The sequence below is a fragment of the Scandinavium lactucae genome, assembly GCF_033843265.1.
Taxonomy (GTDB): domain Bacteria; phylum Pseudomonadota; class Gammaproteobacteria; order Enterobacterales; family Enterobacteriaceae; genus Scandinavium; species Scandinavium lactucae.
This window is the reverse complement of sequence record NZ_JAWXRD010000002.1, coordinates 344,812-460,154: the sequence shown is the minus strand read 5'-3', so window position 1 is coordinate 460,154 and position 115,343 is coordinate 344,812. Positions and strand designations below refer to the sequence as shown.

The 115,343-nt window shown below is 52.6% G+C and carries 108 protein-coding genes, 1 tRNA gene and 1 pseudogene (2 of these 110 only partly in view); 66 read left to right on the top strand and 44 right to left on the bottom strand.

Translation table 11 applies throughout. The annotated features are described in order from the left end of the window. From nqrF to dinB, 3 genes are all read left to right on the top strand, one after another. Positions 1–826, top strand: the 3' portion of a protein-coding gene (gene nqrF / locus SIK69_RS04130; protein ID WP_319785477.1) for an NADH:ubiquinone reductase (Na(+)-transporting) subunit F. It extends 398 nt beyond the left edge of the window; the window shows 826 of its 1,224 coding nt (coding positions 399–1,224); the start codon falls outside the window, past its left edge; it ends in the stop codon at positions 824–826. 2 nt (positions 827–828) lie between these two features. Continuing rightward, entirely contained in the window at positions 829–1,044 is a 216-nt protein-coding gene (gene nqrM / locus SIK69_RS04125; protein WP_319785497.1) for a (Na+)-NQR maturation NqrM, read from the top strand. A 141-nt stretch (positions 1,045–1,185) separates the two neighbouring features. Further along, the gene (gene dinB / locus SIK69_RS04120) at positions 1,186–2,244 is read left to right on the top strand and encodes a DNA polymerase IV (protein ID WP_319785476.1); all 1,059 of its coding nucleotides are present in this window, start codon (positions 1,186–1,188) and stop codon (positions 2,242–2,244) included. Positions 2,245–2,369: 125 nt separating this feature from the next. On the opposite strand, the gene pepD is transcribed toward dinB, so the two are convergent. Then, on the bottom strand, positions 2,370–3,827 hold the full coding sequence (gene pepD / locus SIK69_RS04115; protein WP_319626603.1) for a cytosol nonspecific dipeptidase: 1,458 nt from the start codon (positions 3,825–3,827) through the stop codon (positions 2,370–2,372). Positions 3,828–4,084: 257 nt separating this feature from the next. Here pepD and gpt point away from each other — a divergent pair, with 257 nt between their 5' ends. From gpt to crl, 3 genes are all read left to right on the top strand, one after another. Further along, entirely contained in the window at positions 4,085–4,543 is a 459-nt protein-coding gene (gene gpt / locus SIK69_RS04110; protein ID WP_097161350.1) for a xanthine phosphoribosyltransferase, read from the top strand. A gap of 114 nt (positions 4,544–4,657) precedes the next feature. Next, on the top strand, positions 4,658–5,902 hold the full coding sequence (gene frsA / locus SIK69_RS04105; protein WP_319626604.1) for an esterase FrsA: 1,245 nt from the start codon (positions 4,658–4,660) through the stop codon (positions 5,900–5,902). A 57-nt stretch (positions 5,903–5,959) separates the two neighbouring features. Next, the gene (crl, locus tag SIK69_RS04100; protein ID WP_319626605.1) at positions 5,960–6,358 is read left to right on the top strand and encodes a sigma factor-binding protein Crl; all 399 of its coding nucleotides are present in this window, start codon (positions 5,960–5,962) and stop codon (positions 6,356–6,358) included. Between the two features lie 59 nt (positions 6,359–6,417). On the opposite strand, the gene SIK69_RS04095 is transcribed toward crl, so the two are convergent. Next, a complete protein-coding gene (locus SIK69_RS04095) occupies positions 6,418–7,515 on the bottom strand; it encodes a porin (RefSeq protein WP_319626606.1) in 1,098 nt (365 codons plus the stop codon). 274 nt (positions 7,516–7,789) lie between these two features. On the opposite strand from SIK69_RS04095, the gene proB reads away from it, so the two are divergent. The 5 genes from proB (at position 7,790) to SIK69_RS04070 (ending at position 13,685) form a co-directional block, all read left to right on the top strand. Next, positions 7,790–8,893, top strand: a complete 1,104-nt coding sequence (gene proB / locus SIK69_RS04090; protein WP_319785475.1) for a glutamate 5-kinase — start codon at positions 7,790–7,792, stop codon at positions 8,891–8,893. 10 nt (positions 8,894–8,903) lie between these two features. Continuing rightward, positions 8,904–10,157 carry a glutamate-5-semialdehyde dehydrogenase gene (gene proA, locus SIK69_RS04085; protein WP_319785474.1) on the top strand — a complete coding sequence of 418 codons (1,254 nt, stop codon included), beginning with the start codon at positions 8,904–8,906 and terminating at the stop codon, positions 10,155–10,157. Positions 10,158–10,272: 115 nt separating this feature from the next. Beyond that, a tRNA-Thr gene (locus SIK69_RS04080) sits at positions 10,273–10,348 on the top strand. Positions 10,349–10,511: 163 nt separating this feature from the next. Continuing rightward, complete coding sequence (locus SIK69_RS04075) at positions 10,512–11,687, top strand: tyrosine-type recombinase/integrase (RefSeq protein WP_319785473.1); 1,176 nt, start codon at positions 10,512–10,514, stop codon at positions 11,685–11,687. Between the two features lie 3 nt (positions 11,688–11,690). Beyond that, the gene (locus SIK69_RS04070; protein WP_319785472.1) at positions 11,691–13,685 is read left to right on the top strand and encodes an ATP-binding protein; all 1,995 of its coding nucleotides are present in this window, start codon (positions 11,691–11,693) and stop codon (positions 13,683–13,685) included. A 35-nt stretch (positions 13,686–13,720) separates the two neighbouring features. Here SIK69_RS04070 and SIK69_RS04065 read toward each other — a convergent pair whose 3' ends face one another. The 4 genes from SIK69_RS04065 to SIK69_RS04050 all read right to left on the bottom strand — a co-directional run bounded on the left by SIK69_RS04065 (position 13,721) and on the right by SIK69_RS04050 (position 17,233). Next, positions 13,721–15,133 carry a hypothetical protein gene (locus SIK69_RS04065; RefSeq protein ID WP_319785471.1) on the bottom strand — a complete coding sequence of 471 codons (1,413 nt, stop codon included), beginning with the start codon at positions 15,131–15,133 and terminating at the stop codon, positions 13,721–13,723. Positions 15,134–15,655: 522 nt separating this feature from the next. Then, positions 15,656–15,931 carry an Ogr/Delta-like zinc finger protein gene (locus tag SIK69_RS04060; protein WP_319785470.1) on the bottom strand — a complete coding sequence of 92 codons (276 nt, stop codon included), beginning with the start codon at positions 15,929–15,931 and terminating at the stop codon, positions 15,656–15,658. Continuing rightward, on the bottom strand, positions 15,912–16,484 hold the full coding sequence (locus SIK69_RS04055; RefSeq protein ID WP_319785469.1) for a phage polarity suppression protein: 573 nt from the start codon (positions 16,482–16,484) through the stop codon (positions 15,912–15,914). The genes SIK69_RS04060 and SIK69_RS04055 overlap by 20 nt, the downstream gene beginning before the upstream one ends. Beyond that, positions 16,484–17,233: a phage polarity suppression protein gene (locus SIK69_RS04050; RefSeq protein WP_319785468.1), complete on the bottom strand. Its 750-nt coding sequence runs from the start codon at positions 17,231–17,233 to the stop codon at positions 16,484–16,486. Before SIK69_RS04050 ends, SIK69_RS04055 begins: the two co-directional genes overlap by 1 nt. Before the next feature lie 917 nt (positions 17,234–18,150). On the opposite strand from SIK69_RS04050, the gene SIK69_RS04045 reads away from it, so the two are divergent. The 7 genes from SIK69_RS04045 (at position 18,151) to SIK69_RS04015 (ending at position 24,028) form a co-directional block, all read left to right on the top strand. Further along, positions 18,151–18,411: a helix-turn-helix transcriptional regulator gene (locus SIK69_RS04045; protein WP_035595081.1), complete on the top strand. Its 261-nt coding sequence runs from the start codon at positions 18,151–18,153 to the stop codon at positions 18,409–18,411. After that, positions 18,408–18,965, top strand: a complete 558-nt coding sequence (locus SIK69_RS04040; protein WP_089598114.1) for a host cell division inhibitor Icd-like protein — start codon at positions 18,408–18,410, stop codon at positions 18,963–18,965. The genes SIK69_RS04045 and SIK69_RS04040 overlap by 4 nt, the downstream gene beginning before the upstream one ends. Continuing rightward, complete coding sequence (locus SIK69_RS04035; protein ID WP_001071227.1) at positions 18,962–19,183, top strand: hypothetical protein; 222 nt, start codon at positions 18,962–18,964, stop codon at positions 19,181–19,183. The genes SIK69_RS04040 and SIK69_RS04035 overlap by 4 nt, the downstream gene beginning before the upstream one ends. Then, positions 19,183–19,506 carry a DUF5375 family protein gene (locus tag SIK69_RS04030; RefSeq protein WP_125354713.1) on the top strand — a complete coding sequence of 108 codons (324 nt, stop codon included), beginning with the start codon at positions 19,183–19,185 and terminating at the stop codon, positions 19,504–19,506. The genes SIK69_RS04035 and SIK69_RS04030 overlap by 1 nt, the downstream gene beginning before the upstream one ends. Before the next feature lie 13 nt (positions 19,507–19,519). Continuing rightward, on the top strand, positions 19,520–21,841 hold the full coding sequence (locus tag SIK69_RS04025) for a primase-helicase zinc-binding domain-containing protein (protein ID WP_319785467.1): 2,322 nt from the start codon (positions 19,520–19,522) through the stop codon (positions 21,839–21,841). A gap of 105 nt (positions 21,842–21,946) precedes the next feature. After that, positions 21,947–23,044, top strand: a complete 1,098-nt coding sequence (locus SIK69_RS04020; RefSeq protein ID WP_319785466.1) for an SIR2 family protein — start codon at positions 21,947–21,949, stop codon at positions 23,042–23,044. Positions 23,045–23,830: 786 nt separating this feature from the next. Further along, complete coding sequence (locus tag SIK69_RS04015) at positions 23,831–24,028, top strand: hypothetical protein (protein ID WP_319626612.1); 198 nt, start codon at positions 23,831–23,833, stop codon at positions 24,026–24,028. Here SIK69_RS04015 and SIK69_RS04010 read toward each other — a convergent pair. Continuing rightward, positions 24,012–24,818 carry a cyclic nucleotide-binding domain-containing protein gene (locus tag SIK69_RS04010; protein ID WP_319785465.1) on the bottom strand — a complete coding sequence of 269 codons (807 nt, stop codon included), beginning with the start codon at positions 24,816–24,818 and terminating at the stop codon, positions 24,012–24,014. The two genes, SIK69_RS04015 and SIK69_RS04010, sit on opposite strands and share 17 nt — an antisense overlap. A 1,427-nt stretch (positions 24,819–26,245) precedes the next feature. Further along, on the bottom strand, positions 26,246–26,737 hold the full coding sequence (locus tag SIK69_RS04005) for a hypothetical protein (protein WP_319785464.1): 492 nt from the start codon (positions 26,735–26,737) through the stop codon (positions 26,246–26,248). Positions 26,738–27,142: 405 nt separating this feature from the next. Here SIK69_RS04005 and acs point away from each other — a divergent pair, with 405 nt between their 5' ends. Beyond that, entirely contained in the window at positions 27,143–29,047 is a 1,905-nt protein-coding gene (gene acs, locus SIK69_RS04000) for an acetate--CoA ligase (protein WP_319785463.1), read from the top strand. Between the two features lie 461 nt (positions 29,048–29,508). Further along, positions 29,509–29,982 (top strand): outer membrane lipoprotein, encoded by a 474-nt coding sequence (locus SIK69_RS03995; RefSeq protein WP_319785462.1) that lies wholly within the window; start codon positions 29,509–29,511, stop codon positions 29,980–29,982. Positions 29,983–30,405: 423 nt separating this feature from the next. On the opposite strand, the gene SIK69_RS03990 is transcribed toward SIK69_RS03995, so the two are convergent. From SIK69_RS03990 to SIK69_RS03975, 4 genes are read right to left on the bottom strand one after another with little or no spacing between them, the layout of a single operon-like run. After that, positions 30,406–31,134, bottom strand: coding sequence for an acetoacetate decarboxylase (locus SIK69_RS03990; protein WP_319626617.1), 729 nt, complete (start codon positions 31,132–31,134; stop codon positions 30,406–30,408). 55 nt (positions 31,135–31,189) lie between these two features. Next, on the bottom strand, positions 31,190–32,260 hold the full coding sequence (gene buk, locus SIK69_RS03985) for a butyrate kinase (RefSeq protein ID WP_319785461.1): 1,071 nt from the start codon (positions 32,258–32,260) through the stop codon (positions 31,190–31,192). A gap of 13 nt (positions 32,261–32,273) precedes the next feature. After that, positions 32,274–33,176, bottom strand: a complete 903-nt coding sequence (locus SIK69_RS03980) for a phosphate acyltransferase (RefSeq protein ID WP_319626619.1) — start codon at positions 33,174–33,176, stop codon at positions 32,274–32,276. Positions 33,177–33,222: 46 nt separating this feature from the next. Further along, a complete protein-coding gene (locus SIK69_RS03975; protein WP_319785496.1) occupies positions 33,223–34,410 on the bottom strand; it encodes an acetyl-CoA C-acetyltransferase in 1,188 nt (395 codons plus the stop codon). A gap of 614 nt (positions 34,411–35,024) precedes the next feature. On the opposite strand from SIK69_RS03975, the gene SIK69_RS03970 reads away from it, so the two are divergent. Beyond that, positions 35,025–35,729, top strand: coding sequence for a helix-turn-helix transcriptional regulator (locus SIK69_RS03970; protein WP_319785460.1), 705 nt, complete (start codon positions 35,025–35,027; stop codon positions 35,727–35,729). Positions 35,730–35,757: 28 nt separating this feature from the next. Here SIK69_RS03970 and SIK69_RS03965 read toward each other — a convergent pair whose 3' ends face one another. From SIK69_RS03965 to paoA, 7 genes and pseudogenes are all read right to left on the bottom strand, one after another. After that, on the bottom strand, positions 35,758–36,363 hold the full coding sequence (locus tag SIK69_RS03965) for an acyl-homoserine-lactone synthase (RefSeq protein ID WP_319626621.1): 606 nt from the start codon (positions 36,361–36,363) through the stop codon (positions 35,758–35,760). A gap of 761 nt (positions 36,364–37,124) precedes the next feature. After that, the gene (locus SIK69_RS03960) at positions 37,125–38,114 is read right to left on the bottom strand and encodes an aldo/keto reductase (RefSeq protein ID WP_319785459.1); all 990 of its coding nucleotides are present in this window, start codon (positions 38,112–38,114) and stop codon (positions 37,125–37,127) included. Between the two features lie 118 nt (positions 38,115–38,232). After that, positions 38,233–38,787: a nucleotidyltransferase family protein gene (locus tag SIK69_RS03955; protein WP_374941362.1), complete on the bottom strand. Its 555-nt coding sequence runs from the start codon at positions 38,785–38,787 to the stop codon at positions 38,233–38,235. Continuing rightward, positions 38,774–39,725, bottom strand: a pseudogene (locus SIK69_RS03950) (XdhC family protein); the annotation flags it as partial. The gene SIK69_RS03955 and the pseudogene SIK69_RS03950, both read right to left, overlap by 14 nt. 9 nt (positions 39,726–39,734) lie before the next feature. After that, on the bottom strand, positions 39,735–41,933 hold the full coding sequence (gene paoC, locus SIK69_RS03945; RefSeq protein WP_319785456.1) for an aldehyde oxidoreductase molybdenum-binding subunit PaoC: 2,199 nt from the start codon (positions 41,931–41,933) through the stop codon (positions 39,735–39,737). Positions 41,934–41,936: 3 nt separating this feature from the next. Then, positions 41,937–42,887 carry an FAD binding domain-containing protein gene (locus SIK69_RS03940; RefSeq protein WP_319785455.1) on the bottom strand — a complete coding sequence of 317 codons (951 nt, stop codon included), beginning with the start codon at positions 42,885–42,887 and terminating at the stop codon, positions 41,937–41,939. Next, positions 42,884–43,435 carry an aldehyde dehydrogenase iron-sulfur subunit PaoA gene (gene paoA, locus SIK69_RS03935; protein ID WP_319626627.1) on the bottom strand — a complete coding sequence of 184 codons (552 nt, stop codon included), beginning with the start codon at positions 43,433–43,435 and terminating at the stop codon, positions 42,884–42,886. Before paoA ends, SIK69_RS03940 begins: the two co-directional genes overlap by 4 nt. Positions 43,436–43,994: 559 nt before the next feature. Between paoA and SIK69_RS03930 the strand changes: the two genes are divergently transcribed. Together SIK69_RS03930 and SIK69_RS03925 are read left to right on the top strand one after the other, a co-directional pair. Further along, positions 43,995–45,548, top strand: coding sequence for a peptide MFS transporter (locus SIK69_RS03930; protein WP_319626628.1), 1,554 nt, complete (start codon positions 43,995–43,997; stop codon positions 45,546–45,548). A gap of 162 nt (positions 45,549–45,710) precedes the next feature. Beyond that, positions 45,711–47,408, top strand: coding sequence for a GGDEF domain-containing protein (locus SIK69_RS03925; RefSeq protein ID WP_319785454.1), 1,698 nt, complete (start codon positions 45,711–45,713; stop codon positions 47,406–47,408). Here SIK69_RS03925 and SIK69_RS03920 read toward each other — a convergent pair whose 3' ends face one another. The 6 genes from SIK69_RS03920 to SIK69_RS03895 all read right to left on the bottom strand — a co-directional run bounded on the left by SIK69_RS03920 (position 47,409) and on the right by SIK69_RS03895 (position 52,163). Then, positions 47,409–48,089, bottom strand: coding sequence for an amino acid ABC transporter permease (locus SIK69_RS03920; RefSeq protein WP_319785453.1), 681 nt, complete (start codon positions 48,087–48,089; stop codon positions 47,409–47,411). It lies immediately after the preceding gene. Next, positions 48,079–48,855: an amino acid ABC transporter permease gene (locus SIK69_RS03915; protein WP_319785452.1), complete on the bottom strand. Its 777-nt coding sequence runs from the start codon at positions 48,853–48,855 to the stop codon at positions 48,079–48,081. The genes SIK69_RS03920 and SIK69_RS03915 overlap by 11 nt, the downstream gene beginning before the upstream one ends. Continuing rightward, positions 48,842–49,672, bottom strand: a complete 831-nt coding sequence (locus SIK69_RS03910) for an amino acid ABC transporter ATP-binding protein (protein WP_319785451.1) — start codon at positions 49,670–49,672, stop codon at positions 48,842–48,844. Before SIK69_RS03910 ends, SIK69_RS03915 begins: the two co-directional genes overlap by 14 nt. Position 49,673: 1 nt before the next feature. Beyond that, positions 49,674–50,498, bottom strand: coding sequence for an ABC transporter substrate-binding protein (locus SIK69_RS03905; RefSeq protein WP_319785450.1), 825 nt, complete (start codon positions 50,496–50,498; stop codon positions 49,674–49,676). A gap of 145 nt (positions 50,499–50,643) precedes the next feature. Then, on the bottom strand, positions 50,644–51,786 hold the full coding sequence (locus SIK69_RS03900) for an HlyD family secretion protein (RefSeq protein ID WP_319626634.1): 1,143 nt from the start codon (positions 51,784–51,786) through the stop codon (positions 50,644–50,646). Further along, positions 51,786–52,163, bottom strand: a complete 378-nt coding sequence (locus SIK69_RS03895; protein ID WP_319626635.1) for a DUF3302 domain-containing protein — start codon at positions 52,161–52,163, stop codon at positions 51,786–51,788. The genes SIK69_RS03900 and SIK69_RS03895 overlap by 1 nt, the downstream gene beginning before the upstream one ends. Positions 52,164–52,729: 566 nt before the next feature. On the opposite strand from SIK69_RS03895, the gene tauA reads away from it, so the two are divergent. Genes tauA through tauD form a run of 4 tightly spaced genes read left to right on the top strand, consistent with a single transcriptional unit; the run spans position 52,730 to position 56,143 of the window. Then, a complete protein-coding gene (gene tauA, locus SIK69_RS03890; protein WP_319626636.1) occupies positions 52,730–53,692 on the top strand; it encodes a taurine ABC transporter substrate-binding protein in 963 nt (320 codons plus the stop codon). 11 nt (positions 53,693–53,703) lie between these two features. Then, positions 53,704–54,471, top strand: a complete 768-nt coding sequence (gene tauB, locus SIK69_RS03885; RefSeq protein WP_319785449.1) for a taurine ABC transporter ATP-binding subunit — start codon at positions 53,704–53,706, stop codon at positions 54,469–54,471. Next, the gene (gene tauC / locus SIK69_RS03880) at positions 54,468–55,295 is read left to right on the top strand and encodes a taurine ABC transporter permease TauC (protein WP_319785448.1); all 828 of its coding nucleotides are present in this window, start codon (positions 54,468–54,470) and stop codon (positions 55,293–55,295) included. The genes tauB and tauC overlap by 4 nt, the downstream gene beginning before the upstream one ends. Further along, the gene (gene tauD / locus SIK69_RS03875) at positions 55,292–56,143 is read left to right on the top strand and encodes a taurine dioxygenase (RefSeq protein WP_319785447.1); all 852 of its coding nucleotides are present in this window, start codon (positions 55,292–55,294) and stop codon (positions 56,141–56,143) included. Before tauC ends, tauD begins: the two co-directional genes overlap by 4 nt. A gap of 45 nt (positions 56,144–56,188) precedes the next feature. Here the strand turns inward: tauD and hemB are convergent, their stop codons facing one another. Beyond that, positions 56,189–57,163 (bottom strand): porphobilinogen synthase, encoded by a 975-nt coding sequence (gene hemB / locus SIK69_RS03870; protein WP_319626640.1) that lies wholly within the window; start codon positions 57,161–57,163, stop codon positions 56,189–56,191. Between the two features lie 384 nt (positions 57,164–57,547). On the opposite strand from hemB, the gene SIK69_RS03865 reads away from it, so the two are divergent. Then, positions 57,548–60,406: an autotransporter YaiT-related protein gene (locus tag SIK69_RS03865; RefSeq protein ID WP_319626641.1), complete on the top strand. Its 2,859-nt coding sequence runs from the start codon at positions 57,548–57,550 to the stop codon at positions 60,404–60,406. 74 nt (positions 60,407–60,480) lie between these two features. Further along, on the top strand, positions 60,481–61,098 hold the full coding sequence (locus tag SIK69_RS03860) for a helix-turn-helix domain-containing protein (RefSeq protein ID WP_319626642.1): 618 nt from the start codon (positions 60,481–60,483) through the stop codon (positions 61,096–61,098). 3 nt (positions 61,099–61,101) lie between these two features. Here SIK69_RS03860 and ampH read toward each other — a convergent pair whose 3' ends face one another. Further along, a complete protein-coding gene (ampH, locus tag SIK69_RS03855) occupies positions 61,102–62,259 on the bottom strand; it encodes a D-alanyl-D-alanine-carboxypeptidase/endopeptidase AmpH (protein WP_319785446.1) in 1,158 nt (385 codons plus the stop codon). A 204-nt stretch (positions 62,260–62,463) separates the two neighbouring features. Between ampH and SIK69_RS03850 the strand changes: the two genes are divergently transcribed. The 3 genes from SIK69_RS03850 to SIK69_RS03840 all read left to right on the top strand — a co-directional run bounded on the left by SIK69_RS03850 (position 62,464) and on the right by SIK69_RS03840 (position 65,466). Further along, complete coding sequence (locus SIK69_RS03850; protein WP_319785445.1) at positions 62,464–62,997, top strand: isochorismatase family protein; 534 nt, start codon at positions 62,464–62,466, stop codon at positions 62,995–62,997. Positions 62,998–63,121: 124 nt separating this feature from the next. Continuing rightward, positions 63,122–64,342, top strand: a complete 1,221-nt coding sequence (sbmA, locus tag SIK69_RS03845; protein ID WP_319785444.1) for a peptide antibiotic transporter SbmA — start codon at positions 63,122–63,124, stop codon at positions 64,340–64,342. A gap of 14 nt (positions 64,343–64,356) precedes the next feature. Then, complete coding sequence (locus SIK69_RS03840) at positions 64,357–65,466, top strand: DUF1615 domain-containing protein (protein WP_319785443.1); 1,110 nt, start codon at positions 64,357–64,359, stop codon at positions 65,464–65,466. Here SIK69_RS03840 and SIK69_RS03835 read toward each other — a convergent pair. Further along, the gene (locus SIK69_RS03835; RefSeq protein WP_319626647.1) at positions 65,457–65,759 is read right to left on the bottom strand and encodes a DUF2755 family protein; all 303 of its coding nucleotides are present in this window, start codon (positions 65,757–65,759) and stop codon (positions 65,457–65,459) included. The two genes, SIK69_RS03840 and SIK69_RS03835, sit on opposite strands and share 10 nt — an antisense overlap. 278 nt (positions 65,760–66,037) lie before the next feature. Here SIK69_RS03835 and SIK69_RS03830 point away from each other — a divergent pair, with 278 nt between their 5' ends. Beyond that, entirely contained in the window at positions 66,038–66,256 is a 219-nt protein-coding gene (locus SIK69_RS03830; protein WP_319626648.1) for a DUF2754 domain-containing protein, read from the top strand. A 36-nt stretch (positions 66,257–66,292) separates the two neighbouring features. Here the strand turns inward: SIK69_RS03830 and ddlA are convergent, their stop codons facing one another. After that, entirely contained in the window at positions 66,293–67,393 is a 1,101-nt protein-coding gene (gene ddlA, locus SIK69_RS03825) for a D-alanine--D-alanine ligase (RefSeq protein WP_319785442.1), read from the bottom strand. Positions 67,394–67,489: 96 nt separating this feature from the next. Between ddlA and SIK69_RS03820 the strand changes: the two genes are divergently transcribed. From SIK69_RS03820 to psiF, 4 genes are all read left to right on the top strand, one after another. Beyond that, on the top strand, positions 67,490–68,173 hold the full coding sequence (locus tag SIK69_RS03820) for an extensin-like domain-containing protein (protein WP_319785441.1): 684 nt from the start codon (positions 67,490–67,492) through the stop codon (positions 68,171–68,173). A 167-nt stretch (positions 68,174–68,340) separates the two neighbouring features. Beyond that, positions 68,341–69,543, top strand: coding sequence for a multidrug efflux MFS transporter (locus SIK69_RS03815; protein ID WP_319626651.1), 1,203 nt, complete (start codon positions 68,341–68,343; stop codon positions 69,541–69,543). 195 nt (positions 69,544–69,738) lie between these two features. Then, positions 69,739–69,999, top strand: coding sequence for an anti-adapter protein IraP (gene iraP / locus SIK69_RS03810; RefSeq protein ID WP_319626652.1), 261 nt, complete (start codon positions 69,739–69,741; stop codon positions 69,997–69,999). Positions 70,000–70,165: 166 nt separating this feature from the next. After that, complete coding sequence (psiF, locus tag SIK69_RS03805; RefSeq protein ID WP_319626653.1) at positions 70,166–70,486, top strand: phosphate starvation-inducible protein PsiF; 321 nt, start codon at positions 70,166–70,168, stop codon at positions 70,484–70,486. Positions 70,487–70,545: 59 nt separating this feature from the next. Here psiF and proC read toward each other — a convergent pair whose 3' ends face one another. After that, positions 70,546–71,355, bottom strand: a complete 810-nt coding sequence (gene proC / locus SIK69_RS03800; RefSeq protein WP_319785440.1) for a pyrroline-5-carboxylate reductase — start codon at positions 71,353–71,355, stop codon at positions 70,546–70,548. Positions 71,356–71,468: 113 nt separating this feature from the next. Here proC and SIK69_RS03795 point away from each other — a divergent pair, with 113 nt between their 5' ends. After that, entirely contained in the window at positions 71,469–71,927 is a 459-nt protein-coding gene (locus SIK69_RS03795) for a YaiI/YqxD family protein (protein ID WP_319626655.1), read from the top strand. Here SIK69_RS03795 and SIK69_RS03790 read toward each other — a convergent pair. After that, positions 71,924–72,631: a DUF2076 domain-containing protein gene (locus tag SIK69_RS03790; RefSeq protein ID WP_319785439.1), complete on the bottom strand. Its 708-nt coding sequence runs from the start codon at positions 72,629–72,631 to the stop codon at positions 71,924–71,926. The two genes, SIK69_RS03795 and SIK69_RS03790, sit on opposite strands and share 4 nt — an antisense overlap. A 339-nt stretch (positions 72,632–72,970) precedes the next feature. Between SIK69_RS03790 and aroL the strand changes: the two genes are divergently transcribed. From aroL to ppnP, 4 genes are all read left to right on the top strand, one after another. Further along, positions 72,971–73,525 carry a shikimate kinase AroL gene (aroL, locus tag SIK69_RS03785; RefSeq protein ID WP_319626970.1) on the top strand — a complete coding sequence of 185 codons (555 nt, stop codon included), beginning with the start codon at positions 72,971–72,973 and terminating at the stop codon, positions 73,523–73,525. A 42-nt stretch (positions 73,526–73,567) separates the two neighbouring features. Further along, positions 73,568–73,759 (top strand): protein YaiA, encoded by a 192-nt coding sequence (gene yaiA, locus SIK69_RS03780; RefSeq protein ID WP_319785438.1) that lies wholly within the window; start codon positions 73,568–73,570, stop codon positions 73,757–73,759. 251 nt (positions 73,760–74,010) lie between these two features. Further along, complete coding sequence (locus tag SIK69_RS03775; protein ID WP_319785437.1) at positions 74,011–74,688, top strand: AroM family protein; 678 nt, start codon at positions 74,011–74,013, stop codon at positions 74,686–74,688. Positions 74,689–74,771: 83 nt separating this feature from the next. Continuing rightward, on the top strand, positions 74,772–75,056 hold the full coding sequence (gene ppnP / locus SIK69_RS03770; protein ID WP_319626659.1) for a pyrimidine/purine nucleoside phosphorylase: 285 nt from the start codon (positions 74,772–74,774) through the stop codon (positions 75,054–75,056). A 36-nt stretch (positions 75,057–75,092) separates the two neighbouring features. Here the strand turns inward: ppnP and rdgC are convergent, their stop codons facing one another. Continuing rightward, positions 75,093–76,004, bottom strand: coding sequence for a recombination-associated protein RdgC (gene rdgC / locus SIK69_RS03765; protein ID WP_319626660.1), 912 nt, complete (start codon positions 76,002–76,004; stop codon positions 75,093–75,095). Between the two features lie 93 nt (positions 76,005–76,097). Between rdgC and mak the strand changes: the two genes are divergently transcribed. Next, complete coding sequence (mak, locus tag SIK69_RS03760; protein WP_319785436.1) at positions 76,098–77,003, top strand: fructokinase; 906 nt, start codon at positions 76,098–76,100, stop codon at positions 77,001–77,003. A 7-nt stretch (positions 77,004–77,010) separates the two neighbouring features. Here the strand turns inward: mak and araJ are convergent, their stop codons facing one another. Genes araJ through sbcD form a run of 3 tightly spaced genes read right to left on the bottom strand, consistent with a single transcriptional unit; the run spans position 77,011 to position 82,525 of the window. Further along, positions 77,011–78,180, bottom strand: a complete 1,170-nt coding sequence (gene araJ, locus SIK69_RS03755; RefSeq protein WP_319785435.1) for an MFS transporter AraJ — start codon at positions 78,178–78,180, stop codon at positions 77,011–77,013. Beyond that, a complete protein-coding gene (gene sbcC / locus SIK69_RS03750) occupies positions 78,177–81,326 on the bottom strand; it encodes an exonuclease subunit SbcC (protein ID WP_319785433.1) in 3,150 nt (1,049 codons plus the stop codon). Before sbcC ends, araJ begins: the two co-directional genes overlap by 4 nt. Further along, on the bottom strand, positions 81,323–82,525 hold the full coding sequence (sbcD, locus tag SIK69_RS03745) for an exonuclease subunit SbcD (protein WP_319626664.1): 1,203 nt from the start codon (positions 82,523–82,525) through the stop codon (positions 81,323–81,325). The genes sbcC and sbcD overlap by 4 nt, the downstream gene beginning before the upstream one ends. Before the next feature lie 166 nt (positions 82,526–82,691). On the opposite strand from sbcD, the gene phoB reads away from it, so the two are divergent. The 6 genes from phoB (at position 82,692) to SIK69_RS03715 (ending at position 90,281) form a co-directional block, all read left to right on the top strand. Next, the gene (gene phoB / locus SIK69_RS03740; RefSeq protein ID WP_319626665.1) at positions 82,692–83,381 is read left to right on the top strand and encodes a phosphate response regulator transcription factor PhoB; all 690 of its coding nucleotides are present in this window, start codon (positions 82,692–82,694) and stop codon (positions 83,379–83,381) included. Between the two features lie 21 nt (positions 83,382–83,402). Continuing rightward, positions 83,403–84,698 carry a phosphate regulon sensor histidine kinase PhoR gene (gene phoR, locus SIK69_RS03735; protein WP_319626666.1) on the top strand — a complete coding sequence of 432 codons (1,296 nt, stop codon included), beginning with the start codon at positions 83,403–83,405 and terminating at the stop codon, positions 84,696–84,698. A gap of 424 nt (positions 84,699–85,122) precedes the next feature. Beyond that, a complete protein-coding gene (brnQ, locus tag SIK69_RS03730) occupies positions 85,123–86,442 on the top strand; it encodes a branched-chain amino acid transporter carrier protein BrnQ (RefSeq protein WP_319626667.1) in 1,320 nt (439 codons plus the stop codon). Positions 86,443–86,518: 76 nt separating this feature from the next. Then, a complete protein-coding gene (gene proY / locus SIK69_RS03725; RefSeq protein ID WP_319626668.1) occupies positions 86,519–87,889 on the top strand; it encodes a proline-specific permease ProY in 1,371 nt (456 codons plus the stop codon). 284 nt (positions 87,890–88,173) lie between these two features. Continuing rightward, a complete protein-coding gene (locus SIK69_RS03720) occupies positions 88,174–89,481 on the top strand; it encodes an MFS transporter (protein WP_319785432.1) in 1,308 nt (435 codons plus the stop codon). Positions 89,482–89,492: 11 nt separating this feature from the next. Then, entirely contained in the window at positions 89,493–90,281 is a 789-nt protein-coding gene (locus SIK69_RS03715) for a substrate-binding domain-containing protein (RefSeq protein WP_319785431.1), read from the top strand. Here SIK69_RS03715 and SIK69_RS03710 read toward each other — a convergent pair. Continuing rightward, the gene (locus SIK69_RS03710) at positions 90,259–91,152 is read right to left on the bottom strand and encodes a LysR family transcriptional regulator (RefSeq protein ID WP_319785430.1); all 894 of its coding nucleotides are present in this window, start codon (positions 91,150–91,152) and stop codon (positions 90,259–90,261) included. The two genes, SIK69_RS03715 and SIK69_RS03710, sit on opposite strands and share 23 nt — an antisense overlap. Before the next feature lie 177 nt (positions 91,153–91,329). Here SIK69_RS03710 and malZ point away from each other — a divergent pair, with 177 nt between their 5' ends. From malZ to SIK69_RS03690, 4 genes are all read left to right on the top strand, one after another. Further along, positions 91,330–93,147 (top strand): maltodextrin glucosidase, encoded by a 1,818-nt coding sequence (gene malZ, locus SIK69_RS03705; RefSeq protein ID WP_319785429.1) that lies wholly within the window; start codon positions 91,330–91,332, stop codon positions 93,145–93,147. A gap of 200 nt (positions 93,148–93,347) precedes the next feature. Next, the gene (locus SIK69_RS03700; protein ID WP_319626673.1) at positions 93,348–93,989 is read left to right on the top strand and encodes a hydrolase; all 642 of its coding nucleotides are present in this window, start codon (positions 93,348–93,350) and stop codon (positions 93,987–93,989) included. A gap of 53 nt (positions 93,990–94,042) precedes the next feature. Beyond that, positions 94,043–94,588 (top strand): antibiotic biosynthesis monooxygenase, encoded by a 546-nt coding sequence (locus tag SIK69_RS03695; RefSeq protein ID WP_319626674.1) that lies wholly within the window; start codon positions 94,043–94,045, stop codon positions 94,586–94,588. 20 nt (positions 94,589–94,608) lie between these two features. Further along, positions 94,609–96,477 (top strand): amidohydrolase, encoded by a 1,869-nt coding sequence (locus SIK69_RS03690; RefSeq protein ID WP_319785428.1) that lies wholly within the window; start codon positions 94,609–94,611, stop codon positions 96,475–96,477. 62 nt (positions 96,478–96,539) lie between these two features. On the opposite strand, the gene SIK69_RS03685 is transcribed toward SIK69_RS03690, so the two are convergent. Beyond that, on the bottom strand, positions 96,540–97,142 hold the full coding sequence (locus SIK69_RS03685) for a peroxiredoxin C (RefSeq protein ID WP_319626676.1): 603 nt from the start codon (positions 97,140–97,142) through the stop codon (positions 96,540–96,542). A gap of 168 nt (positions 97,143–97,310) precedes the next feature. After that, positions 97,311–97,892 carry an ACP phosphodiesterase gene (gene acpH / locus SIK69_RS03680; RefSeq protein ID WP_319785427.1) on the bottom strand — a complete coding sequence of 194 codons (582 nt, stop codon included), beginning with the start codon at positions 97,890–97,892 and terminating at the stop codon, positions 97,311–97,313. A 94-nt stretch (positions 97,893–97,986) separates the two neighbouring features. Here acpH and queA point away from each other — a divergent pair, with 94 nt between their 5' ends. The 6 genes from queA to SIK69_RS03650 all read left to right on the top strand — a co-directional run bounded on the left by queA (position 97,987) and on the right by SIK69_RS03650 (position 104,957). Then, a complete protein-coding gene (gene queA, locus SIK69_RS03675; RefSeq protein ID WP_319626971.1) occupies positions 97,987–99,057 on the top strand; it encodes a tRNA preQ1(34) S-adenosylmethionine ribosyltransferase-isomerase QueA in 1,071 nt (356 codons plus the stop codon). A gap of 54 nt (positions 99,058–99,111) precedes the next feature. Further along, the gene (tgt, locus tag SIK69_RS03670) at positions 99,112–100,239 is read left to right on the top strand and encodes a tRNA guanosine(34) transglycosylase Tgt (protein ID WP_319626678.1); all 1,128 of its coding nucleotides are present in this window, start codon (positions 99,112–99,114) and stop codon (positions 100,237–100,239) included. Positions 100,240–100,261: 22 nt separating this feature from the next. Further along, complete coding sequence (gene yajC, locus SIK69_RS03665) at positions 100,262–100,594, top strand: preprotein translocase subunit YajC (protein WP_097161468.1); 333 nt, start codon at positions 100,262–100,264, stop codon at positions 100,592–100,594. A 27-nt stretch (positions 100,595–100,621) separates the two neighbouring features. Continuing rightward, the gene (gene secD, locus SIK69_RS03660; protein WP_319626679.1) at positions 100,622–102,469 is read left to right on the top strand and encodes a protein translocase subunit SecD; all 1,848 of its coding nucleotides are present in this window, start codon (positions 100,622–100,624) and stop codon (positions 102,467–102,469) included. Between the two features lie 10 nt (positions 102,470–102,479). Further along, positions 102,480–103,451 carry a protein translocase subunit SecF gene (gene secF, locus SIK69_RS03655; protein ID WP_319626680.1) on the top strand — a complete coding sequence of 324 codons (972 nt, stop codon included), beginning with the start codon at positions 102,480–102,482 and terminating at the stop codon, positions 103,449–103,451. Positions 103,452–103,562: 111 nt separating this feature from the next. Then, complete coding sequence (locus tag SIK69_RS03650) at positions 103,563–104,957, top strand: M24 family metallopeptidase (protein WP_319785426.1); 1,395 nt, start codon at positions 103,563–103,565, stop codon at positions 104,955–104,957. Between the two features lie 102 nt (positions 104,958–105,059). On the opposite strand, the gene SIK69_RS03645 is transcribed toward SIK69_RS03650, so the two are convergent. Beyond that, the gene (locus SIK69_RS03645) at positions 105,060–105,956 is read right to left on the bottom strand and encodes a nucleoside-specific channel-forming protein Tsx (RefSeq protein ID WP_319626682.1); all 897 of its coding nucleotides are present in this window, start codon (positions 105,954–105,956) and stop codon (positions 105,060–105,062) included. Between the two features lie 306 nt (positions 105,957–106,262). Next, on the bottom strand, positions 106,263–106,805 hold the full coding sequence (locus SIK69_RS03640; RefSeq protein ID WP_319626683.1) for a SadB/YajI family lipoprotein: 543 nt from the start codon (positions 106,803–106,805) through the stop codon (positions 106,263–106,265). Between the two features lie 143 nt (positions 106,806–106,948). Between SIK69_RS03640 and nrdR the strand changes: the two genes are divergently transcribed. From nrdR to pgpA, 6 genes are all read left to right on the top strand, one after another. Next, positions 106,949–107,398, top strand: coding sequence for a transcriptional regulator NrdR (gene nrdR, locus SIK69_RS03635; protein WP_110511511.1), 450 nt, complete (start codon positions 106,949–106,951; stop codon positions 107,396–107,398). Between the two features lie 2 nt (positions 107,399–107,400). Beyond that, positions 107,401–108,504 (top strand): bifunctional diaminohydroxyphosphoribosylaminopyrimidine deaminase/5-amino-6-(5-phosphoribosylamino)uracil reductase RibD, encoded by a 1,104-nt coding sequence (gene ribD / locus SIK69_RS03630; protein ID WP_319785425.1) that lies wholly within the window; start codon positions 107,401–107,403, stop codon positions 108,502–108,504. Positions 108,505–108,590: 86 nt separating this feature from the next. Continuing rightward, positions 108,591–109,061, top strand: coding sequence for a 6,7-dimethyl-8-ribityllumazine synthase (gene ribH / locus SIK69_RS03625; RefSeq protein WP_110511509.1), 471 nt, complete (start codon positions 108,591–108,593; stop codon positions 109,059–109,061). A gap of 20 nt (positions 109,062–109,081) precedes the next feature. Then, positions 109,082–109,501 carry a transcription antitermination factor NusB gene (gene nusB / locus SIK69_RS03620; protein ID WP_110511508.1) on the top strand — a complete coding sequence of 140 codons (420 nt, stop codon included), beginning with the start codon at positions 109,082–109,084 and terminating at the stop codon, positions 109,499–109,501. Between the two features lie 69 nt (positions 109,502–109,570). After that, a complete protein-coding gene (gene thiL / locus SIK69_RS03615; RefSeq protein WP_319626685.1) occupies positions 109,571–110,545 on the top strand; it encodes a thiamine-phosphate kinase in 975 nt (324 codons plus the stop codon). Beyond that, positions 110,466–111,038, top strand: a complete 573-nt coding sequence (gene pgpA / locus SIK69_RS03610; RefSeq protein WP_374941296.1) for a phosphatidylglycerophosphatase A — start codon at positions 110,466–110,468, stop codon at positions 111,036–111,038. Before thiL ends, pgpA begins: the two co-directional genes overlap by 80 nt. 37 nt (positions 111,039–111,075) lie before the next feature. Here the strand turns inward: pgpA and SIK69_RS03605 are convergent, their stop codons facing one another. The 4 genes from SIK69_RS03605 to xseB are packed head-to-tail and all read right to left on the bottom strand — an operon-like array spanning position 111,076 to position 115,137. Continuing rightward, positions 111,076–112,050: an aldo/keto reductase gene (locus tag SIK69_RS03605; RefSeq protein ID WP_319785424.1), complete on the bottom strand. Its 975-nt coding sequence runs from the start codon at positions 112,048–112,050 to the stop codon at positions 111,076–111,078. A gap of 59 nt (positions 112,051–112,109) precedes the next feature. Then, the gene (gene dxs, locus SIK69_RS03600; protein WP_319785422.1) at positions 112,110–113,972 is read right to left on the bottom strand and encodes a 1-deoxy-D-xylulose-5-phosphate synthase; all 1,863 of its coding nucleotides are present in this window, start codon (positions 113,970–113,972) and stop codon (positions 112,110–112,112) included. A gap of 19 nt (positions 113,973–113,991) precedes the next feature. Further along, the gene (ispA, locus tag SIK69_RS03595; RefSeq protein ID WP_319785421.1) at positions 113,992–114,891 is read right to left on the bottom strand and encodes a (2E,6E)-farnesyl diphosphate synthase; all 900 of its coding nucleotides are present in this window, start codon (positions 114,889–114,891) and stop codon (positions 113,992–113,994) included. Positions 114,892–114,894: 3 nt separating this feature from the next. Beyond that, positions 114,895–115,137: an exodeoxyribonuclease VII small subunit gene (gene xseB, locus SIK69_RS03590; protein ID WP_319626690.1), complete on the bottom strand. Its 243-nt coding sequence runs from the start codon at positions 115,135–115,137 to the stop codon at positions 114,895–114,897. Positions 115,138–115,336: 199 nt separating this feature from the next. Here xseB and thiI point away from each other — a divergent pair, with 199 nt between their 5' ends. After that, on the top strand, positions 115,337–115,343 hold the start of the coding sequence (gene thiI, locus SIK69_RS03585; protein WP_319626972.1) for a tRNA uracil 4-sulfurtransferase ThiI. 1,445 nt of this gene lie beyond the right edge of the window; 7 of the gene's 1,452 nt are visible here — the first part of the coding sequence; its start codon is at positions 115,337–115,339; its stop codon lies off the right edge, out of view.

Genomic DNA, 115,343 nt, shown 5'->3' with positions numbered 1-115,343 from the left:
ATGCGAAGTTATCTCCAATGATAACAAAGCCACCTTTATCAAAGAGCTTAAACTGGCAATCCCGGAAGGTGAATGCGTACCGTTCCGCGCGGGCGGCTATATTCAGATTGAGTGCCCGTCGCACAAAGTGGCCTACGCCGATTTTGACGTGCCGGACGAATACCGCGGAGACTGGGATAAATTCAATCTGTTCCGCTATGTTTCCGAAGTCAAAGAGCCAACGCTGCGCGCCTATTCGATGGCGAACTACCCGGATGAGAAAGGCATTATTATGCTTAACGTCCGTATCGCCACGCCGCCGCCGTCAGCGCCGGATGTGCCGCCGGGTATTATGTCCTCTTATATCTGGTCGCTGAAAGCGGGCGATAAGGTGACGATTTCCGGGCCGTTTGGTGAGTTCTTTGCCAAAGATACCGACGCCGAGATGGTATTTATCGGCGGTGGCGCAGGGATGGCCCCGATGCGTTCGCATATTTTCGATCAGCTCAAGCGGCTGGGCAGCAAGCGTAAAATCAGCTTCTGGTATGGGGCGCGTTCGCTGCGTGAAATGTTCTACGACGAGGAGTTTGAACAGCTGGCGCGGGAAAACCCGAACTTCACCTTCCATGTCGCGCTGTCCGACCCGCAGCCGGAAGATAACTGGACCGGGCATACCGGGTTCATTCACAACGTCCTGTATGAGAACTACCTCAAACATCACGCTGCACCGGAAGACTGTGAGTTCTATATGTGTGGGCCACCGGTGATGAACGCGGCGGTTATCCGTATGCTGAAAGATCTTGGCGTTGAGGATGAAAACATCATGCTCGATGATTTTGGAGGCTGATGATGTTAACGGTATTTCTGGCGACCTTTGTGGTGTTTGTGCTGGTCATCTTCGGTATGTCACTCGGCTATCTGGTGAAGCGTAAAAGCATCCAGGGCAGCTGCGGGGGCATCTCGTCGCTGGGGATGGAAAAAGTGTGTGACTGTCCGGAACCGTGCGATGCGCGGAAAAAACGGATGGCCCGCGAAGCGCAGCGCCAGCAAACCCGTATCCTCTAGTCCGTAATGTAGGCCCGGCGAATGCAGTGCTGCCGGGAAAAATGCCGGGTGGCGCTCTGCTTACCCGGCCTACAAAACCTCACGCTTCTCATTTCTGATAAATGTACTGTATACTTACACAGTAATCTGTGAGGGCTGAGTATGCGCAAAATTATCCACGTTGATATGGACTGCTTTTTTGCCGCCGTTGAAATGCGGGATAATCCAGCCCTGCGCGATATTCCGATTGCCATCGGTGGCAGCCGTGAACGGCGCGGCGTTATCAGCACCGCCAATTATCCGGCACGTAAATTTGGCGTGCGCAGCGCGATGCCCACCGGCATGGCCCTCAAACTTTGTCCGCACCTGACGCTGCTGCCGGGCCGCTTTGATGCCTATAAAGAGGCATCCATTCATATCCGCGAGATCTTCTCCCGCTACACCTCGCTGATTGAACCGCTGTCGCTCGACGAAGCCTATCTCGATGTGACCGACAGCCTGTACTGTCAGGGGTCTGCCACGCTGATGGCACAGGAAATTCGCCAGACCATCGAACGTGAACTGAATCTCACCGCCTCGGCGGGCATCGCCCCGGTGAAGTTTCTCGCCAAAATCGCCTCCGATCTCAATAAGCCCAACGGCCAGTACGTGATAACACCTGACGAAGTACCTGCGTTCCTGAAAACGCTGACGCTGTCGAAAATCCCGGGAGTGGGTAAAGTCTCCGCTGCCAAGCTCGAAGGCATGGGGTTGCGCACCTGTGAAGATGTGCAGAACAGTGATTTGGCAATGCTGCTCAAACGCTTTGGCAAATTTGGTCGGGTGCTGTGGGAGCGCAGTAACGGCATCGACGAGCGCGATGTCAACAACGAGCGACTGCGCAAATCGGTTGGCGTTGAGCGCACGTTGGCGGAGGATATTCATGAATGGGCAGACTGCGAAGCGATCATCACCCGACAGCTCTATCCTGAACTGGAGCGTCGGCTGGCGAAGGTTAAACCGGATCTGTTAATTGCCCGTCAGGGGGTAAAACTCAAGTTCAACGATTTTCAGCAGACCACGCAGGAGCACGTCTGGCCGAAGCTCAATCAGGAAGATTTGATTGCCACGGCCTATAAAGCCTGGCATGAACGGCGCGGTGGACGCGGAGTGCGGCTGGTGGGATTACATGTAACGCTGCTCGATCCGCAGCTTGAAAGACAGTTGGTGTTGGGATTGTAGCGTGGTTGAATGCCCAACGGCGCTTAGCTGGCATAGGCCTACAGATCTTGTCGGCCCGATAAGCGCCAGCGCCACAGATCTTGTAGGCCCGATAAGCGCTAGCGCCATCGGGCAATATCAGAGACTTACTTCGCTGGAATAGATTTCAGCAGTTCGGTCAGCAGGGTCCAGTACTGGCCCACGCTTTCGATATGAACCTGCTCATCCGGGGAGTGTGGTCCGGTGATGGTTGGTCCGATGGAAACCATGTCCATGTCCGGGTACGGTTTTTTGAACAGACCGCATTCCAGACCGGCGTGGATAATCTGAATGTTCGGGGTTTTGTTGAACAGACGCAGATAGGTTTCACGCACCAGATGCATGACCGGGGAGTTCGCATCTGGCTGCCAGCCTGGGTAACCGCCTTTCGGTGCCGTCTGCGCGCCCGCCATTTTACCCAGCGACTCCAGCATGCTGACCACGTAGTCTTTACCGCTGTCGATCAGGGAACGAATCAGGCAGATGATTTCCACGTTGTCATCATGCATGGTGACCACGCCGACGTTCAGGGAGGTTTCAACCACGCCTTTCGCCACGTCGGAATTGCGGATCACGCCGTTCGGGGTGGCATTCAACAACTGAATGAAGGTATCGCGTGATTTTTCGCTCAGGGCGTTTTTATCTGCACTAACCGCTTCCAGAACCACGGTCAGATTCTTCTCTTTCGCCGCCAGTTCGTTTTTCAGGATCGAGAGATACTCATCAGCCAGCGCTTTCAGGGTTTCCACTTTTGCTGCCGGAACGGCAACGGTAGTGAAAGCTTCACGTGGGATGGCGTTACGCAGGGTGCCGCCATTGAAATCCACCAGACGCAGGTCCAATTCTGCCGCGTGACCGGCCAGGAAGCGCGCCAGCAGTTTGTTGGCGTTGCCCAGACCTAAATGAATGTCACCGCCGGAGTGGCCGCCTTTCAGGCCTTTCAGCGTCAGCTTAAAGCTCTGGAAGTCTGCCGGAATCGCTTCACGGGTCAGCGGCAGGGTGGTGATGAAATCGATCCCGCCCGCGCAGCCCATGTAGATCTCACCTTCTTCTTCAGAATCGGTGTTGATCAGAATGTCAGCCTGCAGCCAATTTGCCTGCAAACCAAATGCCCCGTCCATGCCCGCTTCTTCGGTCATGGTCAACAGCACTTCCAGAGGCCCGTGTTCCACGGTGTCATCAGCCAGCACCGCCAGCGCAGAAGCCATACCGATGCCGTTATCCGCACCCAGCGTGGTGCCGCGGGCTTTCACCCACTCGCCGTCGATGTACGGCTGAATCGGATCTTTGGTGAAGTCGTGCACGGTGTCGTTGTTTTTCTGCGGCACCATATCGAGGTGCGCCTGCATGACCACCGCTTTACGGTTTTCCATGCCCTTGGTGGCATCTTTACGAATCAGGATGTTACCGACCTGGTCGCGCTCTGCGTGCAGACCTTTTTCCTTCGCCCAGCCCATGATGTGTTCGGCAAGCTGTTCTTCGTGATAGGACGGGTGCGGAATGGAACAGATTTTGGCAAAAATATCCCATAGCGGCTGCGGGGATAATTGAGACAGTTCAGACACGGTAAGTCTCCTTACGGCTCCTGCAAAAGTGACTTGCAGGTAATGGGTTAGCAATGACAACCAGGCCGCTGGCCTGACTTGCGAGATGCCGTTGAGAATACCACTTTCTGCTGTCTCTGCTAGTACAGGCTGTGCAAAAACTCCCTGCAAGGCCGTTAAGCACTGGTTTTTAGTGCGCCAGATCTCTATAATCTCGCGCAACCTGGAATCACCCCGAACATTTTTTAAGCCGTATTAACAGGCTGGGATACAATCACATGAGCGAAAAATACGTCGTCACCTGGGACATGTTGCAGATCCATGCACGCAAATTGGCCGCGCGCCTGATGCCCTCTGAGCAGTGGAAAGGCATTATTGCCGTTAGCCGTGGAGGTCTGGTACCGGGCGCTCTGCTGGCGCGTGAACTGGGTATTCGTCATGTGGACACCGTCTGCATTTCCAGCTACGACCACGACAACCAGCGCGAGCTGAAAGTGCTCAAGCGTGCGGAAGGCGATGGCGAAGGCTTTATCGTGATTGACGATCTGGTCGACACTGGCGGCACCGCGGTGGCTATCCGTGAAATGTATCCAAAAGCGCATTTCGTCACTATCTTCGCTAAACCGGCCGGTCAGCCGCTGGTTGATGACTACGTGATTGATATCCCGCAGGATACCTGGATTGAGCAGCCGTGGGATATGGGCGTGGTGTTCGTTCCGCCTATCAGCAGTCGTTAATCCACGCAGCTGACAAAAAATCACAAATCACAACGCCCGGTTTACCGGGCGTTGTTCTTTTTAGCGCCGGGCGAGTTACAATAGACGCTATGTCGTATTAATGGAGTCTATGCGATGCCAGAAGCCAATCTCAGCGAAGTTCTCTTTAAACCGCGTTTCAAGCACCCGGAAACCTCGACGCTGGTGCGTCGCTTTAATCATGGCACCGAGACGGCGGTGCAATCTGCACTGGACGGCAAAAATGTGCCGCACTGGTATCGGATGATGAACCGCCTGATGTGGGTCTGGCGCGGCGTTTCGCCCCAGGAAATCCTCGACGTGCAGGCGCGTATCGTCATGAGCAGCAATGAGCGTACCAACGAAGATCTGTACGATACCGTGGTGGGCTATCGCGGCGGTAACTGGATCTACGAATGGTCTAAGCAGGCGATGCTCTGGCAGCAAAAAGCCGGGCAGGAACAAGACGACGCGCTCAGTGGCCGTCACTGGCTGCATGCCTCTAATCTCTACAGCATTGCTGCGTACCCGCATCTGAAAGGCGATGACCTGGCCGAGCAGGCCCAGGCGCTGGCCAATCGGGCATATGAAGAAGCCGCCCAGCGTTTACCGGGCTCAATGCGTGAACTGGAATTCACCATTCCCGGCGGCGCATCGGTGAGCGGTTTCCTGCACATGCCCCCGGGAGAAGGGCCATTCCCGACGGTGCTAATGTGCGGCGGGCTGGATGCCCTGCAAAGCGACAACTACAGCCTGTTCGAGCGATACCTCGCCCCGCTCGGGATAGCCATGCTGACCCTGGATATGCCGTCGATTGGCTTCTCGTCGAAATGGAAACTGACTCAGGATTCTAGCTTCCTGCATCAGCAGGTACTGAAATCGCTGCCGAACATTCCGTGGGTCGATCACACACGCGTCGCGGCGTTTGGCTTCCGCTTCGGGGCGAACGTGGCGGTACGCCTGGCGTATCTGGAATCGTCGCGTCTGAAAGCGGTGGCGTGTCTGGGGCCGGTGGTTCACGGTTTGCTGAGTGACCCGCAGCGGCAGAGTCATGTGCCGGAGATGTATCTCGACGTGTTGGCTTCGCGTTTGGGCATGCACGATGCCTCTGACGATGCGCTGCGCGTAGAGCTCAACCGCTATTCGCTGAAAACACAGGGGCTACTAGGCCGTCGTTGCCCAACGCCAATGCTGTCCGGCTACTGGCAGAACGATCCGTTCAGCCCGGAAGAAGAGTCGCGCTTAATCACCTCGTCATCTGCGGATGGCAAGCTGATGCAGATCCCCTTCAAGCCGGTTTACCGCAATTTCGATAAAGCGCTGAAAGAAATTGCCGGATGGATCAATCAGAGATTTGGTTAATAGATTGCTAAATTCTATTGATTTGGTAAAACAGTTACATCACTAAAGGAGACTGTAATGACGTTACCGAGTGGACACCCGAAGAGTAAACTGATCAAGAAATTCACTGCCCTTGGCCCGTATATCCGCGAAGAGCAGTGTGAGGATAATCGCTTCTTTTTCGATTGCCTGGCCGTCTGCGTCAATGTCAAACCCGCACCGGAGCAGCGTGAATTCTGGGGCTGGTGGCTGGAAATGGAAGCGCACGAGAAGCATTTTACCTACCGCTACCAGTTTGGCTTGTTCAATAAAGAAGGCCACTGGCAGCCGACGGCTATCAAAGATGCTGAAGTCACCGCTCGTCTGGAGCAGACGTTGCGTGATTTTCACGTTCGTGCCCGCGATCTGTTGAAGACGTTCGATCTGGCACTCGAACCTGTGGATGATGTGAAACAGCCGGTCAGATTGTCGGCATAAAAAGCGAAACTCATAAAAAAGGCCCTTCATCACTGAAGGGCCTTTTACTTTGGAGAGAATTAGAACTGATAAACCAGGCCCAGCGCCACAACGTCGTCGTTATTCAGCGCCAGTTTATTATCGTCGCTCAGCTGGTTAATTTTATAATCAACAAAGGCTGACATATTTTTATTGAAGTAGTAGGTGGCTGCCACGTCGATATATTTCACCAGATCCGCATCGCCCACGCCTTCAATATCCTTACCTTTAGACTGGACATAACCGATGGACGGACGCAAACCAAAATCAAATTGATACTGCGCGACCAGTTCTAACGCCTGGTTTTTATTTGCGAAGCCGCTGACTTTAGTATCCACACCACCGATTGAGGCGGTGCCAGAAATTGGCGTCATATTACGGGTTTCAGCATAAATTGCGGCCAGGTAAACGCTGTTCGCGTCATATTTAAAACCGGTGGTCCAGGCTTCTGCGTCAGACCCTTTCCCGAAGTCGCTATCCTGCTGGGTCAGCGTACGGTTGGAATTAGAATAGGCCGCGCCGAGGGTGAAGCCCGAGTCGCCGAAGTCATAGCTCAGAGAGGTACCGAAGCCGTCACCGTTAGCCTTGGTTGCCGCACGTCCGTCGTTCTCGTTTTTGCCCTGATACTGGAGTGCCAGTTTCAGACCATCAACCAGGCCGAAGAAGTTATTGTTGCGGTAGGTCGCCATGCCGTTACCGCGGCCAGTCATGAAGTTGTCAGTTTTCACGAAGGAGTCATCCCCGAATTCCGGGATCATATCGGTGTAAGCCGCGACGTTGTACAGCACGCCGTAGTTGCGACCGTAGTCGAATGAGCCAATGTCACCCGCTTTCAGGCCAGCAAACGCCAGACGGGTTTTGGTGGTCGCCGGGTCACCTTCCACTTTGTTGGCGGCAACCTGGTATTCCCACTGACCAAAACCGGTCAGCTGATCGTTAATTTGGGTCTGGCCTTTAAAGCCCAGACGAATATAAGACTGGTCACCGTCCACAGCATCGTTATCGCTCATATAATGCTCAGCTTTAACGCGGCCATACAGGTCTAATTTATTACCATCTTTATTGTAGATTTCTGCGGCCTGTGTAGCGGTGGAAGACATTACGCCCAGTACCATTAATGCCAGTGTGCTTTTTTTCATTTTCAACCCTGTTCAAAATACGCGCTAAAATTTGGGAACTCGCCCGATTTAAAAAACAGGAAGGGTTGTAACTCTGCGAAATGAAAGTTTTATGACAAAGTAAGAATAATTTTAAATAACTGTGTTTGGGTGTTTCTGTCATAAAAAAGTCATTTTCTGCCGCTACGCTTCCTGATCCCGCGCAACAAAGTGCGACGCAACGCCTTCGGGGAGTTGGCAAGCGGCCTGAGTCCTGTTACAACGTCTTTTTCGTAATTATGAATGGCAGAGAATCATGAGTGACAGCCAGACGCTGGTTATCAAACTGGGTACCAGTGTTTTAACCGGGGGGTCGCGCCGCCTTAATCGCGCCCATATCGTTGAGTTAGTGCGCCAGTGCGCGCAGCTGCATGCCGCAGGGCATCGAATTGTCATCGTCACGTCTGGCGCGATTGCCGCCGGGCGCGAACATCTTGGCTACCCGGAACTCCCTGCCACCATCGCCTCAAAACAGCTGCTGGCTGCGGTCGGGCAGAGTCGTCTGATCCAGCTATGGGAACAGATGTTTTCCATCTATGGCATTCATGTCGGCCAGATGCTGCTAACCCGCGCAGACATGGAAGACAGAGAGCGTTTCCTTAACGCGCGTGACACGCTCCGTGCGCTGCTCGATAACCATATCGTGCCGGTCATTAATGAAAACGACGCCGTCGCCACCGCTGAAATTAAAGTCGGCGATAACGATAACCTGTCGGCGCTGGCGGCCATTCTGGCGGGGGCGGACAAACTGCTGCTGCTCACCGATCAGCAGGGGCTGTTTACCGCTGATCCGCGTAACAATCCACAGGCCGAACTGATCCAGGATGTACACGGTATCGACGACGCGCTGCGGGCGATTGCCGGGGACAGCGTGTCCGGCCTCGGCACCGGCGGCATGGGCACCAAACTGCAGGCAGCGGATGTCGCCTGCCGTGCGGGAATCGACACCATCATCGCTGCGGGCAGCCGTCCTGGCGTAATTGGTGATGCGATGGAAGGCATCGCCGTTGGCACCCGTTTCCACGCGCAGACCTCACCGCTGGAAACCCGAAAACGCTGGATTTTCGGCGCACCACCGGCCGGTGAAATTACCGTTGATGAAGGGGCCGTCTCCGCGATTCTGGAAAGAGGAAGCTCATTACTTCCAAAAGGCATTAAAAGCGTGACAGGCAACTTCTCCCGTGGTGAAGTGATCCGTATTCGAACTCTCGACGGTCGCGATATTGCCCACGGCGTCAGCCGCTATAACAGCGATGCGCTGCGCCGGATTGCCGGACATCATTCGCAGCAAATCGACGCCATTCTCGGCTACGAGTATGGCCCGGTTGCCGTTCATCGCGACGACATGATCACCCGTTAAGGAGCCTGTAATGCTGGAACAAATGGGCATCGCTGCTAAAGCGGCCTCGTACAAACTGGCGCAGCTTTCAGGGCGTGAAAAGAATCAGGTTCTGGAAAAGATTGCTGATTATCTGGAAGCACAGACCGACACCATCCTGCGAGCTAACGCCCGGGATCTCGACGACGCGCGAGCCAATGGCCTGAGCGAGGCGCTGCTTGACCGTCTGGCGCTGACGCCAGCGCGTTTAAAAAGCATCGCCGATGATGTGCGTCAGGTGTGTAAACTGGCCGATCCGGTCGGGCAGGTGATTGACGGCGGGCAGCTCGACAGCGGCCTGCGCATCGAGCGACGGCGCGTCCCGCTCGGTGTGGTTGGGGTTATCTATGAAGCTCGCCCGAATGTCACCGTTGACGTCGCCTCCCTGTGCCTGAAAACCGGCAACGCCGCGATCCTGCGCGGTGGGAAAGAGACCTGGCGCACTAATGCGGCCACGGTGAAGGTTATCCAGCAGGCGCTGGAAGAGTGCGGTATACCGGCAGGTGCGGTGCAGGCGATTGAAAGCCCGGATCGCGCATTGGTCAGTGAAATGCTGCGCATGGACAAATATATCGACATGCTGATCCCACGCGGCGGCGCGGGCCTGCACAAGCTGTGCCGCGAGCAATCGACCATACCGGTGATCACCGGTGGGATTGGCGTGTGCCATATTTACGTTGATGATTCTGCAGAGTTTGAACCGGCGCTGAAGATTATCGTCAATGCCAAAACCCAGCGCCCAAGCACCTGTAATACCGTGGAAACGCTATTGGTGCATAAGGCGATTGCCGACACCTTCCTGCCTGCATTGAGCAAGCAGATGGCCGAAAGCGGCGTGACGCTGCATGCGGATGCCAACGCGCTGACGCCGTTGCAGAATGGCCCGGCAAGCGTGGTGCCGGTGGAGAGTCAGCAGTATGACGACGAATATCTGTCGCTGGATTTAAACGTCAAACTGGTTGACGATCTGGACGCTGCCATTGCGCATATTCGACAGCACGGCACGCAGCATTCTGATGCGATCCTGACCCGCACGTTGCGTAACGCCGACCGCTTTATCAACGAAGTCGACTCTTCGGCGGTGTACGTCAATGCGTCGACCCGCTTCACCGACGGCGGCCAGTTTGGCCTCGGTGCAGAAGTGGCGGTGAGCACGCAGAAACTGCATGCGCGCGGCCCGATGGGCCTCGAAGCTCTGACCACCTACAAGTGGATCGGCTTCGGCGACGATACAATTCGTGCTTAACTAAAAAACGGGTGATGCAAAAATAGGCGTTTGATTCATAAGGCCATTGACGCATCACCCGCAGAGTTTTAACCTTTTACCCCGAAGCACATCCCCTGTGTTTTGTTGTATCAGTGCCGATATAGCTCAGTTGGTAGAGCAGCGCATTCGTAATGCGAAGGTCGTAGGTTCGACTCCTATTATCGGCACCATCTCAACTTCCCCAAACGTCCGTATCAATCCATAACCACCATGATTTATAACGATTTTACTGCTCATTAGTCCATAATTGTCCGTAACCATCCAGTAGAATCCGATACAGAATGTGTATAGTATTGTGTATATGTTCCTGTTCGGTCCTGGATTCCTATACACATGCCTTTAAACGATATGCAGATTCGCCGCGCTAAGCCTGAAGATAAACCCTATACGCTTGGGGATGGGCAAGGCTTGTCATTGCTTATTGAACCTAATGGAAGCAAGAGCTGGCGGTTCCGCTATCGCTATGCTGGTAAACCCAAGATGATCTCGCTTGGGGTTTACCCAACGATAACCCTTGCCGATGCTCGTTCCCGTCGTGATGAAGCTCGAAAACTTGTGGCAGAAGGAAAGAACCCTAGTGAGGTTCGAAAAGAGCAAAAGTTGGCTCTGCAAACAGAGTCAGAGAATGCCTTCGAAAAGATAGCCAGAGAGTGGCATCAACTTAAATCTGCTAAATGGTCGGCAGGATATGCATCAGACATCATGGAAGCGTTTAAGAACGACATTTTTCCTTATGTTGGAACAAGGCCAGTGGGAGAGATTAAACCGCTAGAGCTGCTCAACGTGCTGCGTAAAATTGAGAAACGCGGTGCGTTGGAGAAAATGCGTAAAGTGCGGCAGCGTTGCTCCGAAGTTTTTCGTTACGCAATTGCAACGGGTAGGGCCGAGTACAATCCTGCGGCTGATCTCTCCAGTGCCCTCGAAGTACATCAATCCAATCATTTCCCGTTCCTAAAAGCTGATGAGATACCTGATTTTCTACGTGCCTTAGAAGGTTACTCGGGGAGTAAGCTTGTTCAGATAGCCACGAAATTACTGATGATTACTGGCGTGAGAACCATCGAATTACGTGCGGCATTATGGCAAGAATTTGATCTGGATAACGCTATTTGGGAAATTCCTGCTGAAAGGATGAAAATGCGCAGGCCGCATCTTGTTCCTTTGTCGGCTCAAGCGTTAGATTTACTCCATGAACTTAAGACTATGACAGGGAACTATCGTTATGTTTTTCCAGGGCGGAATGATCCGAACAAACCTATGAGCGAAGCGAGCATAAACCAGGTCATCAAGCGTATCGGTTATGCTGGACAGGTGACTGGACATGGATTTAGGCATTCAATGTCAACCATCTTGCATGAGCAAGGCTATGATACAGTTTGGATAGAAATGCAATTGGCTCATGTAGATAAAAATAGTATACGTGGAACATATAATCATGCTCAATACATTGATAAAAGAAGCATAATGTTACAATGGTATGCTGAATTTATCCTTGGGATAAGGAATTAGATTGTGGCTAAAGAAAGAGTAGTTGTTAATGATAAGGGAATTCGTAATAGGCTGAAAGCAATAAAGCCATTTAACTCGATCGCAGAATACATATGGAATAGCTTTGATGCTGGTGCAGCGAATGTAAATTTATCATATGAAACCGATTCTATGGATACAGTCATTTCTTTATCGATCGGTGATGACGGTTTAGGCATTAACTATAGTAAGCTGAACAGTAAGTTTAAGCCATTCCTTTCATCTGAAAAAAGGTCAGATGACGAAAGTTCAATAATGAGTCTTGTTCATGGTAAAAATGGATTGGGACGATTGACTTTTTATAAATTTTCACATGTTGCAATATGGAGCACAACATATAATGAAGGAAATGAATTATACAATTATGATATAACGGTTTCAGATGATTCGTTGGATAGTTTCAGCAACACGGAACCTACAGCAGTAGATGTAAAAAAATGTGGAACAACGGTACTTTTTAGTCATATTTACGAACTGTCAGAACATTACATTCAAGGGGTTTTAATTCCTTATTTGGAAAAAGAGTTCTCTTGGTTTTTGTATCTGTTTAAAAAACAAAAATATTGCATTAATATTAATGATACGCTATTGAATATATCGAATCTCATCAAAGATAGCGAGGTTTTTAATCTGAATGTTGAAGGTGTTAACTTTGAAGTCGAGTATGTCCGTTGGTGTGCAAGGCTCAATCATCAGGCATCAAGGATGTATTTCACCTCTTCAGAAGGATGTTTTAAATATTCTGTAACAACGCGTCTTAATAATAAATCAGACTCATTTCATCACAGTGTGTATATACAGAGTGCATTCTTTGATAATTTTATTGCTAACAATAGCAATCAAGATGATATGTTTTGCAACAGTACTGGTTCTGACATATATAAAAAACTTGTTAGTGAGATAAATTCATTTCTTAGGCTCAAAAGAAAACCCTTGCTATTGGAGTTTGCTCAAGAGTTGGTCGTAGTTTATGAAGAAAAAGGGATTTTTCCATCATATAATCAAAGAAATAAGTGGGATGCAATGAAGGCTGAAGATCTGAGGGAAGCGGTCCAGCAGTTATATCAAATTGAACCTAAGTTTTTTAGAGGGCTTAATAAGCCTCAGCAAAAAATATTAGTTAGAATGCTTGCTTTGATCATCGATGGTGGTGATGTTGATAGCTTCTTTGATATAGTCGATGGTGTTATAAGTCTTTCTTCCGATGAAAAAGATAAATTTGCAGAGCAATTAAAAGTAACACAATTGTCATCTATTTTGAGAACTATTGAGTTAATAACAGATAGATATAAATCCGTTCAAGAATTTAAAAAATTAGTATTTGACCCAGAAATGTATGCAGGAGAAGTTCCACATCTGCAGAAAATGATGGAAAAGAACTATTGGCTACTGGGTGAACAGTATCAAGTTGTTACTGCGGAGGAACCAGATTTTAATGAAGCTCTGAAACGTCACTCGTATATATTACGGGGCGAGACAAGTGATGAGAGAGTTGCACATGAGTCTGCAAACCGAGAAATGGACCTGTTCATGGTAAGGCAGCGATATGAAAACAACCATATTGAGCATATTGTTGTTGAATTAAAACACCCTGTCAACGTTCGATTAGGTAAAAAGCAAATAGACCAAATATACGATTATTATCAAGTTATAAAAAGTATAGATCGGTTTAACGCTTCTAATATGAAATGGAAGTTTTATCTAATTGGGAATAAGTTCGATAGCACCAATTATATTGAAGATCTTATTAAAAATTTCCAGGGTAAAGGGGAATACGGACTTGCCCATAAAGGGGAATATGAGATCTATGTTAGAACATGGTCCGAAATATTTTCTGATTTTGAATTAAAGCATAATTATTTAGATGAGAAATTAAACATTGAAAAAGAAAATCTGCAAGTAGATATGTATAAAAACGCGGATGATATCGTCAGTGAAGTTAGAGCCTCTGATGGAGAACCTCAATTTTCAATTCCATGATTCTAGGCAAAAGGCCATCATAGATGGCCTTTTTTTTATTCATCTATACGGAATTCTTCTTTTTTCTTATCTTTTCGAGTAAGTATGTTATAGGTGATAGACGAATATGGATGGAATTCTGGTATGATACTTTTGATTACACCATCCTCCATAAAATGGTGTGCGATAGAAGGGAACAATCGATAGTCTACAGGATGTTTAGCATTGGGGTTATGGTACATATTTAACCCCTCAGCCCAACTTTCAGTTGTTTTTCCTGTCTCTACAGCAAAAGCAAAGAATTCAGGATTCATTGCCTCAGGATCATGATCATGGCAAAAACCTCTTCTAAAAAGCATTAAATTAGGATCGCCAAACCCTGCTAATTTTCCCATTCTATTAAATTTGGAGATAGTGCCGCTATTGGAACTAAGTATCGCTGATATATTTTCAGCATCATCCAGATAGAAAAAACCCGATGGGATTTCTTTTGCGTCGAGTTTATGTGTTAAAATTTTCGTAGGAGCCATATGGTAACTCCCATCTTCAGTTTGTCTATGTTCATATCGCATCCCATACAGATATTGCCAAAGTGCGCTGTGAGACCAAACCATTGAATTTGCTTCATGGAAATCAGCAATGGCAAATACGAGTGGATTCCCCTTTACATGCTCTAAATTCCAATATCGATTTTTTTTTGTCAATTTTGAATATAATGAGCTCCCAAATTTTATTGGCATGTAATTTTCAAGCTTTTCCATCAACTCATGGGGGGTTTTAGGTTCGAAGTTACGTTCTAGTTCTGTATCTGTATTATTAGCTGAGGGATTGACTGTTACTGCTTCAATGCATATGGTTTTACCATATTTTTGCACCATAAAGTCTGGAGCATGATATTTCCTATCCATCCAAAAGTGCTCTTCTCTAAGATAGGCAAATAAGTATAACTCCCATAATCTTGCATCAAAAGCCGTGGTTTGAAATTGTTCGACAAAATTACCATCAACATCATCAAAATGATTCATCATTTCTTTAATTATGCCTGTTGCTGGTGACCAATTAAGATATTTACCGAATAATGAGAAGTGTTTATGAAGTTTTTCCTCCTTGACAATAGGTGTGAATAAGTCCATTGGTTCATAAGTCTCATCACCTTGGGGAAAAATCTTAACTCGATTTTTAATATTTTTCCGCATCAGTTTTTTTAATTTTGCGCGAGCAGTGTTTAGTTTTTCCTCACTAGCAAATACGTCAATACATCTAAATCTATTGCTTAAATCCCTTGCTAAAACAACACCACCATAATCTTTATCCTCTAAATCCAATAAAACAACTCCAAGCAAGTATTCCTGAGGGCCACAATACCATTCTAATTCTTCTGAAAGTAACTCAGTGTTGGGCATTCTAGTCCAGTCAACGAAAGAGTTAAATCTCTCTCTGCTTATTTTTTTAATATCACTAAAAGACATTAAATCCATCCTTATATAATTATTCAATATTAAAATTTAATTTATCAGATAAGTTTGTATAAGCAAACAAATGTCTTCTAAATTAGATGCAGATCAAGAAAAGAAACCGTGTGAGAATAATTTTTAATAAATTATCTCTTATCGGTTGAGCAAAAGGATACGGCATAGCGTGTTTTTTAGTTGGAAATCATAATCAAACAGCAATGCTGGGTATCATTTATCTCAAATACTCCTTCTACTCACCCAAAGATTAACTGGTTCGCTCACCTTCCTTGATTTTAGAGTTTTCCCCTTCAGCGCGAGCAGCCCCGCCCGCCTGCCCGCTTCACTTAACGCATGGGTTTTCATGCACTGCCAATTTGTCCTCAAGGCCCGTGAATTATGGGGGCTGGGACTAAAATTGATGCATGAAACTCATGCGTTTTCATGCAGCATAGACATGCACTCTCAGCTTCAACGGAAAACCAGAAATTTAGCGTAAAAAAACCGGCATAGAAGCCGGTTTGAGGATTGCCTGAGTCGTCAGACAGGAATTTGCTGGCGGTTAGATAGCCTGGAGGCTGCGCCATATTTTCCGAGTATGTGAGCTGATTTCTCTGATTGCTCGCTTGATGTTTCATCCTTGGTCTCAACCTTGTTAGGCCGGGCAATAATCGTGTCCACGCTCTCCAGTGCGGTAAATGTGCATGAGCACTCCAGGTTTTTGCACTGATAGTAGGTCCGCTTTATGGATGGGGCCTCATAAAAGCTGGAACGCGCATGTGAGATTGCGCCGCACTCAGGACACTGTAAAGCCATATGCTTCCTCCGCAAGTTTCAGGCGCTTAAGCCTGTCCTGAAAAGTTTTATGCTTCGCCGGAGTGAATCTCCTGGATGCATCCATGCGCATTGATGCATCAGGCGACAAACCTGATTCATCAAGGATTTCCCGGCATGACTCAAGCAGTTCTGGAGCATTGAGTTCCGAATAATGCGCCAGCGCTGAACGCAACACACGCGCAGCAACATCAAGGCCAAAGGGGCCGTTTAGATAAGGTGCCAGTGCTGAGGTCAGCGCCTTGCCCGAATTTGCCATAAAGTTACTTAAGGCATTATCAACACTGGCATCCACAACATTTCTTTGCGCGTAGAGGCTATCGCTTGCCGCACAACTGATTTGCCATTCAAGCACTTCGAGCTTTTCTCTGAGAGTTTCAACCTGCCAGGCGTAATTGGCGGGTTTATCTGCAGACAGCAACAATGCCTGCAGCCGTAGTTGGGCTGTGCTTTGTTCATTACGAAGGGATAACCAATTCTGAGAAGCATCCCTATAGTGCTGCAGCGCTTCCTGAGGGGGAATAGTAGTGTTCATCAGCTTTGCTCCTTCTTCGCTTTTTCACGCTGTTTCTGAATACGAATTTGCGCCGCCGGGCTTGGGGCGTTCTTAATGTCCTGATAGGCAAAACTGTCAGCACGTACACCAATCGTTTTGAGGAAAGGATCATTCTGGAATGATTCATCCTGTTTTATTGCTGGGTCGGTAATTTTTGAGAAAACGAAATTCCGTAATAACGTTTCAGGGTCATTCACCTCATGGACAACGCCCACATAAGCGCTGGCGCGCCGTCCCATTGTCACTTTGAGCAGGCTCAGGAGTTGAATAAGAGTCTTGCCATGCTGTCCCATGAAATCATCCCATAGCCGGGTAACATGGAGCTCGATTAGGTCGTCGTGCGCCTGAATGTACCCACGGGCCAGTTTCGCCGTATTCCAGGGCAGTAATTCATTATCTCCGGCATGGGCTGCAAGCAGGTCATCAAACTCGTCGAGCGTTTCCCGGCCCAGGGCAATCTCAGCCCGGAGCTTTTTCATCTTTGGCGTTACCTGTCCCTGGTTTTCATGAAACATCTGCCGCCATTCCTCATTTTGTGCCTTTGCCTCCGTTTCCGTTTCTACACGGCGTTTACGGATTGTTGTGAGCATCGCTGCAGCATCAGCTTGCTTGCGACGGGCTTCCATCCAGGCTGATTTAGCGACATTCACTTTTTCAAGCGCCTGTTGCGTCGAAGCAGGGATAGAAATATCAGCGATCGGGTTATTGCTCTGTTCTGGGATAGTCATGTCAGCACCTGGTGGTTTGTCGTGGTGTCAATTGTGCTGTCATGCATACAAAGCTGCCATTGAATGCCATTGTGCGAGCGACAAGACAAAGACCTCTTTTGGCTAGCCAGGAAAGGCCTCGTTTAACTGAGGCTGTTTCAGACTTACTTTAACTGTTCACTACTATTCACTTAGTTAAAAAAATAGATAATACAGTAAGTTAAAGGGTGAAGGGTAGGCGGGACAGTATTCATCGACTGTTCATAGCTGTTCACGTGGGAATAAAATCATTTATGGTATTTTTTCATAATGGATGGCTATTTTATTCCTCATGGATATTTGATTTTTGCTCCTCACCACTATTCACCCTTATTCAGCAGTATTCGACAGGCGCTGGAATACACTGCATATTTTTTCCGGGAAATAACATTTTCGCCTCTGACCATGGTGTTGCATTTCATACTGATTTTTATAAAACTAGAGCTGCCCGGTTCTTTATGGATTCATTTGGATATATTTTAGTATTTAAGGTGAGATTATTTAATATCAAGGTTTTTATGCAGACCCAATGTTTATACGTTGGATGCGATTCATAAATATGTCCGGGAATTGGGGCCTACAATGCAAGGCCTCGTGTAGACGTTGTACTGCCTTGCTGTATGGGCGATGGGGCCAGCACCATTAGGTGCAATGACCCATGGGGTAGTAAACCCGGGATGAATGGTAGTTCCTATTAATGCTCCTGTATTTATAGTTCGCAGGCATGATGTTTATTATGTCGTTTTATATGGTTTGATAGGGTTTTCACTTCCATGAAATCAATATGTGACGCTAAATAAATAATGCGTGCGCAAGCGAGTTATATACACATAATAAGGAACTACCTGAATTCGGATGAATTTATCCGGACTGCTTTGGAAATTAAAGAGGGTAGATAAATGCATAATATTTCTGTGTCTGCGCCAGCTCCTGCTGCGCCATTGTTTCCTGTATCGAACCAGCATGAGCGTTTTTTACGTCTGCCCGAGGTGATGCACTTGTGTGGGTTGTCTCGTTCGACCATTTACGACCTGATCAGCCGCGATGCGTTTCCGAAGCAGATCCCGCTTGGCGGTAAAAATGTCGCCTGGGCGCAGTCTGAGGTCAGCGCATGGATGGCGGACCGTATCAGCGCACGCGGGCGGGGATGTGATGCATGATGATACCTGAATACATTAAATACCTTTTTTCTGGCTTGCTTACTGCCGTCATTTCCAGGTATAGTTTTTCCGCTGTCGCAAAATCGGCAGCCGGAATTGGCGTTCCGCGAAACTCAATGGCGACACCAGACGCGCCAGGCGTCTTTTTTTTCGTCGTAGCTCAGGCACATCCATTTTCCGGACTGTGGTGTTTATGCGTACACCGTGGTTCTTTCGAGATAATGGCAGTCCGGGCGGGGCAGCCTTCGGGCTGGCCGGTATCCATTGAGGCCGGTTACGCCAACCCCGTTCGGGCTGCCACCAGTGAAATTGGCGTTTCCGGTGGTAGCAATAACCGCTACTCAATGGAGGCTGCCATCATGGCTACAATCCTCACCCCGTCATACCCGCAATATGTCTTTGTGTTTGCCGCAATCCGCCGGGCTGACACTCAACCCCGCATCTGTATGCTTCGCACTGTGGCCTGCGATGAGCGTTCCGCGCGCCTTTCGCTGGTCCGTGATTATGTGCTCTCCCTTTCTGCACGCCTGCCTGCCAGGGAGGTGACGCTATGAACCAGTTTGAGATCTCCTACGACGACGTTGTGAGGCTGAAACATTTACGCAATGTGGGTGAGTATGTAACTGGCATGGCAGCCCTGCAGGACTGTTATGAAAAGCCAGCAGGAGCGCAATGCGAACAACTGGTTTCCCTCATCTATCTGATGACAGAGCAACTGGATGGAGTGGTGCAACGCTGCCATGACGACCTGATGAATGCGGAGGTGGCCTGATGCAATCCTGTGAATCTCATCTGGCACTTCGTGCCGCTCTGTATCGCCGTGCCGTAGCCTGTGCCTGGCTGACTATCAGCAGTCAGCAGGAACGTTATTCCGGCCTGACGCTCACTGAACTTGAAGATGCCATCGCCCGCGAGCTGGAAGGGTTCTATCTGCGCCAGCACGGGCAGCAAAGAGGACTGGAAATTGCCTGCGCGTTGCTTTCGGATCTGATGGAGTCGGGGCCGCTTAAAGCCTGTCCGGTTCTCTCACTGCTCGGAATGACGGTAATGGATGAACTTTGCTCCCGTCACCTCAATAAACCAGCGCTGCACTAAGGAGGGCCGCACAATGTCAGGAATGAAAGTTAGCCAGGCTGAGAAAGCAGCTCGCGGTCACTGGTCAAGAATTTTACCCGCACTGGGCGTAAACGTACTGAAAAATCGACACCAGCCCTGTCCGGTCTGTGCCGGGAAAGACCGCTTTCGGTTTGATGACCAGGAAGGGCGGGGAACGTGGTTCTGTAACCAGTGCGGGGCAGGTGATGGCCTGGCGCTTGTAAGTAAAGTACTGGATGTAGGCATTAGTGAAGCGGCAGACAGAATAAACGGCATTACCGGAAATCTGCCACCCGTATCTCAGGAAATGCTTGAATCTGATTCTCTTGAAAAAGAGGCCGGGAGACAAGCTGCAGCCGTGCTGGCAGCCCGTTTGTTTGAGAAATCCCGTCAGACCACTGGCAATGCCTATCTGACGGGTAAAGGATTTTCTGCTCTGCCTGGCCGGGAATTAACCGCCGTGCATAAAGTCGGTGGTGTGACATTCCGTATGGGAGATCTTATCGTTCCACTGTATGCAGATGGGGAGCTGGTAAATCTGCAGTTAATCAACGCTGATGGGGAAAAATGCTTCCTTAAAGGCGGTCAGGTTAAGAATGCCTCTTACCTGGTTGAAGGTGCTGCCAAAACAGCCAAACGGCTCTGGATAGCGGAAGGATATGCCACCGCACTCACTATCAACCATCTGACTGGCGATGCTGTCATGGTGGCCTTTTCGTCCGTCAATTTCCTTTCCCTGACGAGCATTGCCTGCAGTCAGTACCCAACGCACCAGATAATTATTGCTGCTGACCGCGATCTCAACGGTGCGGGGCAAACAAGGGGCGTAGCTGCTGCCAGGGCCTGCAATTGCACAATGGCGCTCCCACCTGTGTTTGGTGACTGGAACGATGCATTCACGCAGAACGGCGAAGAAGCCACCCGGCAGGCAATTTATGAAGTAATAAAACCAGCTATTGCCAGCCCCTTCGACACAATGAGCGAAGCTGAATTTACCGCGCTGAGCGTCAGCGAAAAAGCGCAGAGGGTAGTGGACCACTATAAAAATGCACTGGCGGTAGACCCGAACGGGCAGCTCCTTTCACGCTATGAGGCGGGGGCCTGGAAAGTTATCTCTTACGCCGATTTTGCCCGTGATGTGGCTGCGCTGTTTCAGCGCCTCGGCGCACCTTTTTCATCCGGAAAAATTGCCTCTCTCGTGGAAACCCTCAAACTGATTGTTCCGCAACAACAGAATCCGGCGCGGCAGCTGATCGGGTTTCGCAACGGTGTGCTCGATACCCGTACAGGATTGTTTAGCCTGCACGATAAGAAGCACTGGTTACGTACGCTGTGCGAGGTGGATTACACGCAGCCCGTTGACGGTGAGGCACTGGAAACTCATGCCCCGGCGTTCTGGCGCTGGCTGGATCGTGCCGCAGGTTACAAACCTGAAAAGCGAGACATTATTCTGGCAGCATTATTTATGGTGCTGGCTAACCGCTACGACTGGCAGTTGTTTCTGGAGGTCACTGGCCCCGGTGGAAGCGGTAAGAGTATCCTGGCTGAAATCGCAACCATGCTGGCAGGTGAGGATAACTCTACCTCGGCAACCATTGAAATGCTTGAGTCACCACGAGAACGAGCCGCATTAATAGGCTTTTCACTGATTCGCCTTCCCGATCAGGAGAAGTGGAGCGGTGACGGGGCCGGACTAAAAGCCATCACTGGCGGCGATGCAGTATCCGTTGATCCCAAATACCAGAACGCCTATTCAACCCACATTCCGGCGGTCATTCTGGCTGTGAACAATAATCCGATGCGTTTTACTGATCGTAGTGGTGGAGTTTCACGCCGAAGGGTGATCCTGCATTTCCCCGACCAGATAGCCCCGGAGGAACGCGATACCCAGCTCAAAGAGAAAATTGCCAGCGAGCTGGCTGTGATTGTTCGCCAGCTTATGCAGCGTTTCAGCGACCCTATGAGCGCCAGAGCATTACTTCAGGCGCAGCAAAATTCCGATGAAGCGCTCACCATCAAACGTGATGCCGATTCTGCGTTTGATTTTTGCGGCTACCTTGAAGTTTTACCAGACACCACGGGTATGTTTATGGGGAACGCTAACATTGTTCCACGTCAGCCTCGTATGTACCTCTACCATGCCTATCTGGTCTACATGGAAGCCAACGGCTATAAAAATACGCTCAGTCTGACCATGTTTGGCAAGGGGCTGCCGTTAATGCTCAAGGAATATGGGTTGCAGTACGAGAAGCGGCGGACCAATCAAGGAATGCAGACCAATCTGACACTTAGAGAGGAAAGCAATGCAGATTGGTTGCCAAAGTGCAGTGTCTAAATCACAAAATAGGTTTTTAAACCGGCGGCAGCCGGTTTTTTCTTGACATCTGAATAACCTAATCTTCAAATATCTGACCGCAGAATATAATTTAAGAGGTTATGGATGAAAACTGTATTTGTGCTTGGCGCTGGGTTTTCAAAAGAAGCTGGCGCTCCTATGCAGGCAGAAATAATGGGTGAGATATTTAAAATACACCAAGAGAATCCAAACAATTTTGATTCTTCAGATTTTCTGCTTTTTGAAAGATTACTTACTGAACAATTATATTATAAACGTGAGCAATTTAAAGATGTTCAGATTGAAGATATGTTCACTCCTTTAGACCGGTGCTTAGCGGATAATATCCAGTTTAGAGGTCTGTCTATTGAGCAAATGACAAAGACAAGGGATGCTATTTTTAATATCATTGGCGTAGCCATTAGAAGGATATTAAAAAGAAAAGGGAATAGTAAAGAGTATATTGACCACTTTGCTGAGTATTTAGTGAGGAAGTGTAGTGAGAGACTGGGTGGTAATTATAGACAGCATGATCCTGTAAGCGTTATTAGTACCAACTGGGATATTCTATTGGATAATTCATTGTATGATTATATCCAGAGGAACTATCAAGGACGTGCAGTTGTAGATTATTGCTGTTATATAAGCTCATTAGAGGAAAGGGACGAAACGGTAAAGCCGGGTCTAGAAATGTTAGGAGCAGGTGGTTTTAATGTGAAACTGCTGAAGATACATGGTTCGCTTAACTGGCTACAATGTTCGCGATGCATGCGTCTTTATGTCGGATTTAATGAAAAAATAGGGGTTATTAGAGGGGCAACATGCAGGCACTGTGATAAAAATTATGACGCAACAAATAAAGAAAACAGATTGATATCAAATCTTATCATGCCTACCTTTCTAAAGGATCTATCAAATCCTCAATACAAAATAATTTGGCAAAATGCTGGTATTGAATTATCTGAAGCTGACAGAATAATCTTCATAGGATATTCGTTGCCGAGTGCTGATTTTGAAATGAGACAGCTTTTATCTCGAATGATTAAACGAAGTGTTAAAATTGAAGTCGTAACATATGAAAGAGATAAAGAAAAAGAAGAGGATATAAAAAAATATTGGCAGGCGTTTTTTGGAGAGCGCGAGGTCAAAGTTCATTTATGTGGTGCCAGTCAGTTTATTGAGCGATCCTTATATCTTCAATAAATCCTATAGGTTATGGATGGGGCTAACTTCACAGTCCTGTTCTTTTGGAATAGGTTAAAATTTAGGAATAGATAGCCTAAACCTATCACTAGTTTGTTAAGAGTGGACCACCAACCCGGCGAATGCCGGGTTTTTTATTGTCTAAGGCCAAATGTAGAGTTTGCTGTTCACTCTTCACTTAACGGTTAACCTCTATTGAATTGATATTTAATGTAAAAAAATGACTGTGAACACTGTGTACGCTTTTCTTAAGAAAAAGTATTTTGTTGGGTGTAGAGGTGAGTGATTTTTGAACGCCCCCGCCAATGTGTATAGCTATGTGTATAGAATTATTTGTCGATATTAATAATTCGATTAAAAACAATCATTTGTTGTGTGTTGTTTGTTCCTATTATCGCACCATCTCAAACTCTTCCCAGGTCTACCGAAATCAACGCAAAGCTTGTGTCTTATCTCCAGCTATCAACTTGAACCCACCAAGGCCAAATTACATTTGAAGGCATTCTATCTAAGAACAAAAGAGATGCCCCAAGCTTTGAGATGGGATTGCATGAGTGGGCCGATAAATGTGTTGTTCGATCTTGCCATTCAGTAAATGTTCGATTTATTCATCAAATCCGTTCGACACTTTTAATAAGTAAGTAATCCACGGGAAGGGAGGGGATAAGTAAATATTATGATATTAAAAGCATAATGACGTGTCCTGTTACTTGAAATAACAGACACGGTGGCGACTCTTCGTGAAAATAAGCCTACATTCAAATAACGGGTAAAACGGAGGATTAAATGAATACGACTCAACGGATGGGATTAACGGAAGAACAGTCAGCCAACAGTTTTAGTGAAGATGAACTATCAATGTTGTGCTTCGGTAACACTAAACAAGAAAATGCTTATCGAGAGCTTCTGGCTTACCGAAAACGCGATACACTGAATAAAATCACCCAGAGCCGCCACCTACAAGCCGTTATTTTGACAGCATAACATTTGGCTGGAATGAAACGCCATCAAACATCCTATGTAAAGCCGGATGAGTGCGTTCGATTTCTGGCATGGCGTACTTGTCGTTTTCCTGAAACTCCAACGGCAGTGGGAAGTTAATGGCATTGAGTTTACCTCTGCGAATGTCCAGATAGGCCCGATCCGTTAAGGAGGTAAGCACAGTCTCCACCTGAGCCTTGGGCAAAGAAGCGCGGTTCAACACAAAAGGCAGCAATTTTTGCTCTTCAAGAGTGCCGGTTTGTTTTTGCTCCATATAGTGATAAATCAAGGCTCGAATACGCGAGTATCCACGCAGCATATCGACTACAGAATGTGACAAAATAATTCGCAGGGTAGCTTGTGACAACGCTTTAAACATTAATCCGATGAGCGAGCTAACTTCTGCTTCCTGAATGAAGTTATCTGTTATTTTATGTAATACACAATTTTCCATCGCCCGGTAGCAAAAATGGACATTGGGGATGTATTTATTCAGAATACCAACCGGATCGCCTGGTAATAACGTACCCACGACATGGCTATGCATCGTGTCCATATCCTCCATTATCGCTTCCAGAAAAATTGAACCACTCTTCAAGAGAAAAAGCGCATGTTCCGGAGCGTAAAATGTTTCACCTTGACGTATTGTAACGTCATCGTCTTCACTTAGTGTGGTGGAAGACGATGATTTGCCGACATTTGTGAGTGGGGGATCATAGAACATTGTATTGACAATCCATTTTTGTAATGTTGTTAAACATCTATCTACCCAATAACTTGTGTCAAGCGCCATCAATCGCGTATGGGTAATTTATCCGCGTTTTTATTTTTAATATGGTAGGTATAATACCTTAAATAAACATAAAGAAAACTGACTGATTGGACAGGTTTTTTAAATACTTATTGGGAAGGAAACAATAAGTACTGTCATGCGATTGGGATGAAAAAACAAACATGGTTACAGTTGGAAATGATGTGAAGTGATATTGAGTTGAGTGAAATCTCTGTGATAGCGATGTTTTAATATGACAACCTGCTGAAAATAAAGGAATTAATGAAATCCATTTTTATTTCACTGCCATCAGTATGGGCTTGTCACTAATAGTGTTTTCTTCATTGAATGATTAATGAAAATGTGATCCACTAGACAGATTATACATACAGTGAAGGAGCTTAGGAGGGGAAGCATCGTCTTATACAAATTGTTGCGGACCGCTGTTGTGAATGCCTGATACTGCAAGATTGCAACGAAAAATATGGCGATGGGTTGTTATTATCCATAATGAACACACCATTCGTTTTAAAAAAATCCGCCCGACGTTATTGGGCGGAAAGCCTTACAAGATTTAGGTTATTTACAGATGAAACCTATCCGGTCTCAACGTGTAATTATTTTACTTAGGACAGCCTGTCGACTCATCTTAAAAGTTGTTTTATCTGGTAATAACTACCTACAAAATATGCCTGAAGACAATGTTTGGTATAGTATTTGAATATAAAGAGTTGCAATGCATTTAAGTCGCCGAAGCGTCACGAAGTAGAGTCTATGCTGGCGCTTGGCCATAATCTTGCCCTACGCAAAAACACGAATCCGAGAGGACACACATCTTTGAGCGGTGGTTGTGCTGGTAAAAGCCATGATTCATTGAACGGCAGTCAGTTAAGCAACGGGCTGCTTTTTTGTTCGGGGTTGCCATCTGTCTCATCTGATGAAGCATCACATCCCGCGTAGGCGTCAGCGGACGGGTTGCTTTTCCTTTCCAGGTGAAGGGTAACAGCCGGTATGTCACTTCCTTTGTCATTTCCGGCTATTTTTTCGCACATGTGGGCGGGTTTTCAGCGACAGAAAGCTGAGAGTTCCAGACCCGGCAAAAGAACGTGGTATCAGCTCCTGCTCACGATAATCTCTCAGAGAGGTCAGCGGATGACATCGAGAGCCGTAACGGGATACGACAGCAAGTGCCTGCCATTTCTGTCATTCCTTTGAGCTGGTTGCCCCCTTTCTGTAACAAAATGTCATTCATTTCTTGGCTGACTCATTCGGATACGAGTGGGACAAACCACCGAACTTAACAAGCATATAATCCCTAAATGGAAGAGGTGTTTCATGCCAGGTAAATACTCGCAGAGTTTGCGAAATGGTATTTGTTTCATGATTGCACTATAGGAGCTTATAGAGGCTTTTTTTGGACTTGTGATTGTCTTATATTGTTCTGGAAATTAAATGTTATCTATGCTTTTGAGATATTCATTCACAAGATGAAGCAGCAAGGCATTTACAGTTTGAGGGCCTGTGTTTTCATAACGATTGAGCGCTGCCTGACGCTCTATTGCCACAAGTTGATATTTGAGCAGCGTGAATGTTCTGTTGGTTTTATTGGCTCGTCGCTGACGGTAGTCGTCGAGGGTTTTTATTTCATCCATGTTTCCACTTAGCGTGATGTTGAAGCTTAGAGGGTTGTATTTTGTGTAGGATGCTTGCTTTGCTTCATTATCCAACGTGATATGCGACTCGATTATTAGACGAAGAAGGGCACTGACTGAAACAGGCTTTTTGTCATTGAGTTTATTGAGAGCGACCTGCCTGATGAGTGATCGATCGGCTTGTTCGGAAAGCAAAAATGTCCTTCTTATTAAGGAGTTATCTGGTTTTCCTTGCGTTGTGTTCACGGTTGATTGAGGTATTAAAGGAGGGGGGGTATCAATTTGCATCTTAAAAATCCTCTTTCTGCCTGGATGGCCTGAATGCCTTTTCTATGTACAAATACAGCTTGTCATGAATAGTAGCTTTATCCTGAAGGAATGTGCACCGTTTATACTTTTCATAATGTAAGTAAATTGTAAATCAGGGATGTTCTTCAGAAGCATTTAAAAACTATTTAAATACTTTTTTGTAGGGTGATTTTGTTGGGACCATTATGCTGTGCGAGATTGCTGCTATTCCCATTTTTTTATGTTGCTGCGTAGTCGTGTCAATTAAGTAACATTATCTCATACTGACACATAGCTGATTTGAATTAGCTATACCTTCTGAGTATAAATCATACGGTAATTCTTTTTTAAATATCATATCAGAGAGCATTTATTCTACATCAGCCAGAAAACAGAGGGTAAGGTATGACTACATCTCAGGTTTCTTTTACCAGACAGGATAGTTATTCTGCACAGTATTACTTTTCCATTACACACACGGATGCTTATTGGAAGGAGGAGGCTTCACATCTCACCTGGATGAGGCCTTTTGAAAAAATCAAAGAGACGTCTTTTTCACCCGGTGAAGTCGATATTCGCTGGTTTAATGGGGGCAAGCTGAATGTTTCAGAGAATTGCCTGGATCGACATTTGAAGACACGAAGCGACCAGGCCGCGATTATCTGGGAAAGCGATGATGGTAAAGAAACCCGTACACTCAGTTACAGTGAGTTACTGAATCAGGTCTGTCTCTTTGCCAGCGCACTACTCGAGTTGGGGATCCGTAAAGGCGATACTGTGACGCTGTACATGCCGATGGTGCCAGAAACGGCTATTGCCATCCTGGCTTGTGCTCGAATCGGTGCTGTTCATAATGTTATTTTTGCTGGCTTCTCATCTGATGCACTCGCTGAACGTATGGCTGATGCCGGTTCCAAACTTGTGATTACCGCGAATGAAGGATTGAGAGGGGGAAAAATAATACCCCTCAAAACCTACGTTGACCGAGCCCGTCAATACTGCCGGGAAACGTTGGGCCATGAGGTCCGACAGACCATCGTACTCAAGCGGACCGATAGCAAAACAGCCTGGGAACCCGGTATTGATCATTGGTGGCATGAATTGATGATCCCCACTGCACCGGTTGTTGAGCCTGTAGCCATGGATGCAGAAGACCCTCTGTTTATTCTTTATACTTCTGGTTCGACCGGAAAGGCAAAGGGGCTGGTGCATACTACTGCAGGCTATCTTGTCTATGCTCACAGCACCTTTCGTTTTCTTGCAGGTGATTCCCGCATTTTTTGGTGTACTGCTGATGTGGGATGGATCACCGGTCACACCTATATGCTTTATGCCCCGTTATGTGCTGGCCTAACCACGGTAATGTATGAAGGAATACCTGGTTCACCCTCGGCGGATCGGCTGGCAACAATCATTGATCGGCATAATGTCGATATGCTGTACACGGCCCCGACACTCATTCGTAGCTTGATGTCTGCCGGAAATGCCGCGCTGGGTAATTCACACCGAACCTCCTTGCGCCGATTGGGGACGGTTGGAGAGCCGATAAATCCTGAAGCCTGGCGCTGGTACAGAGACGTTTTTGGAAATGGCCGATGCCCGGTGATTGATACCTGGTGGCAGACCGAAACGGGAGGGATCATGATTGCTCCCGTCAGTGGCGAAAACAAGCCCGGGGCGGCTGCTACCCCATTATTCGGTATCCGGGCAGATATCGTTGATGATGAGGGGCATCCGGTCCCCCCTATGACGCGTGGGAATTTGGTCATCCGTGACTCCTGGCCCGGTCAGGCACGGACCATTTATGGCGACCATGCCCGATTTGAAGAAACGTACTTCTCAACTGTGCCTGGTTGTTATTTCACCGGGGACGGGGCGTGGCAGGATGAAGATGGGCATTTCTGGATCTCGGGCCGGGTAGATGATGTTCTCAATGTGTCTGGGCATCGCTTGGGAACAGCTGAAATTGAATCAGCCATCACATCGCACCCGGCAGTCTGCGAAGTGGCTGTCGTCGGACAGCCCCATCCTGTTAAGGGCGAATCGGTATATGCGTTTGTGACCTTGATGAACGGGCAAAAAGTGTCGGACTCGTTGTCCACTGAACTTCGTGTGCGTGTACGAGAAAAAATTGGCGCGTTGGCGGTGCCGGAGGTGATCCACTGGACACCCTACCTGCCTAAAACACGTTCAGGAAAAATTTTACGACGGGTACTTCGAAAGCTCGCCGCCGGAGAAACCCGGGATTTAGGTGACTTATCTTCGCTGGCAGATCAGGAAGGGCTTTCAGCATTTTTGCAGCAAAAATAATCGAAAGCGAAGATCGATAAGAGACCGAACTGTCTGTCATGCCTGAAGCTTCGACTATAAGTCCTTTGTCGCGAATATTATGACGTGATCTGCCCTTATTTAATGAATGGGTTCTGAAACATCACGCTGTTCATATACCACGTTCCTGAACGAAAATGTATATTAAAAGCCCTACGGGGCTTTGGTTAATTCTAGGCGTTTCCCTCCCATTATTATGTTTCGCGTTGCGGCTAAAAAACATCAACTACTCACAATAATCGTCGAATGGAGCAAGTTAGTAAAATATAAATTATGGACAAAAAGTGGAGATTGATATGCATTTTGTAACATAGTGGTAAATATTAATTTGGATTAAAATAAACTTCCATAACATCCATTTTTCCTTATTAATAGTGTTGATTGAAATTTCGTGAGTTTTTTACTTGCCCCAATAATTAAAAATTATTCACTGTGGAGTAAATATGACTGTACACAAATCCCTTCTGGCTATTCCATTATTGGCTTTAACACTAACCGGCTGCGTTAACAACAACAGGCTGGCAGGGGACGTTTATCAAGCCTCAGATGCCAAAACGATCCAAGCGGTATCCTACGGGACGATTACTAACGTTCGTCCTGTTCAGCTGCAGGCAGGCGATGATACCAACATTGTCGGTGGTATTGGCGGAGCTGTGCTTGGCGGCTTCCTGGGTAACACCGTTGGTGGTGGAAGAGGGCGTTCTCTTGCCACTGCTGCCGGGGCCGTTGCCGGTGGAATGGCGGGACAGAAAATTCAGGGGGAAATGAATAAAGACCAAGGGGTTGAATTGGAAATCCGCAAAGATGATGGCAAGACTGTGATGGTGGTTCAAAAGCAAGGGGAATCTGTGTTTACGGTCGGCGAACGTGTCGCCCTTGCCAGTGACGGTCACCAGGTAACGGTATCCCCCCGCTAACATCCTGGGTTCAGATAATCATCCTGAAGCCTTGCGATGGCAGGCTTCAGTTATAAAATCTGTCAGGGGGTTTTGCGTGGGAATATATCTGTCAGGTGCTTGAGATTACCCAATCTGTTAGAGATAGTGTGACAGCCATACATAATTATGCCGTTGATTATCTGTTTTATCCTATGAATTCGAATGTACAAATAACAGTATTTGGGAAAGATATACAGCTCAGATTTGGGATAATACACAAGTATGCTCAGATGAATGGGATGAGACGGGATGCATGTTTATCGGAAGATTTAACTGACTCTGATGGCTTAAAAATCCCTCTATCCCGAATCATACTGTCCGAACATTCAGCCCGTTTCGGCAGCTAGGATCAGAGTCAGTTAAATTGTTCTTATTGACAGCAGTAGTGGTAAATAATCTACCTTAACCTTTAAGGTAATCAACAAGCACTTCGCCATAAGGTAGCGTGAGATCGGCAATGAAATGGCTGCCGGAAAGAACGTTCTTGACCGGTAATTCGCTGACTCTGGCCATTACATGCGGGTGAAGTTCAAGTGTCGCAGGTCCTGACCATGCACCTTTCACGTGAATATCGGTCATAACGTACTGCACCAGCTGACAAATGGCTGGGCTACCATCAACATGCGGAATGTTCTTCACCAAAAAACAAGGTTCTCCCAGTGATTTCTGTACAGCCTGGCAGTCCAGGCGGGTAGGTTTCCACGGCATAGTACCGGTTGCCACACGCACTTTACCGTAATCCAGCGTACCCAGGAGATAGTCCCCGTCCACTTCCAGGTGTGGGGTCCCCAGCGTTTTGGGGAATCCCCAGATTTCCCGCCCACCGGCGATAGGAGGGTGACGGTCCAGATACATCGCGTGAACGTAGGTCCCGGAAACCCCTTCATAGGTAACAGGAATGACCTGACCTGATTCGCTAAACCGACCAAAACCTGTGGCATCAGGCATATGCATGAATTCGTATTTTACAATCGGGTCTGGCGCAACCATTCCTGGAGGAAGAATACGGCTAAGCGCTTGTGGATCCGTTTCGTAGGTAATAACAAAATATTCGCGATCAACAAAATGATTGGGGGCTTCTGTATAGCCCAGATTCCCCTGCAAAACAGGCATTTTGAAAGGATGTGTCATGTAAAACTCCATAGCTCCGGACGACATCGGTGATCCGGAGCAGTATTAACGTTGGTCAGTAGTTAAGGATAGGACGACGACCAGATAGACCGTCCAGAACGCCTACGACAAGCGCATCCATTTCTTCCTCTCCAGGATAAAGGACAATTTCTGAAGAAATGAAACGAATCCGTTGGCTGATCCAGCCAGTCAGAAGATGACTGCGAGCAATGCTACCGGTCAGGATAACGGCATCCACATCTCCATTTAGCACCACTGCGCAAGCACCGATTTCTTTTGCTACCTGATAAGCCATACTTTCCATGACCAGGGTTGCTTTTGTATCGCCACCCTCCACACGGTGCTCAACTTCAAGCATATCTTTCGTGCCGAGATAGCTGTAAACGCCACCTTCACCAATCAGCTTTGTATAAACTTCCTGACGGCTGTATTGACCGGAAAAACACATGTCAATCAGAGCCAGAGGAGGGACACCGCCAGCCCGCTCCGGGCTCATTGGACCATCCCCACCGAGCGCAGAGTTTACATCAACAATTCGCCCCATTTTATGCGCGCCCACGCTGATGCCACTCCCAAGATGGGCCACGATAAGGTTCAGTTCCGAAAGCGGCTTTCCCTTCTCCCGTGCATAGCGGCCTGCGACTGCCTTGTGATTCAGCGCGTGAAAACTGCGGACACGGGAGATGTCAGCCATGCCGGACAAACGGGCAATATCTTCATATTCATCGACCATCACAGGGTCTACCGTATAGGCTATTTTCCCTGCCTGAGATTCCTGTGCCAGTTCATGGGCCAATATGCCTCCCAGATTTGACGCATGCTGGCCATTCAAACCAATGGCTGCATCGTGCAGATACGCTTCATTAATTCGGTATATCCCGCCTTCGAGATTACGAACCATCCCGCCACGGCCGACAAATTCATCAATGTTACTTAACTGAAGCCCCTGAGCTTTCAGGGCGTTCATAATCGCCTTTTTACGGTATTCCTTTTGCTCTGCAATACAGGAATAAGCTGTCAGTTCTTGTGTTGGATGATTAATCGTCTGAGAGAAAATCGCCTTATCGTTATGGAATACCGCCACTTTAGTGGACATACCGCCAGGGTTAATTGCCAGAATATTCATACATCACCCTTTATTATGAGCGGCACTGTGCCACGGCACACACCATGGCATAGTATTTGGTCTCTACGGAGTCGGAACGGGACGGGAAGTCTACCGGAGCACGGGTACCCATGATGAAGCTGGCTGCTCGTGCGCCGCCAAGGAAGGTGGCCGTTTTATAGAACGTATTGGCTGCGTTAATATCTGGGAGCACAATCAGATCCGCATCACCACCAACGTCAGTGTCTAAACCTTTATGTGCAACGGATTCTTTACTGAAAGCCAGGTCGATTGACAATGGGCCATCAACGCTACACCCCTTAATACCGCCACGACGATTCATTTGGCTCAAAATGGCAGCATCAATGGTTGATGGCATCGCCGTTTTCACACCTTCTGTAGCCGCAATGATTGCAACCTTAGGTTTTTCAATGCCAAGCGTATGGAATACCTCCACGCACTGGCGAATCATTTGCGCCTTATCATTCACATCTGGTGCAATGTTGATCCCTGAATCGGTGAAGGCGAAGACTTTATGGTAGGAAGGGATTTCGACAAAGGCTGCCTGTGAAACCAGACGTGAGACCTTCAGACCCGTTTCTTTATGCAAAATAGGCCGCAGATAGTCAGCGGTTTCCAGTGCACCACGCGTCAGCACATCTGCTTCACCTTCACGGACGAGTGCAACGGCTGTCTGGCAGGCACGAACCTTCTCTTTGACATCAATGATTTTGAACCCGCTGACATCAAACGCAATCTCATCACAAATACGCAGTATTTCATCTTTATTCCCGACCAGGACAGGCTCTGCAATTTTGTTTTGAGTCAGACGTTTTAAAGCGGAAAGAGTGGTTTTATCTTCTGCTGCCGCAACGGCAATTTTTTTACCCGGACGGGATTTGGCTATTTCTACAAATGTTTCCAGTGACTTTAACATAATGACCTTCTAAATAATTATGAAAACAACAGGTTAACTGAGGGAATTAGATGAGCTCGACGGTTGCAGCGATCCCCATTCCACCACCAATGCAGAGCGTCGCCAGGCCTTTCTTAAGCTGTTGTCGGCGCATTTCATGAACCAGTGAAACAAAAATACGCGTTCCGGATGCTCCCACCGGATGCCCCAACGCAATAGCCCCGCCGTTAACGTTGACGCGGTTTGTGTCCCACTGCATTTCACGGTTAACCGCAATGGCCTGAGCGGCGAAGGCTTCATTGGCTTCAATTAAATCCAGGCTATCAACACTCCAACCTGCTTTTTCCAGAGCTTTTCGTGATGCAGGTACCGGACCGGTTCCCATCAATTCAGGTGAGACGCCGGCTGTCGCGACACTACGCAATACCGCGATTGGCGCGATGCCAAGTTCGCGGGCGCGACGGGCTGAAGCCAGCACGACCATGGCGGCACCATCGTTCACACCTGATGCATTCCCGGCCGTCACCGTTCCCTGAGGATTAAATGCCGGTGAAAGAGAGGACAGTGCATCGGGTGTAGTTTGGGGGCGAGGGTATTCATCACGACAAAATTGCAGGGAGGGTTGGCGCTTGCGGGGGATCTCGATGGTGACTATCTCACTCTCAAAACCATGGTTTTCTAACGCCTGCGCGGCTTTTTGCTGAGACGCATAAGCAAAATTATCTTGCTCTTCCCTGGATATCTGCCATTTTTCAGCAATATTTTCGGCCGTCTGGCCCATGTGATAGTTATGGAAAGCATCCCATAACCCATCTTTTACCATCGAGTCCTCAAGTGTCCATGGTCCCATTTTTACCCCCTGACGGGAGCGGGGGAGAATATGAGGTGCCTGACTCATATTTTCCTGGCCACCAGCAATAACGAGTTCTGCATCCCCGTTTTTGATAGCCTGAGCAGCCAGTTGAAGTGTTTTTAAACCGGAGCCACAAACTTTATTAATGGTCAGCGCAGAAACATGTTCTGGGATCCCTGCATTGATAGCTGTCTGGCGCGCCGGGTTTTGCCCACAACCGGCGGTCAATACCTGCCCGATAATCACTTCATCAATATTTTTCGGATCAAGGTTGAGTTTCGTTAATAAATTTTTAATAACCTTAGCACCTAGTGTAGTTGCAGACATAGTTGACAACGAACCATTGAATGCACCCACCGCCGTTCTGGCTAAATCTAGAATTACAACATCATTATCTTTAATCACTTGTGACTCCTGGAGACGTATCATAACAATATGGTGTGACTTGTCAGGAACAGAAAGTTAACTGATTACGGGTTTGAAAGTCCGTAATGAAATTATTTAACTTCTCGTTAATACTAATTAAATCAGGACGAGATAATGATGACAGACCGCAAAAGCGTTGGCTTTAAGATAACTGTGTGCATAAGTAAGGTTTAGATAAAAAACGTCGAGAATCAAGGGTATTTTTATATTAACTAAACATCGGGCTCGGTAGGGTAGGATAAGTCGCCAGATCCTCATGATAATAATTGAATACTGAAACACTATTTTCAGGTTGATATGATGGCGGCTGCATTTCCAGAGTGCTATTATCGTGGTTGGTGAGCGCTTCTGGTGGCAATACATACCACGAGTTTTCGCCGTGATAATCGTTGTTGTTTGTTTTTTTGTGCCGCATATCGCTCTAACAGTTTGAGCTGAGAGAGATGAATCTTTTCCCAGCATGCAGACGCTATCCTATTGTAATATTTCTGACATCCAGGATTATTTACATAACCACACAATTACATACCCTTTGCAAGGATATGTTAGGTTATTCTGTTGAGGTTTGGATAAACATTTATGGAGCGCACTTGGAACAACAAAACCTATCGGTCAAAATCAAGCGTATTTTTTCTGATTATCTAAGAGAATCCAACTTGACAGATATGATGTATACATATTTAGTCTTGAAAAAAACGAATCCATCTGAAATTTTCACTGCCTCAACTTATCCTGCAGCCTGGCAAGATATCTATCTTTCTAATAGCTATCAATTTATTGATCCAGTCGTATTAATTGCAATGAACCGTATAACCTCATTTAGTTGGGCAGAGTGCTTTTCTTTAACGGAGAGAGCAAACCTGACTAAAGTGTTTACACAGTCGGCCAAGCAAGGCATTACTGGAGGATATACCTTCGTCCTTCATGATCACTGTGATAATTTAGCTATGTTATCATTTCTACTTCCTCCTGGTGATGAGAGTCGTGAAATAAATATCATTGAAAACAAAAGCAACATTTTTCAATTTTTAGTAGACACCCATGCATATTATCTTGACATTACCTCAAATAAAAAAGATAGCTCATTTGATAAACCATTGTTCTCCGCAAGAGAACATGAGGTATTTTATTGGGCAAGCAAAGGAAAAACCAATGTTGAAATAGGATGTATGTTGGGCATTACATTAAGTACTGTGAAATTTCATTTGCGTAATATATGTAAAAAACTCGGTGTTACTAATAGTAAGCATGCAATACGTCTCGGCATTGAACTTAACTTGATTATTTCACCTTAATGTAAGACCCAACCAGCTTAGTGCATTACTATGCCGCTAACGGTAATGCATTGTGTTTGGTTATTTTACTCATCAATGTGCTCACTGTAACTTCATCAACAGGAAGCTGAAGTAAATAAATATTTTGATGTTTCTCTGAAACACCAATGTTTAAAATGGACAACTTCCAACCTGATCGTTTGATGATTAACATCATCGCATGACTCACAATTGTTAGGATCCCATCATAGCCATGCTGACGTGCATAGTTAACAATAGCCAGGAACAGATCATGAGTTACCGGGTATCCACTCCCCAGAAGATCCGCAGCTCGCTCCTTATCAACAAAAAAACGGCTGGACTCAATGAAATTGCCTTCAGGTATTTTTAAGTCTTTAAAGTAATCATGAAACGTATGCGTTATCATATTAGGATGCTTGGTTTCAATTAAACGAGCACTGCAGATCAGAGAATCATTACTTACTCCAAAAATATACGACGCATTTTCGTTATCATACTCATCAAACTCCATGTTGTCCTTGCATTTCACTGCCCACTTCAAACGGTCGCTAAATGTTTTTTTTCTTAGTTTAAAGCACTCATTTAATTTCTTACCTTCAATCTCGTTAAAGGATTCATCAAAAAAAGAAATCATGTTTACTCCATGTAATTTAGTAAATCGAATGTTGCCGAGACAGATAAATAATAGTCTTGTTTTTTTCTCATGCTGTAAGAAGTTGAAATGACTAGTAATATTATTTATTTTGGAGTAGTGCGATAATGTTATTGTGTTATTCGGTTGGATTGCTGACACACATTCAATAAATGGTTGTGTATCAAATGGATATGATCTGATTTTTGTGCTTGCGACTTTTTCTAAGACTAAGGGGGTTAATATGTGTCGCCCTCGAGGTAAAAGTGTTGTAACAGATTGTTATTTTTATTGTTTTATCTGCTTTTATTTTTTGAAGAAGCAATTAAATACGTGCCTAAGCACAGAAAAATAATACGTTAATGTAATGATGTGTTATTTGTATATCAAATACATTATTATTTACAGCAAAAAATTACTTAAGGATAAATAGACGGCATTGATTCACCGTGGTGATGGTTATTTTGAAGTAAATCAATGGATTATGGTGGGGTAGGGGAGTGGTATTGAGATTGTGATGTGAATATCCAAGTAATGGCTTTGCGGAACTGAACTGTTTTTTCCTGAACGGGAGGCATTTCGGCACGGGTTTTCAATCGCGACAGCCGATGAACTTTTTGATTTTATTATCTTGAGATGAAATAAAATTGACTCGATAAAGGGCTTATCGAGTCGCATGGATATCTGTTTGGATGCCAAAGGTAGGGGGGATAATAGGCTGGCTAATTCTACTAACTATTCAAGGGAAGTGGTGGGATAAAGCCCTAACGTCCCACTCTCGCCTGTAACGCCGCCGGGTAGCGTTCCCCAACGATTTTTACCGTTTCCAGCGCCTGGTTAACTTTGCGTAACTCATCCTGACTCAGAATAAGGTCCGCAGCCCCCAGATTTTCCTCCAGACGATGTAACTTGGTGGTGCCAGGAATAGGCACGATCCACGGTTTTTGTGCCAGCAGCCAGGCCAGGGCAATCTGGGCAGAAGTCACGCTTTTTTCGGCGGCGATTTCACCCAGCAGCGCCACCAGTTTTTCATTGGCTTCTATGGCCTCAGTGGCAAAGCGCGGCACCTGGCTGCGGAAATCGTCTTGACCAAACGTCGTTCCAGCTTTAATGGCCCCGGTCAGGAAGCCTTTACCTAACGGGCTGAATGGCACAAAGCCGATCCCCAACTCTTCCAGCAGCGGTAGGATCTCCTGTTCCGGTTCGCGCCACCACATCGAATATTCGCTTTGCAGCGCGGCGACCGGCTGCACCGCATGCGCCCGGCGGATGGTTTGGACACCCGCTTCGGACAGGCCAAAATGTTTAACTTTGCCTTCAGCAATCAACGCTTTCACCGTGCCAGCAACGTCCTCAATCGGCACGTCCGGGTCGACGCGATGCTGATATAGCAGGTCAATGACGTCGGTTTTGAGGCGACGCAGCGAGCCTTCCACCGCCTGACGAATATGCTCCGGACGACTGTTCAATATTTGCTGCTTATTGTCGGCCCCGAAGGTAAATCCAAATTTGGTGGCGATAATCACCCGATCACGGAACGGTTTTAACGCTTCGCCGACCACTTCTTCATTCACATACGGGCCATACACTTCGGCGGTATCGAAGAAGGTAACGCCGCGCTCGACGGCGGCGCGGATCAATTCCACTGCCTGACGGGTATCTGTGGCCGGGCCGTAGCCATGGCTCAGGCCCATACAGCCCAGGCCGAGGGCCGAGACTTCAAGCCCGGATTGACCAAGAAAACGTTTTTGCATACGGGAATTCCTCTATTGCGGCGGCGGTATACGTCGGGTTTACGGCTTGTTCTGAAGAGGATTGAAGCATAGCGCAGGGGGATTAATTTGATTAGAGGGTGTAATTTGCTAAGGTTTATTAATTGGGTTCATTAATCAGCGCTTGAGCCCACTGCAAATCGCTCAGGGTGTCGATGTCATGCACCATGCCGTAATCGGCAAGGGCAAGATCCAGCACCGCGCCCCGTTGACGAGCGCGGCGCACAATTTCCCTGGCCCCGGAGTCGCCGCTGAGCGCCAGCAACTGCGCCTGATACGCGCGACTAAATCCCACCGGATGGCCTGACTGCTGGGCGTAACAGGGCACGACCAGCGATTTTTCGGACAAGCCTTCGGCCACGCGTTGTAGGGTGGCCGGTTGAATCAAAGGCAGGTCAGCGGGCAGGATCAGCCAGCCGGAGGCGTGGGGCGTGGCGCGCACGCCGAGCGAAATCGACTCCCCCATTCCCTGTGTGCCGCCTTCCGGACGGACGATATACCAGCCAAGCCCGCTGGCCTCTGCCGCCCGGATGACATGGCTGAGGACAGACTGCGTGCCTAACTGTGCCTCCAGCTTGTGGGTTGTCGCCCCGGAGGCCAGAAAGCGCTCCCCACGTCCTGCGGCGAGAATAATCACCACCGGGGAGGGCACTATGCCTCTCCTGATGCGAGACGCGCCGCCGCCACATCCGCCAGCACCGACAGCGCCAGCGAACGCGCATCGCGGGCCTTGGGGAAGATGCCAATCGGGGCTTTGATCCGCGCAATTTCATCCGCACGCCAGCCCAACGCCTTCAGTTTTTGCACCCGCTGGCAATGGGTGCGATGGCTGCCGAGTGCCCCGATATAAAATGGCGCAGCCTCGCGGGTGGCCAGCAACAGTGGGATTTCCCGCTGTAAATCATGCCAGAGCAGTACCACCGCGGTGTCGGCATCTATTATCCTGGCATCAACCGATGGGAACGACTCACTGAGGTGAACCGCAAAACCGGCGGCCTGTGCGAGCGAGGCTGTCATCTGCGCTTCAACCGAGCGCCCACACACCAGCACCTGTACATTGGGCCGATACCCCATCTCAAAGCCAGCATCACGCCACCCCGTTTGTGTCCGGGCCGGGAGACTGCGCAGCGTCTGCGTGTGGGGATCGTAACGCAATCCACAGGGCTGACGCTGTTCAAGGTTGTTGAGTACCGCCAGCAGCGGCTGAGACGAGCGCAAAACATGAATGCTCAGGGTTATGCCGCCCCCACAGGGCAGGACGATATCGAACCACGGCGAGCCCGCCCCATAGCGCACCTGGCGGTCTTCTCCGGCGACGATGGCTTCCATCGCTTCAAAAGATGCCGCGCTTTCCACGCAGCCACCGGAAACAAAACCGCAATAACGGCCATCGTCGCGCACCGCCATTTGCGCGCCCAGTGGCCGGGCCGCACCGCCGTGAATGTCGACCAGGGTTACCAGGGCCGCCCGCATCCCCGAGGTGAGTGCCTCCACCGCGAAGCGTAAAACGTCGCGGCTGTCGTCGGTCAGAAACGCCTGTTCGGGTTGCAGCAGGCGGTTTTCAGGGCTGTCGAGCAGCGAAGCATTGTGCATGGCAGCTCCTTAGCCCACGTCCGGCAGGGCGTGGAGCAGTTTATCCAACGTCATGGGATAATCACGCACTCTGGCACCTGTTGCGTTATAAATCGCATTGGCAATCGCCGCGCTAACACCGCACAGCCCCAGTTCGCCCACCCCTTTGGCTTTCATCGGGGAAGAAATCGGGTCGGTATCATCAAGGAAAATTACCTCCTGTTGCGGGACATCGGCATGAACCGGCACTTCATAGCCCGCCATATCGTGATTGACGAAATAGCCCAGACGGTTATCGACCGCCAGCTCCTCCATCAGCGCTCCACCAAGCCCCATGGTCATCGCGCCGATAACCTGGCTGCGAGCCGTTTTGGGATTAAGAATGCGGCCTGCGGCACACACCGCCAGCATCCGACGGACGCGAACTTCCCCGGTGGCGGCATCAACCCCGACTTCGACAAAGTGCCCGGCGAAGGTCGACTGCTGATACTGCTCATCGAGATCGCCAAATTCGATAGTCTCTTCCACGGTCAAGGTGCCGCCTTTCGCGGCGTCTGCCAGCGGGGCGCTGTGCGTCGCATCCCTGATTTTGCCCTCGGCAAACGTCGCCTGGTCTGGGTCAAACCCCAGCGCCTTGGCTATCGCGTCGCGCAGTTTGACGCAGGCGGCGTAGACCCCGGCGGTCGAGGTGTTGGCCCCCCATTGTCCACCGGAACCGGCGGAGACCGGGAAGTGCGAGTCACCGAGTTTGACCTCAATGTTCGCCATCGGTACGCCGAGCATCTCTGCAGCCGTCTGGGCAATTATCGTATAGCTGCCGGTGCCGATATCCGTCATATCGGTTTCCACGGTGACGTTGCCGTTGGCGTCGAGATGTACGCGTGCCCCGGAGGGGGCCAGCAGGTTATTGCGAAAACCCGCCGCCACGCCGTAACCCACCAGCCAGCGCCCATCGCGAACCTGTGCCGGAACAGGATTTCGCTGCTTCCAGTCAAAATGATCCGCACCGGTGCGCAGGCATTCGATCAACTGACGACGCGAAAAAGGACGGCTGGGATCGGCGGGATCAACCTGGGTATCGTTCAGAATGCGAAACTCAACCGGATCAATACCCGCTTTCTCGGCAAGTTCGTCGATGGCAATTTCCAGCGCCATTAATCCCGGCGCTTCGCCCGGGGCACGCATCGCATTGCCTTCCGGCAGGCTGAGGGTGGCAAGGCGCAGACCGGTATGGCGATTAGCCCCGGCATACAGCAGCTCGGTTTGCTGAACCGCCGTCTCCGGCGTGCCGCCCGGCAAATTTCCGGACCAGCTATCATGGGCGATGGCCGTGATTTTACCGTGGCTGTCGCTGCCGAGGCGGATGTGCTGAAGGGTCGCCGGACGATGGGTGGTGTTATTGGCGATAAGCGGGCGGGGCAGCATCACTTTCACCGGACGCTTCACCGCCCGGGCAGCGAGCGCCGCCAGCAGCGCGTCGCTACGCAAAAACAGTTTCCCGCCAAAGCCACCACCGATGTAGGGGGAGATGATGCGAATCTTATCTTTCGGTATCCGCAGGGTTTTCGCCAAATCGGTTCGACACCAGTCAATCATCTGGTTCGATGTCCAGAGCGTGAGCGTGTCGCCTTCCCAGACTGCCATGGAGGCATGAGGCTCCATCGCCAGATGGCTCTGGTCTGGCGTGGTATAGGTGGCATCGAGTTTCACCGCTGCCGCAGACCAGGCCGCGTCAAAATCACCGACGTTTTTATCCGGTGCGTCTTCAGGGGGCGTGGTGACTCCGGGTTTCGCCTGCGCCAGTGAGTACTCTCCCGGCTCGCGCTGATACTCGACCTGCACCAGCCCGGCGGCGGCGCGCGCCTGCTCAAAGGTATCGGCCACCACCAGGGCGATGGCCTGGTGATAATGTTCAATTACCGGGCCGCCGAGCAGCATGGCGGTGTTTCTCTCCCCTTTATCCAGCGGCCCGGCGTTGTCGGCGGTGATCACCCCCAGCACGCCAGGCGCTTGTTGCGCCGCCTGCACCTTCAGGGTGGTGATACGCCCCTTCGCAATGGCCGACCCGACCACATAGCCATAGGCCACGTCATCGGCTTTATCATGCCATTCGTAGGCGTAGTGGGCGGTGCCGGTGGTTTTTAACGGGCCATCAATTCTGTCGTGCGGACGGCCCACCACGGTGAGCCGATCGATAGGGTTTTCACCTGCCGGTTTATCAAATTTCATCTGTCAGGCCCTCGCTTCGGTCAGCACTGAGGCGAGCGTTCGCTTCGCCAGAATGAGCTTGAATGCATTTTCAGAGGTGGGATGCGCGCTGGCGAACAACCGGTCATACACCGCCTGCGGCCCCTGCGGGATAGCCGCATCCGCCTCGTCAAGACGCCAGGGTTTCGGGGCAACGCCGCCCAACGCTACGCGGCCACTGCCGTCCGGCTGCACGATGGCGGCTACCGACACCAGTGCAAACGCATAGGAGGCGCGGTCGCGCACTTTGCGATAAATGTGGGTTCCCCCGACGGGAGCGGGCAGCGTCACCGCCACGATCAGTTCGCCCGGTTGAAGCACCGTTTCCTGATGGGGAGTTGAACCCGGCGTGAGGTAAAAGTCGGCGAGGGGGATTTTTCGCTCCGCGCCGTTGGGGCTGACGGTTTCGACCACCGCATCCAGCACCCGCATGGCGACCGCCATATCGCTGGGATGGGTGGCAATACAGGCCTCACTCCCGCCGACCACCGCGTGCTGGCGGCTGAACCCGCCGAGTGCGGCACAGCCGCTGCCGGGAGCGCGCTTATTGCATGGCTGGTTAGGGTCGTAAAAATAGGGGCAACGCGTGCGCTGAAGAAGATTGCCTGCGGTGGTGGCCTGATTGCGTAACTGACCTGAAGCTCCGGCGAGCAGTGCTCGGGAGAGCACCGCATAGTCGCGACGGATCTGCGGCGCGGCGGCCAGATCGGTATTACGCACCAGTGCGCCGATGCGTAAACCACCTTCGGAGGTGGCTTCAATCCGATCCAGCCCCAGGCCATTGACGTCAATCAGATGCGCGGGCGTCTCAATTTCCAGCTTCATCAGGTCGAGCAGATTGGTGCCACCGGCGATAAATTTTGCCCCGGCGATACGCCCCGCGATGGCTGCTGCCTCCGCTGGCGTTTTGACCCGTTCGTAGGTAAAGGCTTTCATGGTTTCAGCTCCCCGGCGGCATCTTCGATTGCGGCGAGAATGTTGGCGTAAGCCCCGCAGCGGCAGATATTGCCGCTCATTCGTTCGCGAATTTCCTCAGCGGTCATCTCTGGGAGGGAAACCAGGTCGAGCGTGACGTGGCTGGGAATGCCGTCTTTGATCTCCTGCACCATCCCCACAGAGGAGCAGATTTGCCCCGGGGTGCAGTAGCCGCACTGGTAACCATCATGCTCGATAAAGGCGGCCTGCATCGGATGGAGATTATCAGGCGTGCCCAAACCTTCAATAGTGGTGATGTCGGCATCCTGATGCATCACCGCCAGCGTCAGGCAGGCGTTTAGCCTGCGGCCATTGACCAGCACCGTACAGGCCCCGCATTGGCCATGATCGCAGCCTTTTTTGCTGCCGGTCAGCTGCAAATTCTCACGCAGCGCATCCAGCAGGGTGGTACGGGTATCGACCTCAATCTGATAACGTTTGCCGTTGACGCGAAACGCGACGGGAAGGTGTACGGGTGGTGGTGTCACGAGGGGTTCAGGGCTGCTCATGCCAGGCCTCCAGATATCGAAGTAAAAAAAAGAAGCGGAGTGCTGTACTGCTGTCGGATTTTTAAACGTTAAGCATAGACGGCGATGGGGCGGGGATTATTCTTAAAACGTCATAAGCGTCATGAAGTGAGGTCATCAATCCCCGGTGAGGGGGAGGGCAGAATGCGCAGTTAGCCGTTTATCAGACTCCGCGTCTGGAATTAAAACTAACCTGCCATTTCAATAATTCTTTTACGCTTGTTGCTGGCATGGTTATGCAGTGTAAGCGCGTTGGTAATTGATGTATCTTTTTGTAATAAAAGAGAAAGTACACCTATTTTTGTCAGTATCGGCCTGTCAATCACTTTTCGGCTCTGACAAACTAAAAATCTACAAAACTAGACAATCGTCGAATTTTTATCTTAAAGTCCCGGGGTTGGTACTAGACAAAACCACTGACCAGTTATCAAATGGTTAAATAATATCTTGCAGAATGTAAAAAGAGCAGTCGGTTCGAGAAAGGGCTGCCCTGCATTTCGCTATTTTTGAGCATCACAACACGCTTTCTTTGGGAGAATTTATGCAATCTTCTGTTCATAAAAACGAGAGTCGGACCTTCTTCGGGCATCCGTATCCGCTCGGCTCGCTGTTCTTCACGGAAATGTGGGAGCGCTTCTCGTTTTACGGTATTCGTCCGCTGTTAATCCTGTTTATGGCGGCCACCGTCTATGACGGCGGTATGGGGCTGGCGCGTGAAAATGCCTCAGCCATCGTCGGGATTTTTGCCGGTAGCATGTACCTGGCCGCGCTGCCGGGTGGCTGGCTGGCGGATAACTGGCTCGGTCAGCAGCGGGCGGTATGGTACGGCTCAATCCTGATTGCGCTCGGTCACCTGTCGATTGCGCTGTCGGCGATGATGGGCGACAGCCTGTTCTTTATCGGCCTGATGTTTATCGTGCTGGGCTCGGGTCTGTTCAAAACCTGTATCTCGGTCATGGTCGGCACTCTGTATAAAAAGGGCGATGCGCGTCGCGATGGCGGCTTCTCGCTGTTTTATATGGGCATCAATATGGGCTCGTTTATCGCACCGCTGATCTCCGGCTGGCTGATTAAAACCCACGGTTGGCACTGGGGTTTTGGTATCGGTGGTATCGGGATGCTGGTGGCGCTGGTTATCTTCCGCCTGTTTGCCGTTCCGGCAATGAAACGCTACGACAGCGAAGTCGGTCTGGACTCCACCTGGAATAGCCCGGTAGCGAAGAAAAACGGCGTGGGTGCCTGGCTGCTGGCGCTGGCCGTTGGCGTGGCCGTGGTGGTGGCGCTGATTGCCCAGGGCGTGATTGTCATCAACCCTGTCGCCGTTGCCAGCGTGCTGGTGTATGTGATTGCCGCTTCGGTAGCGCTGTACTTTATCTACCTGTTTGTGTTTGCTGGCCTCAACCGCAAAGAGCGCGCCCGCCTGCTGGTGTGCTTTATTCTGCTGGTGTCGGCGGCCTTCTTCTGGTCAGCCTTCGAGCAGAAACCCACCTCATTTAACCTGTTTGCCAATGACTACACCAACCGCATGATCGGCGATTTTGAAATTCCGGCCGTGTGGTTCCAGTCTATCAATGCGCTGTTCATTATTCTGTTGGCTCCGGTGTTCAGCTGGGCCTGGCCGATGCTGGCGCGTAACAATGTGCGCCTGAGCAGCATCACCAAGTTCGTAATCGGTATTCTGTGTGCGGCCGGGGGCTTTGGCCTGATGATGCTGGCGGCAGAAAACGTGCTGACCAACGGTGGTGCGGGCGTGTCTCCCTTCTGGTTGGTGGGCAGCATCCTGATGCTGACCCTGGGTGAACTGTGCCTCAGCCCGATTGGCCTGGCGACCATGACGCTGCTGGCCCCGGAAAGAATGCGTGGTCAAATGATGGGCCTGTGGTTCTGCGCCAGTGCGCTGGGTAACCTGGCGGCGGGCCTGATTGGTGGCCATGTGAAGGCCGACCAACTGGATATGCTGCCGGATCTGTTCGCACGCTGCTCCATCGCGCTGCTGATTTGTGCAGCGATACTGGCGGTGCTTATTGTGCCGGTGCGTCGTATGCTGGCGAATGCTCAGGTAAAAACCGAGCCAAAACCGGTGGCGAATGCCTAAGTAACTCCTGTTCGCCCGGCGGCGCTTTGCTTGCCGGGCCGACAAAATCGGTGCCCGTCTGCTGCCCATTTAACCTGAATCCCCTGAAAAATCATCCGCAATCTGTCACTAACCCCGCGCCTGCGTTAGACTTAAGCCTATCCGTTGTTCTTTGCTGACATAATGAAAAAACTCAAAAAAGCCTCGTCGTCTGCAAACGTGCTTCGCTATCTGTGGGGCTCAACTGCTGCAACGCTTATTCTGACCTCGATTCTTTCCTGGTGGCTGCTGTCCGGCTCCTGGGCGGCATGGCATAGCGCGCGCAACAACGTGATTCAGTTCGATAATTTTTACCAGGTGCTGCTGGTCTCTAACGATCTGGCGAGCGAACGTGCCTATGCCAATGAGCTGGTGCTGAGCCCGCAAGAGAAGAAAGCGCAGGCCGGAGCGTCGCTGGACAACAGCCGCCAGATAACGGACCGTGATCTGGCGAAGATCCCGGCCGATTTGCTTTCTCCGGCGCTGCTGCGTTCCACCATCGAACAGCTCAAACCCGCGCGGAATAAAGTGGACCAGTTCCGTGAAGTGACCCTGAGCGACCCGGTTGTCGCACAACGCGCCATTGATAGCATGGTCGCCGCGACCGATTTTTATCACGAAGCTTTATTCCGCCGTACTTCAGAGTTTCTGCTGTTAGAACCTTCCGCATTGGGGCCGATTTTACGGGCCCAGGCGCTGGGCGAATTGCGTGACGCCACCGGGCGACTGGGGGCACAGTTGATTATCCCGGTCGCCACCCACACGCCTATCCCGCTCGGTAATATTGAAGCACTCAGCCGCGGCAAGGAACGTATCGCCGTGCTGTGGTGGCTGCTACGTACCCAGGGCGCTGAAGCTCACTATTTACCGGGCTTTATGCAGCAGCTCGAGAGCACACGCGATCAGTTCGAAAAGCAGGGCGTGGCGATGATTGATAGCCTGGTGATCGAAAGCGAGAGCGGCCAGCCTTACAGCGTCGATGCTGCGAATTTTGCTCTTCGTTATCACGCCAGCCTGGGATCGTTTAATGAGCTGCTCGACACTTATCTGGCGGGGGTGAAGAAGCATTATGTTTATACGGAACAACAGGCCCTGCTGCACCTGATGATGGTGGTGGTTATCCTGATCGTTCTCAACCTGCTGGCGATGGGGCTCATTTTTTACGTCCGCTCCCGCGTACTGCGACCCATTCTGCGCCTGAATGAAATTGCTACCGGGATTATCGCCGGGAAACAGCAAGATACCCTGATGAATGACAGCACCGCCGAAGAAGTGCAGGAACTTTTCTCTTCGCTCGGGACGCTCGGCGATAAGCTGCGGGAGCAAACGCGGCTGAGTAAAACACTCCAACGCCAGTCAGAGGAAGACCCGCTCACCAATTTGTTAAACCGCCGGGCGTTTGATGCACTAGGCGGGAATTTGCTCAAGCTGGCGAGTCCTCAGCAGCCCGCGTGGCTGATCATGATGGATGTCGATCACTTTAAGTCGATCAACGATACGTGGGGGCATCCGACCGGCGATAAGGTGCTGGTACAACTGGCGACGACGCTGAAAAAATTCAGTCGTCCGGGGGATGTGATCGGCCGTCTGGGCGGAGAGGAATTTGCGATGATATTCTGCTCGCCGGGCCATGAAGACGTTACTGGATACACCACCCGCATTCAGAACGAAATTCGCCGTCTGCGTTTCGAAGGACCGAAGGGCGAACCGTTTTCGATTACCGCCAGTTTTGGCGTGGCATCAGGCTGGCAGCAGGAGTTAAGCGACATGCTGGCGCAGGCCGATGCGGCGTTGTATGAAGCCAAAAACAGCGGGCGCGACCGGGTGTGCGGTCTGCCCTGATTAGGCGTTCTGACGCTGAAAACGGCGGGCCAGCAGGCTCAGACTGCTGCACAGCAGGTAGTAAATCACCGCGATAAAGATAAACAGAGCCATCGGATAAATTTGCACCCGATTATTCACCTGCCCGGCGACGGTGGTTAGCTCCTGAACGTTGACAATAAATGCCAGTGAGGTGTCCTTCAGCAAGGCAATCAGGATCCCGACCAGCGAGGGCATCACGTTGCGCAGCGCCTGCGGCAGCAGAATATGCCACAGCGCCTGACCGTGGCTAAAGCCCTGAGTCTGTGCCGCCTCGAACTGTCCGGCGGGCAGCGCTTGCAGGCCCGCCAGCACCGAGTGCATTACCGCGGCACTGGTAAACCATGCCAGCGCCAGAGTCACCGTCACGGCACCGGGCAGTGAGCTGCCGGTAATCATCGGCAGCAAATACCACAGCCAAAAAATCACAAAGATCAGCGGAATGCCGCGAATCAGTTCTGCCCACAGAAAAAGCACCCGGCGCACGATCCCGGTGTAACGCCAGGCGGTACAGGCCAGCAGCACGCCTGCCGGAATGGCCAGCGCGGCGGCACCGAAGGCCATCAGCAGCGTCAGCACCACGCCGCCGGGTTCACCCTGCGCGAGCCGTCCCCACAGTAAATAGTCCAGATTATCGGTAATGACCGCCAGGTTAGCGTTCATGCTGAGGTTCACCTTGTGTCAACGTATTAGCTGGGCGGGCAGGGGGGCGTCTGGCGAGCGGCAGACGAGTCAGAAGGAATCCCAAGACCATGCCGGTCAACAGATAGAGCCCCGTTCCTACTGCGAATGCCTCTAACGCGTGGGCGTTATAGCTTTCGATTTGCCGCACCTGATAGGTCAGCTCGGCAAAGCCTATCCCGCTCGCCAGGGAAGAGAGCTTCATCAGGTTAAGCACTTGGCCGACTACCGGCTGCCAGGCGTAGGTCAGCCCCTGTGGCAGCAGAATATGGCGTAGCAGCGCCAGACGGCTGAACCCTTGCGACACGGCGGCTTCCACCTGGCCTATCGGCACCGCCCGCATTCCGGCGGTGATTTCCTCAATCAAAAAGGCCGACGTAAACGCCGCCAGCCCCCAGGCAGAACACAAAAATTCCGGACTAAACCACCAGATGTTGCCCGGCAGCACCGACCAGCCGTGGCTGACGTTAACCGCATCCCGCAGCTCTTGAGGCAACAGATTCCACGCCGCGAAGTACCAGAACAGCAGCTGCACCAACAGGGGGGTATTGCGGAAAAGAGACACCCAGACCGCGACTACCGCGCGACCGGGCTGTCCGCCCGCGAGACGCAGCAGCAAAAACAGCCCGGTCAGCAGACTCGCGAGTACAATACCGATGGCGCTGACCCACAGAGTGGTCAGGTAGCCGGAAAGTATCCATTGTAGAGGCTGCCCGCTGAGCACGCCTTGCCAGTCAAAGGCTGGCATGAGGTTGTTCCTCCGTGTGCAGAGGATCCAATACTTTATGCAGGAAGCGTTGCGCTCGGGGGTGCTGAGGGCGAGTGAAGAACGCCTCCGGGGGGCTGCTCTCGAGGATTTCGCCGCCGTCGATAAACACCACCCGGTCGGCAATTTCGCGCGCGAACTGCATCTCGTGCGTCACCACCACCATGGTTATTCCGCTGTGCGCCAGCTGTTTCATCACCAGCAACACCTCGCCAATGGTTTCAGGGTCGAGGGCCGAGGTCGGTTCATCAAAGAGGATAATCTGCGGTTCAGAGGCCAAAGCCCGGGCGATGGCGACGCGTTGCTGCTGGCCGCCAGAGAGCTGGGCCGGATAATGATCCGCTTTCTCTGCCAGCCCGACTCTGGCGAGCAGGGCGCGGGCCCGCGCGGAGGCATCAGCTTCGCTCTGCTGATGCACACTTCTCAGCGCCAGGGTGATGTTCTGTAGGGCGCTAAGATGAGCGTAAAGATTAAACTGCTGGAAGACGAAACCTATCCGGCTGCGCAACTGACGCAGCGCCCGACCGCGCAGATGGCGGGTAGGGTGGTTATCAATCAGGATCTCGCCCTGGCTCAGGGTTTCCAGCTGGTTGATAAGACGAATCAATGTCGACTTTCCCGAACCGGACGGCCCCAGTATGGTGACAACTTCGCCTGGCGAAATCGTGAGATTGATGTCGCGCAGCACCTGATTCTGGCCCCAGATTTTGCTGACATGACGAAATTCGATGCTGGCCTGTTGCAAGCGATAAGGCTCCGCGGCCTGCGCGGCGGAGCGTGTGAAGCGTCCTGACAGCATATTAGTGATTAGCGGCGATGGTGAAATTACGTGGCTGTGGGGTTTTGGTCTGTGGGCCAAACCAGCGGTTGTAAATGGTGGTGGCCTCTCCGGTCTGCTCCAGTTTGGCCAGCTCATCATTGACGGCTTTCAACAGCGCCGGTTCGCCTTTCTTCACCCCGACGCCAATCTCTTCTTTGCTCAGCAGATCCGGCAGGATTTTAAACTTGGCTTTGTCCGGCGCTTCGGCTAGCAGGCCCGCCAGAATAGTGCTGTCCTGAGTAATGGCCTGCACGTTGCCGTTGCGCAGGGCGGTCAGCGCCAGCGGAATATCATCATAAGAGAGCACGCGCGACTGCGGGAAACGCTGATGCAGCGCCTGTTCACCGGTGGTGCCTTTCACGGCCCCAATACGCGCCTGCTGATAATCATCGAGCTTGTCACCCGCTTTGCCCGGCACCAGGAACTGCTGGCCAGTGACGAAATACGGTGTTGAGAAATCAATCACCTGAGCGCGTTCCGGGGTGATAGTGATATCCGCCACAATCAAATCGGCTTTGCCGGATTGCAGCAGCGGGATGCGGTTAGCCGGGTTAGTGGCGACCAGTTCCAGCTTCACTCCCAGCGCGTTGGCCAACGCGTTGGCAAAATCCACGTCGTAGCCGACCAGATCATGGGTTTGCGCATCGACAGAACCAAACGGCGGGTTGGCATCGAAGGTGGCGATTTTAATCACCCCTGCGGCTTTGATATCGGCCAGCTGATCGGCATGGGCGACGCCGAGACTGGTGGCCAACAGGGCCAGCGCGACGGTGGTTTTTTTCAATGTGGGTAATGTTTTTGCCATGATTTTCTCGGTGTCCCTGTTTTTATGGTGTGCATTTACGCTCCCATAACGTGGGGTCATCTGGCAAAGAAGAAAAAATACTTAATTTAGCTGAAAATGTGCGGCTAAACGGTCTCCCGCCGCTGGCGGGAGACAGAGGAAGGGATCAATGATCGAGGAAGACGTAGTTTTCCCAGCTTGTCATACGGATCAAAATCTTACGGATCAGCGACAGCTCTTTGAAGTGGCCGGAGTAGACGGCGATTTCGACCTGCGAACCCTGCGGCAGTTGATAGTCTTCCAGACGCGGATCGGTGGCTTTGACCTTAACCAGCACCCGGCCCTGATTGGCCACATCGGCGGTGGTCAGCAGTTTGCCCTGGCCCTGGAACTGGCTCTCACCAATCGCGGGCAGCACTTCGACGACTTCGCCGCTGAACACGGTGCCCGGAATTGACGGGAACATCAGCTCTGCCTGGTAGCCTGGCTGCAGCCGTTGAACCGAGTTCTGACGGAAGGCCGCCACGTACATCTTCTGTGATTCGGCATCGACCGGCACAAAGGTCATTACCGGTGCCAGACCCAGCGCGGTGGACATGGTGCCCTCACGCAGACCAACGGTACTAACGTAGCCCGCAGCCGGGGCGCGCACCACGGTATTATCGAGCTTGAACTCGGCTTTACGCAGTTGCGCTAACAGCGAGGCAACTTTAGTATTTTGCCCGTTCACCACTGAGTTCAGATTGTTTTTAGCCTGTTCAACCTGCGCCTGCGCGGCGGTGACGGCGGCTTCGGTCGCTTTGTAGGTCTGGCGACGTGTGTCGACCATCTGATCGGAAAACGCGCCTTTGGCGTGGCCTTCGTTATAACGAGCAAACTCACGTTGCGCTTTGTCGCGGTCGGCAATGGCTTTGCTGAGGGAGGCTTGCGCCTGCTTAAGTCCGGAATCCAGCGACAGTGCGTTCTGGCTGGCCTCTTTTACCTGCGCTCGCAGATCGTCCACTTTCGCCTGGAATGGCGTAGGATCGATGCGGAACAGAACATCTCCCTCTTTCAGCATGACGTTCGGCTTAACCGGTACGTCAATCACCCGGCCACGAACCTGAGAGACAATCGGCACCGTCTGGTAGGCCTGCTTGCCGATATTACTGAATGGGTAGTTATAGTTCATCACCAGAATAACTACCGAGATAAAAATAATGCCGCCAAGTACAGCGGTCGGTACGGTCCATTTATTCAGAGGAATCTTAAATACTTTAAAAATAACAACGCAGCATGCGGCGTAACAAAGCAATAATAATGTTTCCATTATTTTTCCTCCTTGTTAATAACCGTTGGTTGAGCAATTTTGCTAACATTTTTGATGTCGTTTAGCTCATTTTTTAACTGATCCATCTGCATCAGCAGGTGCGCCATTTGCTGATGCATACTCTGCTGGTCTTCGCTGATTCGATGCATTCCCCAGCCCCTGTCGTCACGCCAGAGCGTGGCCCAGATCCACAGGAATGGCCACAGTGCATGTAGCGTAAACAGGCTTACCCAGCCCGCGTAGTGAATCGCGTCCTGGTGGGGATGATTACGTTTCTTTGCAATTTCATAAGGGATATCGTGGATAGCAATAATCCCGTAAAACAAAATAAGAATCACCGCAGTCAGTATTGCCAGGGCAACATAGTCCAGGGGCATGATTTAAAACTCCTGCAATAAAACAGAATTGGAAACAGCACATTGGGGAAGTATCCTTCAGGGTACAGAAGACCATAAAGTTTGCCTTTGAACAAATTCACAGTAATTCAAAATTAAATTATGATGGTTATTTTTAAAACGAAGAGGTCATTATTTGAGTGGAAAGCGTTAATTAATTCAAAAATAAACTTTGGTGAGGGTGATTGATTAGCCAACAGAAAACGCCAACCTCAACCCCGCACCATGGCATAGGCTGAGGCGAAAGGGTGACAATCTCCCGTGCAATCAGGCTTTTGGCTGACGGCGCGTTCGTCACGGGCGACACATCCTGAAAGAAAGTGATACAGGAGGTCCGTATGGCCTGGCGACCCTTTCTTTATTTGATAACCACCCCCCGTCCGCTGCTTTCACGTCGTCGGGGAAAGTTGGCTCTGGTGCGTAAAAACGACTAAGCTTTGCCAGTTTTTTTCTAAAAACAGAATGGCATTAGCCAGAATTTTTAATTCCTTTATCAATTTTGTGCTGCCGGAAATACTGCGCCCATGACAACAAGGGGAGCAGTCACCATGGCACGCGTATCGCATCTTTCATTCCTGGCCGCATTGGCCTTCATCACCTTCCAGGCGCAGGCGGTTAACGTCACCGTCGCATACCAGACATCCGCCGAGCCTGCCAAAGTCGCTCAAGCGGATAACACCTTTGCGAAAGAGAGCGGGGCGACCGTCGACTGGCGGAAGTTCGATAGCGGGGCGAGCGTGGTCCGTGCGCTGGCGTCCGGCGATGTACAAATCGGCAATATCGGCTCCAGCCCGCTGGCGGTTGCCGCCAGTCAGCAGGTGCCGATTGAAGTGTTCCTGCTCGCCTCACAGCTCGGCAATTCCGAAGCGCTGGTAGTGAAGAAGACCATCACTAAACCGGAAGATTTGATAGGTAAACGCATCGCCGTGCCGTTTATCTCCACCACCCACTACAGCCTGCTGGCCGCGCTGAAACACTGGGGCATCAAACCGAATCAGGTCCAGATCGTCAATCTGCAGCCACCCGCGATAGTCGCCGCCTGGCAGCGCGGAGATATTGACGGGGCGTATGTGTGGGCTCCTGCCGTCAACGAGCTGGAAAAAGACGGCACGGTGCTGACAGATTCCGCCAAAGTGGGTCAGTGGGGGGCCCCAACGCTGGATGTGTGGGTGGTGCGTAAAGATTTTGCTCAACAGCACCCTGAGGTGGTGAAAGCCTTTGCCCGCAGTGCAATTGAAGCCCAGCGTCCTTATATCGAAAACCCCGACAGCTGGCTGCAACAGCAGGCCAATCTGCAAAAGCTGGCGAAACTGAGCGGCGTGCCGGAAGCTGACGTGCCGGGGTTGGTCAAAGGTAACACCTATCTGACCGCCAGCCAGCAGGCACAGCAGCTTAACGGCCCGGTAAACAAAGCGATTGTGGATACCGCACAGTTCCTGAAAGAGCAGGGCAAAGTGCCCGCCGTTGCCGCCGATTACAGCCAGTATGTGACCGACAAATTTGTGAAATAACGGAGGCCTCCATGCTGCAACTCTCCCATCTCAGTGCGGACTACGGCGGAAAGCCGGTGCTGGAGGACATTTCGCTCAGCGTCGATCGCGGCGAATTGCTGGTGGTGCTCGGTCCCTCGGGTAGCGGTAAAACTACGCTGCTGAATCTGGTAGCCGGATTCCTGCCGTATCACACAGGGAGCATTTCCCTGAATGGTGTGCCGGTTAACGGGCCAGGCGCTGAACGCGGCGTGGTGTTTCAGAATGAAGGGCTGCTGCCATGGCGCAACGTGCAGGATAACGTGGCATTTGGTCTGCAGCTGGCAGGCTGGGACAAGCCTGCGCGGCTGGAGATTGCCCGGCAAATGCTGAAGAAAGTGGGGCTGGAAGGGGCGGAAAAACGCTTTATCTGGCAGCTTTCTGGCGGGCAGCGTCAGCGGGTGGGGATCGCCCGCGCACTGGCGGCAGATCCCCAGTTGTTACTGCTTGATGAGCCATTTGGTGCGCTGGATGCCTTTACCCGGGAGCAGATGCAAACCCTGCTGCTGCGCCTGTGGCACGAAACGGGTAAACAGGTGCTGCTGATAACCCATGACATCGAAGAAGCGGTGTTTATGGCGACCGATCTGGTACTGCTTTCCGCAGGGCCGGGGAAAGTGACCGAACGACTGTCGCTGGATTTCGCCCGTCGTTTTGTCGCCGGGGAATCCTGTCGCAGCATCAAGTCCAGTCCGCAGTTTATTGCCCGGCGCGAATACGTGCTGAGCCGCGTGTTTGAACATCGGGAGGCTTTCTCATGAGCGTAGTGGCGAACGATAAACCGCGCCGTATGGCCTTCAGCTGGCGCTGGCCGCTTTCGCGTCATCTGACGCTGAGCCTTTCCACGTTGATGGTACTGCTGGCGCTATGGTGGGCGGTTACTGCCTTACATCTTATTGCACCGCTGTTTCTGCCCCCGCCGGGGCAGGTGCTGCAAAAACTGCTCACTATCGCCGGGCCGCAGGGCTTTATGGATGCCACGCTGTGGCAGCATCTGGCGGCGAGCCTGACGCGCATTCTGATTGCGCTATTGGCGGCAGTGGTGATCGGCATTCCGGTTGGGATCGCCATGGGACTGAGTCCTACGGTGCGCGGCATTCTCGATCCGCTAATTGAACTGTATCGACCGATCCCACCGCTGGCCTATTTACCGCTGATGGTTATCTGGTTCGGTATCGGCGAGACCTCGAAGATCCTGCTTATCTACCTCGCGATTTTCGCGCCGGTGGCGATGTCGGCCCTGGCAGGCGTGAAAAGCGCGCAGCAGGTTCGCCTGCGGGCAGCGCAGTCGTTAGGTGCCAGCCGGAGGCAAATCCTGTGGTATGTGATCTTACCGGGCGCGCTGCCGGAGATCCTGACCGGATTACGCATCGGGCTGGGGGTAGGCTGGTCCACGCTGGTGGCCGCAGAGCTTATTGCCGCCACCCGCGGGTTAGGGTTTATGGTGCAATCCGCCGGAGAGTTTCTGGCGACCGATGTGGTTTTGGCCGGGATCGCGGTGATTGCCGTTATCGCTTTCGCTTTAGAATTGGGTCTGCGGGCGCTGCAACGCCGCCTGACGCCGTGGCATGGAGAAATGGCATGAGTGAACGTTTGAGCATTAGCCCATTAGGGCCTTACATTGGCGCGCAGATTACCGGGCTGGATTTAACCCGTCCGTTAAGCGATAACCAGTTTGAACAGCTTTATCACGCGATGCTGCGCCATCAGGTGGTTTTCCTCCGTGAGCAGCCGGTTACCCCGCAGCAGCAGCGTGGCCTGGCGCTGCGTTTCGGTGATTTACACATTCATCCGGTGTACCCGCATGCCGAAGGGGTGGAAGAGATTATCGTGCTCGATACGCACCACGATAATCCGCCGGATAACGATAACTGGCATACCGACGTGACCTTTATCGATACGCCGCCCGCCGGGGCGATTCTCGCGGCTAAACAGCTGCCGGAAAGCGGGGGGGATACTTTGTGGACCAGCGGGATTGCGGCGTATGAGGCACTCTCCGCCCCGCTGAAATCGCTATTAAGCGGCTTACGGGCCGAGCATGATTTCCGTAAATCCTTCCCGGAGTGGAAGCATCTGAAGAGTGACGCAGAGCATCAGCGCTGGCTGAGCGCGGTGGCAAAAAATCCGCCGCTGCTGCATCCGGTGGTGCGCACGCATCCGGTTACCGGCAAACAGGCGTTGTTTGTGAATGAAGGGTTTACTACCCGGATTGTGGACGTGACCGCTAAAGAGAGCGAGGCGCTGCTGGGCTTTTTATTCGCCCACGTGACAAAACCGGAGTTTCAGGTGCGCTGGCGCTGGCAGGAAGGGGATGTGGCGATTTGGGATAATCGAGTGACGCAGCACTATGCTAACGCGGATTATCTGCCGCAGCGACGGATTATGCATCGCGCCACCATTCTGGGAGATAAGCCGTATTATCGGGCGAGTTAATAATGGGATACCGGCCCGGCGACGCAATGCCGCCGGGCTGGCGAATTAACGCAGAATTTTCTTCTCTGCCAAATCGAGTGCGAAATAGCTGAAGATCAGATCCGCCCCCGCGCGTTTAATCGCGCCAAGACTTTCCAGAATCACTTTTTCTTCGTCAATGGCTCCCGCCTGTGCGGCAAACTTGATCATCGCGTATTCACCGCTCACCTGATAAGCACCGAGCGGCAATTCTGTCCGTTCCCGGATATCACGCAGAATGTCCAGATAGGCACCTGCCGGTTTGACCATCAGGCAATCTGCACCCTGAGCTTCGTCGATAAGTGATTCACGGATCGCTTCACGGCGGTTTAACGGGTTCATCTGATAGGTTTTACGATCGCCTTTCAGCGCAGTCCCGGCAGCTTCACGGAACGGGCCATAGAACGATGATGCGAATTTGGTGGAGTAAGACATGATGGCGGTGTCGGTAAATCCGGCGGCGTCCAGCGCCTGACGAATCGCCTGAACCTGACCATCCATGGCTGCCGACGGCGCAATGAAATCTGCACCCGCCGCAGCGGCGACGACCGCTTGCTTGCCGAGATTCGCCAGCGTTAAATCGTTATCCACGCCGTGATCGCACAGCACGCCACAGTGGCCGTGCGAGGTATACTCGCAGAAGCAGGTGTCCGACATGACGATCATTTCCGGCACGGTTTGCTTGCAAATTCGCGACATGCGCGCCACCAGGCCATCTTCTTTCCACGCGTCGCTGCCAGTGGCGTCGGTATGATGAGAGATACCGAAGGTCATCACCGAGCGGATCCCGGCATTGGCAATGCGTTCAATCTCGCGGGCAAGATGTTTTTCCGGGATACGCATGACGCCAGGCATCGCTTCGATAGCCTTGTAGTCGTCAATCTCTTCTTCAACAAAGATAGGCAGCACCAGATCGTTAAGGGTCAGTGATGTCTCTTCAAACATAGCGCGCAGCGCAGCGGATTTGCGCAGGCGGCGAGGGCGAGTGATCAAATCTGTCATGATAGGCCTGATGTTAATGGGACAATCACAACAGTTTACCCTAACCCGGGAGGTAATGTTTCACGAAAGTGGTGGTTATGTATTCGTCGTATTTTAATCTTCGGATGTATATATATATCAAATGGGTTGGAAAAGTTTAATAACGGAACTAATAGTATTATTTTATGAGTGTGGTGTTTGTTATTCATGTGAATAGAGAAAGTATTTGTTACCGTGATTTGCCTCTCGTTTTTATCTTTGTTTTGTATTTTTTATGGGATTGTCCACAATCAAACTTTCCGCAGAGAATAATTGAACTATTGCATCACGCGAAAGCATAATCCCTCGGCAATTCTAATTTGTTTTGATGGATTAACGAAATTACGTCCCTGGGAGGGATGACAGATGCACTCATGGAAAAATAAAACTGCGCTATCACAAATAGCATTAGCCTGCACTTTGGCAATCGCTTCTCAGGCAAATGCAGAAATTTATGATACTTTCACTTACCACGATGACGCTAATACAGCTTATAACTGGGCTGATTGGGATAACATCGACCCTCTGAATTATGTGGGTTACAGTGGCTATATTTATAATAACGCAGCAAACGGTACCTACGATCAGAACTTCAATGGTGATGTAGTAAACGGCGTTGTCTCTACATATTACCTGAACAACGACTATGCTGCGGGGACAGATAATACCCTGAATATTTCCAACTCTACCATTCATGGCATGATTACTTCCGGGAAAGTTTACGGTAGTAACGGTGATGGTGAAGTTGATGCCAATGGTTACGGCTGGAATAACGGAACCACTGTTGATTACAAATGGAATGATGGTGATGTGTTTACTCTGAATATTGCCAATTCAACGATTGACGATGATTACGAGTATTTCTACTTTACCGATTCTTATCTGGATGCTGATAAAGGGAAAACCCAGAATCATCGTCTGGGCTTAGCAGATATCGGTACAGCGGTTACGCTGGATGTTGAAAGCAATATCAACATCAGCGGCAACTCACATGTTGCGGGCATTGCTCTGTCACAAGGTGATACCACTAACGCTGATTACACCACTGACTCTCATACCTGGGATAACAACATTGTAGTGACCGACTCAACTGTAACTTCTGGCTCATATACTGCGCTGGAAAATGACGGTTGGTATGGTAATTCCGAAGAACCAAGTGATTATTCTGGTAAAGGTGGCGCGAATGACGTTGCGCTCTCCTTCGCCGACAGCGCTGCCTCTGATTATTCAATGAAAAACAACGTAAACTTCAGCAATTCTACGCTGATGGGTGACGTTGTGTTTAACAGTACCTTTAACGCTGATTTCTATCCGAATGGACATGATTCGTCAGATGACGGCGTGCTGGATACCAATGGTGGCTGGACTGACGACAACCTGAACGTTGACGAACTGAACATTACGCTGAATAACGGCAGTAAATGGGTCGGTGATGCAATTTTCAATTATGAATATACTGTCCCGACTAACATGTACGACGTTGCCGTCAATAGCCTTGAACCCAATTCAACTTATGATCATTGGGGCAATGTTGTTGACGATCAGACCTTCCAGAGCGGCGTGTTTAACGTTGCGCTGAACAACGGTTCAGAATGGGATACCGTCAATGGATCTCAGGTTGATACCCTGAGCGCAAATAATGGTTCTTTGGTTAAAGTTGCCGATGGTTCTGGCCTGTTAGCGGATACCATTACCCTGACTAATGGTTCAGCAATGAACCTTAGCACTGATGGTACTGTTAAGACCGATCATTTGACCGTTGATACCTACAGTACTGTTGATCTGTCAGATGAAACTGCGCAGTTGTATGCGAACACCATCACCGTTTCAAACGGTGGGGAATTCAGCATCGTTGGTGACGATTTTGACGCGCGCTCACTGACGACTGATACAGTAGAACTGACCCATGGCGGTGTGTTTAACATCAATAGCAATGACTATGTGTTAAACGCCGATCTGGTTAATGGCCATACCAACACAACGAACAAGTCGGATGCTACCTATGGTTATGGCGTGATCGCCATGAACTCAGAGGGCCACCTGACCGTTAATGGTAACGGCAACACCCATAATGCTGGTGAAGAGTTCAGCGTTGATGATGCTGGCGACGGCGTGGCTGCTGCAACCGGTAACTACAAAGTGCGCATTAACGATGCGACCGGTGCGGGTTCTGAATCTCAGTACAAGAATAAAGAACTTATCTATATCAATGATAAGAACAGCAATGCGACGTTCTCCGCGGCCAACAAAGCTGACCTCGGCGCTTACACCTATCAGGCTCAGCAGATGGGCAACTCTGTCGTTCTGCAACAGCGTGAACTGACCGATTATGCCAACATGGCGCTGAGCATTCCGTCTGCAAACACCAATATCTGGAACCTGCAACAGGATACTCTGGGCACCCGTCTGACTAACGCGCGTCATGGTTTGATTGATGACGGTGGTGTTTGGGTGAGCTACTTTGGTGGTAACTTTAATGGCGATAACGGCACGATCAATTACGATCAGGACGTAAACGGCATTATGGTAGGTCTGGATACTCAGATTGAGGGTAACTATGCCAAATGGACCGTTGGTGCAGCAGCAGGCTTTGCCAAAGGTGATATGAGTGATGAATCGGGTCAGGTTGATCAGGATAGCCAATCTGCCTATATCTACTCTTCTGCGCGTTGGGCCAACAATGTATTCCTCGACGGCAACATGAGCTACAACCACTTCAACAACGACCTTACTGCAAACATGAGTAACGGTGAGTACGTTGATGGTGATACTGCGAATGATGCCTGGGGCTTTGGCCTGAAACTGGGTTATGACTGGAAATACAACGCAGCGGGGTATGTCACTCCATACGGTGCGATTTCAGGTCTGTTCCAGTCTGGTGATGATTATCGCCTGAGCAACGAAATGCGCATGGACGGTCAGTCTTATGACAGCATGCGTTATGAACTGGGGATCGATACCGGTTATACCTTCACCTATAGCGATGATCAGGCGCTTACGCCTTACTTCAAACTTGCCTATGTCTATGATGATTCAGATAATAGTGCTAACGTGAACGGTGATGAAATCGACAACGGCGTTGAAGGCTCTGCGGTTCGTGTCGGTGCTGGTGCACAATTTAACTTTACCAAGAAATTTAGCGCCTATACCGATGCTAACTACCTGGGCGGCGGCGACGTTGAACAGGATTGGTCTGCAAATGTGGGCGTGAAATATACCTGGTAATTAATCTCAGCAGGGGACGATGTCCCCTGCTTTTTAACCCCTAACATGACATTGACACAGGATGTGACACTCGCATGTTATCTGTAAAACCTTTGTCTGCATTCCACGTACTCGATCAGCATTTTTTCCCCATAGCGTCATCACTGACTCTGCATCCCCAAGATTCGTTAAGCCTGAAAAATGATGGTGCTATCTTGACCGTTATACGGCAAGGAACGTTTAAACTTGAGCGAATACAGGAAGATATTCTGGTCGGTATCAGCCCTTCACCAATGATCCTTGGATTGCCAGGTTTGTTTGATCCCCGAAGCGAAAGTTATCAACTAACGGCCCTGACCGAGTGTGATGCTTATCAGCTGGAAGGCTCTCAATGCAAAGGAATACTGGATCGTAATCAACTCTGGCGCGAAGCGTTTCAGTGGGTGAGCTGGATTTCAAAGGCGCAGGAAGCTCGCGATGTTCAACTGATTGGCCAAAATTCTTACAGCCAAATCAGGGCTACATTGCAGGTCATGTCAAAATGGGATGAAGCACTGCGTGCCAGGATTGGCGTGATGAACTACATCCAACAACGAACCCATATTTCCCGTTCGGTGATAGCTGAAGTACTGGCGGCGCTAAGAGCAGGGAATTATATCGAAATGAATAAGGGCAAGCTGACATCCGTCAAACGCTTGCCCCTTGAGTATTAAGCATCAGGATGCTGGAACGACCAGCGGGGTGTTGCCACTCAGTTCGGTGACCAAATCGTTAATGCCATCACTCATATTCACAAAGCGCGTTAACGGGGAACGCGTTACGACCACGAATGCCCCGACATTATGCTGCGGGATCATCGCCATATAGGTAATGAAGCCACCGCCACCGCCCGTTTTCTGAATAATGCCCGGACGACCGTTTTTCGGTGCCATGTATACCCAACCCATACCGAGCGCATCGGCCTTACCCGGCACGTCCATGCCAATAACGCGGGTCAACTGGCTACGCTGATAGATGAGTGTTTGCATTCGGTCAGCCTGCTGATTGCGAGTATAGAAATCAGATGACAGGAACTGCTGCATCCAGCGCATCATATCGCCCGGCGTCGAGTAAACTCCGCCGCTGCCAATCGCCGCTAGGGTGTTATCGCACGGACTCGCCCCTTTTTCAGCCACCATCAGGCGTTGGCACTGGTCCGGAGAAGGCGTAAAGGTGGTGTCCTTCATCCCCAATGGGCGCGTGATTTGTTCTTCAAAAAGTTGCGGATACGGTTTACCCGCCGCGGTGCTCAGCGCATCGGCCAACAGGTCAAACGCCAGATTTGAATACGCCGCTTGCGATCCCGGGGCTGATTTTAGCGTGGCGGTGCTCAGCCAGTTCCAGCGCTGATTATGCGTCGGCCAGACAAACACTGGCCGACGTGCGGCCCCGCCTGGCTGTTCGCGAGGCAAGCTGCTGGTGTGTGTGGCGAGGTTTACCAGTGTAATCGGCTGGCCGTGATAGCTCGGCACACTGGCCCCCGGAGGCGCATATTTGCTCAGCGGATCGTTGAGTTTCACCACCCCCTGATCCAACAATTTCACCAGCATCTCGCTGGTCATCAGTTTGCTCAGTGATGCAATACGAATGACCGAATCGAGCTGTGGATGAACGTTGTTGCCCGGACGAGTTTCTCCGAAGCTGCGAAACACCCGCTGGTTGCCGTCAATAACGACCAGTGCCATCCCCGTCGCGCCGCTGCCAAAATAGATATGATTGGCGTATTTATCGACAATATTAGAAGCAAAAACCGGGTCTGGGGAGGTTTGTGCGGCCTGGGCAACAGGCAACGAAGCAGCAAAAAGCGCCGCAAGCAATAACAGACTACGTTTCAAGGAAAGCATCCATGAATTGAATTGGGAGGATAATGCGTATTTATACTATTAAACGCCCGCTTGCAAAGCGCCTTTATGCTGGATTTACGTAATAAAAACGTAACGACGGGTAAATATGAATATTTTTCCTGCACGCCTTTACGCGCTTTTGTGAACTCGCGCGTATGATACTCTCAATCTTCACAGACAGTTACGGAGCAAATGATGTCGGATAAACGTGTTGTGATGGTGGTGGATATGCAAAAAGGAGTCTTCGCCACTGCGCGTTACCGTGAGCGAGAATGTGTCGCCAGGGTGAACCGACTTATCCAGGTCGCTGACCGCGTCATCTTTATCCAGCACATTGAAGAGGGGGGGCTGGAGGAAGGTAGTGAAGGCTTCGCCTTGTTGACGGAGCTCGAACAACCAGCCGATGCGCTCTGCGTAACGAAAACGGCCTGCGACGCCTTTTATCAAACCGAACTGGAGCAGGTTCTTGCCGAAAATGGCATTACCGGATTTGTGATGTGCGGTTGCGCCACAGACTACTGCGTCGATACCACTCTCAAAGTGGGAGCCAGCAAGGGCTACCAGATTACGGTTGCTGAAGACGCCCACACCACCGCAAATCGCCCTGCGGCAGAGGCCTCCACGTTAATAGCCCACTATAACGAGGTCTGGCGCACGCTCACTGTTCCTGGCAACCCGGTCCACGTGAAACCGGTGGAAACAATTGTTGCGCAATGGCTTGCGAACTAAGCCCTTTGTCATCGGTCTGAATGACGGTTTATTTTTATTACGCTTTGCAGCGGCAACTGCCGCAGCGGATTTTCCCTGAAACACAGCAACCTCAAAACGATTAGAAGTTAGCAGGAGAGCATGTATGTTTAAGTCGTTTTTCCCTAAGCCGGGACCCTTTTTCCTCTCGGCGGCCATTTGGGCGCTTATCGCCGTCATATTCTGGCAGGTCGACGGTGGCGATTGGCTGCTGCATCTGGCCGGTGCCAAAGGGGACGTACCCATCGGTGCGTCACGATTTGTGTCGATGAACTATCTGGTTTTTTATGCCTACTACTTTTTTGTCGTGGGCTCGTTTGCGCTGTTCTGGTACCTCTACAGCCCGCACCGGTGGCAGCGCTGGTCGGTGCTCGGCACCGCACTCATTGTCTTCGTCACCTGGTTCCAGGTTGAGGTCGGCGTGGCGATCAATGCCTGGTATGCGCCGTTTTACAACCTGATTCAGGAAGCAATGGCGTCTCCGCATAAGATCAAGATTGTACAGTTTTACCAGGAGCTGAGCGTCTTCTTATGTATCGCGCTGATCGCGGTGGTGGTTGGCGTTCTGAGCAACTTCTTTATCAGCCATTATGTGTTCCGCTGGCGTACCGCCATGAACGACCATTACATGGCGCACTGGTCGCGACTGCGCCACATTGAGGGGGCTGCCCAGCGTGTGCAGGAAGACACCATGCGTTTCTCATCCACGCTGGAAGATGTTGGGGTTGGGTTTATCAATGCCATCATGACCCTGATTGCCTTCTTACCGGTGCTGGTGGCGTTGTCTCCGAACGTCAAAGACTTGCCTGTTGTCGGCTATATTCCTTACGGCCTCGTTTGGGCAGCCATTATCTGGTCAATTGTTGGCACCGGACTGCTGGCCGTGGTGGGAATTAAGCTGCCAGGACTCAACTTCAAGAATCAGCGGGTGGAAGCGGCGTACCGTAAAGAGCTGGTTTATGGTGAAGATCACGCCGATCGTGCCACGCCACCGACCGTAAAAGAGCTTTTTGCCGCCGTACGTCATAACTATTTCCGGCTCTATTTCCATTACACCTATTTCAACATTGCGCGCATCCTGTACCTGCAGGCAGATAACGTATTCGGTCTGTTCCTGCTTTTCCCGTCGATAGTTGCAGGGACCATTACGTTAGGGTTAATGTCGCAAATTAATAATGCTTTCAGTCAGGTGCGCGGTTCGTTCCAGTATCTGATCAGTTCCTGGACCACGCTGGTGGAACTGATGTCTATCTACAAACGTCTGCGCAGTTTCGAGCGAGAGCTGGATGACCTGCCAGAGCAGGAAAGCACTCAATCTTTTAGCTAAAACAGGGAAGCACGATGGCGATAGCCACCACACGCAAGGTTTCAACCTCACTGACCCTGCTCGCCGGAATCATTCTGGCGGGCTGTACCAGCCAAAAGCCGGTATTGAAAGAAGGCGAAAAGCCGGTGGATGTCGCCGCCGTGGTTCGGCAGAAAATGCCTGCGAGCGTAAAAGACCGCGAGGTCTGGGCACAAAGTATCGCCAAAGCGTTTGAAAGCCAGAAGCTTGCGCCGACGGAGGAAAATGTCTGTTCGGTACTGGCGGTGGCACAGCAGGAGTCAAACTATCAGGCCGATCCTGTGGTGCCGGGCTTGAGTAAAATCGCCTGGCAGGAAATTGACCGCCGGGCGGAAAAGGCGCACGTGCCACTGTTCCTGGTGCATACGGCGCTGAAAATCACTTCGCCGAACGGTAAGAGCTACAGCGACCGCCTCGATACGGTGAAAACTGAAAAGCAGCTGAGCGCTATTTTTGATGACTTCATTGGCATGGTGCCAATGGGGCAAACGCTGTTTGGTTCGCTCAATCCGGTACACACCGGCGGGCCGATGCAGGTCAGCATCGCGTTTGCGCAAGCGCATGAAAACGGCTATCCGTGGAAAATGGACGGTACCGTACGCCAGGAAGTGTTCACGCTGCGCGGTGGATTATGGTTTGGTACTTATCATTTGCTTAACTACCCGGCGAACTATTCCGCGCCGCTTTACCGCTTTGCTGACTTCAACGCGGGCTGGTACGCCAGTCGCAATGCTGCGTTCCAGAATGCGGTCAGTAAAGCCAGCGGCGTGAAGCTGGCGCTGGATGGCGATTTAATTCGCTACGACAGTGATGAACCGGGTAAAACCGAGTTGGCGGTACAAAAGCTGGCGGCTAAGCTGGGCATGAGTGATCGTGACATTCATCAGCAGTTGGGGAAAGGTGACAGTCAAGCGTTCGAGGACACCAAGCTTTATCAAGGCGTTTATCAGCTCGCCGAAGCCAGAACCGGGAAAACGCTGGTGAGGGAAATGCTGCCGGGGATCCAACTGGAAAGCCCGAAAATCACCCGTAATCTTACCACTGCGTGGTTTGCAAAACGCGTTGATGATCGTCGGGCCAGCTGCATGGCGAGGGGTCAGAAATAACGACGCCAGCGCATAATAAGCGCAACCACGCCAAGTAGGGCGCAGCCCATGAGAAAAGGAACCAGTCCAAACAGCGTACCGACCGCCAGGCCGATTTCAATCCGCGGGCGACTGCTGTCCTGGACCTGTACCAGATGCTCGAACACCCCAGGGGCATGAACCACAAGGTTTAACATTTGCGCGCCAGCCCAGAAACAGAGCAGAACAAATAACGCGTAAGCGATATTTCCCGGCGTGGAGGATTCTTTTTTTTTCCCGGCAATAATAGGCCTGGAGAAAGTGAATTCAGTCATAACGACCTCCTGATACAACTCACGCGCTGACGCTGTCAGGCGTTTTATCTGCTGGCGGTAGCCAGAATATATGAGTGTGAGTTTGACAGCAGAAGGCCATTGTCAATATCAGATTCGTGGTAATTTTGCGGCGAGAAGGCTCCTATTTTCACCTTTTATAGCCTGGCTCACAAAGTTTCTCCCTAAGTCAAACGGGGGAATGTTAAAAATTTGCTAAGCACCGCGCAGACGGCGGTGGCGCAATGTGCGAGGATAGCGTTTTCTTTTGCGGAGTGGTTATGAAGCTGCCTGATAAAATTCGCCGCGACTGGCACTATTACGCCTTTGCCATCGGTCTGATATTTATACTCAATGGCGTGGTCGGGCTGTTGGGCTTTGAAGCGAAGGGTTGGCAGACTTATGCCGTGGGTCTGGTGACCTGGGTTGTCAGTTTCTGGTTGGCAGGATTCGTGATTCGCCGTCGTCCGGTAGAAGAAAACGAGAGTCCGCAGGCGTAAGCCGGGCAGCGTTGCCACCACCCGGTAATATCAAGCTTAGGCGCTCATGGTGGTTTTCAGGGCCGCATTGGCCTGATGACGATCCAGCGCCAGTTCAATCAGGCGGGTAATCAGGCTGGTGTAATCCAGACCGCTCGCCTGCCACAGCTTCGGATACATGCTGATGTTGGTAAAGCCAGGCAGCGTGTTGATTTCATTGATCACCACCTCATTCTCCGGCGTCAGGAACACATCGACGCGCGCCATTCCGCTACAGCCCAGAGCCTGATAAGCCTCAATTGCCGTCTGACGGATCTTGTCATTGACCGCCGGTTCAATTGCAGCAGGGACCACAACTTTGGCACCCTCATCATCGATGTATTTGGTGTCGTAGGCGTAGAACTCGCTGTTCAGGACAATTTCACCGCAGGTGCTGGCCTGGGGTTCATCATTCCCAAGTACCGCACACTCGATTTCACGCCCGTTGATGCCGGTTTCCACCACCACTTTATGGTCGAATTCAAACGCCAGGGCCACAGCCTGCTGATACTGCTCTTCGGTCTTCACTTTGCTGACGCCAACAGAGGAACCCTGGTTGGCCGGTTTCACGAACAGCGGCAGACCGAGTTTTTCCTTCATCTCGGCAAAGCTAAATTTTGCACGGTTGGTTCGGGTTAAGGTCACGAACGGTGCAATTGCCAGCCCGGCATCACGCAGCAGACGCTTGGTCACATCTTTGTCCATACAGGCAGCTGAGCTCAGCACATCGGAACCTACGAATGGCAAATTGGCCATTCGCAACATGCCCTGTAATGAACCATCCTCGCCCAGCGTCCCGTGGACAATGGGGAAGATAACGTCAATAGCGGGCAACGGATGACCGTTCTCGGCATTGATCAACTGCTCAGAAGGTTTACCCGGGATCTGAGCCAGCGTAATGTCGGAAGGGCGGAGGGCGATACGGGCAGGATCGTGCGCGTTGAGCAGATAGCTGCTGGCATCATTAATGTGCCATTGACCCTGCTTATCAATACCCAGTAACACCACCTCAAAACGCGTCTTATCCATCGCCTCAACAATGTTCTTTGCCGACTGCAAAGAGACTTCATGTTCAGACGATTTCCCGCCAAAGACGACCCCAACCCGCAACTTAGCCATTTCCACATCCATTCACAGAAAACACAAAGCCGATACCATATCACGTCATTCCGGGGGCTTCTGCCATAATCTTAGTTTTGAGTATCAGGAGAAATAATGAGAGGGAAGGGAGTCATCGGGCTACTGGTCATTGTTGCCGTAGGCTATCTGGGCTACCGCTTTTTGCCGCCGCAACTCAACCCCTTTGCGCCGCTGATGCTGGACGATCCGCCTGGCCGGATCACGCAATTTAAGCTGAAACGCTTACCCGCAGAACGTTGTCCGATCCTGTTGGAAGAAGCCAATCAACGTGGCTGGATAAGCACCAAAAACCTTGCCAACAGCGAAGGGCCGTGTCCGTTGCATCACGCAGTCAGCGTGGGGAATTTTGGCGACGTTCGCCTCAGCCAGCGTTTTGTGGCGAGCTGTCCGTTGGCACTCAGCAGCGCGCTGTTCGTACAGCAGCAGGCCAAACCGCTCGCCCGACAACACCTTGGGAGTCACTTGCGTCAGATTGACCATCTCGGTAGTTTTGCCTGTCGGAACATTTATCATCGCCAAAATGCCCGCCTGAGCGAGCATGCGACCGCAGACGCACTGGATATCAGCGGATTTCGTCTGACAGATGGGCGAAATATAACGGTCCTTAAAGGCTGGAAAAACACAGAGAGTGAGCCATTCCTGCGGGCGTTGCTCACCGCCAGTTGCCAGTACTATGGCAATGGGCTTGGGCCGGATTATAACGCTGCCCATGCTAACCATTTTCATTTGGGAATGCGCGGGTATGGCCTCTGCCGTTGAGGATAAAGCGCTGTAAAAAGACAGATAGTCGTGATATCTGTCACACAATCTCAAGATGGAAAAATAAAACACCAAACTCCCATCGAGCGCATCTCGCGCCATACAAGCAGATGGCTTGCTTGCTATGCTGGAAAATACATATCGAAAACGAATGAAAACGCGTAGTTATGGAATCCTGGAAGGTTAATCTTATTTCCGTCTGGTTTGGCTGCTTTTTCACTGGCCTCGCCATCAGTCAAATCCTGCCTTTTTTGCCGCTGTACGTTTCACAGCTTGGCGTCACGTCGCACGAGGCCCTGTCGATGTGGTCCGGTCTGACCTTCAGCGTGACGTTTCTGGTGTCAGCTATCGTTTCGCCGATGTGGGGCAGCTTAGCGGATCGTAAAGGCCGCAAACTGATGCTGCTGCGCGCCTCTCTCGGGATGGCGATTGCGATCCTGCTTCAGGCTTTTGCCACCAACGTCTGGCAGTTGTTTATTCTTCGCGCCATTATGGGTCTGACCTCCGGATATATCCCGAACGCGATGGCGCTGGTTGCCTCGCAGGTCCCGCGTGAGCGCAGCGGCTGGGCGCTAAGTACGTTGTCGACAGCACAAATCAGCGGCGTGATTGGTGGCCCATTGCTGGGCGGATTCCTGGCAGACCACGTTGGCCTGCGCGCCGTGTTTTTCATCACGGCTATGTTGTTGACGGTGAGTTTTCTGGTGACGCTCTTCCTGATTAAAGAAGGCGCGCGTCCACCGGTGAGTAAAGCCGATCGTCTCAGCGGGAAAGCGGTGTTCGCCTCCCTGACCTATCCGGGGCTGGTGATCAGTCTGTTTTTCACCACTCTGGTTATTCAGTTGTGTAATGGTTCGATTGGCCCGATTCTGGCGCTGTTCATTAAATCGATGGAGCCGCAGAGTAATAACATCGCGTTTCTGGCCGGGATGATTGCCGCCGTGCCGGGAATTTCTGCGCTCATTTCCGCGCCCAGATTGGGCAAGCTTGGCGACCGTATCGGCGCGCACCGTATTCTTTTGGCCACCCTGTTTTGCGCGGTGGTCATGTTCTTCGCGATGTCTTTTGTCACCACCCCTTTCCAGCTTGGCGTCCTGCGTTTTCTGCTGGGTTTTGCCGACGGCGCAATGCTACCGGCGGTACAAACCCTGCTACTGAAATATTCCAGTGACCAGGTGACCGGACGCATCTTCGGATATAACCAGTCGTTTATGTATTTGGGCAACGTGGTGGGGCCGCTAATAGGGGCCTCGGTCTCTGCGATGGCAGGATTCCGTTGGGTGTTTGTCGCCACCGCGATTGTCGTGCTTATCAATCTGGTGCAGCTCGCCATTATGCTGCGCCGACGCCAGCGTATTTCCATCAATTAACCCAATCACCCTCAAGGGGCTGGCGTGTTATTTATTCGGCCCCTGAATTTTGGTAGGGATAACCCTTGCGAGAGAAACGTTTCGCTATCCATTCAATTTGCATAATTCAAAAATTATAAAATAATTCTTATAGCAGCTAGGCATTATGGATCATCGGTGCTACCGTCTCAGGCATTCTCATAAGGAAGTCTCACCATGAAAAATCTGATTGCAGAACTGTTGGTTAAGCTTGCAGAAAAGGAAGAAGAATCAAAGGAGTTAGTGGTTCAGGTAGAGGCATTAGAAATTGTGGTGACCGCGCTGTTACGCCACATGCGACAGCCGGAACAGCAGGCCTTGATCACGGATATTGAAGCCGCGCTTGATGAAGTTAAACCAGAGCTTAATGTTCCCGAGCACGATACTGAATTACTGCATCAGTATATAAAGAAGCTATTACGGCATCCGCGTAATTAAGGCGTATGCCGTATTCTAAGGCGGCGAGGCATCCCGTAATCGCCGCTCCTTCTCTATTATTTCACACGCCATTCAATTTACTTATCGCTATTTTTCACATCGTAAGGTGGTTTTTTTCGTATGAGCGTCCAGACTTACTGAGATCCCCTCAAAGAAGGATGGTGCAATGAAAATAACATTACTGGTGACTCTACTGTTCGGCGTGGTGTTTCTCACAACCGTCGGAGCCGCAGAAAAAACGCTGACGCCGCAACAACAGCGAATGACCACCTGCAACCAGCAGGCGACGGCTAAAACGCTGAAAGGTGATGCGCGGAAAACCTATATGAGCGACTGCCTGAAAAACGGCAGCTCAAAACCGGAAGAAAAAAGTCTGACCCCGCAGCAGCAGAAAATGCGTGAGTGCAATGCTACCGCGACCCAGCAGTCGCTGAAGGGTGACGATCGTAATAAATTTATGAGTGCGTGTCTGAAGAAAACCGGGTAATGCAGAGAAAAATAACGGGTGAGACGCAATGGTGGCCCACCCGTTGTTTTCAGTTATGGTCAGGCTTTACTCAGTTTTTCTGACTTTTCCATACAACTCACCATGGCTTCGATAATCGCCGAGCGGAACCCTTTTTCTTCCAGCACGCGAACCGCTTCAATGGTGGTGCCGCCTGGGGAACAAACCATGTCTTTTAGTTCGCCCGGATGAATGCCGGTCTCGAGCACCATTTTGGCTGAGCCCATCACCGCCTGTGCGGCAAACTTATAGGCCTGGGCGCGCGGCATTCCGCCCAGCACGGCGGCATCCGCCATCGCTTCGATAAACATAAACACATAGGCCGGGGCTGAACCGCTGACGCCCACCACCGGGTGGATCATCGGCTCGGCAATGACTTCGGCTTCACCAAAGCAGCGGAAAATGGTGACTACATCGGCGATGTCTTCACTGGTAACCAGCGCGTTAGGCGTGATAGAGGTCATTCCGGCGTTGACCAGCGACGGCGTGTTTGGCATCGCGCGAACAATTTTGCGATCGTGTCCCAGTGCGCGGGCGAGCTGATCGAGGGTAACCCCGGCGGCAATCGACACCACCAGCGTGTCTTTATTCAGGCTGGACGCCACATCGCTCAACACTTTCGTCATGATGCCTGGCTTGACCGCACCAAAGACGATATCGGCCACCTGGGCAACGTCCTGAGCTGACTCGGCGGCGTTAATGCCATACTGATCGTGCAGGGCAGCGACTTTGTCCGGCGACGGGGTATAAACCCAAATCTGGGCGGGCTGGACCTGGCCACTGGCAATCAGGCCACCGAGAATGGCTTTGCCCATATTACCGCAGCCGATGAAACCGATTTTCTTTTCCATTCTGTCTCTCCCTCAGCGTTTTTCTGATAATGCCTCTTAGCTTATCATTTTGTGGCTTTGCCGGAACAAGAAAGCAGGCGACAATGCTCCGGTAATTTTATTCAGGAGTGAGTATGGTGATTTGGGTGGATGCGGATGCGTGTCCGAATGTGATTAAAGAAATCCTGTTCCGCGCGGCGGACAGAACGCAAACGCCGGTCACGCTGGTTGCCAACCAGAATCTGCGCGTTCCGCCGTCACGTTTCATTCGTGCAATGCGTGTTCCGGCCGGTTTTGACGTCGCGGATAACGAAATTGTGCGCCAGTGCCAGCCGGGTGATTTGGTGATAACTGCCGATATCCCGCTGGCGGCAGAAGTGATCGCCAAAGGCGGCGCAGCGCTTAACCCACGCGGGGAGCGTTACAGTGAAGCAACTATTCGCGAGCGTCTGACGATGCGAGATTTCATGGATACGCTGCGGGCCAGCGGTATTCAGACCGGTGGCCCGGACAGCTTGTCTCAACGTGATCGCCAGCAGTTTGCCGCAGAGCTCGACAAGTGGCTGCTGGCGGTTCAGCGCGGGCAGAATTAAACCCAGCTGTCGTCATCGCCACCCAAGTCGTCGTTGCTGAAGTCGTCATTATTGATATCGGCATTGCTCCAGTCGTCATTGGGGCTGGTGGCGGCAAAATCGGTGCCATCGTCGGGCAGGAACTGCGCGTCGGATGCCTGAGTCAGGTCATCTGTCGCAGGCACCGTCGGTTCCTCGATAATATTGACGATATCCTGTGGATGCGTGCCGGAGAACATGTTCATCAGCATATTGCCCAGCACCACGCCGCCGGCCACGCCTGCCGCCGTTTGTAACGCGCCCGCCATAAAACCCCCGCCGCTGCGACCCGGGGCATAATTCTGTGCCTGAGGAGCGGCGTATCCCGCCGGTGGGTTAGCAGGGCGGCCATAGTGTTGGGCTCCTGGGATCGGGTCATTCACCCGGGATTGCGGCTGAGGCTGGCCGCCGCCAAACAGTCCGGCCAGAAAACCGCCGCTGGCGGGTTTGCTCGCCTGTAGCTGCGTGACTTCACTCTCCAGCGTCTGGAGGCGTTCGTTCAACTGTTTAATGGCCGCTTCCTGAATCAGGATGGTTTGCGCCATATAATACGGAGCGGCAGGCTGAGCCTGAACATGTTGCGCAATAAGGCCCTCGGCGGTAGCATCGCGCGGTGCGCTTTGGGCTTCAGCCTGTTTCAGTCGAGAAAAGAGACCGTCGATCAGCCGTTGTTCTTCAGATTGCATGGGACACTCCTCGATAGACGAACGATATAGCTGCTAGTTTGTCTCAAACATTCATACTGTAAATATGCGCTACGTAAATCTGTGCATAAATGTGTTACCTTTTGCAGCCGGTCAGGGGTTGTCAAACCGCCGCGCTTTCATGTAAGGTTGCCGCAACACACAATGACACTATTTCTTTACACTCTCATTCCGCCCAATACCCAATAATGACAAATAAAGGTGGGGTTCTGGATTATGGGTGTAATTTTTATTTTACACTTACTTGCGTACTAGTTTGCTGGTATTATTGCCCGCTTACGTGTATGGCTCATCGCCGCAGTACCAGGGGGATTTTCAGTGATTACACAGCCCATTTTTCTTATCGGCTCCCGCGGGTGCGGTAAAACCACTGTCGGGCAGAAACTCGCCGAAGCCTGCCATTTCGATTTCGTCGACACCGATATTTTCTTACAACAGCGTGCGCAACAGAGTATTGCCGATATCGTGGCAAAAGAGGGCTGGCCTGCTTTCCGCGCGCTGGAAACCCAAACTCTGCAAACCGTCACCGCGCCGCAAACGGTGATTGCCACCGGAGGCGGTATCATTCTGGCCCCGTTTAATCGAGATTATCTGCGTAAGAGTGGGAGGGTGATTTATCTTAAAGCGTCGGTGGCGGTACTGGCAGGCCGTCTGGAAGCCTTCCCGGAAGAGTCACAACGCCCAACCCTGACCGGCAAGCCTATCAGCGAAGAAGTGCGGGAAGTGTTGTCCCAGCGTGATGCGCTATATCGCGAAACGGCCCACTTCACCGTGGATGCAGCCTGTGAGCCAAATGAGGTGGTGGCGCAAATTCTGGCCGCTATCGCTGCTGCGAAAACGTCTACAATTCCGGTTAATTCAGCAACTGCTGGCTAGCGCCTATACTTAAGGCTCTGAACCGAAAGAGGAAGAGCAACTATGCCGACAAAACCCCCGTATCCGCGCGAAGCCCGCGTTGTGGCTGTTGAAAAAGGTGAATCTGGTCAGACCGTCACCTGGTATGAACTGCGCGCCGACCATCCCAAACCTGACTCACTGATCAGCGAGCACCCCACGCAGGCTGAAGCTCTCGACGCCAAACGGCGTTATGAAGACCCCGATCAGTCTTAAATCCCCTTTCCATTGCGCAACGCCTGCGTGATGCGGGCGTAAATCACACTTTTTAACTAAATTAAATGTTAAAGAAACGTTAAGCTCAAGATATTACTGGAGTGGACTGGAGTTATCTGGAATCTTTACAAACTCCCGTCGAGTGAAGCTGCTACGCTTCTGAACGGTTGTTTTTTTGGCCATCCAGGGGGCTGTTAGCGATCCGTGAGCCTGTAACGAAGTTGTGAATGTCGTGATAAAAGGTACATAACATGAGTGCGACTTTGGCGATTCTTACCATCGGTGTAGTGCCGATGCGTGAGGTGATGCCGTTATTGACAGAGCACATCAAGGAAGATCAGATTACCCATGTCAGTCTGGTGGGCAAAATGACACGAGAAGCGGTCATGGAAGAGTACGCCGCAGAACCCGGTGAAGAGGTTCTCATTACTCTTCTGAATGATAATCAGCTGGCTGAAGTGTCCCGCAAGAAAATCGAGCGTGATTTACAATCGGTGATCGAAGTGCTGGATAACCAGGACTTTGACGTCGTTCTGTTCATGAGCACCGCGCCCATCAGCGGTCTGGTGGCACGAAACGCGATCCTTATCGAACCGCAGCGCATTATCCCGCCGCTGGTGAGCTCCATCGTCGATGGGCATCAGGTCGGCGTGATCGTGCCAATCCCGGAGTTAATGAAGTCTCAACGCATCAAATGGCAGGTGCTCCAGAATCCACCTCACTATGCGCTGGCAAACCCTATTCACGGCACCGAAGAAGAACTGGTCACTGCCGGAAAGAAGCTGATGACGGAAGGGGCGGACGTGCTGATGCTCGACTGCCTGGGATTCAATCAGCGGCATCGTGATTTACTGCAGAAAGCGCTGGATGTTCCGGTCCTGTTATCGAATGTGCTGGTGGCGAGACTGGTCGCGGAACTGTTGATCTAATTCTCAGTTAGTACGTGACAGTTCGCTGTCACGCCCCCTATATTGGTTTCATACACAACGACGAAACCAATAAGGGTCTGTTTATGCTTCAAAGCAATGAGTACTTTTCCGGGAAAGTGAAGTCCATCGGTTTTACAAGCAGCAGCACTGGCCGCGCCAGCGTTGGCGTCATGGCTGAAGGGGAATATACCTTTGGAACGGCGCAGCCTGAAGAAATGACCGTCGTGAGCGGGGCGTTACACGTGCTGCTGCCGGGTGAAACGGAGTGGAAAACCTATACCGCGGGGCAGGTGTTTAACGTGCCAGGCCACAGTGAATTTCATCTGCAGGTCGCTGAGCCGACCTCGTATCTCTGCCGTTACCTGTAATAAAACGCCTTCCTGTCTGCACAGGAAGGCACCTGCTTAACGCTGAGCTTCGCCGCCCAGCCCTTCCACCAGATTAGCCACCAGCGCAGCCAGTTCTCCGGTCATCAGGATGAAGTCGGCGTCAAAACGCTGATCGTAATTCTCACGCTCAATATCTTCATTCTGATCGCGCAGTTCGTCACAGAACTTCAGACGTTTGATCGACGCATCGTCGCAAATCATAAACTGAATGCGCTGCTGCCAGTCGAGGGCCAGTTTGGTCACCACTTTCCCGGCTTCGATATGCACCGCGATCTCATCGCTGACCAGATCCTGCTTCTTGGCGCGGATCACCCCGCCGTCCTCAAGGATCGCTTTCAGTTCTGCTTCATCCAGCAGCTGGAAGCCCTGCGCCACGTTGCCGGAGCGAACCCACTCGGTCAGCGTCAGCTCAATCGGATTTTCCAGCGCCAGCGGAACCACCGGCAGCGAGCCGAGGGTTTTACGCAGCAGCGCTAGGGTGTCTTCGCCTTTCTTGGCACTGGCACAATCAACCATGATCAGGCCGTTAACGGTATCAATCCATAACAGCGTCTGGCTGAAACGGCTGAAAGCACGTGGCAGCAGCGAGTGCAGCACTTCGTCTTTCAGGGAATCTTTTTCGGTCTTCTTCAGCTTACGGCCCTGTTCGGCTTCCAGCTTCAGGATCTTGGCCTCGAGCGCCTGTTTCACGACTGGGGAAGGGAGAATTTTCTCTTCCTTGCGAGCGCAGATCAGGATCTGACCGTTGGCCTCATGCGTGAAAGCATCACTGTGGGAACCCATCGGCGGGACCCAGCCAGTTTTTGCCATATCCTGGCTGCCGCAGGGGGTGAACGCCAGCGCGGCTAACTGTTTTTCCATCTCATCGGCGCGCAGAGAAATGTCGCGGCTAAGACGGTAAACCATTAAATTTTTGAACCACAGCATGATAATTTCCACGGCTTTGTCGTTAAATGCAGCGGGCATGATAGCGAATTGTCACTATGCTTGCATTGTTAATCAGGCACCGGGGAGGCTTCTGTGCGTATTGGAATAGACTTAGGTGGTACTAAAACAGAGGTCATCGCGTTGAGTGACCAGGGGGGGCAGTTATTCCGCCATCGTCTGCCGACACCACGCGATGACTATCAGCAGACTATTGAAACCATTGCCACGCTGGTGGCGATGGCGGAAAAGGAAACCGGGCAGACCGGGACTGTAGGCATGGGGATCCCGGGGTCAATCTCGCCCTATACCGGGGTGGTGAAAAATGCCAACTCCACGTGGCTGAATGGTCAGCCTTTTGACAAAGACTTGAGCAAACGGCTCAATCGCGAAGTGCGCCTGGCGAATGATGCCAACTGCCTGGCGGTCTCAGAATCTATTGACGGCGCGGCGGCAGGGGCACAAACCGTGTTCGCGGTGATCATCGGTACTGGCTGCGGCGCAGGTGTAGCGCTGGGCGGCAGGGCGCATATCGGCGGCAACGGCACGGCGGGTGAATGGGGTCATAATCCCTTGCCGTGGATGGACGAAGACGAGCTGCGTTATCGCGAAGAGGTGCCGTGCTACTGCGGGAAGCAGGGTTGCCTCGAAACGTTTATCTCCGGCACTGGCTTTGCGACGGATTACCACCGTCTGAGCGGAAAGGCGTTAAAAGGCAGTGAAATTATACGCCTGGTCGACGAGCAGGATGCGGTTGCGGAACTGGCGTTGAGCCGGTACGAGCTGCGGCTGGCCAAATCGCTGGCTCACGTGGTGAACATTCTCGATCCGGACGTCATTGTGATGGGGGGCGGGATGAGCAACGTCGAGCGCTTATACAAAACGGTGCCGGGACTGGTGAAGAAATTCGTCTTCGGCGGCGAATGCCAGACGCCCATCCGCAAAGCCGTTCATGGTGACTCGAGCGGCGTTCGCGGTGCGGCCTGGCTGTGGCCGCTGTAATTAGCGTTCAGGTAGACGAAAGTGCAGGCGCAGGTTTTTGTTTGCGGTAGGCATAAACCAGCAGCGACGACATCGCAAAAAATGACAGCAGGGCAGCGGGGAGCGCCACGTAGTTGTAGGCAAACCCCGCCGTCAGCATCAATCCCCCGCAGTAAGCCCCGACGGCGCTCCCCAGATTAAAGGCCATTTGTCCTCCGGCAGCCCCCAGCATTTCGCCACCTTTCGCATTTTGCAGCAGTAAAATTTGCAACGGTGCAGAAAGCGCAAACAGCCCCATACAGCAGATGAATGTCAGACTGAGCGACGCGAGTTTGTCGCCGCCAAACAAAAACAGCAGACCCAGCGAAAGCGCGATAATCAAATCCGTCACAATGGCGATACTGAGCGGGGAGTATTTTCCGGATAAGCGGCCACTGAGAAGATTACCCGAAACCATACCCAGCCCGGCGAGCATCATGACCATCGTCATTTTCCCCTCGCTAAAACCGGCGACCGTCAGCATGAACGGCTTAATGTAGCTAAACCAAGCGAAGACACCGGCGTTGCCGAACAGGGTCGCGGCGAAGATAAGCCAGGGCGCGGGTGATTTCAGAAAGTGAAACTGCTCGCGCAGTTTGGTTTTGGCATTATCGGAAATATTGGGCACCCAAAATATAACGGCGGTCAGCACGGCGATATTAAAGATGGCGATCAACAAAAAGGTATAGCGCCAGCTAAATTCCTGACTCAGCCAAGTGCCAAGCGGCACGCCGAGCAGATTGGCGAGGGTCATGCCGCTGACCATACCCGCGACGGCTGACGTCACCTTTCCGGGACTGGCAAGCTTTGACAATATAATTGCGCCGACGCCAAAGAAGGCACCGTGGGGAAAACCAGAGACCATCCGGCCCGCCGCCAGCATCCAGTAAGACGAAGACAGGGTGAACATCGCGTTCCCCACCAGGCACAGAGCCACCAGAAAAATCAGGATATGTTTGAGGGAAAAACGATTGGAAAACAGGGCAATGACAGGTGCCCCAATCACCACCCCGAACGCATACCAGGAGATCATATGCCCGGCAGTAGGAATAGAGATCCCCACATTGTGGGCAAGTTCGGTCAGCACCCCCATAATGCCAAATTCAGCCATGCCCAGGCCGAAGGTGCCTAACGCTAACGATAAAATGACTTTTTTCATTCTGGCCGCTCCACGGCAAAGTTTTTATCCAGCTTGCTGTATCCCAGCCCGTTAATTTTCTTCACTTTAATCTGTACCGGGATCCGCTCTTTCATCGCATCGACATGGCTTATCACGCCAATCACTTTTCCGCTGGCGTTCAGCGCATCGAGCGCGTCCAGCGCGGTATCCAGCGTTTCGCTGTCGAGCGTGCCAAAGCCTTCATCAAGGAATAGCGAATCGATACGCGTTTTATGGCTGACCAAATCCGACAGCGCCAGCGCCAGCGCCAGGCTGACGAGGAAACTCTCCCCGCCAGACAGCGTGCGGGTATCGCGCACCGCATCGGCCTGCCAGGTATCCATCACTTCCAGCTCCAGCGCTTCACTGGCTTTGCGTTTGAGCAGATAGCGCCCGTGCAGGCGGCTGAGCTGTTCGTTCGCCAGCCATACCAGATTATCCAGCGTCAGGCCCTGGGCGAATTTACGGAATTTGTCGCCCTCTTTGGAGCCAATCAGCGCATTCAGCCAGCCCCAGTCTTCCAGCGTCTGCGCGGCGACATCAATCTGCGCCATTAACGTCTGCTGCTGGGCGCGGTTATCTGCGTCCTGTTTCAGTTGTTGGCCAATTTCACCCTGCGCGGCGCTGTTGTCCCGCAGGCGCTGCGCCAGATTGGCAAGCAGAATCTGTACCTGTTCGCGGGTCAGCGTGTCGGCTAAATCCTCCGGCCGCTGCTGCTGGTGGTGAATCTGTTCACGTTGCGCCTGGGCTGCCAGAGCCTGCTGCTGCTGGAGCTGATTTTCCAGCGTTTGTTTCAGTTCTTCAAGTTGACGGCGGGTGTTGTCATCGAGCAGCGCTGCCAGGAACGCCGCCTGGCTGGCAAACGGACTGGCATTGAGTGCGGAATCAAACTCTTTCTGCGCCAGGGTCAGACGCTCACGCTGCTGGTTTTCCTGCTGCTGTAACGTCTGCCACTGGCTTTGCAGCGATACGCAGTCGTGATGCACCTGTTGCCAGCCGTCGAGTGCTACCGGGGCGCGGTCTTCATTCGCGGCCTCAGTCGGCAGGGTATCCAGCAGGGGTTGCAGTTGTGCCAGCTTCTGCTGAACAGATTGCTGCTGTTCGGTCTGCGTCTGCCACTGCTGGCTTTCCGCTTCACGTGCCGCCAGCCAGGCAGCCTCTTCCCCGTTAGCAGGAAGCGTCAGGCCAAACCCGGTGAGGGTATCACTCAGCGTTTGCTGGCGCTGAGCTATCTCCTGCTCCAGCGTGCTGCGCTGATTTTTTAGCGCCAGCATCTGACGTTGCAGGCCCAGACGCTGGCTGTGCTGATACAGCTGTTGTTCGTAGTTTTCTTGCTCGCTCAGCCAGGCCGCGATGTCATCTTCCGGCGTGAGGGTAATCTGCAAACCAGCCACCGTGATTTGCCACTGGGAGGTGAGCGCTTGCTCCTGTTCGGTTACCGACTGCAGCTCGCTTTGTTCGGCCTGCTGCTGCTTAACCAGCGCGTCGAGCTGGCCTTTCAGGCTGGCCCCGGCTTCGCCAATCTGTTTGACCTCTTTTTCAAGTGCATCACGGCGGGCTTCGTTCACGCCTGGCTTTAAGGCCTGATACTCGGCTATCGCCGGATGTTCAGCCGAACCGCAAAGTGGGCAGGGTGCGCCGGGTTGTAAACGGGCGCGTTCATCGGTGAGCCTGGCGATGATTTTCTCTTGCTCGCAGAGCATTCTGACGTCATTGAACTGCTGCTGTTTTTCTTTGTATTGCTGGCGACGGCTGGCCAGTTCGGCTTCGCCTTGTTCCCGCTCCTGCTGACGCTGGATTAACAGCGTTTGCAACTGTTCTCGGCGCTTTTTCAGGGGCAGGAATTGGCTTTGCAGCGCGTTCAACTGCTGTCGCAGCGGGCGGGCGGCGCTGTGCTGTTCCAGCGCGCTTGCTACGGCGGGTTCATCGAGGGTAAGTGTGGTCGGCGGTAGAGCGTTGAGCTGGCGCGTAACGTCGTTTTCGCGCTGGATAACGCTCTGTAATTGTGCCGTCTCGCGGGCCTGCTGACCAAAGGCCGCTCGCCAGCCAGTCAGCTCGCGCTGCCAGTGACGATGATGTTCATGGGCAGCAAGCCAGTCGGTAAGGCTTTTCTGGCTGGTGGACAACTGCTGATGCTGCCGCTCGGCGCTGAGGCGCAAACGCCCACGTAGCGCCAGCTGGCTCTGTAAGCGAGTATTTACTTCTTCCGTTTGCTGATGCGTTTGCGTCAGCGCGGTTTGGCTGTCCTGAAGACGGACCCACAGCGGGCGCAATCTGTCTGCGGGCTGGGCCTGGGCCAGCGTGGCGAGCTGCGGCTGGGCGGTATTCAGCGCCGCCTGGGCCGCCGTCAGGGCCGACTGCGAGCGCGCCTGCGCCTCGGCTAACTCTGTTTCCCGACTGAGCCATTGCTGCCAGAGTTGTGTGCGAAGCTGCTCGGTTTGCTGCTGTTTTTCTTCGTCAGTAAGTGCCTGCAAACGTTGCTGCAACGCTTGCTGTTGCTCGTCATTCAGCAAAATCATACCGGATGCCTGCGCCTGCAATTTTTCCAGCGCGATTTTGGCTTCCTTATGCTTCTCAAACACCATGGCCGAAATCTGACCGTAAATTTCGGTGCCGGTCAGCTCTTCAAGTAGCTCGGCGCGCTCTTTCGGTTTGGCATTGAGGAAAGCAGCGAACTGCCCCTGCGATAGCATCATCGAGCGGGTGAAACGGCCATAGTCTAGCCCGGTCAGCGAGGCGGTGAGATCCAGTTTATCCTTCACTTTTTCAGCGAGGATCTTGCCATCGTCACAGCGCGCCAGCTCCACGCGCGGGGCCTGCAGGTTACCGTCCGGCTGGTTGCGGGCGCGGTTCTGGCTCCAGAAGGCGCGATAGGCCACGCCTTTGACTTCAAACTCCACTTCCGCCAGACATTCGGCGGTGTCGCGGGTCATCAGGTCGTTTTGCGATTGCGACAGGGTGCTCAGGCGCGGCGTTTCGTGATATAGCGCCAGACAGATGGCGTCGAGCAGGGTGGTTTTTCCCGCCCCGGTTGGGCCGGTAATGGCAAACAAACCGTTGCTGGCAAACGGCTCGGCGGTGAAATCAATTTTCCACTCGCCCTTCAACGAGTTGAGGTTCTTCAGACGCAGGCTCAAAATTTTCATGGCTGTTGCTCCCCAGAAAGCGCGGCCAGCGTTTCGTTAAACAGCTGATGCAGGCGCTGTTGCTGCGGCTCTTCCAGCGTTTCCAGCGCCAGGCGACGCGCAAAAACGTCTTCCACTTTTAGCTCGCTCAGGGTTTCGCGGTGTTCGTTGGCCAGAATACGCTCGCGCTGTTCACGACTGCGGCGCACCAGCAGCACCTCGACCGGGAGTTCGTCGGTCAGGGCCTGAATTTTACGTTGGATGTCATGCAGATATTCGTCACTGGTGATTTCGATATCCAGCCACACCGGGGCGCTGGTATCGCCTTCGCGCCACTGTTCCAGCTGGGCGCTGATGCTGGCGAAATCGCCTTTCAGCACCGCCAGCTGCTGCGTGACCGGCACCTCAAGCGGCATGACCTCGGCCAGTTTACCGGCGTTGAAACTCACCAGGTTGACAGTTTTGGCCTTCCCGGTTTCATCGAAGCTCAGCGAAATTGGCGAGCCGCAGTAGCGAATGTGCTCGCTGCCGCCAATTTTCTGCGCCCGGTGAATATGACCGAGGGCGATATAATCCACTGGCGGGAAATTTTGCGCCGGGAAGGCATCGAGTGTGCCGATATAGATGTCACGTACCGCGTCACTTTTGCTGGCCCCGACGGTGGTCAAATGGCCGCTGGCGATAATCGGCAGCTCACGCTCGCCGCGGATTTCACAGGCCTGCTGATACTGCTGCTGATAGTAATCGGTGATTGCCTGTAATAAATGCTGCTGCTTTTCGCCCGCCGTTGACCCGGCCTGACTGACAATCACATCGCGTGGACGTAAAAAAGGCACCGGACAGAAAATTGCCCCGGGTGTGCCGTCCCGGCGGTTCAGCACGCACGGCGACATACCGCTGCCCGCCACCACCGTGGTGTTGAGAAACGCCAGGATATCGCGGGATTCGTTCAGCGTCGCCACCGAGTCATGGTTTCCTGCCAGTACCACCAGATGGCAACCGGTGTGCTGCAATTTCACCACGAAGCGGTTGTACAGTTCCCGGGCGTAGCTCGGCGGCGAACCGGTATCGAAAATATCGCCCGCCACAATAATGGCATCCACCTGCTGCGCCTGCGCCGTTTCCAGCAGCCAGTCGAGAAAAGCCTGATGCTCGGCGGCTCGGCTTTTGCTATAAAAATTCTGGCCAAGGTGCCAGTCGGAGGTGTGAAGGATGCGCATAATAAAACCCGTGGCGGAAAAGCGTGGGCGTCAGTATATAGATAACAGGGCAATGACAGCAGTTTTTCAGTGTCATAATGCTAAAACCCACTATCATAAATCTGTCATAAATCTGACGCATAATGACGCCGAATAATACGCATATGATTAATAAACAGGATAAATAATGGCGAGACGTATTCTGGTCGTTGAAGATGAAGCCCCAATTCGTGAGATGGTGTGTTTCGTCCTGGAGCAAAATGGCTTTCAGCCGGTTGAAGCGGAAGATTATGACAGTGCGGTTAATCAGCTGAACGAGCCGTGGCCTGATTTAGTCCTGCTGGACTGGATGCTGCCGGGGGGATCGGGCATTCAGTTTATCAAGCATTTGAAGCGTGAGTCGATGACCCGCGATATCCCGGTGGTAATGCTGACCGCGCGTGGCGAAGAAGAAGACCGGGTGCGCGGCCTGGAAACCGGGGCTGATGATTACATTACCAAGCCTTTCTCGCCGAAAGAGCTGGTGGCGCGCATTAAAGCTGTGATGCGCCGTATTTCGCCAATGGCGGTGGAAGAGGTGATTGAGATGCAAGGGCTGAGCCTCGACCCCTCTTCCCATCGCGTCATGACCGGTGAAAACCCGCTGGACATGGGGCCGACCGAGTTTAAACTGCTGCACTTCTTTATGACCCATCCGGAACGCGTGTACAGCCGCGAACAGTTGCTGAACAACGTCTGGGGCACCAACGTGTATGTAGAAGACAGAACGGTGGATGTGCATATCCGTCGTCTGCGTAAAGCGCTGGAACACAGCGGTCACGACCGGATGGTGCAAACCGTTCGCGGCACGGGTTATCGTTTTTCTGCCCGTTTCTGATAATTGACTGGAGTGTGACCCGTGCTTGAACGGCTGTCATGGAAAAGGCTGGTTTTTGAGCTGATCCTCTGTTGTATTCCGGCCCTGATCCTCGGGGCGATTTTCGGGTATCTGCCGTGGTTTTTACTGGCAGCCGTAACCGGACTGTTGATCTGGCATTTCTGGAACTTACTGCGTCTGTCGTGGTGGTTATGGGTCGACCGCAGCATGACGCCACCGCCCGGCAGCGGCAGTTGGGAACCGTTGCTGTACGGCTTGCACCAGATGCAGATGCGTAATAAAAAGCGCCGTCGCGAGTTGGGGAGTTTGATCAAGCGCTTTCGTAGCGGCGCGGAATCGCTGCCCGATGCGGTAGTTCTGACCACCGAAGAAGGGGCAATGTTCTGGTGTAACGGCCTGGCCCAGCAGATGCTGAATCTGCGCTGGCCAGACGATAACGGACAAAACATCCTCAACCTGCTGCGCTATCCTGAATTTTCCCGCTATCTCAAATCCCGCGATTTCAGTAAACCGCTCAATCTGGTGCTCAACACCGGACGGCATCTGGAAATCCGCGTGATGCCCTACAGCGAACAACAGCTCCTTTTAGTGGCACGCGACGTGACCCAAATGCACCAGTTAGAAGGTGCCCGGCGGAACTTTTTTGCCAACGTCAGCCATGAATTGCGCACGCCGCTCACGGTGTTGCAGGGCTATCTGGAGATGATGCAGGAGCAGACGCTGGAAGGTGCCCCGCGTGAAAAAGCACTCCACACCATGCGCGAGCAAACGCAGCGGATGGAAGGCCTTGTGCGTCAGCTGCTCACCTTGTCGCGTATTGAAGCCGCTCCGCTGGCAGCACTGAACGAAAAGATAGATGTGCCGATGATGCTGCGAGTTGTAGAGCGCGAGGCGCAAACGCTCAGCCAGCAGAAGCATATTCTGCATTTTGATATTGAAGACGACTTGCAGGTGCTGGGCAGCGAAGAGCAACTGCGCAGCGCCATGTCCAACCTGGTGTACAACGCGGTGAATCATACCCCGGAGGGCACGGAGATTATCGTGCGCTGGCAGCGGACGATGCACGGGGCGCTGTTTAGCGTGGAAGATAACGGGCCAGGTATCGGGCAGGAACACATTCCACGTCTGACGGAGCGCTTCTACCGCGTCGATAAAGCCCGTTCGCGGCAAACCGGCGGCAGTGGGTTAGGGCTGGCTATCGTCAAACATGCGGTCAATCATCACGAAAGTCGCCTCGATATTGAAAGCATCCCCGGCAGGATCACCCGCTTCAGCTTCCTGCTACCGGAACGTTTAATTGCCAAAAAAAGCGGCTGATGGCAGGGATGTCAGGAAAAATTGACAAAGACCGGCTCAGGTCGGTTTTTTTACTTTCCAGTTAACCAGGCGGCGAATATTTAACGAACGTCTGTTGCTTTTTTGTTCGCATGATTGGCCAGAGGTTTTTTGTATATCCGGTTAATCATGCTAGGAGTGAATTCGATCTTGCTATAATCCTCTGGTTTCACGATCCCTTATTGCTTTAAAACGTTATAAGCGTTTAAATTGCCCCCCATGTAGTCGCAGTTTGACTGCCTTCGCGCGATAAACCCAATAACTATTCTTTGCGCGCGAACGTTGGGAGTGTTTCCCACTGCATGATTCGCCATAGCCATAGTTGTTCTTTTCCGCATCGGTTCCGCAGGGATAAGCGCGACGATTTTTTTCTTTCAACACCACATCCACAGGCAGTAAAGAGTTTATGACCCATCAGTTAAAATCACGCGATATCATCGCGTTGGGCTTTATGACCTTTGCGTTGTTCGTTGGCGCGGGCAACATTATCTTCCCTCCAATGGTCGGTTTGCAGGCAGGCGAGCACGTCTGGACTGCGGCTTTGGGTTTCCTGATTACGGGCGTTGGCCTGCCGGTTCTGACCATCGTTGCGCTGGCAAAAGTGGGTGGCGGGGTAGATAGCCTCAGCACGCCAATCGGCAAAGTGGCGGGTATTCTGCTGGCGGTGGTGTGCTATCTGGCGGTAGGACCGCTGTTTGCGACCCCCCGTACTGCGACCGTTTCGTTTGAAGTCGGTATCGCTCCGCTGACCGGTGATGGCGCGCTGCCGCTGCTTATCTACAGCGTTATCTATTTCGCACTGGTCATCCTGGTGTCGCTCTATCCGGGTAAACTGCTGGATACCGTGGGTAACTTCCTGGCACCGCTGAAAATTATCGCCCTGGTGGTGCTGTCTGTCGCTGCGCTGATGTGGCCTGCAGGTTCTATCAGCCATGCGCTGGATGCCTACCAGACTGCACCGTTCTCCAACGGCTTCGTGAACGGCTACCTGACCATGGATACCCTCGGCGCGATGGTGTTCGGCATCGTTATCGTTAACGCCGCGCGTTCCCGCGGGGTGACCGAAGCCCGTCTGCTGACCCGTTATACCGTGTGGGCTGGCCTGATGGCAGGTGTCGGTTTGACCCTGCTGTATCTGGCCCTGTTCCGTCTGGGTTCCGACAGTGCGACCCTGGTCGACCAAAACGCTAACGGCGCGGCGATTCTCCATGCGTATGTGCAGCACACCTTCGGTGGCGCGGGCAGCTTCCTGCTGGCAGCATTGATTTTCATCGCCTGCATGGTGACGGCAGTTGGCCTGACCACCGCCTGTGCGGAGTTCTTCTCCCAATACCTGCCGCTGTCCTATCGTTCACTGGTGTTTATCCTTGGTCTGTTCTCGATGGTGGTGTCCAATTTGGGCCTCAGCCACCTGATTCAGATTTCAATTCCGGTGCTGACAGCGATTTATCCGCCATGTATCGCACTGGTAGTATTAAGTTTTACCCGCGGTTGGTGGCATAATTCGTCCCGCGTGATTGCCCCAGCGATGTTTATCAGTCTGGTGTTCGGTCTGCTGGATGGTGTTAAAGCCTCTGCATTCGCCGACATTCTGCCAGCCTGGACCGCGCATCTGCCGCTGGCCGAGCAAGGTCTGGCATGGCTGATGCCGACTATCATCGCTGCCGTTCTGGCGATGGGGTGGGATCGCGCAGCAGGCCGTCAGGTGACCTCCAGCGCGCATTAATTAGCGGGCGAGGATTGAAATTAACCACGGGGCCATCGGCTCCGTGGTTTTGTTTTTTGTACAGGCAGTGGAATTTATGGAAACCAACAACAAGCTAAAGCGTGGGCTTACCGCCCGTCACATTCGCTTTATGGCGCTCGGATCGGCAATTGGTACCGGTCTTTTTTATGGCTCGGCAGACGCCATTAAAATGGCCGGTCCCAGCGTGCTGCTGGCGTACCTCATTGGTGGCGTTGCCGCTTATATCATCATGCGTGCGCTCGGCGAAATGTCAGTGCATAACCCGTCTGCCAGCTCGTTCTCGCGCTATGCGCAGGACAACTTAGGCCCGCTGGCGGGGTATATCACCGGTTGGACCTACTGTTTCGAAATCCTGATCGTGGCCATCGCTGACGTGACCGCGTTCGGCATCTACATGGGCGTCTGGTTCCCGGCGGTGCCGCACTGGATTTGGGTGCTGAGCGTGGTGCTGCTCATCTGCTCCATCAACCTGATGAGCGTTAAGGTGTTCGGCGAACTGGAATTTTGGTTCTCATTTTTCAAAGTCGCCACCATCATCGTGATGATCGTCGCCGGTTTCGGCATCATCATCTGGGGGATTGGCAACGGCGGACAGCCGACCGGCATCCATAATTTGTGGAGTCACGGCGGCTTCTTCAGCAACGGCTGGCTCGGGATGGTGATGTCGCTGCAAATGGTGATGTTTGCCTATGGCGGGATTGAGATCATCGGCATCACCGCCGGTGAAGCGAAAGATCCGCAGAAGTCGATCCCGCGCGCGATTAACTCGGTGCCAATGCGTATCCTGGTGTTCTACGTCGGGACGCTGTTCGTGATCATGTCTATTTATCCGTGGAATCAGGTCGGCACCAACGGCAGCCCGTTCGTGATGACCTTCCAGCATATGGGCATTACCTTTGCCGCCAGTATCCTCAACTTCGTGGTACTGACCGCCTCACTGTCGGCGATTAACTCCGACGTGTTTGGCGTAGGGCGTATGCTGCACGGCATGGCGGAGCAGGGCAGTGCGCCGAAGGTGTTCGCCAAAACCTCACGTCGCGGCGTGCCGTGGGTGACCGTGGCGGTGATGACCGTGGCGCTGCTGCTGGCGGTGTACCTGAACTACATCATGCCGGAGAATGTGTTCCTGGTGATCGCTTCGCTGGCGACCTTTGCCACCGTTTGGGTGTGGATCATGATCCTCCTGTCGCAGATTGCGTTCCGTCGCCGTCTGTCGCCGGAAGAGGTGAAAGATCTGAAGTTCAAAGTGCCTGGCGGGGTATTCACCACTATCGTCGGCCTGCTGTTCCTGGTGTTTATCATCGTGCTGATTGGCTGGCATCCGGACACCCGTATTTCGCTGTACGTCGGTTTCGCGTGGATTGTACTGCTGCTGATTGGCTGGCAGTTTAAAGTGCGTCGCGACCGTCGGCGGGCCTTCGCTTAGTCATCCTCCCTCCCGGCGGCATTCTGTCGCCGGCGGGATGTTTACCGCCTCACCTCTCCCTCCTGAAACGTGTGTTCAATCACAAATAGCGATCCGCCCCGATCGGTTGTTTTTCACTCATTCGCACAGTCATTCCTCGCTTAAGCGCTTTTTTGACCGCTATTGATGCGTCCTGCACATGAATAGATGCGGGAAATGCACTTATGCGCGAGCAAGAGATAGCGCACTCTCATGGTTGATTAAAAGTTAAATATGTTAATTTTTTATTGATTACGGAGGGCGAGATGCCTGTAACTGCTGATAACTCACTGTTCCGTGCGAAGGCCCTGGCGATTTTGCGCGTCACCTCGGGAAACTTCCTCGAGCAGTTCGATTTCTTCCTGTTCGGTTTTTATGCCACCTACATCGCCCACACCTTTTTTCCGGCGGAGAGCGAGTTTGCCTCGCTGATGCTGACGTTTGCGGTATTCGGCGCGGGATTTTTAATGCGTCCAATTGGTGCGGTGGTGCTGGGGGCGTGGATCGATAAAGTCGGGCGTCGTCGCGGACTGATTGTGACGCTGTCGATTATGGCGGCGGGCACTTTTATGATTGTGCTAATCCCGGGCTATGAAACGATTGGCCTGTGGGCACCGTTCCTGGTGCTGTGCGGACGGCTGTTGCAGGGCTTCTCCGCCGGGGCGGAACTGGGTGGGGTATCGGTGTATCTGGCGGAAATTGCTACCCCGGGCCGCAAAGGGTTCTACACCAGTTGGCAGTCCGGCAGCCAGCAAGTGTCGATTGTGGTTGCGGCATCGCTGGGTTATTTACTCAACGAATTTATGGGGACCGAGGCGCTACAGGCCTGGGGATGGCGGATCCCGTTCGTGGTTGGCTGCCTGATCGTGCCATTTATTTTTGTCCTGCGTCGTCAGTTAACGGAAACGGAAGCCTTTGCGACCCGCAAGGAGCATCTGCCGCTGAACCAGGCGCTGAAAAGCCTGTGGGCCAACTGGCGCGTGGTGGTGGCCGGTATGCTCATGGTGGCAATGACCACCACGGCGTTCTATCTGATAACCGTTTACGCGCCAACCTTTGGCAAAAAAGTGCTGCTGTTAAGCGCCTCTGACAGCCTGCTGGTCACCCTGCTGGTCGCCATTTCAAACTTCATTTGGTTGCCGATTGGCGGTGCTATCTCAGACCGCTTTGGCCGCAAACCGGTGCTGGTGGCGATGACGCTGCTGGCAATTGTCACCAGTTGGCCCGCGCTTACCGTGCTCGCCCATGCGCCGAGCTTCGGCATGATGCTGGCGGTTCTGCTGTGGCTGTCGTTTATCTATGGCTTGTATAACGGGGCGATGATCCCGGCGCTGACTGAAATTATGCCAGCCGAAGTGCGAGTGGCAGGTTTTTCCCTGGCATACAGCCTGGCGACCGCCCTCTTTGGCGGCTTCACGCCAGCGATCTCCACCGCCCTGATACAGTTTACCGGCGATAAAGCGGCCCCCGGTTACTGGATGAGCTTCGCGGCAATCTGCGCCCTGCTTGCCACGCTGTATCTCTATCACCGTGCGTCCAGCCATAGCTGGAACACCCATAACTCATTCAATTAAGGCACAGCATAATGAATCGACTGACGCTATGGGTCGCGGTGGCGCTGGCGGGAAACGCCAGCCTGACGGTCAATGCTACTGAGATAACGGTAATGATTTCCGGCGGTTTTTCGGCTGCGCTGGATAAACTTGCCCCGCAGTACGAGGCCGCAACCGGCGATACGGTACGCATCATTCATGGCCCGTCGATGGGGAATTCCCGGGAGGCGATTCCTCGCCGACTGGCGGAGGGACAGGCGGCGGATGCGGTAATCATGGTGGGCTATGCGCTGGATAAGCTCCAGCAGGCAGGAAAAATTGCGCCGGAAAGCCGGACGGAATTAGCGGATTCGCGGATTGGAATGGTGGTCCGCGAAGGCGCGGAGAAACCGGATATCAGCACCGTCGAGGCCCTGAAAGCCACATTGCTCCACGCCAGGTCGATCGCTTATTCCGACAGCGCCAGCGGGCGCTACGTGCAGACGAAACTATTTAGTCAGTTAGGCATTGCCGATTCGGTACAGCAGAAGGCCAAAATGATCGAAAAAATTCCCGTCGCCTCGGTGGTAGCGAAAGGTGATTTTGCCGTGGGGTTTCAGCAGGTGAGTGAACTGCTCCCGGTCAACGGCGCTGAGTTTGTGGGGCGCATTCCTGAATCTGTGCAGTATGTCACCCGTTTTGCCGGGGCTGCCGTGGCGGGGTCTGCGCATCAGGCTGACGCCCGACGGCTATTGAGCTATCTGGCCTCGCCGCAGGTGCAGGCCACGATCCGTGAGACCGGTCTGGATACCTTAACCGCTACGGCAGAAACAGCCCGGTAATGATCGTCTCCAGCTCGCTTGCCAGCGGCGAGAGGCTAACACCCGCTTTTTTGATCAATCCGACCTGACGTTTAATAACCGGGTCGGTCAACGGCTTGAGCACCAGCGAAGCATGCCCGCCTTCAGGGAACGCCATGGATGGCACGGCGGCAACCCCCAGCCCAGCTTCAACCATTCCAATCATAGTGGTCACGTGACGCGTTTCACACACCGCCGGGCGTCGTACGGGGATATCGACCAGGGCCTGATCGAGCAAATGCCGGTTGCCAGAAGATTTATTGAGCCAGATATAATCGGCGTTAAAAAAGTCCTGCCAGCTCAGCGAGGGAAGCTGCGCGAAAGGGTGGTCCTGGTGACAGACCAGTTGATAGGTCTCGTCCACTAGCGGCATAAACGTCAGGTCAGATTCGGCGCTGGAGAGAAAGCTGAGGCCAAAATCGGCTTGTCGGTTATGCACAGCGGAATAGACGTTCCCGGCGCTGGTATCCACCAGTTTGATGCGTGCTTTGGCAAACCGACGGCGGAACTGGGCGATCACTTTGGGCATAAAGTAATAGGCGGCAGAAGGGATGCAGGCCACGGTCACAATGCCGCTGCCATAAAACATCTGGTCACTGATCCCGCTTAGCGCATCGTCAAAATCGTTCAGTAGCTGCTGGGCTCTAGGGGCAAACGTCCGGCCTACCTGGGTCAGCGTCACGCTGCGGGTGGTGCGGTCGAACAGGCGCACGCCCAGCGCCGACTCCAGTTTTTCAATTCGGCGACTGAGCGCCGACTGCGAAATGCAAATCGCCTCCGCCGCGAAGCGAAAGCTGCCGTGTTCGCATAACGCGGTAAAGGCGTAGAGATCCTGTAAATCGAAATTAGGCACTGCGCGTCTCTTCTGTCGCAACGGATATAACAACTGAGTAACAACAGTGTATCGTAAATTTGTGTCAATCTGGAGTGCTCATCCCCCGACATCCTCCCCGAATTAACGTCATAATGATGAGTCGAACGCAGCCTGACTGTGGCATGGTGACCGCATTTTGAACAAAGGGGAATGACGATGTTGAAGGCATGGCATCTTCCTGTTGCACCGTTCCTGAAACAGCAGCAGGACCAACTGGCGATTACGCTGTGGCTGAGCGGTGAAACGCCGCCGCTGCGGGTAACGCTGCGGGCGGAAGAAGATAATGAGGAAATTACGCTGCCGATGCATCGTCTGCGCAGCGAACCGTCCCCGGGCATCACCGCCTGGCGAGCGGAAATCGATTTAAGCAGCGGTCAGTCACGCCGCCGTTATAGCTTCAAACTGCTATGGGAAAACCGCCAGAGCTGGTTTACGCCGCAGGGATTTAGCCGTTTTCCCCCCGCGCGTCTGGAGCAGTTTGCGGTTGACGTGCCCGATGACGGCCCGCAGTGGGTTGCCGATCAGGTGTTTTACCAGATTTTCCCCGACCGCTTTGCCCGTACCGAACCGCGTAGCGCCGAGCAGGATAATGTCTATTATCACCACGCCGCCGGGCGCGACATTGTGCTGCGTGACTGGGATGAACCACTTACCGCCGAAGCGGGCGGATCGACATTCTACGGCGGTGACCTCGATGGGATCAGTGAAAAGCTGCCGTACCTGAAAACGCTCGGCGTGACCGCGCTGTATCTCAACCCGGTGTTTGTCGCCCCGAGCGTGCATAAATACGACACAGAAGATTATCGTCACGTCGATCCGCAGTTTGGCGGCGATCAGGCCTTGCTGCGCCTACGCCACAATACGCGTCGGGAGGGCATGCGGCTGGTGCTCGACGGGGTGTTCAACCACAGCGGTGATTCGCACGCCTGGTTCGATCGACACAATCGCGGCACCGATGGCGCGTGTCACAATCCGTCCTCACACTGGCGGGACTGGTACAGTTTCTCCGAAGAAGGGCAGGCGCTGGACTGGCTCGGCTATGCCAGCCTGCCGAAGCTGGATTTCAGCTCGGAAACGTTGATGAATGAAGTATATCGCGGCGAAGACAGCATTGTGCGCCACTGGCTGAAAGCGCCATGGGACATGGATGGCTGGCGGCTCGACGTGGTGCATATGCTGGGGGAAGCCGGCGGGGCACGCAATAATCTGCAGCACATTACCGGCATAACCAAAGCGGCAAAAGAGACGCAGCCGGAAGCTTATATTCTTGGTGAGCATTTCGGGGATGCGCGCCAGTGGCTACAGGCCGATGCGGAAGACGCGGCGATGAACTATCGTGGTTTCACCTTCCCACTGTGGGGCTTCCTCGCCAACACCGATATTTCTTACGATCCACAGATGATCGACGCCCGGACCTGTATGGCGTGGATGGATAACTACCGCGCCAGCCTGTCACATCAGCAGCAGCTGCGGATGTTCAATCAGCTCGACAGTCACGATACCGCTCGCTTTAAATCGCTGCTGGGCAAAGACGTGGCACGGTTGCCGCTGGCGGTCGTCTGGCTGTTTACCTGGCCCGGCGTGCCGTGCATTTATTACGGTGATGAAGTGGGGCTGGACGGCAATAACGATCCGTTCTGCCGGAAACCGTTCCCGTGGAACAAAGCGCAGCAGGATCTGGATTTGCTGGCGCTGTATCAGCGGATGACCAAACTGCGCCACCGGACGCAGGCCTTGCGCCACGGCGGCTGTCAGGTGATTTATGCCGAAGATAACGTGGTAGTGTTTGTCCGGGTGCTGAAACAGCAGCGGGTGCTGGTGGCTATAAATCGGGGCGACGCGTGCGAAGTGGTGCTCGATGCGTCTCCGCTGTTGGCGGTCAAAGAGTGGCAGCTCAAAGAAGGTAAAGGCACGTTGCAGGATGATGTGCTGACGCTGCCTGCCATTTCTGCCAGCGTGTGGTTCGGCAATTAATTCTGGTTTGCGGCGGGCCGTTAACGCCTGCCGCAAAATAAAAACCGTGTCGTTCGGTTAATTTCAATAGAGCGAACAAATATCTTTAATATCCCTGTCGTCAATCCTCGCTATACTCAATTTGCTTTATCAATTCGGGCCCGATCGCATATAGCACGCAAAGAAATATCCCTTTAACACATTGATTGTAAGGTGTATTCATGTCTATTCGTGAACTGATTGACCCTCAAAATTCTACGCTTATTTTTATCGATCATCAGCCGCAAATGTCTTTCGGCGTGGCGAATATTGACCGCCAGACGCTGAAAAATAATACCGTGGCACTCGCCAAAGCCGGGAAAATATTTAATGTACCGGTGATTTATACCTCGGTAGAAACTAAAAGTTTTAGCGGATATATCTGGCCCGAACTGCTGGCGGTGCATCCGGATGTCAAACCGATTGAACGCACCTCAATGAACTCCTGGGAAGATGAAGCCTTCGTGAAGGCGGTGAAAGCTACCGGGCGTAAAAAACTCATCATTTCTGCACTGTGGACTGAAGTCTGTCTGACGTTCCCCGCGTTAATGGCGCTGGATGAAGGCTTTGAGGTCTATGTGGTGACCGACACATCAGGCGGGACCTCAGTCGATGCCCACGAACGTGCGATCGACCGAATGGTGCAGGCAGGCGCAGTGCCGGTCACCTGGCAGCAGGTATTGCTTGAGTACCAGCGCGACTGGTCGCGCAAAGGCACCTACGACGCGGTGATGGACCTGGTACGCGAACACAGCGGCGCGTATGGCATGGGGGTCGATTACGCCTACACCTTGGTACACGGTGCGCCTGAACGTAAAGCGTAACGCTGGCGGCGGGCGTTCGCCCGCCTGTTTGCACTAGCAGGAACCTTTTCACCATGACCCAACAAAAACATGTGACGTTGGTTATCACCCATGCACTGCGGCCTGAAAACGGCGCGGCCTATGAAGCGTGGCTCGGCAAAATAATGCCAGTGGCCGCGGAGTATCCGGGCCATCTCGGGGCGAATGTGATTCGCCCCGTCGACGGGCAAGGAATGTGGAATATCGTCATCCGCTTTGACACCCTCGAACATCTTTACGGTTGGACCCAGTCGGAAACCCGCCAGCGGTTAGTGGATGAGATTACGCCGCTGCTGGCTGAGGGCGATCGTACTGAAGTGCGTACCGAGGCCGCGTTTTGGTTTACGCCGCCTGCACCCCATCTACGTCAACCCAAGCGCTGGAAGCAGTTTCTGATAACCCTGCTGGTGATATTCCCGAGTACTAACCTGGTGCCTCACATCACGGGAGCGCTGCTGCCGACTCTGAAAGGTTCTTTGATACTGCATCTGATCAACGATGCCTGCGTAGTGGCGTTGGTCGTCTGGTTCTGGATGCCCATCGTTACCCGAATTTTCGCTGGCTGGCTTAAAAAAGCCTGAGCCAGTTTGAGGAGTTCTCTATGTCTCAACATGCCACACTGATCCTGACCCACGGAGATATTCATACCCTTGACCGACACACTCCCCTGGCGGAAGCGGTGGCGATCGCCGAGGGTAAGATCCTCGCCACCGGCAGCCATGAGCAGATCATGCGTTATGCCACTGACGGAACGCAGATCGTCGATCTCAAAGGGCATACGGCGATCCCGGGCCTAAACGATTCGCACCTGCACTTGATTCGTGGCGGTCTGAACTACAACCTGGAACTGCGCTGGGAAGGTGTACCTTCGGTTGCTGATGCGCTGCGAATGCTGAAGGATCAGGCCGACAGGACACCGTCCCCGCAGTGGGTTCGCGTCGTTGGCGGCTGGAGTGAGTTTCAGTTTGCCGAACGGCGAATGCCGACCCTTGAAGAGCTGAACGATGCCGCGCCGGACACGCCGGTATTTGTGCTGCATCTGTACGATCGCGCCCTGTTAAACCGCGCGGCGCTAAAGGCGGTGGGGTACACCAAAGAGACACCCGATCCGGCCGGAGGCGAAATTGTGCGTGATAAAAACGGCAATCCGACCGGGATGCTGGTGGCCAAACCGAACGCGATGATCCTCTATTCGACGCTGGCGAAGGGGCCAAAGCTGCCGCTGGAGATGCAGATCAATTCGACCCGTCAGTTTATGCGAGAGTTGAACCGACTTGGCCTGACCAGCGCCATTGATGCCGGGGGCGGTTTCCAGAACTACCCGGAAGATTATCAGGTGATTGATGAGCTGCACGCCAAAGGCCAAATGACGGTACGCATTGCTTATAACCTGTTTACCCAGCGACCGAAACAGGAACTCGACGACTTCGAACGCTGGACCGACATGCTCAAGCCGGGGCAGGGTACCGATTTTTATCGCGCCAACGGTGCCGGGGAAATGCTGGTGTTTTCGGCGGCGGATTTCGAAGATTTCCTCCAGCCACGTCCGGACTTGCCGCAGGGAATGGAGGATGAGCTTGAGCGGGTGGTACGCCATCTGGCGGAACACCGCTGGCCGTTCCGCCTGCATGCCACCTATGACGAGTCCATCAGTCGGATGCTCGACGTGTTCGAGAAGGTGAACCGCGAGATCCCGTTCAATGGCCTGCACTGGTTCTTCGATCATGCGGAAACCATCACTGAGCGTAATATCGAAAGAGTGAAAGCGCTGGGCGGCGGGATCGCAGTGCAGCACCGAATGGCGTTTCAGGGGGAATATTTTGTTGATCGCTATGGCAAAGATGCGGTGAAACACACCCCGCCGGTGGCAAAAATGCTCGAGATGGAAGTGCCGGTAGGCTTGGGAACCGATGCCACACGCGTGGCAAGTTATAACCCATGGACCGCGCTGTACTGGCTGGTATCCGGGCGCACCGTGGGCGGCATGGCAATGTATGACGACGATAATCGTCTGCCGCGCGACGTGGCGCTGGAGTTGTGGACGGCGGGCAGCGCGTGGTTCTCCAGTGAACAGGGTAAAAAAGGGCGCATCGAGGCGGGACAATTGGCGGATATTGCGGTGCTATCAAAAGATTATTTCCGCGTACCGGAAGAGGAGATCAAAGGCATTGAATCGGTGCTGACGATCGTTGACGGCAAAGTAGTGTACGCCGCCGGGCATTTCAGTCCGCTGGCACCGCCGACGATCCCGATTGTACCGGACTGGTCGCCAGTGGTTAACGTGCCGGGGCATTACCGTTCTGCTCCACCGGTGGCGGCAAAAGTTGGCGCTGTGGTGCAGATGCATCAGTGCGGTGGCAGCTGCGGGGTACACGGTCATCAGCATGATGTTGCGCGCAAATCGACCATTCCGGTTTCAGACGACCAGGCGTTTTGGGGCGTGCTGGGCTGTTCGTGTTTTGCGTTTTAAGCGCGAGAGAAAAACAAAAAAGGCTCGCGATGCGAGCCTTTTCTCAAACTAACGTCTGCTGATTACAGCTTGGTGACGTTTTCGGTCAGGTATTTAGCCACGCCCGCAGGAGATGCGTTCATGCCTTCTTTCCCTTTTTCCCACTGAGCTGGGCACACTTCGCCGTGCTCTTCGTGGAACTGCAGCGCGTCAACCATGCGCAGCATTTCGTCGATGTTACGACCCAGCGGCAGATCGTTAACGACCTGGTGACGAACGATGCCGTTAGCGTCGATCAGGAACGAACCACGCAGAGCCACACCAGCGTCTGGATGTTCGATGCCGTAAGCCTGTTGGATCTCACGTTTGATGTCCGCAACCATCGCGTATTTCACTTCACCGATGCCGCCTTTGTCGACAGGGGTGTTACGCCATGCGTTATGAACAAACTCAGAGTCGAAAGAAACGCCAACCACTTCAACGCCACGTTTCTGGAATTCTTCGTAACGCTTGTCGAATGCGATCAGTTCAGACGGGCATACGAAGGTGAAGTCCATCGGCCAGAAGAAAAGAACGGTTGGTTTGCCGTTGGTGTGCTGTTTGAAGTTGAAGTTATCAACGATTTCGCCGTTACCCAGGACAGCAGCAGCGGTAAAATCAGGAGCAGGACGAGTTACCAGAACCATGAGGTTCTCCTCTAATTATATAAGGTTAATGGAACGCAACGCGGGCCAGTATAGGGAGAGGAAGCAGGTGACTCAATGAGAAGCTGACAATCGCTGAGACAGGTTTTACCTATCAATTATTATGTTCCAACGGTTTCAGCATAATCAATTTGTGATAAAGCGCAAGTTTTACAGCTCCCGGGCCTTCGCCTGAGCCATCATACGCGGGTAGAAGGCCCAGAACGAGTTTTCCAGTTTTTCATAATGTGTATCGAGATCCTGCCAGGAGTCTCGCAGCGCGTCGAGGCGCGGGCGGCGGTTGGCCATGCCGTTTAATACGTTCTGAATGAAATCCATCTCGCGGTAGCGTTCGAGCCAGCGCTCAGACCACAAATAGTCATTGAGATTGACGAAGCGCGGCGGCGAGTCGGGCAAAATCACCGTCACCTGAGCCTGCGCGTAACGCACGAATTCCGGCAGGGACATCTCGGGAGACAGCTTTTCCCAATGCCGGGAGAGAAAATGATCCCACATCACGTCGAGAGTGATCGGCGCGACGCGGCGCGTTTCCGGGCGAAACCACCCCTTTGCCAGCTTAACTTCCGGCAGGTTATCGGTCAGCACATCGACCCGGCGATGCATGTGGATCCCGCTGACAACCTCTGGGGCATAATCGTCTTCCGGGTTACCGCGCACAAAATCGGCCAGCAAATTGCCGGACAGCGAGCTGTTGGCGAGGTGTGCGAGGTGCAGGTGAGCGAGAAAATTCATGATTTGCTTTATCCGTAATTAAGGCTTACCGGTTGCAGCCAAAGCGGCCTGCCACTAGACTACCCGCCTCTTTATTATGTCTCGAGTTACCGTCATGCGCGTCGCCGATTTTTCTTTTGAACTGCCTGAATCCCTGATTGCCCACTATCCACAGCCGGAGCGCAGTGGTTGCCGCTTACTGTCACTGGATGGGCCAACGGGTGCGCTGACGCACGGTACTTTCACCGATCTGCTCGACAAGCTCAACCCTGGCGATCTGCTGGTCTTTAACAATACCCGCGTGATCCCGGCGCGCCTGTTTGGTCGCAAAGCCAGCGGCGGCAAGATTGAAGTGCTGGTTGAGCGTATGCTCGATGATAAACGTATTCTGGCACATATTCGCGCGTCTAAAGCGCCGAAGCCGGGCGCGGAGCTGTTGCTCGGCGACGATGAAAGCATCAATGCCACGATGGTGGCGCGCCACGATGCGCTGTTTGAAGTGCAGTTTAACGACGCGCGTCCGGTGCTGGATATTCTGAACGCCATCGGACACATGCCCCTGCCGCCCTACATTGACCGTCCGGATGAAGACGCCGACCGCGAGTTGTATCAGACCGTTTACAGCCAGAAGCCGGGAGCGGTCGCCGCCCCGACGGCAGGTCTGCATTTTGACGAACCGCTGCTGGCGAAGTTGCGTGAAAAGGGCATTGAAATGGCGTTCGTGACGCTGCACGTGGGCGCGGGCACTTTCCAGCCGGTGCGTGTTGATACTATCGAAGATCACATCATGCACTCCGAATATGCTGAAGTGCCGCAGGATGTGGTTGATGCGGTGTTGGCGGCAAAAGCCCGTGGAAGCAAAGTGGTTGCGGTGGGCACCACCTCCGTCCGCTCGCTGGAAAGCGCGGCCCAGGCGGCGAAAACCGACCTGATTGAGCCGTTCTTCGGGGATACGCAAATCTTCATTTACCCAGGTTATCAATACAAAGTGATTGATGCGCTGGTGACCAACTTCCATCTGCCGGAGTCGACGCTGATCATGCTGGTGTCCGCTTTTGCCGGTTATCGGAACACCATGAACGCTTATAAGTCTGCGGTAGAACAAAAATATCGCTTTTTTAGCTACGGCGATGCCATGTTCATCACGTACAATCCGTCGGCGATTCAAGAACGCGTTGGGGAATAAGCTCCGCGGCGCAGGGTTTACACGTCAGACTGTCTTTCTGACGCAGGAGTAATAATGAAATTTGAACTGGATACAACCGACGGACGCGCACGCCGTGGCCGCCTGGTGTTTGATCGTGGCGTTGTAGAAACGCCTGCTTTTATGCCTGTCGGTACCTACGGCACCGTGAAAGGCATGACGCCGGAAGAAGTTGAAGCGACCGGCGCACAGATTATCCTCGGCAACACCTTCCACCTGTGGCTGCGCCCGGGTCAGGAAATCATGAAGCTGCACGGCGATCTCCACGATTTTATGCAGTGGAAAGGGCCGATTCTCACCGATTCCGGCGGTTTCCAGGTGTTCAGTCTCGGTGACATTCGTAAAATCACCGAAGCAGGCGTTCACTTCCGCAACCCGATCAACGGCGATCCGATTTTCCTCGATCCAGAAAAATCGATGGAAATTCAGTACGATCTCGGCTCCGATATCGTGATGATCTTCGATGAGTGTACGCCGTACCCGGCGGACTGGGATTACGCTAAGCGCTCGATGGAAATGTCGCTGCGCTGGGCGAAACGCAGCCGCGATCGTTTTGATTCTCTGAATAATAAGAACGCGCTGTTCGGCATTATTCAGGGTAGCGTTTACGAAGATTTACGTGATATCTCGGTCAAAGGTCTGGTAGAGATTGGCTTTGATGGCTACGCTGTCGGCGGCCTGGCTGTAGGGGAACCGAAGGAAGACATGCACCGAATTCTGGAGCATGTGTGTCCGCAGATCCCTGCAGACAAACCGCGATACCTGATGGGCGTGGGTAAACCAGAAGACCTGGTGGAAGGCGTACGTCGCGGTATCGACATGTTCGACTGTGTGATGCCAACGCGTAACGCCCGTAACGGTCACCTGTTCGTGACCGACGGCGTGGTAAAAATCCGTAACGCGAAGCATAAAAGCGACACCAGCACACTCGACGCCGAGTGTGATTGCTATACCTGTCGTCACTATTCACGTGCTTATTTGCATCATCTCGATCGTTGCAATGAAATATTGGGCGCGCGTCTCAATACCATCCATAATCTTCGCTACTATCAGCGCTTAATGGCGGGTTTACGCAAGGCTATCGAAGAGGGTAAATTAGAGAGCTTTGTGACGGAGTTTTACCAACGTCAGGGTCGATCTGTTCCACCGTTGAACGTTGATTAATTTTAATAATGAGGGAAATTCAATGAGCTTTTTTATTTCTGATGCGGTAGCCGCTACGGGTGCACCGGGACAAAGCAGCCCGATGTCTCTGATCCTGATGCTGGTGGTGTTCGGTCTGATTTTCTATTTCATGATCCTGCGTCCACAGCAGAAGCGCACCAAAGAGCATAAAAAGCTGATGGACTCCATCGCTAAAGGTGATGAAGTGCTGACTAACGGTGGCCTGGTGGGTCGCGTAACCAAAGTAGCTGAAGCTGGCTACATTGCTATCGCCCTGAACGACACCACCGAAGTGGTCATTAAACGTGACTTCGTAGCTGCCGTTCTGCCGAAAGGCACGATGAAGGCGCTGTAATCTACTGTTTTCCCAAAGGGAACTGCCGTGTTAAACCGTTATCCTTTGTGGAAGTACATTATGCTGGTCGTCGTGATTATCGTCGGCCTGCTTTACGCACTTCCCAACCTGTATGGTGAGGATCCGGCTGTTCAAATCACTGGCGCGCGCGGCGTCGCCGCCAGTGAGCAAACGCTGATCCAGGTCCAGAACACCTTAAAAGAAGAAAAAATTACCGCTAAGTCTGTGGCGCTGGAAGAGGGCGCAATTCTTGCTCGCTTCGACTCCACTGACATCCAGCTGCGCGCGCGCGAAGCGCTAATGAGCGTGCTGGGTGACAAGTTTGTCGTGGCGTTAAACCTTGCTCCGGCAACCCCGCGCTGGTTATCCGCTATTTCCGCAGAGCCGATGAAACTCGGTCTTGACCTGCGTGGCGGCGTACACTTCCTGATGGAAGTGGATATGGACACCGCGCTCGGTAAATTGCAGGAACAGAATATTGATGGCCTGCGCAGCGATCTGCGTGAGAAAGGCATCGCCTACACTACCGTTCGTAAAGAAGATAACTATGGTCTGAGCATTACGTTCCGCGACGATGCGGCCCGTAACCAGGCGATTGATTATCTGACTCCGCGTCATCGCGATTTGGTTATCTCTAAGCAGGGCAGCAACCAGCTGCGTGCGGTGATGACCGATGCGCGTCTGAACGAAGCGCGTGAGTATGCCGTACAGCAGAACATCAACATCCTGCGTAACCGTGTAAACCAGCTTGGCGTGGCAGAACCTCTGGTTCAGCGTCAGGGTGCCGACCGCATCGTGGTTGAGCTGCCGGGTATTCAGGACACCGCACGTGCGAAAGAGATTCTGGGCGCGACCGCGACCCTGGAATTCCGTCTGGTGAACACCACCGTCGATCAGTCCGCTGCCGCCTCTGGTCGCGTTCCGGGCGATTCCGAAGTGAAAGATACCCGTGAAGGCCAGCCGGTTGTGCTGTACAAGCGCGTTATCCTGACCGGGGACCATATCACCGACTCCACTTCGAGCCAGGACGAATACAACCAGCCGCAGGTTAACATCTCGCTTGATAGCGCGGGTGGCAACATTATGTCTAACTTCACCAAGGACAACATCGGTAAACCGATGGCGACCCTGTTCGTGGAGTACAAAGACAGCGGTAAGAAAGATGCGAAAGGCCGTTCCATCCTGGTGAAAGAGGAAGAGGTGATTAACATCGCCAACATCCAGTCTCGCCTCGGTAACAGCTTCCGTATCACCGGGATCAGTAACCCGAACGAAGCGCGCCAGCTGTCGCTGCTGCTGCGTGCCGGTGCGCTGATCGCCCCGATTCAGATTGTTGAAGAACGTACTATCGGCCCAACCCTGGGTATGCAGAATATTCAGCAGGGTCTGGAAGCGTGTCTGGCCGGTCTGGCTATCTCCATCATCTTCATGATCTTCTTCTATAAGAAGTTCGGTCTGATCGCGACCTCTGCGCTGGTGGCGAACCTGGTACTGATCGTCGGTATCATGTCGCTGTTGCCGGGGGCCACGCTGACCATGCCGGGGATTGCGGGGATCGTGTTAACCCTTGCGGTTGCGGTTGACGCCAACGTACTGATTAACGAGCGTATTAAGGAAGAAATCAGTAACGGACGTACCATTCAGCAGGCGATTGACGAAGGTTATCGCGGCGCGTTCAGCTCAATTTTCGATGCGAACGTCACCACGCTGATTAAAGTTATCATCCTGTACGCGGTCGGTACTGGCGCTATCAAAGGCTTCGCCATCACTACCGGTATCGGTGTGGCGACTTCCATGTTTACCGCGATCGTCGGCACCCGTGCCATCGTAAACCTGTTGTACGGCGGCAAACGCATCAACAAGCTGTCTATCTGAGGAGTGCGTTGTGGCACAGGAATATACTGTTGAACAATTAAACTACGGCCGTAAAGTCCATGACTTTATGCGCTGGGACTACTGGGCCTTTGGCATTTCAGGCCTGCTGCTGGTGGCATCCATCATCATCATCGGCGTCCGTGGTTTTAACTGGGGCCTGGATTTCACCGGCGGTACCGTCATTGAAATCAGCCTCGAAAAACCGGCCGACATGGACCAGATGCGTGACGCACTGGAAAAAGCAGGCTTCGCCGATCCGCTGTTGCAGAACTTCGGTAGCAGCCGCGACATCATGGTGCGTATGCCACCGGCCAAAGGGGAAACCGGCGGTCAGGAACTGGGCAGCAAGGTGCTGAGCGTCATCAACGAGACCACCAACCAGCACGCTGCGGTTAAGCGTATTGAGTTTGTTGGGCCGAGCGTGGGTGCAGACCTGGCGACCAACGGCGCAATGGCGCTGCTGGTGGCGCTGATTTCGATCCTCGTGTACGTCGGTTTCCGCTTCGAGTGGCGACTGGCGGCGGGTGTCGTTATCTCGCTGGCGCACGACGTGGTGATTACCATGGGCATTCTGTCGCTGTTCCAGATTGAGGTTGACCTGACTATCGTCGCGTCGCTGATGTCGGTAATTGGTTACTCGCTGAACGACAGCATCGTGGTCTCGGACCGTATTCGTGAAAACTTCCGCAAAATTCGTCGCGGTACGCCTTACGAAATCTTTAACGTCTCCCTGACCCAGACGCTGCACCGTACGTTGATCACCTCGGGCACCACGTTGATGGTTATCCTGATGCTGTTCCTGTTCGGTGGCGCGATGCTGAAAGGCTTCTCGCTGACGATGCTGATCGGTGTTTCCATCGGTACCGCGTCGTCCATCTACGTAGCTTCCGCGCTGGCGCTGAAGCTTGGGATGAAACGCGAACACCTGATCCAGCAGAAAGTTGAGAAAGAGGGCGCTGACCAGCCTTCGATTCTGCCGTAAGGTCAGTTCTGCAAAATCAAATCCCGGTCATGTGGCCGGGATTTTTTTTATGCCAAATTCCGGCGATTCCGGTAGGGTGAACGGACACTCTGTTTAAAGGACACTACAGAAATGACAACCCCGCAACCCGTCTCACTCAAGACGATGCCCCAGCCGCCGTGCTGGACGGACATTCCTTCGGTCACGCTGACTGATGCCACGCTTGCCGAGCGCAAAGCGCGGCTGCTGGACCGGATGCACCAGCAGGGTATCGACACCCTGATTGTGTATGCCGATAAAGAGCATGGCGGGAATTTCGAGTATCTGACCGGGTTTATTCCCCGCTTTGAAGAAGCGCTGCTGGTGCTGCATCTTGACGGTGAAGCGGGGCTGGTGCTTGGCAATGAAAACCTCAAACTGGCCCCGCACGCGCGACTGAAAAACCGGGTGCTGCACGCGCCGTGGTTCTCGTTACCCAATCAGCCGATGGATAACCCCCAGTCACTGCCCGAAATTTTGCAGACGGCAGGCATCACGGGCGGAAAAACTCTCGGCCTGGCGGGCTGGAAGCTATTTACCGGTGCGAACGACAACACCCGACAGATGTTCGACATCCCGTCGTTTATCGTCGACGCTATCCGAGATGCCGCCCCGGGGGCTGAATTGCGCAATGCGACGGGAGTGTTTATTTCTCCCGCTTCTGGCGCGCGCGTTATCAATAATGCTAATGAACTGGCGCATTATGAATACGGGGCCAATCTGGCATCGACGGCTATTCTCCGCGCACTGAATGCCGTTGCGCCGGGCAAAACGGAAAAGCAGATTGCCAGCCTGCTGGCGGCGGACGGTCAGCCGAATAACGTGGTGATGATTGCCGCCACCGGGGAGCGCTTCGCCGATGCGAATCTCTATCCCGGCGATAAAACGGTGCAGCTGGGGGATAAGTTTTCTCTGACCACCAGTTATAAAGGCGGGTTGAGCAGCCGGGGCGCTTACGTGGTTGAATCTGCGGCACAGTTACCCGACGCGGTCAGCGATTATCTTGAAGTGGTGGCTATCCCCTATTTCCGTGCGGTGGTGGCGTGGCTGGAAAACATTCGCCCAGGAATGACCGGCGGCGAACTGTATCAGCTGATCGAAGGCGTGTTACCGAAGGTGGACTATCACTGGCATCTGAATCCAGGGCATCTGGTGGCGGATGAAGAGTGGCTGTGCTCCCCGGTGTCAGCCGATTCCGCGATCCCACTTGCCAGCGGGATGCTGCTGCAAATTGATATCATTCCTTCCCGACCCGGCTACGGCGGAGCGAGCATCGAAGATACGGTAGCGCTGGCGGATGAGGTGTTGCGCGCACAACTTGCTGCGGATTATCCGCAACTGTGGGCACGAGTTCAGGCGAGAAGGGCGTTTATTGAACATGAAGTGGGCATTCGATTGCCGGAATGCGTGCTGCCGTTTTCCAATACCGTGGGATATTTGAGGCCGTGGTTGCTGGACCCTACGAGTGCGTTGTCGTGTAAGCCGTAAATCGTAAATGCCCGGTGGCGCTCACGCTTACCAGGCCTACGAAAACCATCACGTAGGCCCGGCAAGCCTGCGCCGCCGGGCTTTATCGCTTAACGCTGATTATCAGAAGTTATAACCGACAACCAGGTAGCCACCCCAACCGGTAGAGCGGACGCTGAAATCACCGTCGCCGAAGTTCAGGCTTGCGTCGTCATTCCACTGACCACCGTTGTGCCAGTAACGTGCGACTACCGAGTAGTGCCAGTGATCGTAGTTCAGCGCCAGGATGTGGCTGGATGCGATGGAATTATTGGTACGCGCTTTCTTACCATTCAGGTCGCGGAAATCTTCGTTACCGAGATCTGAACCCCAGTCAAAGTTAGTGAAGCCGATATAGCTCAGCTGGCCGCCCCACAGTTGGGTGATCGGCACAAAGTATTTCACCTTGAAGCGGTAACCGTCCCACTCGTTTTCGTTCGCTGCACCGTAGTTCTGCCACTGGTATTTTGCATATACGTTCAGAGACAGACTCATTGGCAGACCGGTATCAATATCGGTACCCAGACCCATGTACCAGGTGCTTTGCTTGCTGGCATCGTTGCCATGCGCACCCATGTCATAGATGTAGTTGTTCGCGAAGTACCACTCTTTGAACGGACCGAAGGCCAGGCTGGTGCCGGTCAGCTTATCAATGGAAAAACGTGGCTCAATTTCCATAAACATGCGTGAACCGTCATCCCAGATACCGGTGTCGTTACCATTACCCGCACCGAAGGTTTTTGGGATATCGATATAGCCGTAGAAGTCGAACCAATCTTTCTTGGCAAACGCTTCATATTCCAGGTAAACGTCATTATTGATTTTCGGCCCAAAACGGGTGTGGTAGCTGCCTACCACGTTGACGCTCTGGTGCCACCAGTCAGAGACATACTCTGGTTTGCTGTTGTCTTCAGCTGCACCTGCCGTGAAAGACGTGGAAAGCGCGAGCACTGCACCGGCTGCAAGTAATGTTTTTTTCATAATAATGCCACTTTTTGAAATCCCTTTCGGGGAGTGAAAAAAAACGCTGGGGCGTTTCTAAATGTAACTGTTTTCTGCGAGGCCTATTATAAGAATCATTGCTCACAAAAATATGTGGTGTTTCACAATTCTCTCAAGTACGTAATCGATTGCGTTCACGTTTGCGCACTTTGACGGCGGGGATTGTACGGATTATCGCGGATGTTTCCAGGGTTTTCTGAAAAACAGAAAGGATTGCTGTCGGTGTCGAAGGGGGAGCGAAAAGAAGAAATAGCCGGATAACAGACGCTATCCGGCGACAAAGGGTTACTGCGTATTCACAGGCTGAATGTCATGTATGCGAACAAAGACCGGTTGTTTCGGATCGCTGCCGCTCAACTGGAGCGGAATATCCACATCGCTCGGTGCCAGAAGGCTAGCCGGGGCATTGATCAGCTGATTTTTGACGTTCACTTCCTGGTAGCTGTCGGTGGTGCCCTGAATCAGACCCCATTCCACGGTGCCACTGAACGCCGGGAGCGGATCGTTGGATTCGCCTTGAATACGCAGCGTAGCACGCATGCCGTCAGCATTTTGCGCGATATTCATCAGCGACATCCGCAGGGTGCCAATCTGGCTTTCCAGACGCGCCGGAGTATTGGAGCCCGGTAACAGGTAAACGCCGCTGGCCGATTTGGCATTCAGTGCGTTTTGCTGGGTAATTTTTACCGTTTCCTGATTAAGCTTGGTCATATCCTGATTCAGCGCGCTGACGCTCTGCTGCATCTGGTGGACTTCACGTTGCTGTGCGCAGGCGCTCAGGGTAAACAGGCTTCCCAGCGCCAGAAGTCGAAGTAAACGTCGTGTCATCGTTAGGGTTCCTTACGGTATTCTGTCGAGAGTAATGGTAGCAGTATCGTTCGGGTTGCCATCGGGGCTTTGTCTCAAAATGACGCAGCTGGGTGGCTCGTGGTAAAATAGGAAAATGTGATTATTCATCGTCAGGACGCGCCATGCATTGCCCATTTTGTTTAGCCGTAGATACCAAAGTGATCGACTCCCGTCTGGTCGGGGAAGGCTCTTCTGTACGCCGCCGCCGTCAGTGCCTGGTGTGTAATGAACGTTTTACCACTTTCGAAGTGGCAGAACTGGTGATGCCGCGGGTGGTGAAAAGCAACGACGTTCGCGAACCGTTCAATGAAGACAAATTGCGCAGCGGTTTACAGAAAGCGCTGGAAAAGCGCCCTGTCAGCTCTGATGATGTCGAAATGGCGGTGAACCATATTAAATCGCAACTGCGGGCTACCGGCGAACGCGAAGTGCCGAGCAAACAAATTGGCAACCTGGTGATGGAGCAGCTCAAAAAACTCGATAAAGTGGCCTATATCCGCTTTGCTTCCGTCTATCGCAGCTTCGAAGACATTAAAGAGTTTGGCGAAGAAATCGCCCGCTTACAGGACTGATAATGCACGACGAAATGTACATGGCGCGCGCGCTAAAGCTGGCGAGTCAGGGACGGTTTACCACCCATCCGAATCCGCGCGTCGGCTGTGTGATTGTGAAAGACGGTGAAATCGTCGGGGAAGGTGCCCATTACCGTGCCGGGGAACCGCACGCCGAAGTCCACGCCTTGCGCATGGCGGGCGAGAAAGCTAAAGGCGCGACCGCCTATGTCACCCTCGAACCCTGCAGCCATCATGGGCGCACGCCGCCGTGCTGCGAAGCGCTGATTACTGCTGGCGTCAGCCGAGTGGTCGCCGCCATGCAGGACCCGAATCCGCAGGTGGCGGGGCGTGGGCTGTATCGTCTGCAACAGGAAGGCATCGAGGTCAGCCACGGGCTGATGATGAGCGAAGCGGAAGCCCTGAATAAAGGCTTCCTCAAGCGGATGCGCACGGGTTTTCCTTATATTCAGCTTAAGCTGGGTGCGTCGCTGGATGGCCGCACGGCAATGGCCAACGGTGAAAGCCAGTGGATAACTTCCCCGCAGGCACGCCGCGACGTGCAGCGTTTACGCGCGGAAAGCCACGCGATTTTGACCACCGACGCGACGGTGTTGGCTGATAATCCGGCCCTGACCGTGCGTTGGAACGAACTCAATGCTGAGGTGCAGGCGCGCTATCCGCAGGAAAATCTGCGCCAGCCGATCCGCGTTGTTATTGACCGGCAAAACCGCGTCACGCCTCAGCACCGCCTCGTGCATCAGCCGGGCGAAACCTGGTTTGCGCGCTGCGAAGCAGACACCCGCGAATGGCCGGAAAATGTGCGCAGCCTACAAATCCCGGAGCATAACGGTCATCTCGATTTAGTCCTGCTGATGATGCAACTGGGCAAACAGCAGATTAACAGTCTGTGGGTGGAAGCCGGCCCAACCTTGGCCGGTGCGCTGTTGCAGGCGGGACTGGTCGATGAGCTGATTGTTTACGTTGCGCCTAAACTGTTAGGCAGCGATGCCCGGGGATTATGTGTCCTGCCAGGGCTTGAGAAACTGGCCGATGCGCCCCAATTTAGTTTCAGCGAGATACGTCCGGTCGGGCCGGATCTCTGTTTGCATTTAATCCCGGCGTAAGGCAGTCCGAAATAGGGAAGCCGCGCGTGAATTATTATGATAAAATCCGCCCCCCTCGGGGTAAGTCGAATCCCAAAAGGAAAAGTATGAACATTATCGAAGCTAACGTTGCTGCCCCGGACGCTCGCGTCGCCATCACCATCGCGCGTTTCAACAACTTCATCAATGACAGCCTGCTGGAAGGGGCGATTGACGCTATGAAGCGTATCGGTCAGATGAAAGATGAAAACATTACCGTGGTTTGGGTTCCAGGTGCGTATGAACTGCCTCTGGCAGCTGCCGCTCTGGCGAAAACCGGTAAATACGATGCGGTTGTGGCACTCGGCACCGTTATCCGTGGCGGTACAGCTCACTTTGAATACGTGGCCGGTGGAGCAAGCAACGGTCTGGCGCAGGTTGCGCACGACAGTGAAATCCCGGTCGCTTTTGGCGTTCTGACCACCGAAAGCATCGAACAAGCCATCGAACGTGCTGGCACCAAGGCCGGTAACAAAGGTGCAGAAGCTGCACTGACCGCGCTTGAAATGATCAATGTATTGAAAGCCATCAAGGCCTGATTTTTTGTAAGGGGAAATCCGTGAAACCTGCTGCTCGTCGCCGCGCCCGTGAGTGTGCTGTCCAGGCGCTTTACTCCTGGCAGTTATCCAAAAACGACATCTCTGATGTTGAATATCAGTTCCTGGCGGAACAGGACGTGAAAGACGTCGACGTCGTGTACTTCCGTGAACTGCTGACCGGAGTGGCGACCAACAGCGCGTATCTCGACGGCCTGATGAAACCGTACTTGTCCCGTCTGCTGGAAGAACTGGGTCAGGTAGAGAAAGCCGTGCTGCGTATTGCCCTGTTCGAACTGGCTAAGCGTGACGATGTGCCGTACAAAGTGGCCATCAACGAAGCTATCGAACTGGCGAAAACCTTCGGTGCCGAAGACAGCCATAAGTTTGTTAACGGCGTGCTGGATAAAGCAGCTCCGGCGATCCGTCCCCGCAAAAAGTAATCTGCAGGCCGGAGAGTGCGGTTTTCCCGCGTTCTTCGGCCTTCTCTTTTCTCTGCTGAGGCATGACGTATGGCATGCGGCGAATTTTCCCTGATAGCCCGTTATTTTGACCGGGTTCGACGCTCCCGTCTTGATGTTGAAACCGGTATTGGTGACGACTGCGCACTGCTTAATATCCCTGAAAAACAGACTCTGGCGATCAGCACCGATACGCTGGTATCCGGCATTCATTTTCTCCCGGATATCGATCCCGCTGATTTAGCCCGTAAGGCGCTGGCGGTGAATTTAAGTGATTTGGCCGCAATGGGCGCAGACCCGGCGTGGTTGACGTTGGCGTTAACGTTGCCTTCGGTCGATGAAAGCTGGCTGGCCGCTTTTAGCGATAGCCTGTTTGAACAACTTAATTATTACGATATGCAGCTGATTGGCGGTGATACCACCAAGGGGCCGCTGTCGATGACGCTGGGCATTCATGGCCTGGTGCCGGAAGGCCGGGCGCTGAAACGCTCGGGTGCAAAACCTGGCGACTGGATTTACGTCACTGGCACGCCGGGTGACAGCGCGGCGGGGCTGGCGATTTTGCAGGACCGTTTGCAGGTCGACAATCAGCCGGACGCAGACTATTTGGTCAAGCGTCATCTGAATCCGACCCCGCGTATCCTCACCGGACAGGCGCTGCGTAATCTGGCGCATTCGGCTATCGACTTGTCCGACGGTCTTATCTCCGACCTGGGCCACATTCTGAACGCCAGCGAATGCGGGGCCAGGATTGACCTCGATTCACTCCCGTTTTCAGATGCCATGAAACGTCACGTTGACCCCGATCAGGCGTTGCGCTGGGCACTGTCTGGCGGTGAAGATTATGAACTCTGTTTCACCGTACCGGAACTGAATCGCGGCGCGCTGGACGTGGCGCTGGGGAATTTCGGCATGGGCTACACCTGCATCGGCCAAATCAGCGCCGATGTGGAAGGTTTGCATTTTCAGCGTGACGGTAAGCCGGTTACGCTCGACTGGAAGGGGTACGACCATTTTGCGCAGTAGAGACGTAGCAAAAAGCCGCCTGAGTATGCTCAACCCGTGGCATCTGCTGGCGACTGGATTTGGCAGCGGGCTCAGCCCGATTGTGCCGGGTACAATGGGCTCGCTGGCGGCGATTCCCTTCTGGTATCTGATGACCCTCTTGCCATGGCAGCTCTACTCGCTGATGGTGATGTTCGCCATCTGTATCGGGGTGTATATCTGCCACCGTACGGCGAAAGATATGGGCACTCACGATCACGGCAGCATTGTCTGGGATGAGTTTGTCGGGATGTGGATTACCCTGATGGCGTTACCTACTAACGACTGGCAGTGGGTCGCCGCCGGATTTGTAATTTTCCGTATTTTCGATATGTGGAAGCCGTGGCCAATCCGCTGGTTCGACCGCAACGTGCACGGCGGGATGGGCATTATGGTCGATGATATCGTCGCGGGGATTATTTCTGCCGGGTTGCTGTATGTGATTGGCCATCACTGGCCGATGGGAATTATTTGATAAAACCCTCACCCCTTTGAGGTGAGGGTAATCGTGCCTATTTAAACCCCACCACCGGATGCGGTTGATAAGGGGTTTCCAGCTCGGCAATCTGCTCGGGCTTGAGCGTAATATCCACCGCGTTCAGCAACTCATCCAACTGTTCTTCTCGCGATGTGCCGATGATGGGCGCGGCCACGCCGGGTTTACTTAATAGCCACGCCAGCGCCACCTGTGCCCGCGTCACATCCAGTTCCTCGGCGATATTCGCCAGCCGCTCGGCAATCTGTGCATCATTTTCGTCGGTGGTGCTGTAGAGCGTTTTACCGACTTCATCAGACACCACGCGGGCGGTGGTTTCGCCCCACGGTCGGGTCAGACGACCGCGTGCCAGTGGGCTCCACGGGATGACTGCCACGCCTTCCTGATAACACAGCGGCAGCATCTCGCGCTCTTCTTCGCGATAAATCAGATTGTAGTGATCCTGCATGGTGACAAAGCGTGCCCAGCCGTGCTGTTTCTGTAAATCCAACGCTTGGGCAAACTGCGAGGCATGCATCGAGGATGCGCCGATGTAACGCGCTTTCCCGGCTTTCACCACCTCATTCAGCGCTTCCAGCGTTTCTTCAATCGGCGTGTCGTAATCCCAGCGGTGGATTTGCAGCAGGTCGACATATTCCATGCCCAGCCGTGTCAGGCTGTCATCGATGGAACGCAGAATCTGCGCTCGCGATAGCCCCTGGGTTAAATCACCTGAGGGATAGTAAACCTTAGTGGCGACCACAATCTCGTCCCGGCGGGCGAAATCACGCAATGCCCGGCCAACAATTTCTTCGCTGCTGCCGTCGGAATAGCTGTTGGCGGTATCAAAGAAGTTAATCCCGCCTTCCAGCGCGCGTTGGATAATAGGGCGACTGCTCTCTTCCGGAAGCGTCCAGGCATGGTTGCCACGATCGGGCTCGCCAAAGGTCATGCAGCCGAGACATAACCGGGAGACGTTGAGGTCGGTCGTTCCTAATTTATTGTATTGCATGGTTCCACTCCTGCGATGAACATAATAATAAGCATAGCAGGAGCGGAAAGGGGGAGGGATCAGGCCAGCCAGGCGCTAATTTTGGCTTCGATTCCGGCTGCGTCGAGGCCGATGTCAGCCCGCGCTTCTTCCTGCGTACCCTGCGGAATAAAGAAGTCCGGCAGGCCAATATTCAGCACTGGCACAGGTTTACGGTGCGCCATCAGCACTTCATTCACACCGCTGCCCGCGCCGCCCATGATGGCGTTTTCTTCCAGCGTGACCAACACCTCATGGCGTGCGGCCATCTCCAGAATCAACGATTCATCCAGCGGTTTCACAAAGCGCATATCGACCAGCGTGGCGTTGAGTTTCTCTGCCACGATGGCGGCGTCTGCCAGCAGGGTGCCGAAGTTCAGAATGGCAATTTTCTCACCCTGGCGTTTAACGATACCTTTGCCTAACGGCAGTTTTTCCAGCGGAGCCAGCGCAACGCCGGTGCCACTGCCGCGTGGATAGCGCACCGCACTTGGGCCGTCGTTATAGTGATAACCGGTGAACAGCATCTGGCGACACTCGTTTTCATCACTCGGGGTCATGATGACCATATCCGGGACGCAGCGCAGATAAGAGAGATCGAACGCGCCCTGGTGCGTTTGCCCATCGGCACCGACGATACCCGCCCGGTCAATGGCAAACAGCACCGGCAGTTTCTGAATGGCAACGTCGTGGATAACCTGATCGTAGGCACGTTGCAGGAAGGTCGAATAAATCGCCACTACCGGCTTGTAGCCGCCAATCGCCAGACCCGCCGCGAAGGTGACCGCGTGCTGTTCGGCAATCGCGACATCGAAATACTGGTCGGGGAATTTCTTCGAAAACTCGACCATGCCGGAGCCTTCACGCATCGCCGGAGTGACCGCCATCAGCTTGTTGTCTTTGGCTGCGGTTTCGCACAGCCAGTCGCCGAAGATTTTTGAATAGCCCGGCAGGCCGCCGCTGCTTTTTGGCAACACGCCGCTGGTGTGGTCGAATTTCGGCACCGCGTGGAAGGTGATCGGATCTTTTTCCGCTGGCTCATAGCCACGACCTTTTTTGGTCATAATGTGCAGGAACTGCGGGCCTTTCAGGTCGCGCATGTTCTTCAGCGTCGTAACCAGGCCCAATACGTCGTGCCCGTCAACCGGGCCAATGTAGTTAAAGCCGAGTTCTTCAAACAGCGTGCCGGGCACCACCATGCCTTTAATGTGTTCTTCAGTGCGTTTGAGCAGCTCTTTGATGGGGGGAACGCCGGAGAACACTTTCTTGCCGCCTTCGCGCAGCGAAGAGTAAAGCTTGCCGGACAGCAACTGCGCCAGATGGTTATTCAGTGCGCCGACGTTTTCGGAGATAGACATTTCGTTATCGTTCAGGATAACCAGCATGTCGGGCTTGATATCACCCGCGTGGTTCATCGCCTCAAAGGCCATCCCGGCGGTGATCGCACCGTCGCCAATGACGCACACGGTACGGCGCTGTTTGGCTTCTTTTTCTGCGGCGACGGCGATGCCAATCCCGGCGGAAATGGAGGTAGAGGAGTGCCCAACGCTCAACACGTCGTACTCGCTTTCACCGCGCCATGGGAACGGATGCAGTCCGCCTTTTTGGCGAATGGTGCCAATTCTGTCGCGACGGCCAGTCAAAATTTTGTGTGGGTAAGCCTGATGGCCCACGTCCCAGATCAGCTGATCGAACGGGGTGTTATAGACGTAATGCAGCGCCACGGTGAGTTCCACCGTACCAAGCCCGGAGGCAAAGTGTCCGCTGGAGCGGCTCACGCTGTCGAGCAAGTAGCGACGCAGTTCGTCGCAGAGCTTCGGCAGGCTCTCTTTTGGCAGCAGACGCAATTCCTGAGTGGATTCCACCAGTGCCAGCGTCGGGTATTTGGCTATATCAAAACTCATCAGAAGCTCACAAGATGTTTTATTTATCGCGCTGAATAATGTAATTCGCTAGCGCTTCCAGTGCCGTGGTGTCCAGAGACTGCGCGGCCAGTACGGTTAAGGACCGGTGGGCGTCATCAATCAGATCACGGGCTTTACGTTGGGCTTGCTCAAGGCCCAGTAGGGCAGGATAGGTGCTTTTGCCAAGTTGCTGATCGGCACCCTGGCGCTTGCCGAGGGTCGCAGTATCCCCTACCACATCCAGAATGTCATCCTGCACCTGGAATGCGAGACCGATGCTCTCGGCGTATTTATCTAACACCGGCAGCGCGGCCATGCCTTTTTCTCCGGCGCTCAATGCACCCAGGCGCACGGCGGAACGAATCAACGCCCCGGTTTTATGGCGATGAATGCGCTCAAGGGCGGCTAAATCAACCTGCTTGCCTTCGGCCTCTAAATCTAACGCCTGACCGCCGCACATCCCCGCCACGCCGCTGGCTTGCGCCAGTTCAGACACCATCGCCAGACGGAAACGATCGGCCACTTCCGGCATCGGTGCATCACTGAGTATAGAAAATGCCAGCGTTTGTAACGCATCACCGGCCAGAATCGCGTTGGCTTCGCCGTATTTAATATGGCAGGTCGGCTGACCACGGCGCAGATCGTCATCATCCATCGCGGGCAGATCGTCGTGGATCAATGAATAAGCGTGAATGCATTCTACCGCTGCGGCGGGCGCATCCAGCGTAGAAAGACTGACGTTGAACATGCTACCGGTGGCGTACACCAGGAATGGGCGCAGACGCTTACCGCCTAAGAGTGCACCATAATGCATGGCTTCAACCAGCGGAGTGTTCTGAAAGGGCTGCGGGGCGATGAACTGACGCAGTGCTTCATTGGCCCGCTCAACGCAGGCCTGTAACTGTTGCGAGAAATCCATTTTTTACTCGGCGTCCGGCGTGAAGGGAGTCAGCGGGGCATCTTCGTTATCGGCCAGCAGGATCTGTACCCGCTGTTCGGCCTGTTGCAACTTCACCTGGCCCTGACGCGCCAGCTGCACGCCGCGCTCAAATTCGTTCAGCGCGTCTTCCAGCGGCAAGTCACCGTTTTCGAGACGGGAAACAATCTGCTCAAGTTCAGTCAGTGCGCTTTCGAAACTGGCTGGCGCTTCATTTTTCTTTGGCATAGTGAATGTTTGACTCTTGTTATGTCGCGACTTGCCTATGGTAGCGAAGTCCTGCTCTGGTTTAAATAACGCATAATGGTAACGCGCAGGTTCACCGCGATGGTGGTATACTTCCGCGCCTGGATGCAGCCGGGAAGTCATGGCTGCTGTATTTTTTGTCTACAGACCCGAATGGGTTTGCCAACGAACCATTGCCGCCATGAAGT

Bases quoted from the DNA above. Each gene is read 5' to 3' on its own strand.
- nqrM (WP_319785497.1), top strand. From the start codon at position 829: ATGTTAACGGTATTTCTGGCGACCTTTGTGGTGTTTGTGCTGGTCATC.
- dinB (WP_319785476.1), top strand. From the start codon at position 1,186: ATGCGCAAAATTATCCACGTTGATATGGACTGCTTTTTTGCCGCCGTT.
- gpt (WP_097161350.1), top strand. From the start codon at position 4,085: ATGAGCGAAAAATACGTCGTCACCTGGGACATGTTGCAGATCCATGCA.
- frsA (WP_319626604.1), top strand. From the start codon at position 4,658: ATGCCAGAAGCCAATCTCAGCGAAGTTCTCTTTAAACCGCGTTTCAAG.
- crl (WP_319626605.1), top strand. From the start codon at position 5,960: ATGACGTTACCGAGTGGACACCCGAAGAGTAAACTGATCAAGAAATTC.
- SIK69_RS04095 (WP_319626606.1), bottom strand. From the start codon at position 7,515: ATGAAAAAAAGCACACTGGCATTAATGGTACTGGGCGTAATGTCTTCC.
- proB (WP_319785475.1), top strand. From the start codon at position 7,790: ATGAGTGACAGCCAGACGCTGGTTATCAAACTGGGTACCAGTGTTTTA.
- proA (WP_319785474.1), top strand. From the start codon at position 8,904: ATGCTGGAACAAATGGGCATCGCTGCTAAAGCGGCCTCGTACAAACTG.
- SIK69_RS04075 (WP_319785473.1), top strand. From the start codon at position 10,512: ATGCCTTTAAACGATATGCAGATTCGCCGCGCTAAGCCTGAAGATAAA.
- SIK69_RS04065 (WP_319785471.1), bottom strand. From the start codon at position 15,133: ATGTCTTTTAGTGATATTAAAAAAATAAGCAGAGAGAGATTTAACTCT.
- SIK69_RS04060 (WP_319785470.1), bottom strand. From the start codon at position 15,931: ATGGCTTTACAGTGTCCTGAGTGCGGCGCAATCTCACATGCGCGTTCC.
- SIK69_RS04055 (WP_319785469.1), bottom strand. From the start codon at position 16,484: ATGAACACTACTATTCCCCCTCAGGAAGCGCTGCAGCACTATAGGGAT.
- SIK69_RS04050 (WP_319785468.1), bottom strand. From the start codon at position 17,233: ATGACTATCCCAGAACAGAGCAATAACCCGATCGCTGATATTTCTATC.
- SIK69_RS04045 (WP_035595081.1), top strand. From the start codon at position 18,151: ATGCATAATATTTCTGTGTCTGCGCCAGCTCCTGCTGCGCCATTGTTT.
- SIK69_RS04040 (WP_089598114.1), top strand. From the start codon at position 18,408: ATGATGATACCTGAATACATTAAATACCTTTTTTCTGGCTTGCTTACT.
- SIK69_RS04035 (WP_001071227.1), top strand. From the start codon at position 18,962: ATGAACCAGTTTGAGATCTCCTACGACGACGTTGTGAGGCTGAAACAT.
- SIK69_RS04030 (WP_125354713.1), top strand. From the start codon at position 19,183: ATGCAATCCTGTGAATCTCATCTGGCACTTCGTGCCGCTCTGTATCGC.
- SIK69_RS04025 (WP_319785467.1), top strand. From the start codon at position 19,520: ATGTCAGGAATGAAAGTTAGCCAGGCTGAGAAAGCAGCTCGCGGTCAC.
- SIK69_RS04020 (WP_319785466.1), top strand. From the start codon at position 21,947: ATGAAAACTGTATTTGTGCTTGGCGCTGGGTTTTCAAAAGAAGCTGGC.
- SIK69_RS04015 (WP_319626612.1), top strand. From the start codon at position 23,831: ATGAATACGACTCAACGGATGGGATTAACGGAAGAACAGTCAGCCAAC.
- SIK69_RS04010 (WP_319785465.1), bottom strand. From the start codon at position 24,818: ATGGCGCTTGACACAAGTTATTGGGTAGATAGATGTTTAACAACATTA.
- SIK69_RS04005 (WP_319785464.1), bottom strand. From the start codon at position 26,737: ATGCAAATTGATACCCCCCCTCCTTTAATACCTCAATCAACCGTGAAC.
- acs (WP_319785463.1), top strand. From the start codon at position 27,143: ATGACTACATCTCAGGTTTCTTTTACCAGACAGGATAGTTATTCTGCA.
- SIK69_RS03995 (WP_319785462.1), top strand. From the start codon at position 29,509: ATGACTGTACACAAATCCCTTCTGGCTATTCCATTATTGGCTTTAACA.
- SIK69_RS03990 (WP_319626617.1), bottom strand. From the start codon at position 31,134: ATGACACATCCTTTCAAAATGCCTGTTTTGCAGGGGAATCTGGGCTAT.
- buk (WP_319785461.1), bottom strand. From the start codon at position 32,260: ATGAATATTCTGGCAATTAACCCTGGCGGTATGTCCACTAAAGTGGCG.
- SIK69_RS03980 (WP_319626619.1), bottom strand. From the start codon at position 33,176: ATGTTAAAGTCACTGGAAACATTTGTAGAAATAGCCAAATCCCGTCCG.
- SIK69_RS03965 (WP_319626621.1), bottom strand. From the start codon at position 36,363: ATGATTTCTTTTTTTGATGAATCCTTTAACGAGATTGAAGGTAAGAAA.
- SIK69_RS03960 (WP_319785459.1), bottom strand. From the start codon at position 38,114: ATGCAAAAACGTTTTCTTGGTCAATCCGGGCTTGAAGTCTCGGCCCTC.
- paoC (WP_319785456.1), bottom strand. From the start codon at position 41,933: ATGAAATTTGATAAACCGGCAGGTGAAAACCCTATCGATCGGCTCACC.
- SIK69_RS03940 (WP_319785455.1), bottom strand. From the start codon at position 42,887: ATGAAAGCCTTTACCTACGAACGGGTCAAAACGCCAGCGGAGGCAGCA.
- paoA (WP_319626627.1), bottom strand. From the start codon at position 43,435: ATGAGCAGCCCTGAACCCCTCGTGACACCACCACCCGTACACCTTCCC.
- SIK69_RS03930 (WP_319626628.1), top strand. From the start codon at position 43,995: ATGCAATCTTCTGTTCATAAAAACGAGAGTCGGACCTTCTTCGGGCAT.
- SIK69_RS03925 (WP_319785454.1), top strand. From the start codon at position 45,711: ATGAAAAAACTCAAAAAAGCCTCGTCGTCTGCAAACGTGCTTCGCTAT.
- SIK69_RS03920 (WP_319785453.1), bottom strand. From the start codon at position 48,089: ATGAACGCTAACCTGGCGGTCATTACCGATAATCTGGACTATTTACTG.
- SIK69_RS03915 (WP_319785452.1), bottom strand. From the start codon at position 48,855: ATGCCAGCCTTTGACTGGCAAGGCGTGCTCAGCGGGCAGCCTCTACAA.
- SIK69_RS03910 (WP_319785451.1), bottom strand. From the start codon at position 49,672: ATGCTGTCAGGACGCTTCACACGCTCCGCCGCGCAGGCCGCGGAGCCT.
- SIK69_RS03905 (WP_319785450.1), bottom strand. From the start codon at position 50,498: ATGGCAAAAACATTACCCACATTGAAAAAAACCACCGTCGCGCTGGCC.
- SIK69_RS03900 (WP_319626634.1), bottom strand. From the start codon at position 51,786: ATGGAAACATTATTATTGCTTTGTTACGCCGCATGCTGCGTTGTTATT.
- SIK69_RS03895 (WP_319626635.1), bottom strand. From the start codon at position 52,163: ATGCCCCTGGACTATGTTGCCCTGGCAATACTGACTGCGGTGATTCTT.
- tauA (WP_319626636.1), top strand. From the start codon at position 52,730: ATGGCACGCGTATCGCATCTTTCATTCCTGGCCGCATTGGCCTTCATC.
- tauB (WP_319785449.1), top strand. From the start codon at position 53,704: ATGCTGCAACTCTCCCATCTCAGTGCGGACTACGGCGGAAAGCCGGTG.
- tauC (WP_319785448.1), top strand. From the start codon at position 54,468: ATGAGCGTAGTGGCGAACGATAAACCGCGCCGTATGGCCTTCAGCTGG.
- tauD (WP_319785447.1), top strand. From the start codon at position 55,292: ATGAGTGAACGTTTGAGCATTAGCCCATTAGGGCCTTACATTGGCGCG.
- hemB (WP_319626640.1), bottom strand. From the start codon at position 57,163: ATGACAGATTTGATCACTCGCCCTCGCCGCCTGCGCAAATCCGCTGCG.
- SIK69_RS03865 (WP_319626641.1), top strand. From the start codon at position 57,548: ATGCACTCATGGAAAAATAAAACTGCGCTATCACAAATAGCATTAGCC.
- SIK69_RS03860 (WP_319626642.1), top strand. From the start codon at position 60,481: ATGTTATCTGTAAAACCTTTGTCTGCATTCCACGTACTCGATCAGCAT.
- SIK69_RS03850 (WP_319785445.1), top strand. From the start codon at position 62,464: ATGTCGGATAAACGTGTTGTGATGGTGGTGGATATGCAAAAAGGAGTC.
- sbmA (WP_319785444.1), top strand. From the start codon at position 63,122: ATGTTTAAGTCGTTTTTCCCTAAGCCGGGACCCTTTTTCCTCTCGGCG.
- SIK69_RS03840 (WP_319785443.1), top strand. From the start codon at position 64,357: ATGGCGATAGCCACCACACGCAAGGTTTCAACCTCACTGACCCTGCTC.
- SIK69_RS03835 (WP_319626647.1), bottom strand. From the start codon at position 65,759: ATGACTGAATTCACTTTCTCCAGGCCTATTATTGCCGGGAAAAAAAAA.
- SIK69_RS03830 (WP_319626648.1), top strand. From the start codon at position 66,038: ATGAAGCTGCCTGATAAAATTCGCCGCGACTGGCACTATTACGCCTTT.
- ddlA (WP_319785442.1), bottom strand. From the start codon at position 67,393: ATGGCTAAGTTGCGGGTTGGGGTCGTCTTTGGCGGGAAATCGTCTGAA.
- SIK69_RS03820 (WP_319785441.1), top strand. From the start codon at position 67,490: ATGAGAGGGAAGGGAGTCATCGGGCTACTGGTCATTGTTGCCGTAGGC.
- SIK69_RS03815 (WP_319626651.1), top strand. From the start codon at position 68,341: ATGGAATCCTGGAAGGTTAATCTTATTTCCGTCTGGTTTGGCTGCTTT.
- iraP (WP_319626652.1), top strand. From the start codon at position 69,739: ATGAAAAATCTGATTGCAGAACTGTTGGTTAAGCTTGCAGAAAAGGAA.
- psiF (WP_319626653.1), top strand. From the start codon at position 70,166: ATGAAAATAACATTACTGGTGACTCTACTGTTCGGCGTGGTGTTTCTC.
- proC (WP_319785440.1), bottom strand. From the start codon at position 71,355: ATGGAAAAGAAAATCGGTTTCATCGGCTGCGGTAATATGGGCAAAGCC.
- SIK69_RS03795 (WP_319626655.1), top strand. From the start codon at position 71,469: ATGGTGATTTGGGTGGATGCGGATGCGTGTCCGAATGTGATTAAAGAA.
- SIK69_RS03790 (WP_319785439.1), bottom strand. From the start codon at position 72,631: ATGCAATCTGAAGAACAACGGCTGATCGACGGTCTCTTTTCTCGACTG.
- yaiA (WP_319785438.1), top strand. From the start codon at position 73,568: ATGCCGACAAAACCCCCGTATCCGCGCGAAGCCCGCGTTGTGGCTGTT.
- SIK69_RS03775 (WP_319785437.1), top strand. From the start codon at position 74,011: ATGAGTGCGACTTTGGCGATTCTTACCATCGGTGTAGTGCCGATGCGT.
- ppnP (WP_319626659.1), top strand. From the start codon at position 74,772: ATGCTTCAAAGCAATGAGTACTTTTCCGGGAAAGTGAAGTCCATCGGT.
- rdgC (WP_319626660.1), bottom strand. From the start codon at position 76,004: ATGCTGTGGTTCAAAAATTTAATGGTTTACCGTCTTAGCCGCGACATT.
- araJ (WP_319785435.1), bottom strand. From the start codon at position 78,180: ATGAAAAAAGTCATTTTATCGTTAGCGTTAGGCACCTTCGGCCTGGGC.
- sbcC (WP_319785433.1), bottom strand. From the start codon at position 81,326: ATGAAAATTTTGAGCCTGCGTCTGAAGAACCTCAACTCGTTGAAGGGC.
- sbcD (WP_319626664.1), bottom strand. From the start codon at position 82,525: ATGCGCATCCTTCACACCTCCGACTGGCACCTTGGCCAGAATTTTTAT.
- phoB (WP_319626665.1), top strand. From the start codon at position 82,692: ATGGCGAGACGTATTCTGGTCGTTGAAGATGAAGCCCCAATTCGTGAG.
- brnQ (WP_319626667.1), top strand. From the start codon at position 85,123: ATGACCCATCAGTTAAAATCACGCGATATCATCGCGTTGGGCTTTATG.
- proY (WP_319626668.1), top strand. From the start codon at position 86,519: ATGGAAACCAACAACAAGCTAAAGCGTGGGCTTACCGCCCGTCACATT.
- SIK69_RS03720 (WP_319785432.1), top strand. From the start codon at position 88,174: ATGCCTGTAACTGCTGATAACTCACTGTTCCGTGCGAAGGCCCTGGCG.
- SIK69_RS03715 (WP_319785431.1), top strand. From the start codon at position 89,493: ATGAATCGACTGACGCTATGGGTCGCGGTGGCGCTGGCGGGAAACGCC.
- malZ (WP_319785429.1), top strand. From the start codon at position 91,330: ATGTTGAAGGCATGGCATCTTCCTGTTGCACCGTTCCTGAAACAGCAG.
- SIK69_RS03700 (WP_319626673.1), top strand. From the start codon at position 93,348: ATGTCTATTCGTGAACTGATTGACCCTCAAAATTCTACGCTTATTTTT.
- SIK69_RS03695 (WP_319626674.1), top strand. From the start codon at position 94,043: ATGACCCAACAAAAACATGTGACGTTGGTTATCACCCATGCACTGCGG.
- SIK69_RS03690 (WP_319785428.1), top strand. From the start codon at position 94,609: ATGTCTCAACATGCCACACTGATCCTGACCCACGGAGATATTCATACC.
- SIK69_RS03685 (WP_319626676.1), bottom strand. From the start codon at position 97,142: ATGGTTCTGGTAACTCGTCCTGCTCCTGATTTTACCGCTGCTGCTGTC.
- acpH (WP_319785427.1), bottom strand. From the start codon at position 97,892: ATGAATTTTCTCGCTCACCTGCACCTCGCACACCTCGCCAACAGCTCG.
- queA (WP_319626971.1), top strand. From the start codon at position 97,987: ATGCGCGTCGCCGATTTTTCTTTTGAACTGCCTGAATCCCTGATTGCC.
- tgt (WP_319626678.1), top strand. From the start codon at position 99,112: ATGAAATTTGAACTGGATACAACCGACGGACGCGCACGCCGTGGCCGC.
- yajC (WP_097161468.1), top strand. From the start codon at position 100,262: ATGAGCTTTTTTATTTCTGATGCGGTAGCCGCTACGGGTGCACCGGGA.
- SIK69_RS03650 (WP_319785426.1), top strand. From the start codon at position 103,563: ATGACAACCCCGCAACCCGTCTCACTCAAGACGATGCCCCAGCCGCCG.
- SIK69_RS03645 (WP_319626682.1), bottom strand. From the start codon at position 105,956: ATGAAAAAAACATTACTTGCAGCCGGTGCAGTGCTCGCGCTTTCCACG.
- SIK69_RS03640 (WP_319626683.1), bottom strand. From the start codon at position 106,805: ATGACACGACGTTTACTTCGACTTCTGGCGCTGGGAAGCCTGTTTACC.
- nrdR (WP_110511511.1), top strand. From the start codon at position 106,949: ATGCATTGCCCATTTTGTTTAGCCGTAGATACCAAAGTGATCGACTCC.
- ribD (WP_319785425.1), top strand. From the start codon at position 107,401: ATGCACGACGAAATGTACATGGCGCGCGCGCTAAAGCTGGCGAGTCAG.
- ribH (WP_110511509.1), top strand. From the start codon at position 108,591: ATGAACATTATCGAAGCTAACGTTGCTGCCCCGGACGCTCGCGTCGCC.
- thiL (WP_319626685.1), top strand. From the start codon at position 109,571: ATGGCATGCGGCGAATTTTCCCTGATAGCCCGTTATTTTGACCGGGTT.
- pgpA (WP_374941296.1), top strand. From the start codon at position 110,466: ATGTGGAAGGTTTGCATTTTCAGCGTGACGGTAAGCCGGTTACGCTCG.
- SIK69_RS03605 (WP_319785424.1), bottom strand. From the start codon at position 112,050: ATGCAATACAATAAATTAGGAACGACCGACCTCAACGTCTCCCGGTTA.
- dxs (WP_319785422.1), bottom strand. From the start codon at position 113,972: ATGAGTTTTGATATAGCCAAATACCCGACGCTGGCACTGGTGGAATCC.
- ispA (WP_319785421.1), bottom strand. From the start codon at position 114,891: ATGGATTTCTCGCAACAGTTACAGGCCTGCGTTGAGCGGGCCAATGAA.
- xseB (WP_319626690.1), bottom strand. From the start codon at position 115,137: ATGCCAAAGAAAAATGAAGCGCCAGCCAGTTTCGAAAGCGCACTGACT.